At 49.8% G+C, this 115,343-nt stretch carries 96 protein-coding genes, 1 tRNA gene and 3 pseudogenes (1 of these 100 running past the window's edge); 44 read left to right on the top strand and 56 right to left on the bottom strand.

Annotated elements, in window-relative coordinates; genetic code table 11:
- The 4 genes from map to FH968_RS15290 all read left to right on the top strand — a co-directional run.
- On the top strand, window positions 1–446 hold the 3' portion of the coding sequence (map, locus tag FH968_RS15305) for a type I methionyl aminopeptidase (RefSeq protein ID WP_139881001.1). It extends 349 nt beyond the left edge of the window; the window shows 446 of its 795 coding nt (coding positions 350–795); its start codon lies beyond the left edge, outside the window; it ends in the stop codon at window positions 444–446.
- A gap of 62 nt (window positions 447–508) precedes the next feature.
- Window positions 509–3,181 (top strand): bifunctional uridylyltransferase/uridylyl-removing protein GlnD, encoded by a 2,673-nt coding sequence (gene glnD / locus FH968_RS15300; protein ID WP_139880999.1) that lies wholly within the window; start codon window positions 509–511, stop codon window positions 3,179–3,181.
- 35 nt (window positions 3,182–3,216) lie between these two features.
- Entirely contained in the window at window positions 3,217–4,041 is an 825-nt protein-coding gene (gene dapD / locus FH968_RS15295; protein ID WP_139880997.1) for a 2,3,4,5-tetrahydropyridine-2,6-dicarboxylate N-succinyltransferase, read from the top strand.
- Between the two features lie 111 nt (window positions 4,042–4,152).
- Window positions 4,153–4,542 carry a DUF3461 family protein gene (locus FH968_RS15290; RefSeq protein WP_120063826.1) on the top strand — a complete coding sequence of 130 codons (390 nt, stop codon included), beginning with the start codon at window positions 4,153–4,155 and terminating at the stop codon, window positions 4,540–4,542.
- A gap of 31 nt (window positions 4,543–4,573) precedes the next feature.
- Here FH968_RS15290 and FH968_RS15285 read toward each other — a convergent pair whose 3' ends face one another.
- From FH968_RS15285 to dgt, 3 genes are all read right to left on the bottom strand, one after another.
- Window positions 4,574–5,731, bottom strand: coding sequence for a CdaR family transcriptional regulator (locus FH968_RS15285; protein WP_139880995.1), 1,158 nt, complete (start codon window positions 5,729–5,731; stop codon window positions 4,574–4,576).
- A gap of 166 nt (window positions 5,732–5,897) precedes the next feature.
- Window positions 5,898–7,355, bottom strand: a complete 1,458-nt coding sequence (gene degP, locus FH968_RS15280; RefSeq protein WP_139880993.1) for a serine endoprotease DegP — start codon at window positions 7,353–7,355, stop codon at window positions 5,898–5,900.
- Between the two features lie 143 nt (window positions 7,356–7,498).
- The gene (dgt, locus tag FH968_RS15275; protein WP_139880991.1) at window positions 7,499–9,013 is read right to left on the bottom strand and encodes a dGTPase; all 1,515 of its coding nucleotides are present in this window, start codon (window positions 9,011–9,013) and stop codon (window positions 7,499–7,501) included.
- Between the two features lie 93 nt (window positions 9,014–9,106).
- Here dgt and mtnN point away from each other — a divergent pair, with 93 nt between their 5' ends.
- The 3 genes from mtnN to FH968_RS15260 are packed head-to-tail and all read left to right on the top strand — an operon-like array spanning window position 9,107 to window position 11,244.
- A complete protein-coding gene (gene mtnN / locus FH968_RS15270; RefSeq protein ID WP_139880989.1) occupies window positions 9,107–9,805 on the top strand; it encodes a 5'-methylthioadenosine/S-adenosylhomocysteine nucleosidase in 699 nt (232 codons plus the stop codon).
- Window positions 9,798–10,598 carry a vitamin B12 ABC transporter substrate-binding protein BtuF gene (btuF, locus tag FH968_RS15265; protein ID WP_139880987.1) on the top strand — a complete coding sequence of 267 codons (801 nt, stop codon included), beginning with the start codon at window positions 9,798–9,800 and terminating at the stop codon, window positions 10,596–10,598. The genes mtnN and btuF overlap by 8 nt, the downstream gene beginning before the upstream one ends.
- Window positions 10,599–10,623: 25 nt before the next feature.
- Window positions 10,624–11,244 (top strand): TRIC cation channel family protein, encoded by a 621-nt coding sequence (locus tag FH968_RS15260; RefSeq protein WP_139880984.1) that lies wholly within the window; start codon window positions 10,624–10,626, stop codon window positions 11,242–11,244.
- Window positions 11,245–11,295: 51 nt separating this feature from the next.
- Here FH968_RS15260 and erpA read toward each other — a convergent pair whose 3' ends face one another.
- Together erpA and clcA are read right to left on the bottom strand one after the other, a co-directional pair.
- On the bottom strand, window positions 11,296–11,643 hold the full coding sequence (gene erpA, locus FH968_RS15255) for an iron-sulfur cluster insertion protein ErpA (protein ID WP_064539800.1): 348 nt from the start codon (window positions 11,641–11,643) through the stop codon (window positions 11,296–11,298).
- A 206-nt stretch (window positions 11,644–11,849) separates the two neighbouring features.
- On the bottom strand, window positions 11,850–13,271 hold the full coding sequence (gene clcA / locus FH968_RS15250; protein WP_139880982.1) for a H(+)/Cl(-) exchange transporter ClcA: 1,422 nt from the start codon (window positions 13,269–13,271) through the stop codon (window positions 11,850–11,852).
- Window positions 13,272–13,409: 138 nt separating this feature from the next.
- On the opposite strand from clcA, the gene hemL reads away from it, so the two are divergent.
- A complete protein-coding gene (gene hemL, locus FH968_RS15245) occupies window positions 13,410–14,690 on the top strand; it encodes a glutamate-1-semialdehyde 2,1-aminomutase (protein WP_139880980.1) in 1,281 nt (426 codons plus the stop codon).
- 36 nt (window positions 14,691–14,726) lie between these two features.
- Here hemL and fhuB read toward each other — a convergent pair whose 3' ends face one another.
- The 6 genes from fhuB to hrpB all read right to left on the bottom strand — a co-directional run bounded on the left by fhuB (window position 14,727) and on the right by hrpB (window position 25,896).
- Window positions 14,727–16,712: a Fe(3+)-hydroxamate ABC transporter permease FhuB gene (gene fhuB / locus FH968_RS15240; protein WP_139880978.1), complete on the bottom strand. Its 1,986-nt coding sequence runs from the start codon at window positions 16,710–16,712 to the stop codon at window positions 14,727–14,729.
- Window positions 16,709–17,608: a Fe(3+)-hydroxamate ABC transporter substrate-binding protein FhuD gene (fhuD, locus tag FH968_RS15235; RefSeq protein WP_139880976.1), complete on the bottom strand. Its 900-nt coding sequence runs from the start codon at window positions 17,606–17,608 to the stop codon at window positions 16,709–16,711. The genes fhuB and fhuD overlap by 4 nt, the downstream gene beginning before the upstream one ends.
- Window positions 17,608–18,405, bottom strand: a complete 798-nt coding sequence (gene fhuC, locus FH968_RS15230; protein ID WP_139880974.1) for a Fe3+-hydroxamate ABC transporter ATP-binding protein FhuC — start codon at window positions 18,403–18,405, stop codon at window positions 17,608–17,610. The genes fhuD and fhuC overlap by 1 nt, the downstream gene beginning before the upstream one ends.
- Window positions 18,406–18,452: 47 nt before the next feature.
- Window positions 18,453–20,627: a ferrichrome porin FhuA gene (fhuA, locus tag FH968_RS15225; protein WP_139880972.1), complete on the bottom strand. Its 2,175-nt coding sequence runs from the start codon at window positions 20,625–20,627 to the stop codon at window positions 18,453–18,455.
- Between the two features lie 210 nt (window positions 20,628–20,837).
- On the bottom strand, window positions 20,838–23,384 hold the full coding sequence (gene mrcB, locus FH968_RS15220; protein ID WP_139880970.1) for a bifunctional glycosyl transferase/transpeptidase: 2,547 nt from the start codon (window positions 23,382–23,384) through the stop codon (window positions 20,838–20,840).
- Between the two features lie 79 nt (window positions 23,385–23,463).
- The gene (gene hrpB / locus FH968_RS15215; protein WP_139880968.1) at window positions 23,464–25,896 is read right to left on the bottom strand and encodes an ATP-dependent helicase HrpB; all 2,433 of its coding nucleotides are present in this window, start codon (window positions 25,894–25,896) and stop codon (window positions 23,464–23,466) included.
- A 200-nt stretch (window positions 25,897–26,096) separates the two neighbouring features.
- Between hrpB and thpR the strand changes: the two genes are divergently transcribed.
- The 9 genes and pseudogenes from thpR (at window position 26,097) to panD (ending at window position 33,202) form a co-directional block, all read left to right on the top strand.
- On the top strand, window positions 26,097–26,636 hold the full coding sequence (gene thpR / locus FH968_RS15210; RefSeq protein ID WP_139880966.1) for an RNA 2',3'-cyclic phosphodiesterase: 540 nt from the start codon (window positions 26,097–26,099) through the stop codon (window positions 26,634–26,636).
- Window positions 26,637–27,341: a DNA/RNA nuclease SfsA gene (sfsA, locus tag FH968_RS15205; protein WP_139880964.1), complete on the top strand. Its 705-nt coding sequence runs from the start codon at window positions 26,637–26,639 to the stop codon at window positions 27,339–27,341.
- A gap of 188 nt (window positions 27,342–27,529) precedes the next feature.
- Window positions 27,530–27,985, top strand: a complete 456-nt coding sequence (gene dksA, locus FH968_RS15200; RefSeq protein WP_034460885.1) for an RNA polymerase-binding protein DksA — start codon at window positions 27,530–27,532, stop codon at window positions 27,983–27,985.
- Between the two features lie 76 nt (window positions 27,986–28,061).
- Window positions 28,062–28,957, top strand: a pseudogene (gene gluQRS, locus FH968_RS15195) (tRNA glutamyl-Q(34) synthetase GluQRS).
- 56 nt (window positions 28,958–29,013) lie between these two features.
- Window positions 29,014–30,411: a polynucleotide adenylyltransferase PcnB gene (pcnB, locus tag FH968_RS15190; protein WP_223271328.1), complete on the top strand. Its 1,398-nt coding sequence runs from the start codon at window positions 29,014–29,016 to the stop codon at window positions 30,409–30,411.
- Window positions 30,408–30,887: a 2-amino-4-hydroxy-6-hydroxymethyldihydropteridine diphosphokinase gene (gene folK / locus FH968_RS15185; RefSeq protein ID WP_139880957.1), complete on the top strand. Its 480-nt coding sequence runs from the start codon at window positions 30,408–30,410 to the stop codon at window positions 30,885–30,887. The genes pcnB and folK overlap by 4 nt, the downstream gene beginning before the upstream one ends.
- A gap of 174 nt (window positions 30,888–31,061) precedes the next feature.
- Window positions 31,062–31,856, top strand: a complete 795-nt coding sequence (gene panB, locus FH968_RS15180) for a 3-methyl-2-oxobutanoate hydroxymethyltransferase (RefSeq protein ID WP_139880954.1) — start codon at window positions 31,062–31,064, stop codon at window positions 31,854–31,856.
- A gap of 13 nt (window positions 31,857–31,869) precedes the next feature.
- Window positions 31,870–32,724: a pantoate--beta-alanine ligase gene (gene panC, locus FH968_RS15175; RefSeq protein ID WP_139880951.1), complete on the top strand. Its 855-nt coding sequence runs from the start codon at window positions 31,870–31,872 to the stop codon at window positions 32,722–32,724.
- A gap of 97 nt (window positions 32,725–32,821) precedes the next feature.
- Window positions 32,822–33,202, top strand: coding sequence for an aspartate 1-decarboxylase (gene panD / locus FH968_RS15170; protein WP_034493438.1), 381 nt, complete (start codon window positions 32,822–32,824; stop codon window positions 33,200–33,202).
- A 51-nt stretch (window positions 33,203–33,253) separates the two neighbouring features.
- On the opposite strand, the gene FH968_RS15165 is transcribed toward panD, so the two are convergent.
- The 4 genes from FH968_RS15165 to FH968_RS15150 form a co-directional block, all read right to left on the bottom strand.
- Complete coding sequence (locus FH968_RS15165) at window positions 33,254–34,504, bottom strand: polysaccharide deacetylase family protein (protein WP_139880948.1); 1,251 nt, start codon at window positions 34,502–34,504, stop codon at window positions 33,254–33,256.
- Between the two features lie 84 nt (window positions 34,505–34,588).
- A complete protein-coding gene (locus FH968_RS15160; RefSeq protein WP_139880945.1) occupies window positions 34,589–35,020 on the bottom strand; it encodes a PTS sugar transporter subunit IIA in 432 nt (143 codons plus the stop codon).
- Between the two features lie 120 nt (window positions 35,021–35,140).
- Entirely contained in the window at window positions 35,141–35,911 is a 771-nt protein-coding gene (locus FH968_RS15155; protein WP_139880942.1) for an ABC transporter permease, read from the bottom strand.
- Window positions 35,908–36,834: an ABC transporter ATP-binding protein gene (locus FH968_RS15150; RefSeq protein ID WP_139880939.1), complete on the bottom strand. Its 927-nt coding sequence runs from the start codon at window positions 36,832–36,834 to the stop codon at window positions 35,908–35,910. Before FH968_RS15150 ends, FH968_RS15155 begins: the two co-directional genes overlap by 4 nt.
- 109 nt (window positions 36,835–36,943) lie before the next feature.
- Between FH968_RS15150 and can the strand changes: the two genes are divergently transcribed.
- Window positions 36,944–37,624, top strand: a complete 681-nt coding sequence (gene can, locus FH968_RS15145; RefSeq protein ID WP_139880936.1) for a carbonate dehydratase — start codon at window positions 36,944–36,946, stop codon at window positions 37,622–37,624.
- 35 nt (window positions 37,625–37,659) lie between these two features.
- Here can and hpt read toward each other — a convergent pair whose 3' ends face one another.
- Window positions 37,660–38,196, bottom strand: a complete 537-nt coding sequence (gene hpt, locus FH968_RS15140) for a hypoxanthine phosphoribosyltransferase (RefSeq protein WP_189389148.1) — start codon at window positions 38,194–38,196, stop codon at window positions 37,660–37,662.
- Window positions 38,197–38,355: 159 nt separating this feature from the next.
- Between hpt and FH968_RS15135 the strand changes: the two genes are divergently transcribed.
- Window positions 38,356–40,773, top strand: coding sequence for a glucose/quinate/shikimate family membrane-bound PQQ-dependent dehydrogenase (locus tag FH968_RS15135; protein WP_370451512.1), 2,418 nt, complete (start codon window positions 38,356–38,358; stop codon window positions 40,771–40,773).
- 38 nt (window positions 40,774–40,811) lie between these two features.
- Here FH968_RS15135 and cueO read toward each other — a convergent pair whose 3' ends face one another.
- On the bottom strand, window positions 40,812–42,395 hold the full coding sequence (cueO, locus tag FH968_RS15130; RefSeq protein ID WP_139880930.1) for a multicopper oxidase CueO: 1,584 nt from the start codon (window positions 42,393–42,395) through the stop codon (window positions 40,812–40,814).
- Window positions 42,396–42,539: 144 nt separating this feature from the next.
- Between cueO and FH968_RS15125 the strand changes: the two genes are divergently transcribed.
- Window positions 42,540–42,887 carry a YacC family pilotin-like protein gene (locus FH968_RS15125; protein WP_139880927.1) on the top strand — a complete coding sequence of 116 codons (348 nt, stop codon included), beginning with the start codon at window positions 42,540–42,542 and terminating at the stop codon, window positions 42,885–42,887.
- A gap of 86 nt (window positions 42,888–42,973) precedes the next feature.
- Here FH968_RS15125 and yacL read toward each other — a convergent pair whose 3' ends face one another.
- From yacL to FH968_RS15100, 5 genes and pseudogenes are all read right to left on the bottom strand, one after another.
- The gene (yacL, locus tag FH968_RS15120) at window positions 42,974–43,339 is read right to left on the bottom strand and encodes a protein YacL (protein WP_139880924.1); all 366 of its coding nucleotides are present in this window, start codon (window positions 43,337–43,339) and stop codon (window positions 42,974–42,976) included.
- Between the two features lie 151 nt (window positions 43,340–43,490).
- Window positions 43,491–46,088, bottom strand: coding sequence for a bifunctional aconitate hydratase 2/2-methylisocitrate dehydratase (gene acnB / locus FH968_RS15115; RefSeq protein ID WP_139880921.1), 2,598 nt, complete (start codon window positions 46,086–46,088; stop codon window positions 43,491–43,493).
- Window positions 46,089–46,432: 344 nt separating this feature from the next.
- On the bottom strand, window positions 46,433–47,863 hold the full coding sequence (locus FH968_RS15110; RefSeq protein ID WP_139880918.1) for a 6-phospho-beta-glucosidase: 1,431 nt from the start codon (window positions 47,861–47,863) through the stop codon (window positions 46,433–46,435).
- 14 nt (window positions 47,864–47,877) lie between these two features.
- Window positions 47,878–48,768, bottom strand: coding sequence for a beta-glucoside kinase BglK (gene bglK / locus FH968_RS15105; protein ID WP_139880914.1), 891 nt, complete (start codon window positions 48,766–48,768; stop codon window positions 47,878–47,880).
- Between the two features lie 301 nt (window positions 48,769–49,069).
- Window positions 49,070–49,252 (bottom strand): annotated as a pseudogene (locus FH968_RS15100) (UTRA domain-containing protein); the annotation flags it as partial.
- Between the two features lie 2 nt (window positions 49,253–49,254).
- Here FH968_RS15100 and FH968_RS15095 point away from each other — a divergent pair.
- The 3 genes and pseudogenes from FH968_RS15095 to FH968_RS15085 all read left to right on the top strand — a co-directional run.
- Window positions 49,255–50,593 (top strand): annotated as a pseudogene (locus FH968_RS15095) (carbohydrate porin); the annotation flags it as partial.
- 269 nt (window positions 50,594–50,862) lie between these two features.
- Window positions 50,863–52,494 (top strand): DUF3300 domain-containing protein, encoded by a 1,632-nt coding sequence (locus FH968_RS15090; RefSeq protein WP_139880911.1) that lies wholly within the window; start codon window positions 50,863–50,865, stop codon window positions 52,492–52,494.
- Between the two features lie 11 nt (window positions 52,495–52,505).
- Entirely contained in the window at window positions 52,506–53,354 is an 849-nt protein-coding gene (locus tag FH968_RS15085) for a DUF2950 domain-containing protein (RefSeq protein ID WP_139880908.1), read from the top strand.
- 50 nt (window positions 53,355–53,404) lie between these two features.
- Here the strand turns inward: FH968_RS15085 and lpdA are convergent, their stop codons facing one another.
- The 4 genes from lpdA to pdhR all read right to left on the bottom strand — a co-directional run bounded on the left by lpdA (window position 53,405) and on the right by pdhR (window position 60,512).
- Window positions 53,405–54,829 carry a dihydrolipoyl dehydrogenase gene (lpdA, locus tag FH968_RS15080; RefSeq protein WP_189389145.1) on the bottom strand — a complete coding sequence of 475 codons (1,425 nt, stop codon included), beginning with the start codon at window positions 54,827–54,829 and terminating at the stop codon, window positions 53,405–53,407.
- 213 nt (window positions 54,830–55,042) lie between these two features.
- On the bottom strand, window positions 55,043–56,920 hold the full coding sequence (gene aceF / locus FH968_RS15075; protein WP_139880902.1) for a pyruvate dehydrogenase complex dihydrolipoyllysine-residue acetyltransferase: 1,878 nt from the start codon (window positions 56,918–56,920) through the stop codon (window positions 55,043–55,045).
- A 15-nt stretch (window positions 56,921–56,935) separates the two neighbouring features.
- Entirely contained in the window at window positions 56,936–59,599 is a 2,664-nt protein-coding gene (aceE, locus tag FH968_RS15070; protein WP_139880899.1) for a pyruvate dehydrogenase (acetyl-transferring), homodimeric type, read from the bottom strand.
- Window positions 59,600–59,747: 148 nt separating this feature from the next.
- Complete coding sequence (gene pdhR / locus FH968_RS15065; protein WP_034493407.1) at window positions 59,748–60,512, bottom strand: pyruvate dehydrogenase complex transcriptional repressor PdhR; 765 nt, start codon at window positions 60,510–60,512, stop codon at window positions 59,748–59,750.
- Between the two features lie 552 nt (window positions 60,513–61,064).
- Here pdhR and aroP point away from each other — a divergent pair.
- The 3 genes from aroP to FH968_RS15050 all read left to right on the top strand — a co-directional run bounded on the left by aroP (window position 61,065) and on the right by FH968_RS15050 (window position 65,058).
- Window positions 61,065–62,423 (top strand): aromatic amino acid transporter AroP, encoded by a 1,359-nt coding sequence (gene aroP, locus FH968_RS15060; protein WP_139880896.1) that lies wholly within the window; start codon window positions 61,065–61,067, stop codon window positions 62,421–62,423.
- A gap of 267 nt (window positions 62,424–62,690) precedes the next feature.
- A complete protein-coding gene (locus tag FH968_RS15055) occupies window positions 62,691–64,091 on the top strand; it encodes a glycoside-pentoside-hexuronide (GPH):cation symporter (RefSeq protein WP_139880893.1) in 1,401 nt (466 codons plus the stop codon).
- Window positions 64,092–64,101: 10 nt separating this feature from the next.
- Window positions 64,102–65,058, top strand: a complete 957-nt coding sequence (locus tag FH968_RS15050; RefSeq protein WP_139880890.1) for a family 43 glycosylhydrolase — start codon at window positions 64,102–64,104, stop codon at window positions 65,056–65,058.
- Window positions 65,059–65,090: 32 nt separating this feature from the next.
- Here FH968_RS15050 and ampE read toward each other — a convergent pair whose 3' ends face one another.
- Complete coding sequence (gene ampE, locus FH968_RS15045; protein WP_139880887.1) at window positions 65,091–65,945, bottom strand: beta-lactamase regulator AmpE; 855 nt, start codon at window positions 65,943–65,945, stop codon at window positions 65,091–65,093.
- Window positions 65,942–66,505, bottom strand: coding sequence for a 1,6-anhydro-N-acetylmuramyl-L-alanine amidase AmpD (gene ampD, locus FH968_RS15040; protein ID WP_139880884.1), 564 nt, complete (start codon window positions 66,503–66,505; stop codon window positions 65,942–65,944). Before ampD ends, ampE begins: the two co-directional genes overlap by 4 nt.
- 82 nt (window positions 66,506–66,587) lie before the next feature.
- On the opposite strand from ampD, the gene nadC reads away from it, so the two are divergent.
- The 4 genes from nadC to hofC all read left to right on the top strand — a co-directional run bounded on the left by nadC (window position 66,588) and on the right by hofC (window position 70,698).
- A complete protein-coding gene (gene nadC / locus FH968_RS15035) occupies window positions 66,588–67,478 on the top strand; it encodes a carboxylating nicotinate-nucleotide diphosphorylase (RefSeq protein WP_139880880.1) in 891 nt (296 codons plus the stop codon).
- Window positions 67,479–67,667: 189 nt separating this feature from the next.
- Entirely contained in the window at window positions 67,668–68,117 is a 450-nt protein-coding gene (ppdD, locus tag FH968_RS15030; protein ID WP_139880877.1) for a prepilin peptidase-dependent pilin, read from the top strand.
- Window positions 68,118–68,120: 3 nt separating this feature from the next.
- Window positions 68,121–69,500 carry a type II secretion system protein GspE gene (gene gspE, locus FH968_RS15025; RefSeq protein ID WP_139880874.1) on the top strand — a complete coding sequence of 460 codons (1,380 nt, stop codon included), beginning with the start codon at window positions 68,121–68,123 and terminating at the stop codon, window positions 69,498–69,500.
- The gene (gene hofC, locus FH968_RS15020; RefSeq protein ID WP_139880871.1) at window positions 69,493–70,698 is read left to right on the top strand and encodes a protein transport protein HofC; all 1,206 of its coding nucleotides are present in this window, start codon (window positions 69,493–69,495) and stop codon (window positions 70,696–70,698) included. Before gspE ends, hofC begins: the two co-directional genes overlap by 8 nt.
- A 44-nt stretch (window positions 70,699–70,742) precedes the next feature.
- On the opposite strand, the gene FH968_RS15015 is transcribed toward hofC, so the two are convergent.
- Window positions 70,743–71,786, bottom strand: a complete 1,044-nt coding sequence (locus tag FH968_RS15015) for a GMP reductase (RefSeq protein ID WP_139881064.1) — start codon at window positions 71,784–71,786, stop codon at window positions 70,743–70,745.
- Between the two features lie 275 nt (window positions 71,787–72,061).
- Here FH968_RS15015 and coaE point away from each other — a divergent pair, with 275 nt between their 5' ends.
- The 3 genes from coaE to yacG are packed head-to-tail and all read left to right on the top strand — an operon-like array spanning window position 72,062 to window position 73,632.
- Window positions 72,062–72,682, top strand: coding sequence for a dephospho-CoA kinase (gene coaE / locus FH968_RS15010; RefSeq protein WP_139880868.1), 621 nt, complete (start codon window positions 72,062–72,064; stop codon window positions 72,680–72,682).
- Window positions 72,682–73,425 (top strand): cell division protein ZapD, encoded by a 744-nt coding sequence (zapD, locus tag FH968_RS15005; protein ID WP_139880865.1) that lies wholly within the window; start codon window positions 72,682–72,684, stop codon window positions 73,423–73,425. The genes coaE and zapD overlap by 1 nt, the downstream gene beginning before the upstream one ends.
- A gap of 9 nt (window positions 73,426–73,434) precedes the next feature.
- Window positions 73,435–73,632, top strand: coding sequence for a DNA gyrase inhibitor YacG (yacG, locus tag FH968_RS15000; RefSeq protein WP_139880862.1), 198 nt, complete (start codon window positions 73,435–73,437; stop codon window positions 73,630–73,632).
- Here the strand turns inward: yacG and mutT are convergent.
- From mutT to secM, 3 genes are all read right to left on the bottom strand, one after another.
- Window positions 73,629–74,018, bottom strand: coding sequence for an 8-oxo-dGTP diphosphatase MutT (mutT, locus tag FH968_RS14995; protein ID WP_139880859.1), 390 nt, complete (start codon window positions 74,016–74,018; stop codon window positions 73,629–73,631). The genes yacG and mutT overlap by 4 nt on opposite strands.
- Before the next feature lie 65 nt (window positions 74,019–74,083).
- A complete protein-coding gene (gene secA, locus FH968_RS14990; RefSeq protein WP_139880855.1) occupies window positions 74,084–76,789 on the bottom strand; it encodes a preprotein translocase subunit SecA in 2,706 nt (901 codons plus the stop codon).
- A 66-nt stretch (window positions 76,790–76,855) separates the two neighbouring features.
- Window positions 76,856–77,362 (bottom strand): secA translation cis-regulator SecM, encoded by a 507-nt coding sequence (gene secM / locus FH968_RS14985; protein WP_139880851.1) that lies wholly within the window; start codon window positions 77,360–77,362, stop codon window positions 76,856–76,858.
- 22 nt (window positions 77,363–77,384) lie between these two features.
- On the opposite strand from secM, the gene FH968_RS14980 reads away from it, so the two are divergent.
- Window positions 77,385–77,903 (top strand): DUF721 domain-containing protein, encoded by a 519-nt coding sequence (locus FH968_RS14980; protein ID WP_139880847.1) that lies wholly within the window; start codon window positions 77,385–77,387, stop codon window positions 77,901–77,903.
- A gap of 8 nt (window positions 77,904–77,911) precedes the next feature.
- On the opposite strand, the gene lpxC is transcribed toward FH968_RS14980, so the two are convergent.
- The 20 genes from lpxC to leuO form a co-directional block, all read right to left on the bottom strand.
- Entirely contained in the window at window positions 77,912–78,829 is a 918-nt protein-coding gene (lpxC, locus tag FH968_RS14975) for a UDP-3-O-acyl-N-acetylglucosamine deacetylase (RefSeq protein ID WP_139880844.1), read from the bottom strand.
- A 100-nt stretch (window positions 78,830–78,929) separates the two neighbouring features.
- The gene (gene ftsZ, locus FH968_RS14970; RefSeq protein WP_064539921.1) at window positions 78,930–80,081 is read right to left on the bottom strand and encodes a cell division protein FtsZ; all 1,152 of its coding nucleotides are present in this window, start codon (window positions 80,079–80,081) and stop codon (window positions 78,930–78,932) included.
- Between the two features lie 63 nt (window positions 80,082–80,144).
- Window positions 80,145–81,401 carry a cell division protein FtsA gene (gene ftsA, locus FH968_RS14965; protein ID WP_034460940.1) on the bottom strand — a complete coding sequence of 419 codons (1,257 nt, stop codon included), beginning with the start codon at window positions 81,399–81,401 and terminating at the stop codon, window positions 80,145–80,147.
- 2 nt (window positions 81,402–81,403) lie between these two features.
- Window positions 81,404–82,237 carry a cell division protein FtsQ gene (gene ftsQ, locus FH968_RS14960; RefSeq protein ID WP_139880841.1) on the bottom strand — a complete coding sequence of 278 codons (834 nt, stop codon included), beginning with the start codon at window positions 82,235–82,237 and terminating at the stop codon, window positions 81,404–81,406.
- Window position 82,238: 1 nt separating this feature from the next.
- Entirely contained in the window at window positions 82,239–83,159 is a 921-nt protein-coding gene (locus FH968_RS14955) for a D-alanine--D-alanine ligase (protein WP_139880838.1), read from the bottom strand.
- Entirely contained in the window at window positions 83,152–84,627 is a 1,476-nt protein-coding gene (gene murC, locus FH968_RS14950) for a UDP-N-acetylmuramate--L-alanine ligase (protein ID WP_139880835.1), read from the bottom strand. Before murC ends, FH968_RS14955 begins: the two co-directional genes overlap by 8 nt.
- A 73-nt stretch (window positions 84,628–84,700) precedes the next feature.
- A complete protein-coding gene (gene murG / locus FH968_RS14945) occupies window positions 84,701–85,768 on the bottom strand; it encodes an undecaprenyldiphospho-muramoylpentapeptide beta-N-acetylglucosaminyltransferase (protein WP_139880832.1) in 1,068 nt (355 codons plus the stop codon).
- The gene (gene ftsW, locus FH968_RS14940; protein ID WP_139880829.1) at window positions 85,765–87,009 is read right to left on the bottom strand and encodes a cell division protein FtsW; all 1,245 of its coding nucleotides are present in this window, start codon (window positions 87,007–87,009) and stop codon (window positions 85,765–85,767) included. The genes murG and ftsW overlap by 4 nt, the downstream gene beginning before the upstream one ends.
- A complete protein-coding gene (gene murD, locus FH968_RS14935) occupies window positions 87,009–88,325 on the bottom strand; it encodes a UDP-N-acetylmuramoyl-L-alanine--D-glutamate ligase (RefSeq protein ID WP_139880826.1) in 1,317 nt (438 codons plus the stop codon). Before murD ends, ftsW begins: the two co-directional genes overlap by 1 nt.
- A gap of 2 nt (window positions 88,326–88,327) precedes the next feature.
- On the bottom strand, window positions 88,328–89,410 hold the full coding sequence (mraY, locus tag FH968_RS14930; RefSeq protein ID WP_064556689.1) for a phospho-N-acetylmuramoyl-pentapeptide-transferase: 1,083 nt from the start codon (window positions 89,408–89,410) through the stop codon (window positions 88,328–88,330).
- Window positions 89,404–90,762, bottom strand: a complete 1,359-nt coding sequence (gene murF / locus FH968_RS14925; RefSeq protein WP_139880823.1) for a UDP-N-acetylmuramoyl-tripeptide--D-alanyl-D-alanine ligase — start codon at window positions 90,760–90,762, stop codon at window positions 89,404–89,406. The genes mraY and murF overlap by 7 nt, the downstream gene beginning before the upstream one ends.
- On the bottom strand, window positions 90,759–92,246 hold the full coding sequence (gene murE, locus FH968_RS14920; protein WP_139880820.1) for a UDP-N-acetylmuramoyl-L-alanyl-D-glutamate--2,6-diaminopimelate ligase: 1,488 nt from the start codon (window positions 92,244–92,246) through the stop codon (window positions 90,759–90,761). Before murE ends, murF begins: the two co-directional genes overlap by 4 nt.
- Window positions 92,233–93,999, bottom strand: coding sequence for a peptidoglycan glycosyltransferase FtsI (locus tag FH968_RS14915; RefSeq protein WP_139880817.1), 1,767 nt, complete (start codon window positions 93,997–93,999; stop codon window positions 92,233–92,235). Before FH968_RS14915 ends, murE begins: the two co-directional genes overlap by 14 nt.
- A 15-nt stretch (window positions 94,000–94,014) precedes the next feature.
- Window positions 94,015–94,380, bottom strand: coding sequence for a cell division protein FtsL (gene ftsL / locus FH968_RS14910; protein ID WP_139880814.1), 366 nt, complete (start codon window positions 94,378–94,380; stop codon window positions 94,015–94,017).
- Window positions 94,377–95,318: a 16S rRNA (cytosine(1402)-N(4))-methyltransferase RsmH gene (gene rsmH, locus FH968_RS14905; protein WP_139880811.1), complete on the bottom strand. Its 942-nt coding sequence runs from the start codon at window positions 95,316–95,318 to the stop codon at window positions 94,377–94,379. Before rsmH ends, ftsL begins: the two co-directional genes overlap by 4 nt.
- Window positions 95,319–95,321: 3 nt before the next feature.
- Window positions 95,322–95,780: a division/cell wall cluster transcriptional repressor MraZ gene (mraZ, locus tag FH968_RS14900; RefSeq protein ID WP_139880808.1), complete on the bottom strand. Its 459-nt coding sequence runs from the start codon at window positions 95,778–95,780 to the stop codon at window positions 95,322–95,324.
- A gap of 564 nt (window positions 95,781–96,344) precedes the next feature.
- Window positions 96,345–97,349 (bottom strand): catabolite repressor/activator, encoded by a 1,005-nt coding sequence (cra, locus tag FH968_RS14895; RefSeq protein WP_139880805.1) that lies wholly within the window; start codon window positions 97,347–97,349, stop codon window positions 96,345–96,347.
- A 171-nt stretch (window positions 97,350–97,520) separates the two neighbouring features.
- A complete protein-coding gene (ilvN, locus tag FH968_RS14890; protein ID WP_139880802.1) occupies window positions 97,521–98,012 on the bottom strand; it encodes an acetolactate synthase small subunit in 492 nt (163 codons plus the stop codon).
- Between the two features lie 2 nt (window positions 98,013–98,014).
- Window positions 98,015–99,739: an acetolactate synthase 3 large subunit gene (gene ilvI / locus FH968_RS14885; protein ID WP_139880799.1), complete on the bottom strand. Its 1,725-nt coding sequence runs from the start codon at window positions 99,737–99,739 to the stop codon at window positions 98,015–98,017.
- A 412-nt stretch (window positions 99,740–100,151) separates the two neighbouring features.
- Complete coding sequence (leuO, locus tag FH968_RS14880) at window positions 100,152–101,096, bottom strand: transcriptional regulator LeuO (protein WP_139880796.1); 945 nt, start codon at window positions 101,094–101,096, stop codon at window positions 100,152–100,154.
- 840 nt (window positions 101,097–101,936) lie between these two features.
- On the opposite strand from leuO, the gene leuA reads away from it, so the two are divergent.
- The 4 genes from leuA to leuD are packed head-to-tail and all read left to right on the top strand — an operon-like array spanning window position 101,937 to window position 106,620.
- Window positions 101,937–103,508, top strand: coding sequence for a 2-isopropylmalate synthase (gene leuA, locus FH968_RS14870; protein WP_139880792.1), 1,572 nt, complete (start codon window positions 101,937–101,939; stop codon window positions 103,506–103,508).
- 1 nt (window position 103,509) lies between these two features.
- The gene (gene leuB, locus FH968_RS14865; RefSeq protein ID WP_139880789.1) at window positions 103,510–104,601 is read left to right on the top strand and encodes a 3-isopropylmalate dehydrogenase; all 1,092 of its coding nucleotides are present in this window, start codon (window positions 103,510–103,512) and stop codon (window positions 104,599–104,601) included.
- A 2-nt stretch (window positions 104,602–104,603) separates the two neighbouring features.
- Window positions 104,604–106,004 carry a 3-isopropylmalate dehydratase large subunit gene (leuC, locus tag FH968_RS14860; protein WP_139880786.1) on the top strand — a complete coding sequence of 467 codons (1,401 nt, stop codon included), beginning with the start codon at window positions 104,604–104,606 and terminating at the stop codon, window positions 106,002–106,004.
- Between the two features lie 10 nt (window positions 106,005–106,014).
- A complete protein-coding gene (leuD, locus tag FH968_RS14855; protein ID WP_139880783.1) occupies window positions 106,015–106,620 on the top strand; it encodes a 3-isopropylmalate dehydratase small subunit in 606 nt (201 codons plus the stop codon).
- 41 nt (window positions 106,621–106,661) lie between these two features.
- Here leuD and FH968_RS14850 read toward each other — a convergent pair whose 3' ends face one another.
- From FH968_RS14850 to trmB, 3 genes are all read right to left on the bottom strand, one after another.
- Window positions 106,662–107,378 (bottom strand): DUF2884 domain-containing protein, encoded by a 717-nt coding sequence (locus tag FH968_RS14850; RefSeq protein WP_139880780.1) that lies wholly within the window; start codon window positions 107,376–107,378, stop codon window positions 106,662–106,664.
- 61 nt (window positions 107,379–107,439) lie between these two features.
- Complete coding sequence (locus FH968_RS14845) at window positions 107,440–107,766, bottom strand: YggL family protein (protein WP_139880777.1); 327 nt, start codon at window positions 107,764–107,766, stop codon at window positions 107,440–107,442.
- On the bottom strand, window positions 107,766–108,485 hold the full coding sequence (trmB, locus tag FH968_RS14840) for a tRNA (guanosine(46)-N7)-methyltransferase TrmB (RefSeq protein WP_139880774.1): 720 nt from the start codon (window positions 108,483–108,485) through the stop codon (window positions 107,766–107,768). Before trmB ends, FH968_RS14845 begins: the two co-directional genes overlap by 1 nt.
- A gap of 151 nt (window positions 108,486–108,636) precedes the next feature.
- Between trmB and mutY the strand changes: the two genes are divergently transcribed.
- The 4 genes from mutY to FH968_RS14820 all read left to right on the top strand — a co-directional run bounded on the left by mutY (window position 108,637) and on the right by FH968_RS14820 (window position 112,642).
- The gene (mutY, locus tag FH968_RS14835) at window positions 108,637–109,722 is read left to right on the top strand and encodes an A/G-specific adenine glycosylase (protein WP_139880771.1); all 1,086 of its coding nucleotides are present in this window, start codon (window positions 108,637–108,639) and stop codon (window positions 109,720–109,722) included.
- A 2-nt stretch (window positions 109,723–109,724) separates the two neighbouring features.
- A complete protein-coding gene (locus tag FH968_RS14830; protein ID WP_034493327.1) occupies window positions 109,725–109,997 on the top strand; it encodes an oxidative damage protection protein in 273 nt (90 codons plus the stop codon).
- Window positions 109,998–110,057: 60 nt separating this feature from the next.
- Window positions 110,058–111,134 carry a membrane-bound lytic murein transglycosylase MltC gene (gene mltC, locus FH968_RS14825; RefSeq protein WP_139880768.1) on the top strand — a complete coding sequence of 359 codons (1,077 nt, stop codon included), beginning with the start codon at window positions 110,058–110,060 and terminating at the stop codon, window positions 111,132–111,134.
- Window positions 111,135–111,388: 254 nt separating this feature from the next.
- Window positions 111,389–112,642: a nucleoside permease gene (locus FH968_RS14820; protein WP_139880765.1), complete on the top strand. Its 1,254-nt coding sequence runs from the start codon at window positions 111,389–111,391 to the stop codon at window positions 112,640–112,642.
- Between the two features lie 44 nt (window positions 112,643–112,686).
- Here the strand turns inward: FH968_RS14820 and FH968_RS14815 are convergent, their stop codons facing one another.
- Window positions 112,687–114,825, bottom strand: a complete 2,139-nt coding sequence (locus FH968_RS14815) for an ornithine decarboxylase (RefSeq protein WP_139880763.1) — start codon at window positions 114,823–114,825, stop codon at window positions 112,687–112,689.
- Window positions 114,826–114,975: 150 nt separating this feature from the next.
- On the opposite strand from FH968_RS14815, the gene FH968_RS24075 reads away from it, so the two are divergent.
- Both FH968_RS24075 and FH968_RS14810 read left to right on the top strand, forming a co-directional pair.
- Window positions 114,976–115,098, top strand: a complete 123-nt coding sequence (locus tag FH968_RS24075; protein WP_255431509.1) for a hypothetical protein — start codon at window positions 114,976–114,978, stop codon at window positions 115,096–115,098.
- A 163-nt stretch (window positions 115,099–115,261) separates the two neighbouring features.
- Window positions 115,262–115,337, top strand: a tRNA-Phe gene (locus FH968_RS14810).
- The last annotated feature ends 6 nt before the right edge of the window (window positions 115,338–115,343 follow it).

Raw genomic sequence — 115,343 nt, 5'->3', positions numbered from 1 at the left:
AACCGACAATCTTGGGTGAGCGCCTGTGCCGTATCACTCAAGAAAGCCTGTATTTGTCACTGCGCATGGTAAAACCAGGTATCCGCCTGCGCACCCTTGGTGCGGCAATTCAGAAATTCGTTGAAGCAGAAGGTTTTTCTGTGGTGCGTGAATACTGTGGACACGGTATTGGCCGCGTATTCCACGAAGAACCACAAGTTTTGCATTATGACGCTGATGACGGCGGCATAGTGTTGCAACCAGGCATGACATTCACTATCGAACCGATGGTGAACTCCGGTGATTATCGTATCCGCACTATGAAAGACGGCTGGACGGTGAAAACCAAAGATCGCAGCTTGTCTGCACAATACGAGCATACTATTGTGGTGACAGATAACGGCTGCGAAATTCTCACATTGCGTAAAGATGACACCATCCCGAATGTGATTTCGCATAACGAGTGATTCGCTTGGCGAAAGTCAGCAATCGAAGCCGGCCTATGCCGGCTTTTTTTATGGATGGCGACATGACACAGAGTTTACCCGAGCAGTACGCGACCACGGTGCTTCCTGAGATTTCCGGGCAACCTGAATACCCCGTCAACTGGCCAGATTCAGAGCTCAATTGTAGCCAGATTAAAGCGCGTATCGACGTCTTTCAGCAATGGTTGGGGCTGGCTTTCGACAATGGCATTTCTGCCGAAAAGTTGATTGATGCACGCACTGAATTTATCGACCAATTGCTACACCGATTGTGGCTGAGTTACGGCTTTGGCGATGTTGCTGAAATCGCGCTGGTCGCGGTGGGTGGCTACGGGCGCGGCGAATTACATCCTTTGTCTGACATTGATTTGCTGATTCTAAGCCGTGGACGGCTAACCGAGTCGCAAGCGCAGAAAATCGGTGAGTTACTCACATTGCTGTGGGACGTGAAACTTGAAGTCGGCCACAGCGTGCGCACTCTTGAAGAGTGTTTGCTCGAAGGTCTGTCTGATTTAACCGTTGCCACCAACCTAATTGAATCACGTTTGCTGATTGGCGATGTCGCTCTGTTCCTCGAACTTCAGAAACACATTTTTAGCGATGGTTTCTGGCCATCGGCTAAGTTCTTTGCTGCAAAAATCGAAGAACAAGAAGAGCGCCACCGTCGTTATCACGGCACCAGTTATAACCTCGAACCCGACATTAAAAGCAGCCCTGGTGGCTTACGTGACATCCATACTTTGCAATGGGTTGCGCGACGCCATTTTGGCGCAACGTCCATGAGCGAAATGGTCGATTTTGGTTTTCTAACTGAAGCTGAGCGAAATGAGCTGGATGAGTGTCAGCACTTGCTGTGGCGCATTCGTTTTGCATTGCACCTTGAGGTCAATCGTTACGACAACCGTTTGCTGTTCGACCGGCAATTAAGTGTCGCCCAGCGTCTGAATTACAGCGGTGAAGGTAATCAACCGGTCGAGCACATGATGAAAGATTTCTACCGTGTGACGCGCCGTGTTGGCGAGCTAAACCAGATGCTGTTGCAGTTATTTGACGAAGCCATTCTTGCGCTGGATGCCAGCGAAAAACCACGCCCATTGGATGATGACTTCCAGCTACGCGGCACGTTGATTGACCTGCGCGACGAAACGCTTTTTATGCGTGAGCCGCAAGCTATTCTGCGAATGTTTTACATGATGGTGCGTAACCGCGACATCACAGGGATTTACTCGACCACATTGCGCCATTTGCGTCATGCGCGTCGCCATCTTGCACAGCCACTTTGCTACATTCCCGAAGCGCGTGAACTGTTCCTGGTTATCTTGCGCCATCCTGGCGCTGTGAGCCGCGCATTGCTGCCAATGCACCGCCACAGCGTGTTATGGGCGTACATGCCGCAATGGTCACATATCGTCGGCCAAATGCAGTTTGACCTGTTCCACGCTTATACCGTTGATGAACACACCATCCGCGTATTGCAAAAACTGGAAAGCTTCGCGAAAGAAGAAACTCGCCCTAAACATCCTTTATGCGTGGATCTCTGGCCGCGCCTGGCGCATCCGGAACTGATTCTGATTGCCGCCCTATTTCACGACATCGCCAAAGGCCGTGGTGGAGATCACTCGGTTCTCGGCGCGCAGGACATCTTAAAATTTGCCGAGCTACATGGGCTGAACTCTCGCGAAACTCAGCTGGTTGCCTGGCTGGTACGTCAGCATTTGCTGATGTCAGTCACCGCACAGCGCCGTGATATTCAGGATCCGGAAGTTATCAAGCAATTTGCCGAAGAAGTACAAACAGAAAACCGTCTGCGTTACCTGGTTTGCCTGACCGTTGCCGATATTTGTGCCACTAACGAAACCTTGTGGAATAGCTGGAAACAGAGTCTGTTGCGCGAGCTTTACTTCGCTACCGAAAAACAGCTACGTCGCGGGATGCAAAACAGCCCGGACATGCGTGAGCGTGTGCGCCACCATCAGCTTCAGGCACTGGCATTGCTGCGCATGGATAATATCAACGAGGAAGCACTGCATAACATTTGGCGTCGCTGCCGGGCGAATTACTTTGTCCGCCATACGCCGAATCAAATTGCCTGGCACGCTCGCCATTTGCTGAAACATGATCTCAGCAAACCGATGATTTTGCTCAGCCCGCAGGCAACACGCGGTGGCACAGAAATCTTCATCTGGAGCCCTGACAGGCCACATCTGTTCGCCGCCGTTTGCGCCGAGCTGGACAGGCGTAATCTCAGCGTGCATGACGCGCAAATCTTTACCACACGTGATGGCATGGCGATGGACACATTTATCGTGCTTGAGCCGGATGGCAGCCCGCTTTCAGCCGATCGCCATGAGTTAATTCGCCACAGTATTGAACAGGCCATCACACAAGCTAGCTGGCAGACACCTCAGCCACGCCGCCAGTCAGCCAAACTGCGCCACTTTACTGTCGATACCGAAGTGAATTTTCTACCGACGCATACTGACAGGCGAACGTTCCTGGAACTGATTGCTTTGGATCAACCAGGATTACTTGCACGCGTAGGGGAAGTCTTTGCTGACCTTGGGATCTCGCTTTATGGTGCACGAATTACGACAATTGGTGAGCGAGTAGAAGATTTATTTATAATTGCCACCGCCGACCGGCGTGCACTTAATAATGAGTTGCAACAGGAAGTACAGCAACGGTTGACAGCGGCCCTTAATCCAAACGATAAATAACAATCTGTTAATTTCGTCACAATCAGGAAAATGTAATGCAGCAGCTAAAAAATATCATTGAAACCGCTTTCGAGCGCCGCGCCGACATCACTCCGGCAAACGCTGATACCGTCACTCGTGAAGCGGTAAACCAGGTCATCTCCCTGCTCGACAGCGGTGCGCTGCGCGTTGCTGAAAAAATTGATGGCCAGTGGGTTACTCACCAATGGCTGAAAAAAGCCGTTCTGCTCTCTTTCCGTATCAATGACAACCAAGTTATCGATGGCGCAGAAAGCCGCTACTTCGACAAAGTACCGATGAAATTCGCCAACTACGACGAAGCTCGCTTCCAGAAAGAAGGCTTTCGCGTTGTGCCACCAGCGGCAGTACGCCAGGGTGCATACATCGCACGTAACACTGTTCTAATGCCTTCTTACGTTAACATCGGTGCTTATGTTGATGAAGGTTCGATGGTTGATACCTGGGCGACTGTAGGCTCTTGTGCGCAGATCGGTAAAAACGTTCACCTTTCTGGTGGCGTAGGCATCGGTGGCGTTCTGGAACCATTGCAGGCTAACCCAACCATCATTGAAGATAACTGCTTCGTGGGTGCACGTTCAGAAGTTGTGGAAGGCGTTATCGTTGAAGAAGGTTCAGTGATTTCCATGGGCGTTTACATCGGCCAAAGCACGCGTATTTATGATCGTGAAACCGGTGAAGTGCATTATGGCCGTGTGCCAGCAGGCTCCGTTGTCGTTTCTGGCAACCTGCCATCTAAAGACGGTAAATACAGCCTGTACTGCGCAGTCATCGTGAAAAAAGTCGATGCTAAAACGCGTGGCAAAGTTGGCATTAACGAGCTGCTTCGCACCATCGACTAATTATAAATGTTCAAAAAGCGGGGTAACTCGCCTTTTTAGCATCCGGGACTGGCGGAAAAAGAGTTTCCCGCTGATTATCAGTCGATTAATAGTATGGAAAAAGGTAACGCTATGTACGATAACTTGAAAAGTCTGGGTATTACCAATCCTGATGAAATCGATCGTTACAGCCTCCGGCAGGAAGCCAACAACGATATCCTTAAGATCTATTTTCAGAAGGATAAAGGCGAGTTCTTTGCTAAAAGCGTGAAGTTTAAATACCCACGCCAGCGTAAAACCGTCGTTGCTGATGGTGTAGGCCAGGGCTACAAAGAAGTGCAGGAAATTAGCCCTAATCTGCGCTATGTGATTGATGAATTAGATCAACTTTGCCAGCGTGATCGCACTGAAGTTGATCTAAAACGCAAAATCCTCGACGATCTCCGCCATCTGGAATCTGTGGTAACTAACAAAATTGCCGAGATCGAATCCGATCTGGAAAAGTTAACCCGCAACAAATAGTCCCAAAAGGGTCGGAATTTCCGGCCCTTTCTTATCTCTGCTCGTCCAGTTGCAACGCCACATACAGCAACAAACGATCGTCAAAATTACTTAAATCAAGCCCTGTTAATTCCGAGATCCGGTTAAGCCGATATTCAAGCGTATTGCGATGAATAAACAATGCCTTAGATGTTGCCAGCGGCTGCACATTATGACGAAACCATGCGCTGAGCGTTCGGCGCAACAGTCCATTGTTATCCATTGATTTGAGGCGAGCCAATGGACGCGCCAGCTCATTCGCCTGCCATCCGCCGCGCAAACTATCCAACAGCACCGGCAACATCAAATCCTGGTAAAAATAGCCGCGACATTCAGGCATCCGTTGCTTGCCGACCATCATCGTTGTGCGAGCAGTACGATACGAACGCGCAATACTGCCAGGTCCGGTAAAGTAGTTTCCCAGCGCGACACGAAACTGCAACTGACCATTTTCATTCATGCGGCTAATCAGTTGTTCAACACGTTTGCGGTGGTCTTCAGCATCCCAACGGCCAAACTGATTGAGCGCCGGTTTCAACACAACCATTTCCGTTAACGACACGATGGCGATCAGATTGTTACGCTCCGGTGTGGTTAGCGCGGTTTGTAACTGTTGCAGCTCTTCCATAGCGCTTTCCACACCAAGCTGGCCGCTATCAACCTCCACCACCGCAACCACGCGAGGCTGGTTCAGATCGATACCCAAACGCTGTGCCCATTCACTCAGCGCTGGCGTCTGTTCCTCGGCCTGAATCAAATTCATTACGAGTTCTTCGCGCAAGCGACTGTCTTGCGCCAGCAAGTGCATTAAGCGGGACTGTTCAAGCATCATCTCCGCGGTCATACATACCAGTTCACCGTACTTTCGCAGTGAACCCGGTTCACCCGTTAAACCGATAACACCAACGATTTCACCGTCGATACGCAGCGGCAAATTAATCCCCTGACGCACGCCATGCAGATGTCGGGCAACCGCATCATCAATATCAACCACACGTCCCTGAGAGAGCACCAGCAATGCACCTTCGTGCAATTCACCGATACGCTCTTTGTCACCGCTACCAATAATTCGGCCACGCGCATCCATGACGTTGATATTGGTATCAATGATGGTCATGGTGCGCGCCACGATGTCCTGCGCCATTTTGGTATCCAGATGCCAGCCAGCCATGCTCTCTCCTGAATCGTGCTAATGGCCTAGCATAGGCGAGTTGATTCCCTACATCATTGTGCAAATGCACAAAGCACTGATGAAGAATATGGAGTTGTGGAAAGGCTCACAAAAAAGGGCCGCAATTTGCGGCCCTAATAGTTTGTTGAAAATAACTCGGTGACGATTACTGCATCAGCAGGTAGATAGTGCTATCGCCACGCTGAATGTTGAGCGCCATCACCGACGGTTTTGTGTCGAGAATTTTGCGCAGTTCAGCAATATTGCTCACCGGCTGCTGGTTAACACCAATAATAATGTCACCTTTTTTCAGGCCGATACGTGCGGCAGGGCTATTACCTTTCACGGTATTAACAATAACCCCTTTTTCATCTTTACCGCTGCGGTTGCTCATTTCAGCACCTTCAATACCGGTAAAGATGGTTGAAGAGTCAACCTGAGTCTGGCTGCTTTGTTGCAGTTCCAGACTGACCGAAACAGGTTTGCCATCACGCAGCAGGCCGAGTGTCAGTTTGCTGCCAACAGGCATAGAACCGACCTCAGCACGCAATGCGGCAAAGCTGGTAATCGGCTTACCGTTCATTGAAACCACCACATCACCGGCTTTCACACCCGCTTTCGCAGCAGAAGAGTTCGGCATGACCTGGCTGACAAATGCGCCACGTTGCGCATCGACTTTCATCGCTTTTGCCAGTTCAGAGTTCAGCTCAGTCCCCATGATACCCAGCTCACCACGGCGAACCTGTCCGTACTGCACGATTTGCGCAGTGAGGCTTTTCACCATGTTGCTTGGGATGGCAAAACCGATACCAATGTTGCCACCGTCCGGTGCCAGAATCGCGGTATTAATCCCGATAAGCTCACCATTAAGATTCACCAATGCACCACCGGAGTTACCACGGTTGATTGCCGCATCCGTCTGGATAAAGTTTTCGTAGTTTTCAATATTCAAGCCAGTACGACCCAGCGCTGAAACAATACCGGAGGTCACTGTTTCGCCCAGACCATATGGGTTACCAATTGCCACGGTGTAATCACCTACGCGCAACGCGTCGGAGTCGGCCATTTTAATGGCAGTCAGGTTTTTCGGGTCTTGCAGCTGCAACAATGCGATATCAGAACGTGGATCTTTACCCACGACTTTCGCTTCAAACTTGCGGCCATCGCTCAATGAAACCTGAATTTTTGTTGCGTTATCAACAACGTGGTTGTTTGTTACCACATAGCCTTTTGCTGCATCAATAATGACACCGGAACCCAGAGCTGCAAATTTCTGCTGCTGAGCACCACCTTGATCACCCTGATCAGCTGGGCCACCCTGCCCACCCTGGCAGAATGGAGAACTCTGGAACGGTGAACCTTCCTGGCAGAATGGTGAGTTATCACCGAAGAATTGCTGGAAGTTGCGTCCCATGCGCGGTGTATTAACGGTAGTGCTACCTTCAACGTTGATGCTCACTACGGAAGGCATCACTTTTTCCAGCATTGGTGCAAGGCTTGGAAGCGGCTGCGCAGCCGTTGCAGGAGTAGAAGAAGCCGTCTCTGCGGCGATTGCAGATACAGGGCCCAGCGCCAAACCCAGGCTAAGAGCCAGCGCGCTCATTGCTAAAGTTGTTTTTTTCATCGATTTCATTCTCAAGTTAATAAGTCACGCAAAATTGCTGTGTAGGCCAATATAGAGTGACAATTGAGGCGCTAAGTTCCGCCGATAAGTCACTGGAAAACGTAAAAATTTATTGTCCGTCTTTACAAAACTCCACGACTCACTCATTCCACGGCCATCAGGCGGCGATACTCATCCCAGGCGAATAAGTCCGTCATTCCACTGATATAATCCTGAATCAAGCGGCAACGGTAGTAATATTCCCACACTGGAAAGTCACTGGCTGACGGCGTCAAATCATTGACAGCCTCTATATAGGCAAGCCTATGTTTTGTTGATAATTTGTGGAACAGCCTAGTCTCAATCGGCAGACGGCGTAAACTTTCTTTTTCCACCAGTTCAGCAAAATCCTCACCTGATATATTGAGTAAGGGACTGTAAATATCAAGTAAGCCACTGATTACGCGATAACCCTGCAATTCGAGCTGCTCCACCTCTGGGTGGCTAAATACGTGTTTAAACGCCACTTGCTTATACAATTCCAGCAAGCGAGCAAAAGGACTGTCGTCCTCGAGCAGCGCATGATTAAACTCGCCACTAAATATATCGCCGAGATTATCGATAAAACGCTGTGCGGCGTAAGGCACTAATTGGTTTAGCGTATTGACTCGTAAATACATAAAGAATTGATCTTCGGTACTGCGGCGCATCTGATTCGAACGGGATTTCTCCCAGGCCTCGTTTACCACTTGCTCAAAAAGATCCCCTTCAGAATGCTCACCCCAGGCGCCGCACAGGTGTTGATATAGCTGTTCAACGCTAAAAATTCGCTTCTCGACAGCATCTTCCAGGTCTGCCACACAGTAGGAGATATCGTCTGCTGCTTCCATTATCCATGTCAGCGGGAAACGGCTGTGCTCACCGAGCCCCAACTCCGCACGCAAACGTACAATGTATGCCTCTTCAGAAAGATAGAAACCCGGCTTCTTCATCAGATAGGCATGGCTTTTGGGCGGCTCACCCACGAACCAGGCAGGGCGAGTATATTTGAGAATGCAACCCACCTGCGCCCAGGTCAGATTCATGCGCAGCAAGCTGTGCACCAGACGAATACCTTGTGCATTTCCTTCAAACTGGCAAAGGTCCTGGCGCACTTTGTGGCGTAGACCGTTTAACTGATCCTCGCCTTCATGCAGGAGCAATGTCGCGACTTTGCAGCGATCGTCACTACGCGGTTGGCTTCCCGCATCATTGGGAAAGAGGCGCTGGCGGAACCAGTCATTAATGGCAGATTCACCAAAATGACCAAATGGAGGATTGCCGATGTCATGCATCAGGCACGCCATTTCGACAATGCTTTCAAATGGGCCGGTCAGTTCATGCAACCCATACCGCTCAAGGTCTTGTTGTTCTTTCAGGCGGCTCAACACTTCTTTAGCGATATAGCGCCCGACTTGCTGAACTTCCATTGAATGAGTCAAACGGGTGCGAACAGACGCGTTACGCTCCAGCGGAAAGACCTGTGTTTTCTGCTGCAAACGGCGAATTGCAGGGGAATTAACGATCCGCCCGCGATCGCTTTCAAAAATGCGCAGGATCTCATGCTCGTTCTTCTGGCCTTCAGGTGAACGGAAACGGCGATGCCAATTAATTTTCTTACGGAAATCTATCTCACTCATGCCCTCTCCTGCGCCTTTGAAATAGCGGATTAATTCCTTGGTGCCTGCCATGGTAGACTATGAAGGTAATTTAACACTTTAGCGAGAATCACTATGAAAGCAGGCATTATTGGTGCAATGGAAGAAGAAGTTACGCTACTGCGTGACAAAATTGAAAACCGCCAAACTCTGACCCTGGCAGGGTGTGAAATTTACACCGGTACGCTGAATGGTGTTGAAGTGGCATTGCTGAAATCAGGCATCGGTAAAGTTGCAGCAGCAATGGGTGCAACGCTTCTGCTTGAACACTGCAAGCCAGATATTGTGATTAACACGGGCTCCGCTGGTGGCCTCGCCCCAACGTTGAAAGTTGGCGATATCGTGGTCTCCGATGAAGTGCGTTATCACGATGCAGACGTTACCGCCTTTGGTTATGAGTATGGCCAACTGCCAGGCTGTCCGGCAGGTTTCGCCGCCGACGCTAAACTGATTGCCGCCGCAGAAGTTTGTATCGCTGAGCTAAATCTGAATGCGGTACGCGGCCTGGTTGTAAGTGGTGATGCGTTTATTAACGGTTCTGTTGCTTTGGCAAAAATTCGCCATAACTTCCCGCAGGCTGTTGCAGTTGAAATGGAAGCGACCGCTGTTGCTCACGTTTGCCACAACTTCGGTACGCCATTTGTGGTGGTTCGCGCTATCTCTGATGTTGCCGACCAACAATCTCACCTGAGCTTTGATGAGTTCCTCGCCGTTGCAGCTAAGCAGTCCACGCTGATGGTTGAAAACCTGGTGCAGAAACTGGCTCGTGGTTAATAAGAACATCTTGCGCGGATTCATCGCGCTACTGTGTTGTCTCCCGGCGCTGCTCATTGCTGCGCCGCGGGTTATCTCACTATCGCCGAGTAACACCGAGCTGGCCTTTGCCGCCGGAATAACCCCTGTGGCAGCCAGTGCCTGGTCGGACTATCCGGAAGCCGCCAAAAAGCTTGAGCAAGTCTCAAACTGGCAAGGGATGAACCTAGAACGCATCGTGGCGCTGAAACCTGATGTGGTGCTTGCCTGGCGTGGTGGGAATGCAGAACGCCAGGTCAATCAACTCCAGGCTTTGGGTATCACAGTTGTCTGGCTTGATCCGACCACCGTTGAAGGTGTGGTTGCAGCTCTGCGCCAGTTAGGGCAATACAGCCCAACACAGGAAGCAGCCAACAAAGCCGCAGACAAACTGGCAGAAGAGTTTGCCGCATTGAAAGCACAGTACTCCCAACACCCAAAGAAAAAGGTATTCCTGCAATTTGGCCAGCAGCCGCTGTTTACTTCAGGACGTGGTTCGATTCAGAACGAAATTCTGGAAGTGTGCGGCGGGCAAAATATCTTTGCTGATAGCCGAGTTCCCTGGCCACAAGTTAGCCGTGAGCAAGTGCTGAGCCGTCGTCCGCAAGCTATTATTATCACCGGCGATGACGCCCAAATTCCTCCGGTCAAACAGTTCTGGAATACCCAGCTAAAAATTCCGGTTATTGCTGTGAATGATGACTGGTTTAGTCGCTCGGGCCCACGTATTATCCTCGCCGCAAAACAGCTCTGTGAGGAGCTGGCAGAAAAATAATATTTATCTGATGAGGATAGCTTAGATGCTTGTTTATTGGCTGGACATCATTGGCACAGCCGTCTTTGCAATATCCGGCGTGCTGCTGGCTGGAAAACTTCGTATGGACCCGTTCGGCGTGCTGGTGCTGGGCGTGGTTACAGCCGTGGGCGGCGGAACAATACGCGATATGGCACTTGATAACGGCCCGGTATTTTGGGTTAAAGACCCAACAGACTTAGTCGTCGCGATGGTGACATGTATGCTAACTATCCTGCTGATACGTCAGCCGCGTCGTCTGCCGAAATGGATTTTGCCGGTACTGGATGCAGTCGGTCTTGCAGTTTTCGTGGGCATTGGGGTAAACAAAGCATTTTTGGCTGGCGCCAGCCCGCTGGTTGCTATTTGCATGGGCGTGTTGACCGGCGTTGGCGGTGGAATTATTCGCGATGTTTTAGCGCGTGAAATTCCAATGATTCTGCGAACTGAAATTTACGCCACAGCCTGTATCGTTGGTGGCATCGTACATGCCACTGCGTATTACACATTCCACGTTCCGCTAGAGCAGGCCAGTATGATTGGAATGGTAGTCACCCTGGCTATCCGTCTTGCCGCGATTCGCTGGCATCTGAAATTGCCAACATTTGCGCTGGATGACAGACAATAAGCAATAAAAAAGCCGTGTTAGAAAACACGGCTTTTTCTTTTGAATCAGCAATTAAACGCTGAAGGAAGAACCACACCCACAGGTGCTTTTCGCGTTTGGGTTTGTCACCACAAAGCGAGAACCTTCCAGGCCTTCAGTGTAATCCACCGCGCCACCTACCAGATATTGCAGGCTCATCGGGTCAACAACCAACGCAACGCCTTGCTTCTCGATAGTCATATCGCCATCGTTAATCTGATCATCAAAGGTAAATCCATACTGGAAGCCGCTGCAACCACCACCGGTGATGTAAACGCGCAGTTTCAGATTTGGGTTTTCCTCATCCGCGATCAGGGTTTTTACTTTATTGGCTGCGGCTTCTGTAAACTGCAAGGGCAGCACTGCTACGTCATCACTCATTTTTTGCTCCCAACGAAATAAGAAATCAGGTAAGTGTCATACCCTAAATAATTAGAGTTGTATCAAGGTGGTAAGGGAGAGAATCCCCAGTTACTTACTTAAGTAAGTGACTGGGTTAAGCTCCTGCGACCAACGCAGATACAGCTTCAAGTATGACGGGGACAACCCGATCTTTAGCGCCATTATCTAATACCCGAGTAAATCGTTCAAGTATTCTCCCCGCTCGGGGTTTGTTGTTCTTTAGCCTGCTTTTCGGCTTCTTGTTTGGCAAGTGTGCGCGAAAGAATCGAGGAGTATAGCGGTTTACCACCGAGGAATTGTGCCAATAGTGTCGCGCCAAGGCAGGTAATAATCATTGGCAAAATGAGCTGATAATTGTCAGTCATTTCCAGAACCAGCACGATCCCCGTCAACGGCGCGCGCACCGATGCGGCAAACAATGCACCCATTCCCGCAATCGCAAATGTCCCAACTTCAAGATGATAGGCCGGGAACCAGGCCGCGCTCGCCATACCAAATGCCGTGCCCAGCAATGTGCCCAATGCCAGCATCGGTGCAAAAATCCCACCCGGGGCACCAGAAGAAAAACACAGCAGCGTGGTAACCATGCGAGCGATAAAGATAAACAGCAGCATACCTAAAGTGTAGTTTCCAGCAGCGGCAATAGGGATCAAGTTAAAACCACCACCTGCTGCAGCTGGCTGGATAAGCCCCAATACACCGCAAATACCACCCAAAAGGCCGCCAATTATCACCCATTTTTTGAGATTACCGCCGTGGAGGCGCTGGAACATATCCTGGGTACGAAACACCATCGCGTTAAAAAATACACCGACAATGCCAAATACCATGCCCAGCACCAGGTATAACCACAGCGTGTTAACCGGCGCATTAGAGAGTTTCCCAACTTCAATAACCGCGTTTTCACCGTTAAAAATACGGAAAACCACGCTCGACATAATTACGCCGATAAACACAGCTTTTATTGAAATCAGGTTATAACGGAATTGCGGGCGCATCTCTTCGATGATGAACAAAATACCCGCTAAAGGCGCGTTAAACGCGGCAGACAAACCCGCTGCTGCACCTGTTGCTAATAGCGAATGGCGGGCTTCTGCGCCACGCAAACGAAAAATATCCAGCACCATACGCCCGATATTTCCGCCCAATTGCACCGTTGGGCCTTCACGCCCAAGAACCATACCGGCACCGAGCGTTCCCATACCGCCAATAAACTTAACGGGGATAACACGCCACCAACGCACCGGACGTAACTCCTCCAGCGCACCTTCAATTTCAGGTATGCCAGAACCGCCTGCTTCGGGTGCATAACGGCGCACTAAATAGTAGCCAATCATCGCCAAAAGCATTGAACTGATGAATGCCAGCGGCCAGACGATCAAACTGTGATCAGCCACATTAACCAGCATCACAAGGCGATTTTGTTGTACCCAGGTAACCGCTTTTTCAAAAGCGACACCCGTTAAACCGGCTAATGTCCCTACTATAGCGGCCATGAATAGAATAGCGACCGGAGTTTTATCCTGTCGAATTAGGCGACGCACCATGTCGCCCCTGCGTAAGCGCACAACTTGTTGTGCTTCAAAAGAGGGGTGGGAGTGATTCATTAGGCTAATCATTAACTGGTAATACGAATTGAGGGGGCATTCTACTCTTTCGAAGCATTTGGGCAAAACTTTCATAACTCCGGGAGTTTCCCTTAGAATAGCGTGTTGCCACTATTTCCACGAATCAGGAGCCGATTCATGAGTAAGTCTGAAAACCTGTACGCTGCCGCACGCAAAGTCATCCCTGGTGGGGTGAACTCGCCGGTTCGTGCTTTTACCGGAGTCGGCGGTGTACCGCTGTTTATCGAACGCGCTGACGGGGCTTACCTGTATGATGCTGACGGTAAAGCCTATATCGATTATGTAGGCTCCTGGGGTCCGATGGTTCTGGGCCATAATCATCCAGCAATTCGCAACGCCGTGATTGAAGCAGTTGAGCGCGGTCTGAGCTTTGGCGCGCCAACTGAGATGGAAGTGAAAATGGCGGAACTGGTGACAGAACTGGTTCCGACCATGGATATGGTTCGCATGGTTAACTCCGGTACGGAAGCCACCATGAGTGCTATTCGTCTGGCCCGCGGTTTCACCGGTCGTGACAAAATCATTAAATTCGAAGGCTGCTACCATGGCCATGCCGACTGCCTGCTGGTAAAAGCGGGTTCTGGCGCGTTGACCTTGGGTCAGCCGAATTCACCAGGTGTTCCGGCAGACTTTGCCAAACACACCCTCACCTGCACCTACAACGATCTTGCTTCCGTACGCGCCGCGTTTGAGCAATATCCGCAAGATATCGCCTGTGTAATTGTTGAACCAGTCGCCGGCAACATGAACTGCATTCCACCAAACGAAGATTTCTTGCCGGGTCTACGTGCCTTGTGTGACGAGTTTGGCGCACTGTTTATTATCGACGAAGTGATGACGGGCTTCCGTGTTGCTTTGGCTGGCGCGCAGTCTTACTACGATGTGGAGCCTGATTTAACCTGCCTGGGTAAAATCATTGGCGGCGGTATGCCTGTGGGTGCATTTGGTGGCCGTCGTGAAATCATGGATGCGTTGGCACCTACTGGCCCGGTTTATCAGGCTGGTACGCTTTCTGGTAACCCAATCGCCATGGCCGCGGGCTATGCTTGCCTGACTGAGGTTTCGCAACCGGGTATTCACCAGACGCTAACTGAATTGACCGAAATGTTGGCGAATGGGCTACTGAAAGCTGCCAAAGCCGAGAACATTCCGCTGGTCGTCAATAATGTAGGTGGGATGTTTGGTTTGTTCTTCACTGACGCTCAAACGGTGACATGCTACCAGGATGTGATGGCGTGTGATGTTGAGCGCTTTAAGAAGTTCTTCCACTTGATGCTGGAAGAAGGCGTTTACCTGGCACCGTCTGCTTTTGAAGCAGGCTTTATGTCAGTTGCGCATTCGAAAGAAGATATTCAGAAGACCATCGACGCGGCACGTCGGGTGTTCGCGAAGCTGTAACGCTTTCGCCCTCTTCAATGAAGAGGGCGAAATTAACTAGCGAGTCTGCTTACGCAGCAAATAGATAAAGTACGGCGCACCGATAAACGTTGCCAGCAACCCGGCAGGTACTTGATCCGGGAACATAATCATCCTTCCGCACCAATCTGCCGCCACCATCAACATCCCGCCGAATAACGCCGACATAATCAGTTGTGGCATCGCCCGCCGGAAGCCAAGCATTCGCGCAATATGCGGAGCCATTAAGCCAACAAAACTCAGTGGGCCAACAATCATGGTTGACGCAGCGGTTAAGGTCGCTGCCAGTAACAACAACGCAAAGCGTGATGGTGTAAGAGCCATGCCGATAGCACGCGCGGTTGCTCCGCCCAGCGGTAAAATCATCAGCCAACGGCGGCACAGCGGCGTAAGAGCAAATAAGATAGCCATCAGAACAAGCGTTCTGACCGCCTGATCGCCGGTAACGTTATACGTTGAGCCGGAAATCCAGGTCAATATTCCCGCCATGCGGGGATCGCCACTCGCCATCAGTAACATCAATAACATGGTAAACGCCGTACTCAGCGCCATCCCTGCCAGCAACATACGCTGCGGGGAAAAACCGCCACGGCTCGCCGTCACCATGATGACTAACAGTGTCACTGCCGCCCCAAGACTGCCCGCAGGGAATAACCAACCGAAGGCATTTCCTGGCACGATAAACAACATCACCACCACACCAAATGCCGCTCCGGAACTGATACCCAGTACTTCAGGGCTAGCCATCGCATTTCCAGTCAGACGCTGGATAATGCTGCCGGCAACCGCCAGCATCATACCCGCCGTCAGTGCCGCTAATACGCGTGGCCAGCGCCACTGCAACAGGTCGTGGAATAATGAACCGCTTACCCAGTTCCAGCCATATGCATCACGCCCCAGCGTCAGCGCGGTGACGATAACCATAGCCAACACACCGCTGCCAATTAATGCCCACCACCCAAGATGCTGGCGCTCAGAAGGAGTGTTATCACCTTGATTCATTGCAGGCTGGCCAACGGTCCGCAGACGGGGCAGCAACCAAAGCAGTAAAGGTGCACCAATCAGAGCCGTCACCGTACCGGTCGAAATCTCACGCCAGGCGCTAGTGAGCCAGATAACCAATTGGTCGGATAGCCATAAAATTAACGCACCGATCAGCGGTGCCAGGAACAACCGAGCAATCAAACGTCGTGCACCGAGCATTTTTGCCAGCAACGGAGCAAACAGACCGATAAACCCGATAATCCCGACGGCATTAACCAGTAACGCACTGATGGCAATCGCCAACACCAGCGTCGCCAGGCGCACCATCGAAAGTGCCAGCCCCAAATTACGCGCCACACCGTCGTCGAGCCCCATTAGCGTCAGCGGGCGCAGCAGCAACAGAGTTAACAACAAACCACCGACCAGACGCGGCCACAGGCCGTTAACGATGCTCCAGTCTTGCTGGTTGAGCGAACCGGTGCTCCACAAGAACATGCTCTGCAATTGATCGTGGTGGAAAATAACCAGTAGCTGGTTTACCGCGCCGCAATACAGGCTAAGTACCAGCCCTGCAAGAATCAGAGTGACTGGCGATAAACGCTTGCCCCAGGCAACGCCAAACACCAGCAAACCAACAACACCTGCACCCGCAAGTGCAGCAAATTGTTGTGTCGCAAAGCCACCAGGTAGCGCCCACAGGGTGGCAACGGTCACACCTAGTTGTGCGCCACTCGCCACGCCAAGCGTCGTCGGTTCGGCAAGTGGGTTGCGTAATACCTGCTGGAACAGCACGCCGACTAATCCAAGCCCTGCCCCGACCAACAAAGAGATAGCAAGCCGCGGTAGTGCGCTGTAGTGGAATAACATCTGATTGATGTCATCAATGTTTGGCTGCGCCCAGGCGGTACTCCAGAGTACAGAAGGCAACTGAGCATTCAGATTGTGTAACGTTAACGCGCAGGCAATGACAAAAAGCAGCAATAAAAGCAGCGCGGGGAACAAGGCATAACGATATCTCACGCTTTGCTCCCGATGGCCTTAGCCAGTGTAGTAGTAAAGCTCATTGCGGAAAGTGTCGCACCGTAAAGCCATACCGGAGGAACACGCTGGAAACGATTCTGACGAACAAAAGGCATCGCGTTCCACAAAGGCGTGGCCATCACGCGTGCCATTTCAGCATCGTTATTATGATCAAAGCAGATAACATCAGCATCTTTCACTTCAGCCAGGCGCTCAAGGCCCACCACCGCACTTCCCCAGAAGTTAGTTTCACCAACCCATGCGTTTTTCACACCCAGCAAATCCATCACCTGTTGGAACAGGCTGTTTTTCCCGATAACTAACGCGTGGCGGGTATCCATCAATGTCATCAGCAATACAGGCTTACCATCGCGTGCGTTAAAGCGAGGTTTCATTTGCTCGATGAATTGGTCAAATTTCAGTAAGTGATCGCGAGCCGCTTGCTGCATGCCCAGTTTCTCACCAAGCTCAGTCAGCGACTGGCGAGCAACCATCAGCGGTTTGCCTGAGCCATCGTTAAAACTGAACCCTATACCCGGCGCGATACGGGACAACTTTTCTGGTGACGGGCCATAGCCTGCGGAATAGAGAATCAACGACGGTTTTAATTGAGTAAGAAGTTCAAGATTAGGTTCGGTGCGCAAACCGACGTCGATAATGCCATCTGGTAATTTCGGTTCGCCAACCCATGCTTTGTAATTGGTGATATCGGCCATTGCATAAGGCGTAATACCGAGTGCCAGCATCAGTTCAACCGGCAACCATTCCAGAGCCACAATGCGATGGGGGTCGAGGCTGGCCGCCTTTGCATTGCCCATGTTGAGCAATAAAGGTGAAAGTGCCAGCGCGGTTAGCAACTGACGGCGACTCAGCAAAGGATTAATCAATTCTGGCATCAGTAAACAAAGCTCACCGGAGCCGCACCCGCAGGATGTGGCAAAATCCCCATAGGAATACCGTATATCTTTTCCAGCGTTTCGCTTTGCATCAGCTCAGTTGGGCTACCCTGCGCAATCATTTCACCACCGCGCAATGCCACGAGGTTATCGCAGAAGCGTGCGGCCATATTGATGTCATGCAGAACGGCAATTACCGTCAGGCCACGTTCCTGGCTAAGCCGATGAATAAGCGCCAACACATCAAACTGATGGGCAATATCCAGCGCCGATGTGGGTTCATCTAATAGTAAACAACGGCTATCTTGCGCCACCAACATGGCAATCCACGCACGTTGGCGCTCACCACCTGACAGGCTATCTACCAGGCGATGGGCAAAAGGTTTCAGCCCGACCAGTGAAATGGCTTCTTCAACCAGTTCTCTGTCTGCCGCACCAAAACGACCGAGCGCGCCGTGCCACGGATAACGACCAATTGCCACCAACTCACGCACCGTCATCCCTTCCGCTGCTGGGAGTTGCTGCGGTAAGTAAGCGACTTTGCGCGCAAATTCCTTACTGCTCCAGCTATCCAGCGGTTGGTTGTTAAGATTGATGTCCCCATCCGAGGACTTCTGATGGCGGCCCAACATTTTCAGCAATGTCGATTTTCCCGAACCGTTGTGACCAATGAGACCAGTCACTTTTCCGACGGGGAAGGTAATAGACAGAGGGTGGAGAAGCGTGCGACCAGGAACGCGGAAGGTAACGTCAGTAAGGCTAAACGTGGTATCGGGATGAAGGTGTTTGTCCTGCATGATAGCCATCTTTGTTGATGGGCACGGCGAACCGTGCCCGGATACACTTAGAAGCGGAATGTTGCAGTTGCAACGACCTGACGTTCAGCACCCCAGAAGCAACCATAAGTCTGGAAGCAGCTAGCGACGTATTCGCGATCAAGCAGGTTGTTCACATTCACAGCAACGCTTGAGCCATTCATACCGAAACGGCCCAGGTCGTATTTGACCACGGCATCCAGTATCGCAGCGCTACCCACTTCGAAGGTATTCGCGGGATCACCATAGCTCTTACCAAGGAAGCGGCCACCAGTACCCAAAGTCAGGCCAGTCAGCACGCCCTCGTTGAAGGTGTAATCACCCCACAAAGATGCCATGTGTTTTGGTACTGACTCAGGCGTGTTGCCTTTCAACGTACTGTCTTCGGTGTATTCCGCATCGGTATAGGTGTAAGACGCAGTGACGTTAATGTTGGCATTAACGGCAGCTTTCGCCTCAAGTTCCACACCGCGTGAACGGATTTCGCCGCCCTGTACGGATGCAAAGCCGTGTGAGGTATCAGGGTCAGACATCAGGTTGTCAGTCTTGGTCAGCTGATAAACAGCACCCGTAATAACAACAGCCATGTCTTTCGGCACATATTTCACACCCGCTTCGTACTGACGACCCTTAGATGGTTTAAAGGTATTGCCGTAGTAGTCCGCACCGGAGTTCGGTTCGAAGGATTCGCTGTAGCTGATATACGGTGAAACACCGTTATCAAACAGATAGTTCAGACCAGCACGACCTGTGAATTCCTCGTCACTACGCTCGGTGTAGTTGTTCACCTGGTAAGCTCGAGTGGACTGTTTCAGCCAGTCATAACGACCACCCAGAGTCAAAACAAACTTGTTCCACTCAGCTTGATCCTGAACGTAAAGACCAGTCTGCTTCTGTTTGTTTTGCTGATACGGAGACGCATCGCCGAAATCGAAGTTTTCATATACTGGGTTATACAAATCCAGTGGCGGCGCACTACCAAAGTTGGCATTTACATCGTTACGCATCTGCTGGAAATCAACACCCGTCAACAGAGTATGTTCCACTGCGGCAGTTTCAAATTTGCTTTGTAGCTGAGTATCAACCGCAAAGTTATGCAGTTTTTCGTTATCAACGACCGTACCGCGATTGAGCATGTAACCCGTTGAATCAACACCTATGCCGTAAACGCTTTTCTGGTTAGTTTTGGATTCAACATAACGCAGGTTCTGACGCACAGTGAAAGTGTCGTTGAACTCATGGTCAAAGCTGTAACCGACCATTTTATGGGATAACGAGTAGGTGTTATTTGGCACACCTTCGTTGAAATCAGTCGGCAAACGAGAACCGTCTGGCAGCGGTTCAACGGTACCTTCTTTCGGCAACCAACCGTAGTAACCTGTTTCCGGGCTATCTTGCAGGTTCGCTAATAAAGTGAAGTTAGTTTTGTCATCAGGACGCCATGAGAACGATGGAGCAATCGCATAACGTTTTTGTTTAGAGAACTGCTGCTGGTCATCGTTGGAGCGAGCCACACCGGTCAGGCGGTAGGAATAAACGCCAGCGTCATCCAGCGCATCGCTGAAATCAAAACCAGTTTGCCATAGGTTGTCAGTACCCATTTTGAACTGCACTTCTTTCAGCGGTTCAGTCGTTGGGCGCTTGCTCACCATAGTGATGATGCCACCTGGGCTGCTTTTTCCGTACAGAACGGAAGTTGGGCCACGCATCAGCTCCACACGCTCCAGCATGTACGGGTCGATGATCACTTCGTTATAGAAATCACCCTGAAGCTTCAGGCCATCAAGGTAGTTGTTCTGGTTTACAGAACCGAAACCACGAATTTTAACCGCATCATAAGTATCAGAAGCACCGCGTGTAGACACGGTGATGCCTGGCGAATAGCCCAACGCTTCTTTAACGGATGAAGGTTGGTGAGTATCCATTTCTTCACGGGTCACAATAGAAACAGACTGAGGTGTTTTCTCAATCGGGGTGTCAGTTTTTGTGGCGGTAGCCGTACGCTTAGCAGCAATTGTTGGAGATGGGCCCCACGCATTTTCGTCAGCGATGCTGGCGGAAACGGTGATGGTATCTTCTTTTGCGGTTGTGTTGTTGTCTGCGGCAAACGCTGGTGCACTGACGCCACTTACTGCGGCTGCAACGAAGAATGCAAGTTTGCGGACTGAGGTGTTGACTGGTTGTCCAGTGGTTGAACGCGCCATTATTATTTCTCTGATGAAGTGACGAATGATAACGTAAACGATAATTATTATTATGCCGCAGAATAATAGACGAAACGGAAAGTGCATGGCAAGCAGATCACACCCCTTAAAAGTACGAGGGAATAATAATTAACCAGAGTTATTGCAAGGGCTTAACAAAAAAGAAAAGCCCCCGTTACAAACGGAGGCTTTATTGGAAAACAACGCGGATTATTTACTGCCGAACATGTCCTTAATCCAACCTGCAACACCATCGCTACTTTGCTCTGGCTGCTGCTGTGGTTGTTGTTGCTGCTGTTGCGGCTGCTGAGTTTGCGGCTGTTGTGACTGGCTAAACGGATTGTTGGTCTGCTCAGCCTGTTGGCTTTGCTGGCACAGTCCGTCTGGATTAGTCGTCCATACAGGCAACACACGGTCTCCACCACCACCGCACTGGAAGTAACCCGCGCTATCAACACTCATATCGACGATATCTTCCGGTGGATTCAATACCAACGGAATTGGCGTCTGGTTAGCAAGATAACGTTGGTAGAGCGACATCGCCCCGCTCGCCCCGTACAGTTTGGTCGGCTGGTTGTTATCACGCCCAACCCAGGTAATCGCTACTTCTTTACCATCAATGCCGGCAAACCAGGTATCTATATTGTCATTCGTGGTACCGGTTTTACCGGCCAGATGCAGGTTCGGGTATTTTCCACCCAACGCACGCCCCGTACCACGAGCCATGACCTGCTGCATGGTATACAGCGTCATGTACGCCGCCTGCGGAGGAACAGCCTGTTCGGCCTGCGGGAAGCTTTGATACAGCACGGTGCCGTCTTCAGCAATAACCGAACGCAATGCCGAAAGCGTTGCGCGATTGCCACCGCTTGCGATGGTCTGGAATGCCTGAGCCACTTCGATTGGCGTCAGGTTCAGCGCACCCAGCAACATAGCAGGAACCGGATGTAGCTGGTTTTGCGGCACGCCAAGTTTTACCCAGGTGTCAGTCACTGCTGGCAAGCCCAGCGCCATACCCAGGTTAACCGTCGGTACGTTCATCGAACGAGTCAGCGCATCCACTAACATGACCTGGCCGCTGTAGCGATGGTCATCGTTTTGTGGCGACCACACTTGCCCGTTTGGCTGTTTCAGCGCAATTGGCGCATCGGCAATCCAGGTGTTCAGGCGGTAAGAATCTGGTTGGCTTAATGCCGTCAGATAGGTCGCAGGTTTTGCCAAAGAACCGATAGAACGGCGTGCCTGCATCGCGCGGTTAAAGCCAGCAAACTGCGTTTCCGCCCCGCCAACCATCGCACGAACTTCACCGGTTGAACGGTCAACGATAACCATTGCCGCTTCAAGATCTTTCAGCTTACGGGATGCTCGCAGCACCGGAACACCTTCGCTGACCGCTTTTTCTGCCGCATCCTGGGAAACGGAATCAAAAGTAGTAAAGATCTTCACGCCTGACAGGTCTTTAACTTTATCGCCAAGCTTGGTCTGGAGTTCATTACGCACCATCTGCATAAATGCAGGCTGTGGCGAAATCACACCGCCACGCGGCTGCACACCCAGAGGGCGAGCGCTCAGCATGTCGTAAAGTTCCTTGTCGATGACGTTCTGCTCTTGCAGCAAGCGCAACACAAGATTACGGCGTTCGAGCGCCAGTTTCGGGTTACGCCATGGATTGTAAATTGACGCCCCTTTCACCATACCCACTAGCAACGCTTGCTGATCGAGACTCAGCTCTTCTACCGGACGGCCAAAGTAGTACAGGCTCGCCAGAGGGAAACCGCGAATTTCGTTATCCCCACTCTGGCCGAGATAGACCTCGTTCAGATACAACTCAAGGATGCGATCTTTACCGTAACGGGCGTCCATGATCAGCGCCATGTACGCTTCATTCGCTTTTCGCACGTATGAACGTTCGCTCGACAGGAACAGGTTCTTAACTAACTGTTGCGTCAGCGTACTCGCACCTTGCACGGTACGGCCGGCGGTCAGGTTCGCCAGTACCGCACGGCCAATGGAGTAAAAACTGATCCCATCATGCTCGTAGAAGTGTTTATCTTCGGTGGCGATCAGCGTATCAACCAGCAGATCCGGGAAACCGGTGCGTGGCACAAATAGACGCTGTTCACCGTTCGGTGAAGACAACATGGTTATCAAACGTGGATCCAGACGGAAGAAACCGAAGCTGCGGTTGCTATCCATATTCTGGATGGATTCCAGATGATCACCATCAAATATCAGACGTGCGCGGATCTGCCCTTCTTTACTGTCAGGGAAATCAAACGGGCGACGGATCATCTCGATGCTGTTGCCCTGTACCGTAAATTCACCCGGGCGCGTCATGCGCGTCACCTGGCGGTACTGGGTCGCTTCCAGCAGGTTAACCATCTCTTTTTGGCTGTATGGCATATCTGGCTCAAGGTTCACCATACGACCATACACTGCCGCCGGGAGTTGCCAGACTTTGCCATCAATGCGGGTACGGATCTTCTGGTCGAGGTAGACGCCGTAAATGACGAGCAACACGACGAAGACAACAAACAGTTTTACTAAGAACCACAACCAGCGGCGCTTTTTACGTGGCGGGCGGCCATTGCCACTGCCTTTTCCTTTGCGTGGCGGCATCGGTTCCTCGTCATCATAATCATCGTCGTAATCCTCGTCATACTCCTCATCCCGGACTCGACGGCGGCTTACTTTCTCTTTTGCGGGACGTGAAGGTTTACCTTTACGTCCAATCGGTTCGCGGTCATTCCCCGCCATTTCTTTCTCCACCAAAAATAAGGCGCACGGCCTGATTCTCCTTTCTTCCGCCAAAGGCGAAAGAGGAAATCTCTCAAAGTTATTGGTACTTTTTAGTACGCCGCGTTGGCAACGCATCTGCTGGCGAATCCGGCCAGACGTGCTTTGGATAACGTCCTTTCATCTCTTTTTGCACTTCCCGATACGCACCATTCCAGAAAGCGGTTAAATCACGCGTTATCTGCAAGGGGCGCTGTGCCGGGGAGAGCAGTTCCAGAACCAGTGGTACACGCCCTTCGGCAATGACCGGCGTTCGCGCTTCACCAAACATTTCCTGCATACGAACAGCAAGAACGGGCGGATTTTCATCATCATAGCGGATCGCAATCTGGCTTCCAGTCGGCACAGTGTAATGAGTTGGCAGCGCACTATCCAGACGAACGCGTGCGTTCCAGTCGAGTAGATTCTGTAACGCTCTTGTGACATCAATGTTTTTTAGCGCGCGCAACGAGTGTACACCATGCAGTTCAGGTAATAACCAACGGTCTAAATTGCGCAGCAGGGAATCATCCGAAACATCGGGCCAATTCAGTTCCGGTAGCCATTTTGCCGCACAGGCCAGCCGCAGGCGGAATTGCTGCGCCTGGGGCGACCAGTTCAACACCGCCAGACCTTTATCACGAATACCGTTGAGCATCGCCTGATGCAGCTCGTCTTCAGATGGTTTTGCCAAAGGCTGGACTTTCAAGACCAATCTGCCAATCTGCGTGCGACGAAACGCTTTGAGTGTACCCTGCGTTTCATCCCATTCCACAGAATCGCTTTGCGTCAGCAGCGCCGGACATTGAGCCACCAGCACATCAATTTCCACAGGAATAGCCTGCAATATTCGCGCATCCGGCGTATTGCTGCCCTGCAATAATAGAGGCGCTAATAGCCATTCGTAGCGCGTTAATGGGTCGTCCTGATTAAGCATCGCACCCATGCCATTGGCTAATTGATAGCGACCATCCTGGCCACGACGCCGCGCGATTCGATCGGGAAAGGCTTGCGCTAACAATGGGGCGACAAGCGAAGAATCGGCTTCGCCACCGCGACTATTAAGCCGCTTAAGTAACTGAGAGCTGCGCTGTTGCCAGTTATTCTGGCGTCGGCTAAATGCGTTGCGTAAATCGCCATCCTGTTCACGCGGCGGTTCTTCAAGAATCGCCACCAGGCGTGCTGCTGTCGCCTGTTCATCCGCTGTTTTGGCCGCAACTAACATGGCTGCAAAGCGAGGATCGTTACCAAGGTTCGCCATTTTCTGGCCAATAGGCGTAAGACGGTTTTGCTCATCAAGCGCATTGAGTTGACTTAACAAACTGCGTGCTGCCGCAAGATTGACGGCAGAAGGCATATCAAGCCAGGTCAGTTCAGTCGGATCGTTGCAGCCCCATTGCAGTAAATCGAGCAGCAAACCAGACAGATCACTTTGCAGAATCTCCGGCTCGCTTTGTATAGCCGCTCGTTCTGCCTGTTCTGCGCTGGTTAAGTGCAAACAAATTCCCGGTTCCAGACGGCCTGCTCGCCCTGCACGCTGGATCATTGACGCCTGGCTAATGCGCTGGGTGATGAGCCGCGTCAATCCGGTGCGAGCATCAAAGCGAGCCGCTCGCTCTTGCGCTGTATCCACCACCAGACGAATTCCTTCAATGGTAAGGCTGGTTTCGGCAATGTTTGTCGCCAGCACTACTTTGCGCATACCGTTCGCCGCTGGCAGAATCGCTTTACGTTGTTCACTTAAAGGCAATGCTCCATATAATGGGCAAAGCTGAATATCGCTTGCCACGCGCTCTTGCAATTGCTGCTGAACACGCTGAATTTCCCCGACACCAGGCAAAAATAGCAGCAGTGATCCCGACTCTTCGCGCAGCAGGTTTGCCACCGCTATCGCAACCGCTTCATCAAAGCGTTGGTGAGTGGAAAGCGTGCTGTAGCGGCGATCTACGGGGAATGCTCGCCCTTCGGAACTGATAACCGGCGCATCGGGCAAACACTGCTGAAGACGCGAATTATCAAGTGTTGCCGACATAATTAGCAATTTGAGATCGTCACGCAAACCTTGCTGCACATCGAGTAACAGTGCTAATGCCAGATCGGCTTGCAGGCTACGTTCGTGGAATTCATCGAGGATCACCAACGCCACGCCTTCAAGTTCCGGATCGTGCTGAATCATGCGCGTCAGGATCCCTTCGGTCACCACTTCAAGTTGTGTATTTGGTCCGACACAGGTTTCAGCGCGCATCCGATAACCAACCGTCTCACCCGGTTTTTCACCCAGTAATTCGGCAAGCCGTTGCGCCACATTACGCGCAGCCAGGCGACGCGGCTCCAAAAGCAGAATGCGGCCGCCCAAGTTCGCCTGCTGTAATATCTGCAACGGCAACCAGGTCGATTTACCTGCACCAGTCGGCGCGCTCAGTAAAACCTGCGGCGCATTTTGCAAGGCATTAAGAATATCGGGTAGCACTGCGGCGACCGGTAATGACGGCACGAACGGCTCCAAAAGGGTATTATCAAAAGTTCGCTATTGTAGCATCACGCCAATCTATACTCGTTAGCATTCGAGTTGCAGGTAAGCGGCAAGCTCAGAAATCTCCAGGAGCTTACTTTAGTAAGTGGCTGGGGTGAGTGAGTGCAGCCAACACCCCTGCAGCTTGAAGGATGACGGGTATATAACCGAGAGACCCGACCATGGCCGATACTCGCCGTCTGTTTTTTGCCCTCGAATTACCTGAAGAAATGCAAAAGCAGATTATCCAGTGGCGCGCCACACAGTTTCCGGAAGACGCCGGACGCCCGGTAACCGCTGCAAACCTACACCTGACACTCGCTTTTTTAGGTGATATCAGCGCTGAAAAACAAAAAGCGCTCAGCCAACTTGCCGGACGGATACGCCAAAGCGGTTTTACCCTGACGCTGGATGATGCTGGGCAGTGGTTGCGCTCAAACGTGGTGTGGATTGGCCCTCGCCATGCTCCTTTGGGCCTGATACAACTGGCGAATATGTTACGTGCTCAGGCGGCCCGTAGCGGCTGTTACCAAAGCCCGCAGCCGTTTCATCCGCACATTACGCTGTATCGCAACACGCCGCACGCAGTCTCTATCCCTCAGCCAAATTTTCGTTGGCAATACAACGTTGATGAGTTCGTGCTGTATGAATCTATTTTCAGGCAGGGACGAACGCGCTACGAGGCGCTACAACGTTGGTCATTAAGTAATAAGGAAGAGTGAATGGAATTTACCCCGCAGCTCATGCAGGCCACGCTAATCAAACGCTATAAACGCTTTCTGGCTGATGTCGTTACTCCTTCAGGCGAAGAATTGACGCTCCATTGCCCAAATACGGGGGCGATGACCGGTTGTGCAACACCTGGCGATACCGTTTGGTATTCCACGTCAGATAATCCTACCCGCAAATATCCCCACACCTGGGAAATAACTCAGACACAAAATGGGGAGTTTATTTGCGTTAATACGTTGCGTGCCAATACGGTAGTCAAGGAAGCATTAAACGCAGAAAGCATTGCAGAATTAATTGGTTACACAACAATAAAAAGTGAAGTGAAATACGGCACAGAACGCAGCCGGATTGATTTTATGTTGCAGGCAGATTGCAAGGTTAACTGCTATATTGAAGTGAAATCAGTCACGTTATCACAACAAGGATGTGGATATTTCCCGGATGCCGTCAGCCTGCGAGGGCAGAAGCATCTGAGAGAATTGATGAACGTGGTAATGCAGGGCGAACGCGCCGTGTTGCTGTTTGCAGTATTGCATTCCGCTATCACCCAGGTTTCCCCGGCACGCCACATCGACGCAAAATATGCGCAATTATTAGTCGAGGCGCAACAGTGTGGAGTAGAGATTATTGCCTATAAGGCAGAACTTTCTGCACAAGGGCTTACTCTAATTTCGCCGTTGCCAGTCTGTTTATAATTTTTTAATAAAGAGCTGTTAACGTCTGTCTGTTTTGTGTGCTGGCGGTTCGCGTAAATACGCTTTTCTTCACAGGCTTGTCAAGAGAGGAATTTATATAATTGCCATCCTGAAAAGCATCTGCTATTTATAGCGGCCTGATTTTCCCCCTACCAGGGGACCGATAGTGCGTGTTAAGGAGAAACAACATGCAAGAAGGGCAAAAGCGTAAAACATCGTCCCTGAGTATCCTCGCCATCGCTGGGGTGGAGCCATATCAGGAGAAAGCGGGCGAAGAGTATATGAACGAAGCCCAGCTGTCGCACTTCAAGCTTATTCTTGAAGCCTGGCGTAGCCAACTTATGGATGAAGTTGATCGCACAGTAACGCATATGCAGGATGAAGCAGCTAACTTCCCGGATCCGGTAGACCGTGCAGCCCAGGAAGAAGAATTCAGCCTCGAACTGCGTAACCGTGACAGGGAACGTAAACTGATCAAGAAAATCGAGAAGACCCTCAAGAAAGTTGAAGACGAAGATTTCGGCTTCTGCGAATCCTGTGGTGTTGAAATCGGCATCCGCCGCCTCGAAGCTCGCCCGACAGCTGATCTATGCATTGACTGCAAAACGTTGGCAGAAATTCGCGAAAAACAAATGGCCGGCTAACGGCTCGCAATTTCAGAATATTCATAATGGCGGGAGTCTCTCCCGCCTTATTCATTTCTGGCCTGCCGCAACACATATGAACACATCTCAATATATTGGGCGTTTTGCCCCCTCGCCTTCAGGTGAACTCCATTTTGGTTCGCTCATTGCCGCACTCGGCAGTTATCTACAAGCACGTTCGCAACAAGGCCAATGGCTGGTGCGCATTGAAGATATCGATCCTCCGCGAGAAGTTCCAGGTGCAGCCACCACCATATTGCAGCAGTTAGAACATTACGGGCTGCACTGGGATGGTGAAGTTCTATGGCAATCCCAACGACACGAAGCCTATCGCGAAGCCCTTTCCTTCCTGCAACAGCAAGGGTTAAGTTATTACTGCACTTGTACCCGCAGTCGTATTCAGCAAATCGGTGGTTTCTATGATGGCCATTGCCGCGACTTAAACCATGGGCCAAATAATGCAGCACTGCGTTTCGTACAGCACCAGCCAGTATTAAGTTTTGAAGATAAGCTGCACGGTAAACTAATTGCCGACGAACAACTGGCGCGTGAAGATTTTATCATTCATCGCCGTGACGGGTTATTTGCCTATAATCTTGCTGTAGTGGTGGACGATAATTTCCAGGGCGTAAGCGAAATAGTACGTGGTGCGGATTTAATTGAGCCTACAGTTCGACAAATTTCGCTATATCAACAATTTGGCTGGACGGTGCCTGATTACGTTCATTTGCCGTTGGTGCTCAATGAGAATGGTGCCAAGTTATCCAAGCAGAATCACGCACCAGCCCTACCACAAGGCGATCCGCGCCCAGTTATTCATGCTGCGCTGGTATTTTTGAATCAACCTGAAATTTTCCATTGGCAAGATTTAACGCTAAGTGAGTTGCTCTCTCAGGCGGTGCAAAATTGGTCACTGAATACCGTTGTGTCCAGCTCGTCGTGAATAGGTCGTTCTCAAATGCCACACACTGAGCTATGATTAGCCGCTGTTTTTTTTGTCCTTATGATTGACACTGCCGAGGTGTACTATTTTTACCCGAGTCGCTAATTTTTGCCGCAAGGTGCTTAACCGCGATGATGTCGTGGTCGAGGAGAATGAAGATCTCCCGCTAATCACGGTAATTCCGCGTGACCAGCACGCTCTGTCCCGCAAAGATATCAGTGAAAATGCCCTCAAGGTGCTCTATCGTCTGAACAAAGCGGGCTATGAGGCTTACCTCGTGGGTGGCGGTGTGCGTGACCTGTTGCTCGGCAAACGGCCAAAAGACTTTGATGTCACAACCAGCGCCACGCCGGATCAGGTACGCAAACTGTTCCGCAACTGCCGCCTGGTTGGCCGCCGCTTCCGTCTGGCACATGTCATGTTTGGACCGGAAATCATCGAGGTCGCCACTTTCCGTGGTCACCACGAAGAGCAAACATCTGATAAACAGACTTCGCAAACAGGCCAGAACGGCATGCTGCTTCGCGATAATATCTTTGGTTCTATCGAAGAAGATGCTCAGCGTCGCGATTTCACTATCAACAGCCTCTATTACAGCGTGGCTGATTTCTCCGTTCGCGATTATGTCGGTGGCCTGCGTGATTTACGCAATGGTGTTATCCGCTTAATTGGCGATCCTGAAACGCGCTACCGTGAAGACCCAGTGCGCATGCTGCGTGCCGTGCGATTTGCCGCCAAGCTGAATATGACGATTAGCCCGGAAACAGGCGAGCCGATTCCGCGTTTAGCTACCTTGATTAACGACGTGCCACCTGCCCGTTTGTTTGAAGAATCATTGAAACTTCTGCAAGCTGGTCACGGTTACCCTACGTACGAATTACTGCGCGAATATCAGCTGTTCCAGCCGTTATTCCCGACCATCACTCGTTACTTTACCGAGCAGGGTGACAGCCCAATGGAGCGCATGATCGCTCTGGTGCTGAAGAATACCGATAACCGCATTCAAAACGATATGCGCGTTAACCCGGCCTTCTTGTTCTCCGCCATATTCTGGTATCCGCAACTGGAGATGGCTCAAAAGCTGACTCAGGAAAGCGGCCTTGCCTATATGGACGCCTTCGCTCTGGCGATGAACGAAGTGCTGGATGAAGCCTGTCGTGCCCTGGCTATTCCAAAACGTATTACCACGCTGGTACGTGATATCTGGGGCTTGCAGCTTCGTCTGTCACGCCGTCAGGGTAAACGCGCCTGGAAGCTGATGGAACATCCTAAGTTCCGCGCAGCTTACGACCTGCTGGCATTGCGTGCTGAAGTGGAAAATAACCAGGAGTTACTGCGCCTGACTAAATGGTGGGGTGAGTTCCAGGTTGCCGCTCCACCTGCGCAAAAAGATATGCTCGATGTTTTAGGTGATGAACCCACCGTACGCCGCCGCCATCGCCGTCCGCGTAAACGTGCACCGCGTAGCGGAGGAAATGCATGACACTGGCGTATATCGCCCTTGGCAGCAACCAGGCCGTCCCGCTTGAGCAAGTGACTCATGCGTTGGACGCCATTGCAACCATCCCGCAAAGCCGGGTGGTTGCAACCTCTTCGTACTACCGCACTCCACCGCTCGGCCCGCAAGACCAACCTGATTATCTTAATGCCGCCGTGGTACTGGAAACGGAACTGTCTCCTGAAGCTTTACTGGCCCATACTCAACGTATTGAGTTAGAACATGGCCGTGTACGCAAAGCTGAACGTTGGGGGCCGCGCACGCTGGATCTCGACATTATGCTTTTCGGTAATCTAACCGTTACAACGCCAACACTTACCGTGCCGCATTACGATATGAGAAACCGCGCGTTTATGTTGGTTCCTTTGTTGGAAGTTGCGCCTGATTGCGCATTCCCGGATGGCCAGCAGGTAGCTGAAGTGTTGAAAACGCTCTCCCAGGATGGGATTACGCTCTGGTAATCACGGACGTATTCATTTTGTTATACCCGATAGGTTTCGAGTTGTAGGAAGGCGGCAAACTCAGGAATCCTCAGGAGCTTACTTAAGTAAGTGACTGGGTGAGTGAGTACAACCAACGCGCCTACAGCTTGAAAGATGAAGGGTATGCCTCACCCTTTATTCTCAGGGACTGCCATGAAACCAATCACCATGTCTCAGTTGCGCCAATGGAAACAGGCTCAACGCAAATTCGCAACCATCACAGCTTATGATTTCAGCTTCGCAAAACTGTTTGCCGATGAAGGCATCGGTGTGATGCTGGTTGGCGATTCATTAGGGATGACCGTTCAGGGCCATGACTCCACATTGCCTGTCACAGTAGAAGATATTGCCTACCATACGCGTGCTGTTCGCCGTGGTGCGCCAAATTGTTTGCTGCTGGCCGACTTACCTTTCATGGCGTATGCCACACCAGAGCAGGCGTTTGCTAATTCAGCCATCGTTATGCGCGCTGGGGCCAATATGGTCAAAATTGAAGGTGGCCGCTGGCTGGTAGAAACCGTCAAAATGCTGACCGAACGCGCCGTACCGGTATGTGGCCATTTGGGTCTGACGCCACAATCCGTGAACATCTTCGGCGGGTACAAAATCCAGGGCCGCGATGAGGCCACTGCACAAACATTGTTTGATGATGCCGTGGCACTCGAAGCCGCAGGCGCACAGTTGCTGGTACTGGAATGCGTGCCGGTTGCGCTGGCAAAACGCATTACTGATGCCTTGACCATTCCGGTTATCGGTATTGGTGCAGGCAGTGTCACTGATGGTCAGATTCTGGTGATGCACGATGCATTCGGTATCACCGGTGGTCATATTCCAAAATTTGCGAAAAACTTCCTCGCTGGAGCCGGAGACATGCGTGCTGCGGTTCGCCAGTACGCCGCCGAAGTTGAATCCGGTACCTACCCAGGTGAAGAACACAGTTTCCACTGACAGGAGAAGGGTTGTGTTGATTATCGAAACGATACCGCTGTTACGTCAGCAAATCCGCCGCTGGCGCCAGGAAGGTAAACGCATTGCGTTGGTGCCGACGATGGGTAACCTGCACGACGGCCATATGAAGCTGGTCGACGATGCAAAGAGCCGCGCCGATATAGTGATAACCACTATTTTTGTTAATCCGATGCAGTTTGACCGCCCGGATGATTTAGCCCGCTACCCGCGCACCTTGCAGGAAGATTGTGAAAAGTTAAATCGCCGCAAAGTAGATTTAGTCTTTGCTCCAGCCCCAGCAGATATTTACCCAAAAGGTCTGGAATCACAGACATTCGTCGAAGTCCCTGGACTTTCGACTATGCTCGAAGGCGCAAGCCGTCCTGGCCATTTCAGGGGGGTTTCCACCATTGTCAGCAAGCTGTTTAACATGGTGCAACCTGACATCGCCTGCTTTGGTGAGAAAGACTTCCAGCAACTCGCCGTTATTCGCAAGATGGTTGCGGATATGGGCTATGACATAGAAATTATTGGCGTGCCAACTGTTCGCGCCAAAGACGGCCTGGCGCTGAGTTCACGCAATGGTTATCTGAGTGCTGAACAGCGCAAAATTGCACCTGGCCTGCATAAAGTGATGCAGTCCCTGGCGGATAAACTTCGCGCGGGTGAACGTGATACCGAAGAGATGCTGGCGATTGCAGCAACTGAGCTCAATGAAAAAGGTTTCCGCTCAGACGACCTGCAAATCCGCGATGCCGATACACTCCTGGAGTTGGGTGTTGAGAGCAAACGTGCGGTTGTCTTAATGGCCGCCTGGCTTGGACAAGCACGTTTGATTGATAATGTTCAGGTAGAGCTGGCGCAGTAGACAGCCTGGCGAAATCGGGCAATACTGCCCGACTAACTTCCGGCGGCAAACTCAATGTTTACCGCTATGTAACTCAATAGTGACGAAGGTTTAAGCTATGATACGCACCATGCTGCAAGGCAAACTTCACCGTGTCAAAGTGACTCAGGCGGATTTGCACTATGAAGGTTCCTGCGCCATCGATCAGGACTTCCTTGAAGCGGCTGGCATTCTGGAATATGAAGCCATTGATATCTATAACGTCACCAACGGTAAGCGTTTCTCAACCTACGCAATCGCTGGCGAACGTGGTTCCAAAATCATTTCGGTTAACGGTGCCGCCGCGCATTGTGCCGATGTGGGTGACATCCTGATCATCGCCACTTACGTTACTATGCCAGACGAGCAAGCGCGTAGCTGGCAGCCCAAAGTGGCCTATTTCGATGGCGACAACGAAATGAAACGCCTGGCGAAAGCCGTGCCAGTTCAGGTTGCCTGACCTCCAAATGCTAATTAAAAGGCCTGCTTTGTTAAGCAGGCCTTTTTTATCTTATGATTTCGGCTGGTTGGTGATAAGCCGCGACATGGCCTCCAGTGAATCGGTTCGCAAGATATAAAGCCGTTTTAGCAAAAACGGATTGTCTCCTGGTTTCACTTTTCCGCGCACCGTCGTCACCGCCATATGGAACCCCGCTTCATTCGCCGCTTTCAGCGCATTATTGTTATAGCCACCAAACGGATAAGAAAGGTATAAGACATGCGGATTAAACTGTGCCAGAGCGCGTCTTGAGTGTTCAAAATCTAACAGCACGTTATGGTAGCTGCGGCTTAAAAGAATCGGCTGGCGGTTGGCATCAACACGATGCAAGAAATGGGTATGGGACTGAATATCAAACACATCCTGGGTGGCCTCTAATTCCGAAATACTCATAAATTGCAGCGCCTTCGGATTCCAGGTTTGCGGATGAGCTTTAATTCGCGATGAAATAATAAATGACGTCGCCTTGAAGCCATATTCTTTAAGAATCGGGTAAGCGTAGCGATAAACCGATTTCAGCCCATCATCAAAGGTAATCACCACCGATCGCGCGGGCAGGTTCATACGGTTGCGCACGTAGCCTTCGAGCTGGTACATCGTCAGCGTGGTGTAACCCATATCGCGCAACCAAGTCATTTGGTTGCTGAATGCCACCACCGATGTAGTGGTCGATGTATGACGGAAACGGGTGTTTTCTTCATCACGTAAAATATGATGGTAGGTTAGAACCGGAATGCCATTGTCCTGCTGCGCATCAAGGCTGCTGACATATCCGAGGCGGTTACCAATACGGATTTGAAACCAGGTTTGGTTTAAGCGGTCTTTCAGGCTGGCAATAATAGGATAGCGAATATTGTCGGCCAGAGTCCCAAATGGAGCGCTGCCATTGTCGGGTGCGTTATATACGGCGACATCACGAAAAGTGACCAGGTTTTGGTTACTCAGCGGTTTATTCAGGTCACCCAGACGGTCTTCTACTCGCTGTTTTCCCGCAACGGGTTGTAGATGTGTTTTATCAATAAAACCGGTACCAAATCCAAAATTAAATTCGTAATAATCTGCCGCCATTGGCACGACCGCCAGAATTTGACCTTCTTGAATAGTGCCGACAGAAATGACTTTATCCCCCACCTGCGCCCAGATATCAGCATCTTCAGTGGTTTGCATATATTGCGCGGGAGTGTGATTGCTACTGAGCAGGCTAGCATTAGCGCTACTGCCACAAATCAGCATGATTACGGCAAAGATAAGGCGAGTTAGCATAACGTATTTGATGGCACTAAATGCCTCAATGGCGAGAATAGGGCCTTATTCTAACAAAAGCCCGTCCAATACCAACCTTTCAAATCAATATTGGTGGAGTAATACAAACGGCGGATTTTTTTGCTGCTGATGCCAAAGGCTGGTGATGTCATCCCCACCCTGTTCAACAATACGTTCGCGGAATTCTTCACTGGTCAGCGTTTCGCGCTGAGCACGCATGGCGAACAAAACAGGCAACGTAACGCCTGAGATGACTTCGCAGTGAGGATGTTGGTGACTGATTAATGCGGCTGTACGGTAAGGTGCGGCCCCGGTTTTATCCGTCAGAAAGACGACACCATCTCCGGAATCACAATTGTAGAGTGCATCACACATCATGCGGCTCAACATGTTGGTGCTAAGCCCCTTCCAGAAATTCACAGCACAACATTGCTGTTGCGGCCCAAAACGTCGCTCAATAGCATCCAGCATATCCTGAGCATAGTAGTCATGACCGGCAATAACCCAACCTAACATGGCGTTCTCCTTTTCGCAGAGCGCAAGTGTGCCAGAGGGAAAAGTCAGCAATGTGATGCTAATCAATTGTGGGTAAGAAAGTTCTCAATTTGCCTCCCCTTTCGGGGAGGGGCTCAAGAATTAACTACGCAGACCGCGCCCGCGTTGAATCAGATACCAGCACAAGATATAGAATGCGGCTATAAAGCCGACCAGCACCGTAATGGTGAATAGCAGCGGTACGTCGTTGATACCGAGGAAACCGTAACGGAATCCACTGATCATATACACCACCGGGTTAAGGTGGGACAGCGCCTTCCAGAACGGCGGCAAAAGCGCCAGAGAGTAGAACACGCCACCTAAATAGGTCAGCGGAGTCAGCACGAAGGTAGGGATCAGGCTAATGTCGTCAAAGGTTTTCGCAAACACCGCGTTCAACAAACCTGCGAGCGAGAACAAAATTGCCGTCAGCAGCAGTGTAAACGCGACAAAGACCCAGGAGTGAACCTGGAATGGCACGAAGAACAATGAAACGGCAGTAACCAAAATCCCCACGCACAAGCCACGCGCAACACCACCGCCAACATAACCGGCAATAATGATATGCGTTGGCACTGGCGCTACCAGCAGCTCTTCAATGTTACGCTGGAATTTTGCGCTAAAAAACGAGGATGCGACGTTAGCGTAAGAGTTGGTAATCACCGCCATCATAATCAGCCCGGGCACAATGAATTGCATGTAGGTAAAGCCATGCATTGAGCCAATCTGTGAGCCAATCAAATTACCGAAAATAATAAAGTACAGGGTCATGGTGATGACCGGCGGTACCAGCGTTTGGATCCAGATACGGGTGAAACGGTGGATTTCTTTGGTCCAGATACTTTTTAACGCCACCCAATAGAGATGCATCATGCCTGGTCTCCTTTTGCGCCGTTAACCAGCGTGACGAACAGCTCTTCAAGACGGTTTGCTTTGTTACGCATGCTTAACACCTGAACACCTTGAGAACTCAACTGACTGAATACGCTGTTTATTCCCTGCTCGCGCAGCACTTCAACTTCCAGAGTCGAGGTATCAACCAGGCGATACTGGTAACCATCAAGCTGTGGCAGCGGGCTTTTCGGCGCTAAGTCGAGGATAAAAGTTTCTGACTTCAGTTTGGAGAGCAATGATTTCATTGACGTATTTTCGACTAACTCGCCATTTTGAATGATACCGATGTTACGACACAGCATCTCTGCTTCTTCAAGATAGTGAGTAGTCAAAATGATGGTGGTGCCTTTGTCGTTCAGATCCTTCAGGAAGCCCCACATTGAACGACGCAGCTCAATATCCACACCTGCAGTAGGCTCATCAAGGATAAGCAATTTTGGCTCATGCATTAAGGCACGAGCAATCATCAAACGGCGCTTCATGCCACCGGACAACATACGAGCACGTTCGTTGCGTTTTTCCCACAAATCGAGCTGTTTCAGGTACTTTTCGCTACGAGCGATAGCTTCATCACGTTCAACGCCGTAGTAACCCGCCTGATGAACAACAATCTGTTGCACCGTCTCAAATGGGTTGAAGTTAAATTCTTGCGGAACGAGGCCAAGCTGGCGTTTAGCGTTAACAACGTCTTTTTCCAGGTCGTAACCAAATACGCGTACCCGACCGGAGGTTTTATTTACCAACGAACTGATAATACCGATAGTGGTGGATTTGCCTGCGCCGTTAGGCCCCAGGAGAGCATAAAAGTCCCCTGCTTCAACACGAAGATCTATGCCGCGCAGCGCCTGAACACCGCCTGCATAGGTTTTCGTTAATTGTTCCAGTTCTAATGCAATTGTCATGGATATACGGTTACCTTGTCCGGTGCAAAAAAGTTAAGCTGTTTTAAAATTTATCCAGTTCCCCTATATTACCCCAACGCACTTCCTCCGTTACAGGTTGTTAACCTCCATGAAAGACATTGATACCCTCATCAGCAATAACCAGGTCTGGTCAAAACTGATGGAGGATGAAGATCCGGGCTTTTTTGAGCGTTTGTCTCAGGCTCAAAAACCGCGCTTCCTGTGGATTGGCTGTTCCGATAGCCGCGTGCCTGCAGAGCGGCTGACTGGCCTTGAGCCTGGCGAATTGTTTGTTCACCGTAATGTGGCAAACCTGGTCATTCATACGGATTTGAATTGCCTTTCTGTTGTGCAGTACGCGGTAGATGTTCTTGAAGTTGAACACATTATCATCTGCGGTCACTACGGATGCGGTGGTGTACAAGCGGCGGTTGAGAATCCAGATTTAGGGCTTATCAACAACTGGCTGCTGCACATCCGCGATATCTGGTTCAAGCATAGTTCGCTACTGGGAGAACTCCCACCGGAACAGCGCCTGGATACACTTTGCGAGCTCAATGTAATGGAACAGGTTTATAACCTCGGCCATTCAACCATTATGCAGTCAGCGTGGAAACGCGGACAAAAAGTCACTGTACACGGTTGGGCTTATGGTATTCACGATGGTCGCCTACGCAATTTGGAAGTGACAGCCACCAGCCGCGAATCGCTGGAGCAGGGTTACCGTAGCGGGATTTCGAATCTCAAACAGTCCCACCGCAGTCACAAGAATAGAACACCTTCACAGTAAGACAGATAGCAAAAAGGGCCTTAAAGGCCCTTTTCTTATTCGTCCAGCAGAACAACTTTACCGACGTAAGGTAGATGGCGATAACGCTGAGCGTAATCAATGCCGTAACCCACCACAAACTCGTCAGGAATAGCGAAACCAACCCACTCAACGTTCACGCTTACTTCACGACGCTCTGGTTTATCCAGCAGCGTGCAAATAGCCAGTGACTTAGGTTCACGCAGGCTAAGAATTTCGCGCACTTTGCTCAGAGTATTACCGGAGTCGATAATATCTTCGACGATCAGCACGTCTTTGCCGCGAATATCTTCATCAAGGTCTTTGAGGATTTTCACATCACGGGTGGTGGACATGCCGCTGCCATAACTGGATGCGGTCATAAAATCGACTTCATGGGGCACTTGCACTTCACGACACAAGTCAGCCATGAACATAAATGAGCCCCGCAGCAAGCCAACCAGCACCATATCACTACCGCTATCACGATAATGTTCAGTGATCTCACGACCCAACTCAGCGATACGGGCTTTGATCTCCGCTTCGGGGATCATCACTTCAACAGTATGTTTCATATTTATAACCACATGATTTAAAACAAATTATTTAATGAAGGTTAACTTTCAGCCGACAAGAAATATTCAGGCCAGCAGTATAACAGCAAAACACATTCGCATCCGCTATCTGTAAAAAAGCCATTTATGTGATGAATGTCACACTTGTTAATAACTATAATGAATTGCTATCAAACTTTTAAGAGCGTGATAATTGTGAAAACAAATAACTCAGGTTCGCGAGTCATCGCAACCTTAACAGCCCTTTTTGCGGTACTGACTGGGCTGTATTTACTTATTGGCGGGATATGGTTAGTGGCAATTGGTGGGTCCTGGTACTACCCAATTGCAGGGGTGGTGATGTTAATCACCGCATGGTTACTTTGGCAACGCAAAGCTCTGGCACTGTGGATTTACGCCGCATTACTGCTTTGCACCGTGGCATGGGGCGTGTGGGAAGTCGGTTTCGATTTCTGGGCGCTGACACCGCGTTTAGATGTTTTGTTCTTTTTCGGCGTATGGCTACTGCTACCGTTTGTTTATCGCCACCTTATTGTACCGTCTGCGGGTGCAACTCCTGCTCTGGGTGCCGTGCTTGCGATTACCGTCGTTGCACTGGCCTGGGCGGTATTTAACGATCCTCAGGAAATCAACGGTACGCTTAGTGCTGATGCGCAAACACCTGCGGTGGCAAGCTCCACCATTCCTGATGCCGACTGGCCTGCTTATGGTCGTAATCAAGAAGGACAGCGCTACTCTCCTTTAAAACAGATCAACGATAAAAACGTTAGTCAGCTTAAAGAAGCGTGGACTTTCCAGACCGGTGATGTAAAGCGCCCAACCGATCCGGGTGAAATCACTAACGAAGTCACACCGATTAAAATCCGCGATACGCTTTACCTGTGTACCGCGCACCAACAGTTATTTGCACTGGATGCGGCAACCGGTAAACAAAAGTGGAAATTCGATCCGCGTCTTGATACCAACCCGTCGTTCCAGCATGTCACCTGTCGTGGTGTTTCTTACCACGAAGCGACTGCTGATAACGCAAGTCCGGATGTGGTTTCCGACTGCCCGCGTCGAATCATCCTTCCAGTGAATGATGGCCGCCTGTTTGCTATTAATGCCGATAACGGTCAGCTCTGCGAAAGCTTTGCTAACAAAGGCATTCTGAATCTGCAAACCAGCATGCCAGTGACTACACCGGGCATGTATGAGCCAACCTCACCGCCAATTATCACTAATAAAGTGATCGTAATTGCCGGTGCGGTAACGGATAACTATTCCACTCGCGAGCCTTCTGGCGTTATTCGTGGTTTTGATGTGAACAGCGGTAAACTGCTGTGGGCATTCGATCCGGGTGCAAAAGATCCCAACGCTATTCCGGGTGATGAGCATCATTACACCCTTAACTCGCCGAACTCCTGGGCGCCAGCCGCCTACGATGCGAAGCTAGATATGGTGTATCTGCCGATGGGTGTGACCACTCCTGATATTTGGGGCGGTAATCGCACACCGGAACAAGAGCGTTATGCCAGCAGCATTGTGGCGTTGAACGCAACTACCGGGAAACTGGCCTGGTCTTATCAAACGGTTCACCATGACCTGTGGGATATGGACATGCCGTCGCAGCCAACACTTGCCGATATTAGCGATAAGAACGGCAACATGATTCCGGTTATCTACGCGCCTGCGAAAACCGGTAACATCTTTGTGCTCGACCGTCGTGACGGCAAACTGGTGGTTCCGGCTCCGGAAAAACCGGTTCCACAAGGTGCAGCAAAAGGCGACTACGTGACGCCAACTCAGCCATTCTCGGAGTTAAGTTTCCGTCCGAAGAAAGACCTGAGCGGTGCGGATATGTGGGGCGCGACTCTCTATGACCAGATGGTATGCCGCATTATTTTCCACAAACTGCGTTATGAAGGCATTTTCACGCCGCCGTCTGAACAAGGCACGCTGGTGTTCCCGGGCAACCTGGGGATGTTTGAGTGGGGTGGGATTTCTGTCGATCCTAACCGCCAGGTAGCAATTGCTAACCCGATGGCGCTGCCGTTCGTGTCTAAGCTAATGCCACGCGGCCCAGGCAACCCGATGGAGCCGCCGAAAGATGCCAAAGGTTCAGGTACTGAAACCGGTATTCAGCCGCAGTACGGCGTGCCGTATGGCGTTACGCTCAATCCATTCCTCTCTCCGTTTGGTTTACCTTGTAAGCAACCTGCGTGGGGCTACATTTCTGCGGTAGATTTGAAAACTAACGAAGTGGTCTGGAAAAAACGTATCGGTACTGTGCGTGATAGCTCACCGCTCCCACTGCCGTTTAAAATGGGGATGCCAATGCTGGGTGGCCCAATTTCTACCGCAGGGAATGTGTTGTTTATCGGTGCGACCGCAGATAATTACCTGCGTGCTTATAACATGAGCAACGGTGAGAAACTGTGGGAAGCGCGTCTGCCAGCCGGCGGACAGGCAACGCCAATGACTTATGAAGTGAATGGTAAACAGTACGTCGTGATTTCTGCGGGCGGCCACGGCTCCTTCGGAACCAAAATGGGCGATTACATTGTCGCTTATGCTTTACCGGACGACGCTAAGTAAAAATAATGACGGGTGGCGCTTGCGTCACCCGTATTTTTTTAAGCCACGGTAAATCCGAGCATCATGCCGGTATCTTCGTGTTCCAGCAGATGGCAATGCGCCATGTACGCTTGATCCTTCGATGCTACATGATCAAAACGCACCAACACTTCACTACGTCCACCTTCGACACGAACGGTATCTTTCCAACCCTGCCGATGCGCGGCAACAGGCTGGCCATTTTCACTCAGGATGCGGAATTGCGTGCCATGAATATGGAACGGGTGCAGCATCATGTCGCCTTCACCGGAAATCGTCCATTTCTCGTATTTGCCTTTCTCGGCGGCAAAAGCTGGCGTGTTCATATCAAACGCTTTGCCGTTAATCTTGTTGGCATTGTGGAAGTCAAAGCCTGAGCTCTGTTTACCATGGTTCATGTTGTCATGATTCATACTGCCATGATTCATTTTGCCATGGTCCATATTGCCCATCTGGCCATGCCCACCCATGCCCGCCATCGCCTGCTGGCCATATTTGTCCATCAGTGCCTGCATCCCCATCATGTCCAGCATGGGGTCCATCATCAGTTGCAGCCAACGCTCGGTGAGCCCCTCAAGGCTTGGTAATGCCGGAACGGTAACCAATTTATCAGGCAGCTCGCCCGATGCCTGAATGGTCAATGGTTGGATATGCACCACGGGTTGTGGTTTATCAAAAGGCGCAATGGTCATGCCCATTTGCTTCACGGGCAGTGTGACAATATCAAATGCCTTACCGTCACGCGTATCCACCAGCACTTCGAAACGCTCACCCATCAACATGGATAGCTCGGTGACTTTTACTGGTTCGGACAACAAGCCACCATCACTTGCAATAACATACAGTGGACGGTTGTCGCTTGCCGCAATATTGAGCGAGCGAGCATTGCAGCCGTTCAGCAAGCGCAAGCGTAACCAACCGCGCGGGTTGGCGTGTTGCGGATACACCGCGCCGTTACACAACAAAGTGTCGCCAAACCAGCCTACGGCGGCACTCATAACATCTAATTGGTAATCAATTTGCCCATCGGCACCAAAACGCTTGTCCTGAATAATCAGCGGTACATCGTCGATGCCCCATTGTTTTGGTAAACGCAGTGCGCGGCTTTCGTTATCGTCAATTAATACCAGTCCTGCAAGACCCATTGCGACCTGATGACCTGTTTTGCCATGCTGATGCGGGTGGAACCAGCAGGTTGCCGCACGTTGTTGCGGGGTAAATTTCACCGTACGCTTGCCACCGGCGGTAATCACACCTTGTGGTCCGCCGTCGACATCTCCCGGCACTTCTAAACCGTGCCAGTGAACCGTGGTCTCTTCAGGCAGACGATTATTAATCTCAACGGTGACTTCTTCGCCCTGCATAAGTTGCAAAGCAGGCCCCAGCAAATTGCCGTTATAACCCCAAGTGGTGGCAGTTTTTCCATTGAATGTACTTTTACCCGCTTGCACGGTTAAACGAATACTATTCTTTGCATCAGGGGAGAGAATTCCGGGGATCGGTAATGCGGGCCTTTGAGCCGCCAGTGCAGTCTTACTCCAGAGCGGCAGTGCACTGAAAGCACCAATGGCAGCAGAATATTTCAGAAAATCACGGCGATGCATATTCAATTCCTTTAGGTTGCAGGCGTGCCATTAAGCATAAACCCTGCCCTTACGGGAAGGTCAAGTTTAGAGCAACGAATAAATCTCGTCGTGCCACATTTAACTGTGTTAACGTTTCGTATCTAATAAAAAGTGGTAGATGTGATGAAGATGGGAGTTAGGGCATTATTGCTGGGGTTGTTACTGGTTTTTTCCACTAGCAGTCAGGCACTTAGCGAATCTGAAGCAGAAGATATGGCCGATCTTACTGCGGTATTTGTATTCCTGAAAAATGATTGTGGCTACCAAAACCTACCTAACGGACAAATTCGTCGCGCTCTGGTCTTTTTTGCCCAGCAAAACCAGTGGGATTTGAGCAATTACGACACCTTCAATATGAAAGCGCTCGGCGAAGATAGCTATCGCGATCTTAGCGGTATTGCCATTCCGACAGCAAACAAATGTAAATCCCTTGCCCGGGACTCGTTAAGCTTGCTCGCCTACGTGAAATAGCCCGTCTTCTTAAGCCGTTATGCTGCAAATCGTGTCGTCCCAAGAGTCCTCAACCAGGCTTTTGGGACATCGCATTGAAGATGCAGTTATCGGTTCTGAGCGATAAATTCCCGGTAAGCGTTAATGACGAGCATAAAGTCTTCAACGCCGCAGAATGATAAACTCTCTTCGTCGTAGTAGTTCATCCCTTCTTCCATTTCATCACCTGAAATTTCCAGTTGATTGGCGCGGATCATCACTTCTTCACCATCGAGCCACAGTGTGTATTCGTGTCCGGTACGTTGCCACTGGCGCTCGCTGCCCTTAACTGAATTTACCGCTTCTTCTACTTCATCGAGCAAGGCAAGATTGCCTTTTACTTCTTCGTTAAACCAATGGCCCACCACTTCGTGGCCCATTGACATACGCACTTTCACCAATCCGGTGACGTCACGCAAAAATTCATATTCCATGGTGTTTTCCTCTACCCGGCCTGGGGAAATACAGTACCCCTTAGCTATAAGATAATTATCGCAGCAAAGCCGGCGAAAAACAGCGCGTAAGCCCGTGTGAAGCAAATAAAAAGGGAGGCCGAAGCCTCCCTTGTCGCAGATTGGGTAAATGTTATACCGCAGTCTGGAAGATCACTCCGTCGGCTTTCTCGGTGTACTGAGAAAGTTTGTCGAAGTTCAGATAACGGTAGGTATCAACCGCTGTCTTATCAACCTGCGCCATAAAGGTCTGGTATTCGTCAGGCGTTGGCAGTTTGCCCAGCAGTGAAGCCACTGCTGCGAGTTCTGCGGAGGCCAGGAAGACGTTAGCGCCAGTACCTAAACGGTTAGGGAAGTTACGCGTAGAGGTTGAAACCACGGTTGAACCGTCGGCCACACGCGCCTGGTTACCCATGCACAGTGAACAGCCAGGGATTTCGATACGCGCACCGCTCTTACCAAACACGCTGTAGTAGCCTTCTTCAGTCAACTGAGCGGCATCCATACGCGTTGGTGGAGCAACCCACAGACGAGTTGGCAACTGACCCTTGTGGCTATCCAACAGTTTACCCGCCGCACGGAAGTGGCCGATGTTGGTCATGCAAGAACCGATGAATACTTCATCAATCTTCTCACCAGCCACATCAGACAACAGACGAGCATCGTCAGGATCGTTTGGCGCACACAGGATTGGCTCTTTGATATCGTTCAGATCGATTTCAATGATCTCTGCGTATTCCGCATCGGCATCCGCTTCGAGCAACTGAGGATCGGCCAACCATTTTTCCATGCCCTGAATACGGCGCTCAAGCGTACGACGATCGCCGTAACCTTCTGCGATCATCCACTTCAGCAGCACGATGTTGGAGCTCAGATACTCTTCGATCGGTTCGCGATCTAACTTAATCGTACAACCCGCAGCAGAACGCTCAGCGGAAGCATCGGTCAGTTCAAATGCCTGCTCAACTTTAAGCGTTGGTAGACCTTCAATTTCCAGGATACGACCAGAGAAGATGTTTTTCTTACCTTTCTTCTCAACCGTTAGCAGGCCTTGCTTAATAGCGTACAGTGGGATGGCATGAACCAAGTCACGCAGGGTAATCCCCGGCTGCATTTTACCTTTGAAGCGCACCAACACAGACTCAGGCATATCCAGTGGCATAACGCCAGTTGCTGCAGCAAACGCCACCAGACCAGAACCCGCCGGGAAGGAAATACCGATTGGGAAACGGGTATGAGAGTCACCGCCAGTACCAACGGTATCAGGCAACAGCATACGGTTGAGCCAGGAGTGAATAACACCATCACCAGGACGCAGCGACACACCACCACGGTTCATGATGAAGTCAGGCAACGTGTGATGCGTGTTCACATCAATCGGCTTAGGATACGCGGCAGTGTGGCAGAAGGACTGCATAACCAAATCAGCCGAGAAGCCCAGGCACGCCAGGTCTTTCAGTTCATCACGGGTCATTGGCCCAGTGGTGTCCTGAGAACCAACTGACGTCATTTTTGGTTCGCAATATTGGTCAGGGCGAATGCCTTCAACACCGCAGGCGCGGCCAACCATTTTTTGCGCCAGCGAATAGCCACGGCTACTTTCCGCAACATCCTTCGCCTGCACGAACACTTCACTGTGTGGTAGACCCAAAGCTTCACGCGCTTTAGTCGTCAAGCCACGACCGATGATCAACGGAATACGTCCACCGGCACGAACTTCGTCCAGCAGCACATCCGTTTTCAGTTCGAAATTAGCGATTAATTCGTTGGTTTCGTGGTTACGCACTTCACCTTTATATGGGTAGATGTCGATAACATCACCCATGTTCAGGTCGTTTACGTCAACTTCGATTGGCAGCGCACCGGCATCTTCCATGGTGTTAAAGAAGATTGGCGCAATTTTGCCGCCGAGCACCACACCACCGCCACGCTTGTTCGGCACGTTCGGGATGTCGTCGCCCATGAACCACAGCACGGAGTTAGTAGCAGATTTACGTGAAGAACCGGTACCCACTACATCGCCAACATAGGCCAGAGGGAAACCTTTCTTGTTTAACGCCTCGATCTGTTTGATCGGGCCGACGCTTCCAGGTTGATCCGGCTCGATACCTTCACGAGCATTTTTCAGCATCGCCAGGGCGTGCAGAGGGATATCCGGGCGTGACCAGGCATCAGGTGCTGGAGACAGGTCATCGGTGTTAGTTTCACCAGTGACTTTAAATACGGTAACCGTAATTTTCTCAGCCAGTTTAGGACGAGACAGGAACCACTCGGCGTCAGCCCAGGATTTCAGAACCTGCTGCGCGTGAATGTTCCCGGCTTTTGCTTTCTCTTCCACATCGTAGAAGTTATCGAACATCAGCAGCGTATGAGACAACGCTTTGGCTGCAATCGGTGCCAGCTTTTCGTTATCCAGCGCGTCAATCAACGGATGAATGTTGTAGCCACCTTGCATGGTGCCAAGCAGTTCTACAGCTTTCTCAGGGGAGATTAACGGGGAAGTGGCATCACCTTTAGTGATGGCAGCCAGAAAACCAGCTTTAACATAGGCGGCTTCATCAACGCCTGGCGGAACACGATTGGTAATAAGATCTAAAAGGAATTCTTCTTCACCCGCTGGCGGGGTTTTCAGCAGCTCGACCAGTGCGGCCATTTGGGATGCTTCTAAAGGTTTTGGAACAATCCCATCTGCAGCACGTTCGGCTACGTGCTTACGGTATTCTTCTAGCACGACGGTTCTCCTCGCTCTCATTGTCATTTCGGTTCCGGCTATTCTCTTCACGCTCCTGTGAGACAGCAGTTGTAGGGTAAATGCCCGGTTCCGCGTCGGCAGCATAGCAGGATTTTCAGGGGGTGTTAATGTGTTTACAAAAAAGCAACATTAAATACTTGCTGAATCGTTAAGGGCAAAATATTACTTTTCGATATGACCTTCGAGCCTCTTTTTGGGTGTTAACAAGTCGGCTTTTTTCGCCTTATTTTCGAGATTTTTACCCTATAAATGCAAAATGGGCTGATGTTAAAAAACCATCAGCCCTCAAGTAAATTTCGTACTAACTAGCCGTAAAAAACGTATTAAAGCTTCTCACCATTCGACTCAATCACCTTCTGATACCAGGCAAAGGATTTCTTCTGGCTGCGGTTCAACGTTCCATTACCTTCGTTATCTTTATCTACGTAGATAAAGCCGTATCGTTTTTTCATCTCGCCGGTGCCCGCAGAAACCAGGTCGATACATCCCCACGGGGTGTAACCCATCAGGTCGACGCCGTCCTCAACCACTGCTTTTTTCATTTCGGCGATATGTGCAGACATATAGTCGATACGGTACTGATCATCCACCACACCATCGCTTCCCTGTACATCAATCGCACCAAAGCCGTTTTCAACGATAAACAACGGCAGCTGGTAATGATCCCAGAACCAGTTCAGTGAGTAGCGAAGCCCGACCGGATCAATCTGCCAACCCCAGTCCGATTTCTGGACATACGGGTTAGAAACGAGGCTTTTAGATTCATCGTAATCGAGCTGCGGGTTATCGTCCGTGGCTTTGGTGGCAAACGACATATAGTAGCTAAAGCCAATGTAATCGACACAACCCTGCTCAAGTGCCGCGATATCTTCACGAGTAATATCTAGCTCGAAGCCACGGCGTTCAAAGTAATTCAGCAGATGCTGAGGATATTTGCCGCGCACGTGAACATCGGTAAACCAGTAACGGCGATGCATGGCATTCATCGCCATCATCATATCGTTAGGCGCACAGCTCAGCGGGTAGATTGGACACATTGCGATCATGCAACCTACCAGCAGATCTGGATTGATCTCTCGTGCTGCGCGAACCGCCAGTGCGCTGGCGACCAGCTCGTAGTGTGCGGCCTGGAACATCACCGGCTCGCGATCTTCGCCTGCTTCGTACTTAAGACCAGAGTTGGTAAACGGTGCAAAGTCCTCATGGAAGTTAGCCTGGTTGTTGATCTCGTTAAAGGTCATCCAGTACTTCACTTTATGCTGATAACGAGTGAAGACCACTTTGGCAAAACGTACGAAGAAATCGATAAGCTTACGATTGCGCCAGCCGCCGTACTCGGTTACCAGATGGTAAGGCATCTCGAAGTGCGACAGAGTAATGACCGGCTCGATACCGTACTTGAGGCACTCGTCGAACAGGTCATCGTAAAATTGCAGACCCGCTTCATTTGGTTCCAGCTCATCCCCTAGCGGAAAGATGCGCGTCCAGGCGATGGATGTGCGGAAACATTTAAAGTCCATTTCAGCAAACAATTTGATGTCTTCTTTATAGCGATGATAGAAATCTATCGCCTCATGGTTCGGGTAGTTTTTCCCCGGCAGCACGCCGTCAGTAATTTCACGTGGAACGCCATGAGCGCCAGCGGTCATCACATCGGCAACGCTAATCCCCTTACCACCTTCTTTCCAGCCGCCTTCCAACTGATGAGCTGCAACCGCTCCGCCCCACAGAAACCCATCTTTAAATCCGGACATATTCTTTCCCTCAATTAGAGATCGCGAGCCTGCGACCGGTATTGCTGATTGAAATGGTAGACCGCACCGATAAGTCCGGCGTCATTGCCATGGCTGACGGTATCGACATATTCGCCAATCGTGAACCAGGCCAGATGTTCGCGAAGCAGTGCAAGAAACCCAGGGCGTTCGACAATCCCGCCGCCCACCAAAATCTTTTGCGGATCGAATAAATTGACGAGGTTATAGAGACCTGTCCCAATACCGTTAAAAAACTCTGCAACCAGACGCTGGCAAATAACATCGCCTGCATCATAACTGTCGAAAACCTCTTCGCCGGTCACTTCTTCCAACGGTTTACCTACGTAATCAGCGTAATGCTGACGCAGGACGCGCATAGTGCAGGTTGCATTCATCGTGTAGTTGGGGACATCACGCGAGCCAGCACGTTCGGTCAACATATAGCCGAACTCCCCCGCTCGAAAACGCGCCCCATGTACCAATTGGTTATTACAGAAAATCGCCCCACCGATACCAGTTCCAATGGTCAACACGAGGAAATTGGCCATCTCAGCCGCCTTGCCCTGCCAACGCTCAGCAAGGAGCACGCAGTTAGCATCGTTTTCAATGGCAACAGGGAGGTGGGTTTGTTCCTGCAACCACGTTTTGATAGCGAAATTATCAAACTTGCGGATAGCACCGCCCATTTCGATAAAACCAGTGTGTGGATTTACGTAGCCCGGGGCGCTGATCGCTATCCCCTCACATTCCGAATGTGCCGCAATCCATGAAAGGATAGCCTGCAAAATTTGCTCACCGTCACTGTCGTTAATAGACTGCTTTCCCTTTTCCAACACTTCTCCATCGGAGTTAATAACCCCCATTTTGAGTGCCGTACCACCGATATCAAATGCAGCAATTTTCATGCGGTTCGTTCCTTCAGAATTACCCGGTAAGCGGAGTGAAAAATAACTGTTCTGATTCAGTTTTTAATTATCAAGTGAAGACAAAACAATCTTAATAAACCAGGAGTTCAATTAGCAAGCCATCCCCCAATAAGAACCTGAACCACTTTTGAACCTATTAAAAAAGCCAATACACAGAGGGTTAGAGGCTATTTTTAAATAATCACGACGACATGTGCATTTATTCTGAGTTTTCTGAACAACTTTTTTGCCGGGAAGTGTGATCGCCATACAGAATTAGCGCCCCGGCCCGCAACATATGTCAGATTGCGGATTGCGGCATCTTACGAGGTAAGAAGTATTTCACCTGAAACTCGAACACATTGGTGTAGAGAATCGAATAATCGATGGGGTTGTTACTCTCATCTATTGATTGCGTCTCCATTTTAATAATGGGGTCACGAACACTGATGTGGAGCATTTTGGCAATCTCTTGTGAAGGGAGCGCAGAAAGTTGCCGTCATTAATAACGAGAATGGGAAAAACAGTGTTGAAAGCGTCACATTGAAAGATATCAGCAAATTTATTAAAGATGATATCGGCTTTAGCTACCAGGGTTACTTCCGCTCAGGCTGGGCAGCCTCTAACCGCGGTTCGGCGCAAACTTATGCAGCCGGGTCACTTGGGCGTTTTGGTAATGAGATGAGTGGCTGGTTAGATTTAACCCTGAATCAGCGGGTATATAACCAGGATGGTAGGACAGCCAACGCTATTGTTACCTACGATGGTAACGTTGGTGAGCAATATAATGATGCCTGGTTTGGTGACAGCGATAATGAAAATATTATGCAGTTCAGCGATATTTTCCTGACTACCAGAGGCTTCCTTCCATTCGCACCAGAAGCAGATTTTTGGGTAGGTAAACATAAACTACCTGAATATGAAATCCAGATGCTCGACTGGAAAACACTCACCACCGATGTTGCCGCCGCCGTGGGTATTCAAAACTGGGATCTGGGACCGGGACAATTGGATGCGTCCGTAAGCCGTAATGACGTAGACGTGTATTCACGTGATTTCAGCCACACCACGCAGATGAACACCAACTCAGTGGATTTACGCTATCGCAATATTCCTCTCTGGCAGAGATGGTTCTTTATCGCTGATGGGTAAGTACGCGTTTGCCAATAAAACCGACGATCAGCAAACCAATGAAGATAATGGTTCCTTCTTTAAATTGAAGGATGCCTGGATGACCACCGCCATCGTCCGTCAGGAACTGCCGCGTGATGCCTTCAATGAGTTTACTCTCCAGGTTGCCAACAATTCCTATGCCAGCAGCTTCTCCAACTTCTCCGGAGCCAGTAACTCTATGGCGGCAGGACGTTATTATTATGGCGATCATTCTGATGGCATTGCCTGGCGTCTGATTTCCCAAGGGGAATTATACCTGGCAGACAAAATCATCATGGCGAATGCACTGGTCTGGTCCCATGGCGAAGACGTTTATAGTTATGAGAGCGGTGCCCACAGTGATTTCAACAGCCTTCGCGCGGTTATTCGCCCAGCGTGGATTTGGGATACCTGGAATCAGACCGGTGTTGAGTTAAGCTGGTTTGCTCAGAAAAACAAAACCGAACAAGGCATCGACCTGAAAGAATCAGGTTATAAAACAACGTTGTATCACGCACTGAAAGTGGGGCCAAGCTTGCTAGGTTCACGTCCGGAAATCCGTTTTTACGGTACCTATCTTAATATTGTGGATAACGAGCTTTCGCAGTTCAAATTTAATGACGACAGCAAAAATGAATTTATGGCCGGAGTTCAGGCAGAAGTATGGTGGTAATAACCTTTTAAATAGTGCAATGTAAAACAAGGCTTGGGTACACAAATACCTGAAACTTTTCTATGACATAACTCCAGATCGCTTACTTATCCAACGCCCATTCAGTGCGATCCGAAACATTCTTTCACGCTTTCAGATAACATTTCCGGCAAAAATCACCGTTTAAGTTAAAAATTAAACTATCAGCTCTCTATACTCGCCGCGATGTAGCAGCCTACCGGCACGGCTCTCAAAACAAAGGTGTCCTTTTGAACACCAGGAGAAGTTAAATGAAGTTGCCATTCAAGCCTCATATTCTTGCCCTCATCGGCAGTGCCGGGATTTTAGCGGTTTCTGGAGTGCTATACGTGAAAAGCCAGACGGCCGAACCAGCGCCTGTGACACCACCAGTAGCACCAGTGGCACAGCCTGCTCCAGTCGCAACACCGGCACCAACAGCGGCGACACCTGTAGCCGCTGTCGCCACACCGACTTTTACCACAGCACAGCTCGACCAGTGGGTTGCGCCCATTGCACTGTATCCAGATTCGCTGATGTCACAGGTATTAATGGCGGCGACCTACCCAGCAAACGTCGTGCAGGCGGTACAATGGTCGCGTGATAACCCAACGCTGCAAGGCGACGCCGCCATTCAGGCCGTGTCGAATCAACCGTGGGATCCAAGCGTGAAATCCCTCGTCGCTTTCCCGCAATTAATGGTGCTGATGGGCGAAAACCCTGAATGGGTACAAAATCTGGGGGACGCGTTTTTAGCACAACCGAAAGATGTCATGGATTCAGTGCAGAAATTGCGTTTACTGGCACAACAAACCGGCTCTTTAAAATCCACAGAACAACAAACTGTGACCACTACGCCCGTGACGGTCAACCAGAATACAACGGTAGCCGCTCCCGGCAGCAGCAGTTCATCTTCATCAAACACCGCCGCTGCGGCACCTGCGCAAACGGTTATTAAAATCGAGCCAACCGATCCACAAGTGGTGTATGTCCCGACTTACAACCCATCGACGGTTTATGGCACCTGGCCAAACACCGCCTATCCACCAGTTTATCTCCCGCCGCCTCCAGGGGAGCAGTTTGGTAGTAGCTTTATGAATGGCCTCGGTTTCAGCCTTGGGGTCGCCACCACTTATGCGCTGTTCAGTGACGTTGATTGGGGCGATGACGACGATTACCATCACGATGGTGGCTATCACGGCGGCGGTGGCAATAACATCAATATTAACAACGTGAATAACTTCAACCGTATTTCTGGGCAAAACCTCAAGAATAACAATGTGGCCTGGCAGCACAATCCGGCTTACCGTAACGGCGTTCCGTACCACGACAACAACATTGCCCAACGCTACCATCAGACCAATGTCCCGGGTGGCCTGAGTGCAACTCAAAACGCTCCAGTCAATCGTAATGCCCAACGGCAAGCGGCAGCGACACAGCTGCAACAGAACAAAGGGAAAATTGACGCAGCTTCCCCGCAACTGGCTTCACGAGATGCTCAACGTCAGGCTTCATCTAAACAACTCAATCAGATTGCCCAGCGCAATAACTACCGAGGCTATGATTCGCAAGGTACTGATGCCCGTAGGAATACGGCGAAAGAACAAGTAAACCGTTCCAACAATCAACAACAGCAACAACGTAGAGATACGGCAAAAAATCAGTTAAACCACCCAACAGCGCAACAACAACAGCGCCGTGAAACGCACCAGCAAAATCCGCAGCAGCGTCAGCAACGTGTGCAACCGGCACATTCCAACGCATTAAGCGGTAATGACAGTCGCTCTCCGTCCTGGCAGGCACAAAACCAGCGTGGGCAACAAAGTCTTAATCGCTCATCAAGAAGTAACGAGCCACGCGCCGCTGCCCGTAGTTCTGAACATCGTGAAATTCATCGTCGCTAAAGGGAGGCATCATGAAAAATTATATGAAGTTAAGTGCACTAGTAATGCTGATGCTACCTGCCTTTGTTCAGGCACAGCAGCAATTCTCCACACCTGAGCAAGCGGCGGCTTCATTTGCCAAGGCAGTAATTAACCAGAATGAAGCGGAGCTTACCGAGGTGCTTGGTGATGACTGGCGACAGTATCTCCCGGATGAAAAAGCCGACCCAGAAGCCGTGGCCCGCTTTATTCGTGACTGGAAAGTCAGTCATAACATCGAGCAAAAGGGAGATACTGCGCATTTGAACGTCGGGCAGGAAAATTGGCAGTTGCCCATTCCGATGGTGAAATCTGATGCAGGCTGGCATTTCGATATGCAGCGTGCTGCTGATGAAATTCTTACGCGCACCATTGGCCTGAATGAGCTTTCCGCGATTCAGGCAATCCATGCTTATGTTGACGCGCAACAGGATTACTATCAGTTAGATAAGCAGTACGCCCAAAAATTTGCCAGCAGCGAAGGTAAGAAAGATGGTTTGTACTGGCCCGTTTCTCCAGGTGAAGCCCCTAGCCCACTTGGCCCAAGTTTCAGCCCGGTACAACCGGGTATGGGTTATCACGGCTATCACTTCCGTATCCTTACATCCCAGGGCGCAGCCGCACCGGGTGGCGAGAAGAGCTATATCAGCGACGGGAAAATGGCAAATGGCTTTGCGTTAATTGCCTGGCCTGTTGAGTATGGAGAAACTGGAATCACTACCTTTATGGTGAATGACCAAGGGATGATTTATCAGAAGGATTTGGGTGAGCAGACTGCTGAAAAAGTACAGGCAATAAAACAGTTCAACCCGGATAAGAGCTGGCAGGACGTGCAGCAATAGTGAAATAAAAAAAAGCGGCCTAAGCCGCTTTTTTCTTAACCATCAAACGATTACTTCTTCTTCGCTTTCGGGTTTGGCATGTCGGTGATGCTACCTTCAAAGATCTCAGCAGCCAGACCTACAGACTCATGCAGAGTCGGGTGCGCGTGGATGGTGAGAGCGATGTCTTCTGCGTCACAACCCATTTCGATAGCCAGACCGATTTCGCCCAACAGCTCGCCGCCGTTAGTACCGACAATCGCACCACCGATAACACGGTGAGTTTCTTTGTCGAAAATCAGTTTGGTCATACCTTCTGCACAATCGGAAGCGATAGCACGGCCAGAAGCAGCCCACGGGAAGGTGGCGGTTTCGTAGCTGATGCCTTTTTCTTTCGCTTCTTTCTCGGTAAGCCCTACCCATGCAACTTCTGGCTCAGTGTACGCGATAGAAGGAATCACTTTCGGGTCGAAGTAGTGCTTCATACCCGCGATAACTTCTGCAGCAACGTGGCCTTCGTGGACACCTTTGTGTGCCAGCATTGGTTGGCCAACGATATCGCCGATAGCATAGATGTGCGGCACGTTAGTACGCATTTGCTTGTCGGTACGGATAAAGCCGCGATCGTCAACTTCAACGCCAGCAGCACCTGCATCCAGCAGTTTACCGTTAGGTACACGACCAATAGCAACCAGCACAGCATCATAACGCTGTGGTTCTGCAGGGGCTTTTTTGCCTTCCATTGTGACGTAGATGCCATCTTCTTTGGCTTCAACGGCAGTCACTTTGGTTTCCAGCATCAGGTTGAATTGCTTGCTGATACGCTTGGTGAAGACTTTCACCACGTCTTTGTCGGCAGCCGGGATAACCTGGTCAAACATTTCAACCACGTCAATCTCTGAACCCAGCGCATGGTAAACGGTACCCATTTCCAGACCGATGATACCGCCACCCATAACCAGCAGGCGTTTTGGTACGGTTTTCAGTTCCAGTGCGTCGGTAGAATCCCAAACGCGCGGATCTTCATGTGGGATAAACGGCAATTCAATCGGACGGGAACCCGCAGCGATAATTGCGTTATCAAAGGTGATGGTAGTTGGACCATTTTCACCTTCAACAACCAGGGTGTTAGCACCGGTAAATTTACCCAGGCCATTCACCACTTTAACTTTACGACCTTTTGCCATACCGGACAGGCCACCAGTCAACTGGTTGATAACCTTTTCTTTCCAGGTACGGATTTTGTCGATGTCAGTTTTCGGCTCGCCGAAAACGATGCCGTGCTCAGCCAAAGCTTTCGCTTCTTCGATAACTTTAGCAACGTGCAACAGGGCTTTAGAAGGGATACAGCCAACGTTCAGACAAACACCACCAAGGGTGCTGTAACGTTCAACAATAATAGTTTCCAGACCTAAATCAGCGCAACGGAAGGCAGCAGAATAACCTGCAGGACCTGCCCCAAGTACCACGACCTGAGTTTTGATTTCAGTACTCATCATGACCTCTTAATTTATTTCCGGCGGGTCTGACGTCATTTTTATGTCTTAACGCCCATCATCCACCGGGACGTTCTATCCGCCCGCAGTTTACAAAATTGTTAACAAATTTGAAACAACAAACGGCAAACGATTTGTATTTTGCACCTGATAATCTCAAACAGCATCATGAGATTACCAGAAAAAAGCCGACCGAAAGGCCGGCTTTTTGGCTTACATCACCAGGCGGCGAATATCGGCCAGCATGTTGTTGATGATGGTGATGAAGCGCGCACCATCAGCACCGTCAATCACACGGTGGTCGAAGGACAGAGACATCGGCATCATCAGACGCGGAGTGAACTCTTTACCGTTCCAGACTGGCTCTATAGCAGATTTAGAGACACCCAGGATAGCCACTTCTGGCGCGTTAACGATTGGCGCAAAGTGAGTCGTCCCGATACCGCCAAGGCTTGAGATAGTGAAGCAACCGCCCTGCATTTCGCCAGCAGTCAGCTTGCCATCACGAGCTTTCTTGGAGATAGCCATCAGTTCGCGAGACAGTTCAGAGATGCTCTTCTTGTTCACATCTTTGAATACCGGAACCACTAAACCGTTTGGCGTATCAACCGCAACACCGACGTTGATGTATTTTTTCAGCGTCAGCTTCTGACCATCTTCGGACAGAGAGCTGTTAAAACGTGGCATTTGCTCCAGAGCAGCCGCAACGGCTTTCATGATGAAGACCACAGGGGTGAACTTCACATCCAGCTTGCGTTTAGCAGCTTCGTCGTTCTGCTGCTTACGGAACGCTTCGAGATCGGTGATATCAGTTTTGTCGAAGTGCGTAACGTGCGGGATCATCACCCAGTTACGGCTCAGGTTGCTACCCGAGATTTTCTGGATACGGCCCAGTTCAACTTCTTCGATTTCGCCGAACTTGCTGAAATCAATTTTCGGCCATGGCAGCATGCCTGGCAGACCGCCGCCAGTTGCAGCCGCTGGTGCCGCTTCAGCACGTTTAACTGCGTCTTTCACGTAAGTCTGAACGTCTTCGCGCAGGATACGACCTTTACGGCCAGTCCCTTTCACTTTCGCCAGATTCACACCGAATTCACGCGCCAGGCGGCGAATCAGTGGAGTTGCATGGACGTAAGCGTCGTTTTCAGCGAATTCAGTTTTGCCGGAAGCCGCAGCTGGGGCTGCTGCTGGTTTCTGAGCTGCTGGTGCAGAAGCTGGAGCTTCTTGCTTAGCTGCTGGAGCCGGTGCTGCGCCTTCAACTTCGAAGACCATAATCAAGGAACCGGTAGACACTTTGTCACCAGTATTGATTTTGATTTCTTTAACAACACCTGCGAACGGAGCCGGGACTTCCATAGAAGCTTTATCGCCTTCTACGGTGATCAGTGATTGTTCAGCGGCAACTTTATCGCCCACTTTAACCATCACTTCAGTCACTTCAACTTCGTCACCGCCGATGTCTGGCACGTTAACTTCTTTCGCAGCAGATGCCGCTGGTGCTGCTGCCGGAGCGGCTTCAGCTTTGGTTTCTGTTGCAGCCGGTGCAGCACCTGCTACTTCAAAGACCATAATCAGAGAACCTGTAGACACTTTGTCACCGGTGCTGATTTTGATTTCTTTTACAACGCCTGCAAACGGTGCTGGAACTTCCATAGAAGCTTTGTCACCTTCAACGGTGATAAGACTTTGCTCTGCTTCGACGACGTCGCCAACTTTAACCATTACCTCGGTAACTTCTACTTCGTCACCGCCGATGTCTGGCACGTTCACTTCTTTTGCGCTCGCTGCTGCTGGAGCGGCCGCTGGCGCTGCTTCTTTCTTCTCTTCGACCGTTGCAGGTGCAGCTTGCGCTGCACCTTCGGCGGATTCGAAAATCATGATCAGTTTGCCGGTTTCAACTTTGTCACCCACCGCAACTTTGATCTCTTTGACCACGCCTGCTTGCGGAGAAGGAACTTCCATTGAAGCCTTATCACCTTCCACGGAAATGATCGACTGTTCAGCTTCAACTTTGTCGCCCACTTTCACCATGATCTCGGTGACTTCAACTTCGTCTGCACCAATGTCCGGTACGTTGATTTCGATAGCCATTTTATTCTTTACCTCTTATGCCAGACGCGGGTTGACTTTATCTGCATCGATGTTGAATTTGGTGATAGCGTCAGCCACCACTTTCTTATCGATTTCGCCACGTTTAGCCAGTTCGCCAAGTGCCGCAACAACCACATAAGATGCGTCCACTTCGAAGTGGTGACGCAGATTTTCGCGGCTGTCTGAACGACCGAAGCCATCAGTACCCAGTACGCGGTAATCGCTTGCTGGGATGAAGTTACGGATCTGCTCAGCGAACAGTTTCATATAGTCAGTAGATGCCACAGCAGGTGCATCACTCAGAATCTGAGCAACGTACGGTACACGTGGTTCTGCTGTTGGGTGCAGCATGTTCCAGCGCTCACAGTCCTGGCCATCACGAGCCAGCTCAGTGAAGGAAGTTACGCTGAATACATCAGAACCAACGCCGTAGTCGCGAGCCAGGATTTGTGCCGCTTCACGTACGTGACGCAGGATAGAACCAGAGCCCATCAGCTGAACTTTACCTTTGCTACCTTCAATAGTTTCCAGTTTGTAGATACCTTTACGGATACCTTCTTCCGCGCCTTCCGGCATGGCTGGCATGTGGTAGTTTTCGTTCAGCGTAGTGATGTAGTAGTAAATGTTCTCTTGCGCTTCACCGTACATACGCACCAGACCATCATGCATGATGACAGCCACTTCGTAAGCGTAAGACGGGTCGTAAGAGATACAGTTCGGGATAGTCAGAGACTGAATATGGCTGTGGCCATCTTCATGCTGCAGACCTTCGCCGTTAAGCGTTGTACGACCGGAAGTACCACCGACCAGGAAGCCACGAGCCTGTTGGTCACCTGCAGCCCAGCACAGATCGCCAATACGTTGGAAACCGAACATGGAGTAGTAGATGTAGAACGGGATCATTGGCAGATCGTTGGTGCTGTAAGAAGTCGCTGCGGCCAACCAGGATGAACCTGCGCCCAGTTCGTTGATACCTTCTTGCAGGATCTGACCTTTCTCGTCTTCTTTATAATAAGCAACCTGCTCACGGTCCTGCGGGGTGTACTGCTGGCCGTTCGGGCTGTAAATACCAATCTGACGGAACAGACCTTCCATACCGAAAGTACGCGCTTCATCGGCAATGATTGGAACCAAACGGTCTTTGATAGACGGGTTCTTCAGCATCACATTCAGGGCACGAACGAAAGCGATAGTGGTAGAGATTTCTTTGTTCTGCTCTTCTAACAAGGAGCTGAAGTCAGCCAGCGTTGGCAGTTCCAGTTTCTCGGTGAATTTTGGCAGACGAGTCGGCAGGTAGCCGTTCAGTTTCTCACGCTGGCCATGCAGATATTTGTATTCTTCGCTGCCTTCTTCGAACTTAATGTATGGCAGTTTTTCGATTTCAGCATCGGTCACAGGCACATTGAAACGGTCACGTACATAACGCACGCCGTCCATGTTCATTTTCTTAACCTGGTGCGCGATGTTTTTACCTTCGGCAGTTTCACCCATGCCATAACCTTTAACGGTATGAGCCAGGATTACAGTTGCACGGCCTTTGGTTTCTTGTGCGTTTTTCAGTGCAGCGTAGATTTTCTTCGGATCATGGCCACCACGGTTCAGAGCCCAAATCTCGTCGTCGGACATATCTTTAACCAGCGCAGCTGTTTCTGGATATTTACCGAAGAAGTGCTCACGTACGTAAGCGCCGTTTTTAGATTTGAAGGTCTGGTAGTCACCATCAACGGTTTCGCCCATCAACTGCAGCAATTTACCGCTGGTATCTTTACGCAGCAGAGCATCCCAACGAGAGCCCCAAATCACTTTGATAACGTTCCAGCCAGCACCCGCGAAGATACCTTCCAGTTCGTTAATGATTTTGCCGTTACCGGTTACCGGGCCATCAAGACGCTGCAAGTTACAGTTGATGATGAAGCACAGGTTGTCCAGCTTCTCACGAGTAGCGATTGTAATCGCACCTTTGGATTCTGGCTCATCCATTTCACCGTCGCCCAGGAACGCATAAACGCGCTGTGCGGAGGTGTCTTTCAGACCACGGTGTTCCAGGTATTTCTGGAACTTAGCCTGATAGATAGCACCGATTGGACCCAGACCCATAGATACAGTCGGGAACTGCCAAAATTCAGGCATCAGTTTCGGGTGCGGATAAGAGGACAGACCATTACCGTGAACTTCCTGACGGAAATTGTTCATCTGGTCTTCAGTCAGGCGGCCTTCAAGGAAAGCACGTGCGTATACGCCTGGGGAGATGTGGCCCTGGAAGTAAACCAGATCGCCGCCATCTTTCTCATTGCGAGCGCGGAAGAAGTGGTTGAAACACACGTCATACACGGTTGCAGAAGATTGGAAAGAGGACATATGGCCGCCCAGATCGAGGTCTTTTTTAGACGCACGAAGGACAGTCATGATGGCGTTCCAACGGATAGCAGAACGAATACGGCGTTCCAGCTCCAGATTCCCCGGGTATTCCGGTTCATCTTCAACGGCGATGGAGTTTACGTACTGGCGGGCTGCAGAACCTGCTGCGATTTTTACTCCACCTTTACGGGCTTCGCTCAATAACTGATCAATCAGGTACTGTGCGCGCTCAACACCTTCTTCACGGATGACCGATTCGATCGCCTGTTGCCAGTCGCGAGTTTCGATCGGATCCACGTCATTTGGGAAACGTTCTGACATGGGTGGTATTCCTTATCTGTGTCTAATACGTTGATTATCTGGAACCTGTCCCATTGCGCTTTCCTTGAAAAAACACAATAAGACAGGTTCTGCGTTTAGTTGCCGCGCTCTAAAAAATGGCGCTTATAGAGGTCTGAATTTCAGACTCTTATTCCTTACGTTGCTGTAAGCGCCGCAGAGAACGTTCTCGACGACTCTGTTCGCGGCTGCGGTCCAGCAATATTTCTTCGATAAATGCCAGGTGACGGTGCGACGCTTCGCGCGCCTGCTCCGGTTGGCGAGCCATAATCGCCGCAAAAATGCTGGCGCGATGGCTGCTCACTTGCGCCAACATTTCGCGGCGCGCGTAGAGCAATTCAAAATTCTGGCGAACGTTTTGTTCAAGCATTGGGGACATACAGCGCAACAAGTGTAGTAGCACAACATTATGGGCGGCTTCAGTTACGGCAATTTGATACTGCATAACAGCATCAGATTCCGCATCCAGGTCGCCGGACTCTTGCGCTTGTTGAATTGCAAAATGGCAGTCGCCTATACGTTTGAGATCTTCGTCCGTACCACGCAATGCAGCGTAATACGCAGCGATACCTTCAAGTGCGTGGCGGGTTTCAAGCAGATCAAACTGGGATTCAGGATGGTCAGACAGCAGTTCGACCAGCGGGTCGCTTAAACTTTGCCAAAGGCTGTTTTGGACAAAAGTACCGCCGCCTTGACGACGAAGCAGGAGCCCTTTCGCTTCGAGACGCTGAATGGCCTCGCGTAATGAAGGACGAGAAACGTCGAATTGTTTAGCCAATTCGCGCTCTGGTGGGAGTTTTTCGCCGGGACGCAAGGTTCCCTCGAGGATGAGAAACTCCAACTGCTGCTCAATCACATCGGATAGTTTTGGTTGGCGGATTTTGCTGTAGGCCATTTATTCCCTGTCTCTGCCATTAGCCTGTAGTCAATTGGTATGACCAATTTCACATTCTTGACGCTAAAGTAACAAAGTATTCACCTTCTGTCCATATTGGTTTTGATTGAAATCATTAAACCCAGCACATTTTAACAACATTACAGAAATGACGTTTCAAAGTTGTAACTTTGCACAAATGTCACATTTACTCGCACCTCGACACATTTAACTTTTACGAAACAGTAAAATTGCCTTTCAAAGCAATTTGAACCGATTCATCAGTTTAAAATATGAATATTAATTCATCGAACTCGCTTAATTCGAGTAAATATTAATCAGCGGGAATAACGCAGGCAGACTGGCAACTGGTTTCTTTTTATTCAACTCGTCACGACAAGAATAGAAAGCAGGTGCAAACATTCTCGCTTACCACTATTCTTTTCGCTGCGGTAGTCCAATGCGCAAAATACTGGAATTTAAAACCGTAAAATAAATACTACACATTACGGAATTACAAACTTACAGAGGCGTAATCAACGCCCTGAAAATAACCACACACGAGGTTAAAAGATGGAACAAGGCGACACGCTTAAACGCGGCCTTAAAAACCGCCATATCCAGCTCATCGCGCTGGGTGGAGCTATTGGGACAGGTCTGTTTCTGGGCAGTGCGTCTGTCATCCAGTCCGCAGGGCCTGGGATTATTCTTGGCTACGCGATCGCGGGTTTTATTGCCTTTCTGATCATGCGCCAACTGGGTGAGATGGTTGTTGAAGAGCCAGTAGCAGGTTCATTTAGCCACTTTGCTTACAAATATTGGGGTGGATTTGCAGGTTTTGCTTCTGGCTGGAACTACTGGGTGCTGTATGTACTGGTAGCCATGGCAGAACTGACCGCAGTAGGTAAATACATTCAGTTCTGGTATCCGGAGATCCCAACCTGGGCCTCTGCCGCTGTCTTTTTCGTTGTTATCAATGCCATCAACCTGACTAACGTAAAAGTCTTTGGTGAGATGGAATTTTGGTTTGCGATAATTAAAGTCATCGCCGTTGTTGCCATGATTGTGTTTGGCGCTTGGTTGTTGTTTGGCGGCCACGCAGGCCCACAAGCGACCGTTCGCAATCTTTGGGAACAAGGCGGATTCTTGCCACATGGCTGGACCGGTCTTGTAATGATGATGGCAATTATCATGTTCTCCTTCGGCGGGCTGGAGTTGGTTGGTATTACAGCCGCAGAAGCAGATAACCCACAGGTCAGCATCCCTAAAGCGACTAACCAGGTTATCTACCGTATTCTGATTTTCTATGTGGGATCACTGGCTGTTCTGCTGTCTCTGATGCCGTGGACTCGTGTTACCGCTGATACCAGCCCGTTCGTACTGATCTTCCACGAACTGGGTGATACCTTTGTAGCAAACGCGCTCAACGTGGTTGTTTTGACCGCTGCACTGTCTGTTTATAACAGCTGCGTTTACTGCAACAGCCGAATGCTGTTTGGTCTGGCTCAGCAAGGCAACGCACCGAAAGCACTGCAGAAAGTTGATAAACGTGGCGTACCGGTGAATACCATTATGGTGTCTGCCCTGTTCACCGCCTTGTGTGTCTTGATCAACTACTTTGCACCAGCTGAAGCCTTTGGCCTGCTGATGGCTTTGGTGGTTTCTGCACTGGTTATCAACTGGGCGATGATTAGCCTTGCACACATCAAGTTCCGTCGTGCAAAACAGCAACAAGGCATGAAAACTCGTTTCCCTGCCCTGTTCTATCCATTGGGTAACTATGTCTGCCTGCTGTTTATGGCCGCAGTTCTGGTCATCATGGCAATCACCCCAGGCATGGCCATCTCCGTATGGCTGATTCCAGTATGGGTAGTGATTCTCGGTATTGGTTACTTCATCAAGCAACAGAATCTGAAAAGCGTTAAAGCGTAATTTTGATTTACCTATGCCCTAAGTAATTCGAGGTGCATCACGGCGGCAAGAGAACGAATCCCGATGAGCTTACATAAGTAAGTGATTCGGGTGAGTGAACGTAGCCAACAAAGATGCAACTTGAAGTATGACGGGCATAGCTTTGTTAGCTGCTTCACACTTCCTTAACAATGACAGTATTGTCCATCTCTGTGACGGTTTTCAGGCACGCAAATTATTCCTAACAGCCCAATACTCTTGTCCATATTCTGGTCTGGAGCATTTCCTATGGAAAGCAGCAAATTATCGATTAAAGAAAAGATCGGCTACGGCATGGGTGACGCCGGGTGCAACATCATCTTTGGTGCCATTATGTTGTTTGTTAACTATTTTTATACGGACATCTTTGGTCTTGCCCCAGCATTAGTGGGCGTGATGCTACTTTCCATTAGGGTCATTGATGCAATTACAGACCCGATTATGGGTGCTATCGCCGATAGAACGCAGACTCGCTGGGGGCGTTTTCGTCCATGGATTTTGTGGATGGCCGCCCCTTTTGCCTTCTTCAGTTACTTAATGTTCACCACACCTGATTGGGCTTATAGCAGCAAAGTTATCTATGCCTTTGTCACCTATTTCCTGCTCTCTTTAACCTATACCGCCATCAACATTCCTTATTGCTCGTTGGGAAGCGTCATTACAAATGATCCGAAAGAGCGCGTGGCTTGCCAGTCATATCGCTTTGTCATGGTCGGTATTGCCACGTTAATCCTCTCACTGTCCCTGCTACCAATGGTTGACTGGTTTGGCGGCGGCGACAAAGCGAAAGGTTACCAAATGGCGATGGGCGTCCTGGCGGTGCTGGGAATGTGCATGTTCCTGTTCTGCTTCTCGACTGTCAGAGAACGTGTTCGCCCGGCAGTACAAAGCAATGACGCACTAAAATCTGACCTTAAAGATGTCTGGAAAAACGACCAGTGGGTACGCATTCTTCTGCTGACATTGTGCAACGTCTGCCCCGGTTTTATTCGCATGGCAGCCACGATGTACTACGTCACATGGGTAATGGGTCAAAGCACCAGTTTCGCCACGATATTCATTAGCCTTGGCGTGGTTGGCATGATGGGCGGCAGCATGCTGGCTAAAGTGCTGACTGACCGCATCTGCAAACTGAAAGTATTCTTCTGGTGCAACATAGCACTGGCGATTTTCTCCTGTGGTTTCTACTTCCTCGACCCACATGCCACAACGCTGATTATGGTGATGTATTTCCTGCTCAATATCCTGCACCAGATCCCATCCCCGCTGCATTGGTCACTTATGGCCGACGTAGATGATTACGGCGAGTGGAAAACCGGTAAACGCATCACAGGTATTAGCTTCTCTGGCAACTTATTCTTCCTGAAACTTGGCCTGGCGATTGCTGGCGCAATGGTAGGATTCTTGCTCTCCTGGTACGGTTACGACGCTGGTGCAAAACAGCAAAGCCCAGATTCAATTAACGGTATTGTGATGTTGTTTACCATCATCCCTGGCGTCGGCTATCTGATCACCGCAGGCGTGGTGCGTATGCTGAAAGTTGACCGTGAATTGATGCAACGCATTCAGCAAGACCTGGAAAAGCGCCGTATCAACTATCGTGAACTGAACGAGTCTCACGACAGCAAACCAATTGAAGCCAAACTGTAAGGAAAGCGTTATGAATCAGGAGCAATGGCCAAATCCTTTTATTGAGCAGCGTGCCGACCCGTTTATTTTGCTGCATGAAGATTGCTACTACTTTATTGCGTCAGTACCGGAGTACGACAGGCTGGAGATCCGCCGCGCGACGACAATCAGCGAACTACCAAATGCAAAACCCGCCGTTGTCTGGCGTAAGCCGAAGCACGGCCCAATGAGCGAACTTATCTGGGCCCCGGAACTGCATCATATTGACGGGAAATGGTACATCTACTTTGCGGCTACTCACACGAAGGAACTGGATCAACTGAATATGTTCCAGCACCGAATGTTTGCGCTGGAATGTGCGGATGCCGATCCGTTAACCGGTAAGTGGCTAGAAAAAGGCCAGGTGAAAACGCAGTTCGATAGCTTCTGCCTTGATGCGACAACCTTTAAGCACCAGGGCAAGCAGTGGTATTTATGGGCGCAGAAGGATCCGAACATTCCAGGCAACTCCAATCTCTATCTCGCCGAACTGGAAACGCCATGGGCAATAAAAGGCCATCCGGTGATGTTAAGCAAGCCAGAGTTAGACTGGGAATGTCGTGGTTTTCTGGTCAATGAAGGGCCAGCGGTGATTGTCCACAGCAATAATCTGTTTGTCAGTTATTCAGCCAGTGCCACTGACGAAAATTACTGTATTGGGTTGCTGTGGATAGACTTGAACGCCGATCCGACTAAAGCTGAGAACTGGCACAAATCTACGCAACCCGTTTTTACCACCAGCGATGAAAACAAGCAGTTTGGGCCAGGTCATAACAGCTTTACTAAAAGGAAAGACGGGAAAGATGTACTGGTTTATCACGCTCGCAACTATACGGAAATTGAAGGTGACCCGCTGTATGACCCAAATCGCCATACGCGCCTGAAAACTCTCGAATGGGATGAAAACGGTATGCCAGTGTTTGGCATACCGCCTGCGGATAATCGTTAAACGATTACGGTGCTCTGGCTACATATTCAAACTTAAACCAGAGTGCCGTAAATTGTCAGTAACGCAACCACGACTAAAATCACCAGAGAGGTTTTCTTCGCCATGGAAACCGCAACTTTCGGGGTATTAATTTTATCGAGATGAGGCTCGCGTACCAGAGAGTATTGCGCCAGTTGGGTCAGTACCTGGTACTGAGAAGAATGGCGATCGGCCAAAGAAGCAAACCAAGCTGGAAGCGCCCTTTCACCGTGGCCCAGCAGCGCATATGCCACACCTACCAGGCGCACTGGCACCCAGTCGAGCACATGTAAAATAGTATCAATGCCCGAATGTAAACGCTGTTGAGGCGTGTGATGGCGAGCAAGCCACGTCTGCCATGCACGTAAGAAAGCATAGCCCGCCAACGTCACCGGTCCCCAAGGGCCACCGACGATAAACCAAAAAAGTGGGGCGAGGTAGAAACGAAAGTTAATCCACAGCAACGCATTTTGCAGCTCTTTCAGATACTCGCGCTCATCACAATCTGGCGGTACTCCATGGATAAGCGTCAGTTCATTCGCCATTGCATCACGAGCGTGGCTATCATCGTGACTCGCGGCCTGCAAATATGCGTGGTAATGCAAACGAACCTGGCCCGCGCCAATACACAACACGCCAAGTGCAATCCAGAAAACCAGCAGCGGCACATTAAAGAACAATCCCTGTAATGCACGAATACATAGGAAAACCAACAGCATGCACAGGGCAGTCATCAGAATGGTACGTAACAACGAAAAACTTTTTACCCGCCGAAAGATGACTTCCAGGCGGTGATCTAATTGCCAGTGCTCACCCAACTTGAACAACCGTTCCCAAATCATCACCAGCAGCAATGTAAACAGCGTCATTTCATCTCCTTATTTGACGTTACCTCAACCGAATGACGAAAACGCGACCAGTCAAATGCTGGACCTGGGTCTGTTTTACGTTCCGGTGCAATATCGCAGTGTCCCGTCATATGGTCAGCGATTGCCGGATAAACCTGAATCAGAACATCAGCAATCGCAACAAGCTTTTGATATTGCGCGTCAGTATAAGGCAGCGTATCAGTGCCCTCCAGCTCAATACCGATGGAAAAATCGTTACAACGTTCGCGACCCTGATACAAAGAAACTCCGGCATGCCAGGCGCGTTTATCGAAGGGAACATACTGAACAATCTCACCATCACGACGAATAAGGCAATGTGCTGAGACTCGCAAATGTGCGATTCCCGCGAAGTACGGATGAGCTTCTGAGTCCAAAGTTCCCGTAAATAGCGCATCAATCCACGGGCCACCAAACTCACCCGGCGGCAAACTGATGTTATGCACCACCAGCAGCGAAGGGGTTTCATCCTCCGGTCGGCAATCGTAATGTGGGGAAGGAACATGCTTTACACCCACCAGCCAGCCGTTTTTTAGCTGCATCCGCAGTCTCCTTAGAGTGGTACTTGACGTCGCATCAATGTAGCATGTTTCCACATTAACTAAGCCAATTCGGAGTTTTATCATGCCGCCTCGCCGCTATAACCCAGACCGCCGTCGTGACGAGCTTCTTGAACGTATTAACCTGGATATTCCCGAGGCAGTTGCTCAGGCTTTGCGTGAAGATCTTGGTGGTGATGTCGATCCTAATAACGATATAACCGCACAATTACTGGATCCAGACCACCGTTCTCATGCCGTGGTGATCACTCGTGAAGATGGCGTATTTTGCGGTAAGCGCTGGGTTGAAGAGGTGTTTACCCAACTTGGCGGGGATGTAAAAGTGGTGTGGCATGTAGAAGATGGCCAAAGCATTACTGCTGACCAACCACTTTTTGAATTAACAGGCCCTTCACGCGTGCTGCTGACTGGCGAACGTACGGCACTTAACTTCGTGCAAACACTCTCGGGCGTTGCCAGTGAAGTCCGCACCTATGTTGATCTGCTCGTGGGTACAAGAACGCAATTGCTGGATACCCGTAAAACCCTCCCTGGACTGCGCACTGCACTGAAATATGCAGTGTTATGCGGCGGTGGCAGTAACCACCGTTTAGGGTTGTCCGATGCCTTCCTGATTAAAGAGAACCACATTATCTCTTCAGGCTCAGTTCGTCAGGCGGTGGAAAAAGCCTTCTGGTTGCATCCGGATGTGCCTGTAGAAGTAGAAGTAGAGTCGCTTGAAGAGCTGGAACAGGCACTGCATGCTGGAGCTGACATTATCATGCTCGATAATTTCAACGTTGAAGACATGTGCAAAGCTGTTGCCATCACCAAAGACAAAGCACGTCTGGAGGTTTCCGGAAACGTGACCAAAGAAACCATCCGCGAATTTGCCAAGACCGGTGTCGACTTTATCTCTGTAGGCGCGCTGACAAAACATGTTCGTGCACTCGACCTTTCCATGCGCTTCCGTTAATTCCTGCGAGGCAGATGAGCTAAAATTCATCTGCCTTTTTCCTTCTGTTACGGCCACTCTCGCATTTTCATTGCAGCTCAGTGCAAACCATAAAAATATCCTGGAAGGTGGCTTCCTTAAGCTTTCGTTCACACTCGCCTGAGTCATTTAAACGGAGCAAAGTGCCGCAATCTCAATCAGGAGCGGCATATGAACAAACAACAAGGGTTTACACTTATTGAGCTGATGGTGGTCATCGGCATTATTGCGATTCTTAGCGCCATTGGTATCCCCTCATACCAAAACTATCTGCGCAAAGCAGCGCTCACCGATATGCTACAAACCTTTATCCCTTACCGAACCGCCGTCGAGCTATGTGCTATTGAGCGTGGTGGAATCAGTGGATGTGATGCAGGCAGCAACAGCATCCCATCGTCTAAAACGACCCGTTATGTTAGTGGGATGAGTGTTGAACAAGGTGTGGTCACGCTGACAGGGCAAGAAAGCCTTAATGGACTCACCGTCTCTTTATCACCTCGCTGGACTGACAGCGAAGGTGTTGAAGGTTGGTCACGAACATGTGCGGCTACCGATAATGGTTCGCTGCAACAATCTTGTGAAGAAGTATTCCGCTTTGATAACAATCAAGCGGGAAATTAAGCCATGAGTGATCAGCAGATTCTCGCGCTTTGTAATCAATATCAGGCGCTATTGCTTTGTGAAGCCCCCGTACTACACATCGCTATTGCGCCAAATCCACCAGCAGAGTTTTTCGAAGCATTGCGTTTTATCTGTGATAAACCGGTAAATATTGAGTACTGGCCAGCCGAACAACTGGAAAAAACTCGGCATTCACGTATATCGGCTGGTACAGATGAACAACCCGAACGCAGCGCTTCAGTGGTTCAACTTCTGCACGAAACACTCTACAAAGCCATTCAGCTGCGTGCGTCAGATATTCATTTTGAACCCGTTGAGCACGGATATCAGATTCGTTTTCGTGTCGATGGCGTGTTGCAATTACAACCGTTGCTGCCCGTTCATTTAGCTGCACCGTTAACCGCACGGCTCAAAGTTTTGGGGAATCTGGATATTGCGGAACGTCGCCTTCCTCAGGATGGGCAAATGGAGATCTCTGTCGAACAACATATGTGTTCATTTCGGATAGCGACGTTGCCGGTTTATCACGGCGAAAAAGTTGTCTTGCGCCTGATGACACAAACAACCCAAACATTTGAGTTATCAGATTTAGGTATGTCGCCTGATGACTGCGCCAAGTTTCAACACTCCTTAACCAACCCACAAGGCATGATTCTGGTCACTGGCCCAACCGGAAGCGGGAAAACCATCACGCTTTACAGCGCATTGAAGATACTCAACCAGGTCTCGACCAACCTCTGTAGCGTTGAAGATCCAATAGAAATCCCCATGCGCGGGCTTAATCAAACGCAAATTAACACTAAAGCAGGGCTGAATTTTCAGAGTGTATTGCGCGCCTTATTGCGCCAGGACCCGGATATCATCATGGTGGGTGAAATCCGCGATGGCGATACGGCAGAAATTGCCATCAAAGCCGCACAAACAGGGCATCTGGTACTTTCAACTCTACATACCAACTCAACGGCTGAAACTGTCGTCCGCCTTGAGCAAATGGGTGTCGAACGCTGGATGTTGGCTTCGGCACTGAATATGGTGGTCGCACAGCGATTAGTACGTAAGCTCTGTCCTCACTGCAAACAGCGGCACCCCGACGATATTAGCTTACCTACAAAGCTTTGGGCGGGTGCATTACCTCACTGGCAGGCAGTCGGATGCGAACGCTGTTATGGCGGTTTCTACGGGCGAAGTGCATTGTTTGAAATCCTGCTGGTCGACTTCACCCTACAATCCGCCATTATCAAGGGTATGGCTGCTCACGATCTCGAAATTCTTGCACAACAGCATGGCATGATGACGCTATTCGAAAGTGGCTGCCTGGCCGTTGAACAGGGCTTAACCACACTTGAAGAGTTATATCGTGTGCTTGGTGTTCCTCATGGCTAAGTTTTTGCTCTGGCGCTGGAAAGCTATTGATCAGCACGGCCAAGTACAAAAAGGTGTAATGTTGGCGGACGATGCAATATCCGTCAGTGATCAACTGTTCAATGCCGATCTTCAACTATTACAGCTACGAAAAACATCACTGACACGGCGAGGTTGCTGGCATATCCAGCAAAAAATACAAATCTTCCGCCAGCTAGCGACATTACTTCAGGCAGGAATTTCTTTATCCGACGGATTGTCACTTATCGCACAGCAGCACCCTTTCTGCGAATGGCGTGTATTGCTAAAAGATATTGAACAACGTGTTTCTAACGGTACTTCCTTCTCAACGGCATTGCAGCAATGGCCTGGAATATTTCCAGGCTTATTCATTGCCTTGATTCATATTGGTGAATTAACCGGGAAGCTGGATGAATGCTGTAAAAGGCTAGCTGACCAACAAGAAAAACTGCACCAGTTGCGTAAAAAAGTCATGAAAGCACTACGTTACCCATTATTTATCATAGTGGTCGCCTTAATTGTGACTATCGGGATGATGGGTTTTGTATTACCGGAATTTGCGAATATCTACCGCTCTTTTAATGCACCTCTACCTGCCGTTACGGTGGCAGTAATGGCAATCTCAAACTGGGTGACAACACAAGGGTTTGGCTGGTTATTGGCTGGCATTATGCTAATGACTTGCGGGTATTTTCTACGACAACGAAAACCTCACTGGCAAGAATACGAACAAAACCTGATGCTGCGCATTCCACTAGTTGCACCACTGTGGCGTGGGCAAATCCTCAGCCAAATCTACACGACATTATCACTTTCCCAACAGGCAGGAATTCCCCTGCTACAGGGACTTGGGGCAGTAGAAAGCACACTGACACAACTATTGTGGAAGAAGGTTATTGTACAAATCAGCGTTCAGGTTACTCAGGGAATACCACTTTGGCAGGCCCTTAATGATAGCGGGCGATTCACACCACTATGTTGTCAGTTGGTGCGTGTTGGTGAAGAGTCTGGCGCTCTGGATTTGATGTTGGAGAAGCTGGCGAGTTGGCATCATAACAATACTCAGGAGCTGGCAGATAATCTAGCGGCCGCTCTGGAACCGATAATGATGCTAGTGGTCGGAATAATTATTGGAACGCTGGTTATCGCAATGTATCTGCCTATTTTCCAGCTAGGGGATGCAATGAGTACGGGATAGTAAAGTAGATAGCGGCGCGGCCTAAGCCACGCCGTTTAGATAGCTTAGAGGCTATTGAAAACGCGGTTTTCCTGCTCAGCAACACGAATGAACGTGGTACGTTTGGTCAACTCTTTCAGGCGAGAAGCACCAACATAGGTACATGCAGAACGCAATCCACCCAGAATGTCACGGGTTGTGTTTTCTACAGGGCCGCGCAATGGCAGTTTCACCGTTTTGCCTTCTGCCGCACGATATTGTGCAACACCACCAACGTGGCGGGTCATTGCAGACTCAGAGCTCATACCGTAAAACAGCATGAATTTCTCACCGTTTTCTTCAACAATTGTGCCGCCACTCTCTTCATGACCTGCCAGCATACCGCCCAACATCACGAAGTCAGCGCCGCCGCCGAATGCTTTAGCAACATCGCCAGGCATAGTACAGCCACCGTCGCTAACAATCTGGCCGCCGAGGCCGTGAGCCGCATCAGCACATTCAATAACAGCAGAAAGCTGCGGGTAACCAACACCGGTTTTCACGCGAGTGGTACATACAGAACCCGGACCGATACCGACTTTAACAATGTCAGCACCAGAAAGGATAAGCTCTTCGCACATTTCACCGGTGACGACGTTACCTGCACAGATAACTTTATCCGGCCACGCTTCACGCGCTTTTGACAAGAACTGAGTGAAGTGCTCGGAGTAGCCATTAGCCACATCGATACAGATAAATTGCAGTGCAGGATGAAGAGAAAGAATCTGCTTGGTTTTCAGGAAATCAGCATCTGATGTGCCCGTTGAAACCATAACGAACTTCAGTACGTCGTCTGAAACAGACTTAACGAAGTTGCTCCACTCTTCAACAGAGTAGTGTTTATGAACTGCGGTGAGGATATCAAACGAGGCCAATGCCTGGGCCATACCGAAGGTGCCAACGGTGTCCATGTTAGCAGCAATGATCGGAACACCTGACCATGCAATACCGGAGTGTTTGAAAGTGAACTGGCGGTCAAGCTCTACATCAGAGCGGCTTTTCAGTGTGGAACGTTTTGGACGAATAAGAACGTCTTTAAAACCTAACTTCAAATCTTCTTCAATACGCATGTTGCAGATTCCTGGGTCGAATGGCGAAGGACGCGTGAACGCAATTGGCGAAGTAACCACCAATTCCAGTGGTGTTATCATACGCACTATTAATGCCGCTGCAAGACTGCGAAAACAGTCTTTTTTACGCTACAATCGATGAAATTTACCTGTGTAACAGGAAATTGTTACTTGGGTGTCACTTTTCCCAGCGAAGCCATGCTTTCCAGAAATACGCCTGGTGCAAGTTAGCTATCTATCTCTTTGACGAAACACAGATTTAAGGTCTAGTTTTTATGGTTTATACGGTGGCATTAACAGGTGGGATAGGAAGTGGCAAAAGTACTGTCGCTGATAACTTTTCCCGCTTAGGTATTACCATTGTAGACGCAGACGTGATAGCGCGTCAGATTGTTGAGCCCGGACAGCCCGCACTTAGCATTATTGCTGAGCATTTTGGTACAGAGATCCTCCTTCAGGATGGCACCCTAAATCGTCGGGTCCTTCGTGAAAAAATTTTTTCTTCTCCAGAACAGAAACAATGGCTCAATGAACTGCTACACCCACTTATCCACCAGCGAACCCAAACTGAAATCAACCAAGCTCTTTCTCCTTACGTTTTGTGGGTTGTTCCTTTATTAATTGAGAATAACCTACAACAAAAGGCCGATCGCGTTCTGGTTGTTGATGTCTCGCCAGAAGTGCAAATCGCACGTACTATTGCGCGCGATAAAGTCAGCCGCCAACATGTGCAACAAATCCTTGCTGCGCAGGTGACACGCGAGGCACGTTTAGCCGTTGCCGATGATGTAATTAATAATGATGGTGGCACTGCACAAGTGGCCGCACATGTTGACCGTCTGCATTGCCAGTATCTTGAACTGGCGTCCCAGGCCGCACAGCAGGAAAACGAATAATGAGCACCCAGATTCTTTTTGAGCACCCACTGAATGAAAAAATGCGTACCTGGTTGCGTATCGAGTTCCTAATCCAACAACTCGAAAGTTCACTACCGGTGAATGAAACCTCCAAAGCACTTCATTTTTTCCGCAACGTCGGTGATCTGCTCGATGTCTTTGAGCGGGGAGAAATTCGTACAGATATTCTCAAAGAACTGGAACGTCAACAGCGTAAATTACTGAGCTGGTCTGAAGTTCCAGGTGTGGATATGCAGCGAATTGACTCACTGCGCAACCAACTAAAAGAACGGGGCGGTGTTTTAATGGCAGCACCGCGCCTGGGGCAAGTCTTACGTGAAGATCGCTTAATCGCGCTGGTTCGCCAGCGTCTTAGCATTCCAGGTGGATGCTGTAGCTTTGATTTGCCGACATTACATATCTGGTTGTATTCGCCACAGGCGCAGCGTGATGCGCAAATTAATAATTGGTTGGCAAGTTTGCAGCCGTTAAAACACGCATTGGAACTGGTATTGGATATTATTCGTAATTCTGCGCCATTACGTAAGCACACCAGTCTGAACGGTTTTTATCAGGACAACGGAGATGATGCCGATCTGCTGCGTCTACAATTAGACCTTTCCGCGCAGCTGTACCCTCAGGTTTCGGGCCATAAAAGCCGTTTTGCGATTCGTTTCTTACCACTCGACAGCGAAAACGGAATCATCCCTGAGCGTCTCGATTTTGAGCTGGCATGCTGTTAAGGAGCAAATATGACTGAACTTACAAAAGTAAACTGCCCAGGCTGCGGTAAAATAGTTGTCTGGAATGAAACCAGCCCGTATCGTCCATTTTGCTGCAAGCGCTGCCAACTGATTGATTTAGGTGAATGGGCCGCCGAGGAAAAACGAATTCCAAGCAGCGGCGATCTGTCTGAAAGCGACGACTGGAGTGAAGAAGACCTGCGTTAATGTTGCTGTAATTTGCTAATAATAGGTTCATTAGCTGGTGGAAAATCTGTAGCCACCAGCGCATTTTGCGCAATCCACTGCCCCGGTTGCCCTTCTTTGCCCCACGGATCACCTTCCCAACTTTTTACTATATAAAACCACAGTGTCACGTGTCTGTCCGGAAACTCATAAGACAATTTATCGAACAAAGTAAACTCATTCGCCGTTATGCCCGTCTCTTCCTGAAGCTCACGAACTAGCGCCTGTTCCGGCGTTTCATCTACCTCAATTTTCCCTCCGGGAAATTCAAGCTTATTTGCCATATGAGCATCTGCCGCTCGTTGAGTAATAAAAATCTCACCCTGCGCGTTGCGAATGATGCCAATGGCGATTTCTAATTGTTTCATTTTTGTTCAGGTGCTCCATAGAAAAAAGGCGCAGCAAGCTGCGCCTTCGTCGACAATTAAAGTTCTTAGCTCAAACGACCATGACACTGTTTGAATTTCTTACCAGAACCGCATGGACACGGGTCGTTACGACCCACTTTGCGCTCACCCGTTTCCGCAGCCAATGCTTCAGCAGCAAGCGTGTCGTCATCCTGATGGCTCAGCTGTTGCATCTGTGCCAGACGATCAGCCTCTTCACGACGCTGTTGCTCCATTGCTTCGACTTCTTCAGGCATACGAACCTGCACCTTGCTGAGCGTACTGATCACTTCATATTTCAGCGCTTCAAGCATGGATGCAAACATAGCAAAGGATTCACGCTTGTATTCTTGCTTCGGATCTTTCTGTGCATAACCACGTAAGTGGATACCCTGACGCAGATAATCCATTGCTGCCAGGTGCTCTTTCCACAGTGAGTCCAGTGTCTGCAGCATGACGCCTTTTTCGAAATGACGCATCATTTCAATGCCAACAACTTCTTCCTTGCGCTTATACACTTCGATAGCGTTTTGCAAAATACGCTCGCGCAGAGTTTCTTCGTGCAGTTCAGGCTCTTTATCCAGCCACTCTTTAATTGGCAGTTCGAGGTCAAAGTCGTTTTTCAGACGTTCTTCCAGTCCTTCAACATCCCACATTTCTTCCAGCGATTGCGGTGGAATGTGCGCGTCGATAGTCACTTTAAAGACATCTTCGCGGATGCTATTGATGGTTTCGCTAACGTCGCTCACATCCAGCAATTCGTTACGCTGGCTGTAGATCGCGCGGCGCTGGTCGTTTGCCACATCATCGTATTCAAGAAGCTGTTTACGGATATCAAAGTTACGGCTTTCAACTTTACGCTGTGCGTTAGCAATCGCTTTGGTCACCCATGGGTGCTCAATGGCTTCGCCTGGCTTCATGCCCAGTTTACGCATCATGCCTGAAACGCGATCCGATGCAAAAATACGCATCAGGGAATCTTCCATAGACAGGTAGAAGCGAGATGAACCCGCGTCACCCTGACGACCAGAACGACCACGTAACTGGTTATCGATACGGCGAGATTCGTGACGTTCTGTACCGATGATGTGCAGACCACCAGACGTCAGAACCGCGTCATGGCGAATTTGCCAGTCAGCTTTAATCTGCGCAATTTGTTCAGGCGTTGGGTTTTCAAGCTCAGCAACTTCTGCCTGCCAACTACCACCCAATACGATATCCGTACCACGACCTGCCATGTTCGTCGCAATGGTCACCGCAGCAGGGTAACCCGCTTGAGCAACAATACCTGCTTCGTTCGCGTGGAATTTGGCATTCAGAACGTTGTGTTTGATACCAGCTTTGGTCAACTCAGCAGAGACGACCTCAGATTTCTCGATAGAAATGGTACCCACCAACACTGGCTGACCATTGGCAGTACGTTCTTTAATGTCTTCGATAATCGCAGCAATCTTGTCTACTTCAGTCATGTAGACCAAATCAGGCATGTCTTTACGAATCATTGGACGGTTAGTTGGCACAACGATGGTATCGAGCTTATAGATAGAGCTGAACTCGAACGCTTCGGTATCCGCAGTACCTGTCATACCTGCTAATTTTTCATACAGGCGGAAGTAGTTCTGGAAGGTGATGGATGCCAGAGTCTGGTTTTCGTTCTGAATATCGACACCTTCTTTGGCTTCGACTGCCTGATGCAGGCCATCAGACCAACGACGACCTTGCATGGTACGACCGGTATGTTCATCAACGATGATAACCTCGCCGTCTTTCACGATGTAGTCAACGTCACGGGTGAACAGAACATGTGCGCGCAACGCGGCAGTCACGTGGTGCATCAACATAATATTGGTTGGTGAATAAAGTGACTCACCTTCTTCCATGATGCCTTCACGAACCAGCAGCTCTTCAACCAGCACCAGACCGCGTTCCGTAATGTTTACCTGACGAGATTTTTCGTCCACGGAGAAGTGGCCTTCACCCTGGAAAGTATCAGAATCTTCTTTTTCCTGGCGGATAAGGCTTGGGATGATTTTGTTTACTTTCTTATACATCTCGGAGCTGTCTTCAGCAGGGCCGGAGATGATAAGTGGTGTGCGCGCTTCATCGATAAGAATTGAGTCAACCTCATCCACCAATGCGTAGTGAAGTTTACGCTGCACACGCTCTTCTGGGCTAAACGCCATGTTGTCACGCAGATAGTCAAAACCGTATTCGTTGTTAGTGCCGTAAGTAATGTCAGCTGCATAAGCTTCGCGCTTTGCAGATGCTGGCATGTTAGGTAAGTTGATACCGACGCTTAATCCCAGGTATTCGAACAGAGGGCGGTTGTTCTCAGCATCGCGCTGCGCCAGGTAGTCGTTCACAGTAACAACGTGGACACCACGGCCACTCAAGGCATTCAGATAAGCAGGTAGTGTCGCAGTCAGTGTTTTACCTTCACCGGTACGCATTTCTGCAATACAACGATCGTTCAGTACCATGCCGCCAAGCAGCTGTACGTCGAAGTGACGCATACCGAAAACACGCTTACTTGCTTCACGAACAACAGCAAAAGCTTCTGGAATCAGATTTTCCAACACTTCGCCTTTCGCAAGACGCGCGCGGAACTCACCAGTTTTTGCTTTCAACTCATCATCGGAAAGTTTTTCAATTTCCGGTTCCATGCTGTTAATCAGGGTGACAACTTTACGCATACGACGCAGGGTGCGATCGTTACGACTACCGAAAACTTTAGTTAATAATTTGATTAGCATAATAAATTCTCAAACGCCTACCATCTGGGCAGAGCTAAAATAACGTTATAATTAAAGGAAGTGGATTTAGCTGAGGCGTTGAGGACCTGCGCGGATACCCTGGACCTGGCTAATCCAAATGGCAGGACTGAAGGCCTCGACAGCAGGTGGCTGCCAAAGCGTGGTACGACGTACGATAACAGGCGGTTTACTTTCTTGGGTAAGAAGCGCGCTGAGCGTATCGAGTAATGCGAGTTTATGTGCCTGAAGAGGCAAACTCTCTTGGGCTACTGGCAGGGTTTGAGGTGCCATAGCAAAAGAAAGGTGACGAATAACTGTGCGAATAGCATGCTGATGCCAGTAATCGACACTAAATGATGGTCGACGAGTACTTTCCTGCAATAATGCCAGACTATTAAAGCTAACCTTATTGAGGTAATCGTGGCTACTGGTGGAGGTTTCCGCCGGGGCTGTTGGCTCAGTATTTTGGCTAAGCGCAGGCATGCCAAAACTCGCCGCGACCATCCCCAATATGAGATGCGGCCAGAAATAACGTCTGCCAAACTGTCGCCAACGATTTAGAATACCAATCACTTTATCCGCCGGAGCATTATGTATGCGTGATAGTCGCCCACAATCTTTAGAGCATTTGTTCGATGATGCTGGTGCCGAAAGCGTGTTGCAAAACGTGCAGCAACGCGCCACTGCTCTACTACGGCTTAACAGGGCAGTGAAAGGGATATTACCCGCTCAACTGCATCCCTGGTGCCGGGTAGCAAATTTCCGACAAGGCATTCTCGTACTTGAAACTGCAAATGCTAGCTGGCTGATGCGTTTACGCTACGAACAAGCCACGCTACTGAGTGCATTAAGAGCACAAATATTACCATCATTGACATCAATCGACATCAGGATTAATCCATCACTGGCTGCAATTGGGCAAGAATCCGTACAAGAAAACAGCATTCAGACAATGAAAGTTAAAACTGAAGGGGTTAACAGAGTGCTGAGCCAACAAAGTGCAGAGGCATTAAGAATGGTGGCGGAACGTAGCCCAGAGAGGTTAAAGGCAATAATAGAACGACTGGCATCATTGGCCGGAGAGAGTACCAACAAAACCAGTCGTAATAAATAATTCTGGTGTTATGCCAGAACCATTTTCGGTGCTTTGAACGCTAACGGAAGTTCGGCATCGTCTTCGAAGGTTGCCCATTCCCAGGCTTCCTGTTTCGCCAGAACTGCCTGAAGCAATTTGTTATTCAGTGCATGACCAGATTTATAGGCAGTAAATGCGCCAATAATGTTATGGCCGCACATGAATAAGTCACCAATTGCATCAAGCATTTTGTGACGAACGAATTCATCTTCAAAACGCAGGCCGTCTTCGTTCAGTACGCGATAATCGTCAACAACGATGGCACAATCGAAGCTACCGCCCAGGCACAAACCACGGGACTGCAGATATTCGATATCACGCATGAAACCGAAGGTGCGAGCACGACTTATCTGGCGCATAAATGCATCTGCAGAGAAGTTCATGCTGTAGCGTTGGGTACTTGCATCAATCGCCGGGTGGTTAAAGTCGATGGTGAAATCCAACGAAAAACCATTGTACGGCTTGAATTCAGCCCATTTATCGCCATCTTCAACGCGAACTGTTTCTTTAACGCGAACAAATTTCTTCGCACAGTTTAATTCGTCAATCCCGGCATCAAGCAGCAGGTAAACGAATGGCGCTGCACTGCCGTCCATAATTGGGATTTCTGAGGCATTGACTTCAACAATGATGTTATCAATACCCAATCCCGCAAGGGCGGCATTCAAATGTTCAACGGTAGAAATCCGCACATCCTGCTCGTTCACCAGGCAAGTACAGAGCATGGTATCACGCACAGATTTGGCATCTGCCGGAAAATCTACCGGAGGATTCAAGTCGGTGCGACGATAGATGACCCCGGTATTTGCCGGCGCAGGGCGCAACGTCAGTGTGACTTTCTTGCCGGTATGTAAACCGACACCAGTCGCCTGAACGATACGTTTAAGTGTCCTTTGTTTGATCATCGTATAATCTCGCCAAATTACCTATCCAACCGAAGTGTATATCACAATCGGTGGACCAGTTTAGCACAAAGAGCGAAAATCCCCAACTTCCGGTTTATTCTTAATCAGCTTGCTTACGCAAGAACGCTGGAATATCCAGATAATCAGGCTCTTTCGTCGTTTGTGGCGTATTGTCGTTCACTACTTTAGCAACAGGTTTTTGCTCTTGCTGAAGCGGAGCCATGCCGTGCTGCTGGTAGCGATCCATAACAGGCTGCTGAGTTTGTTTGTTGGTCACCAGAGTAATTTCTGGACGCTTGTCCATACCAATACCGGTTGCAACCACGGTCACACGTAGTTCGTCGTTCATCTCTGGGTCCAGAGAAGTACCGATTACTACAGTGGCGTTATCAGAAGCGAACGCACGGATAGTGTTACCCACAGTTTCGAACTCATCCAGACGCAGATCAAAGCCAGCGGTGATGTTAACCAGAACACCACGAGCGCCAGACAGATCGATGTCTTCCAAAAGTGGGCTGGAAATTGCCATTTCTGCCGCTTCTTCTGCTCGGTCTTCACCACTTGCAACACCAGAACCCATCATGGCATAACCCATTTCTGACATTACGGTACGCACGTCAGCAAAGTCGACGTTCATCAGACCCGGACGAGTGATCAGTTCAGCGATACCCTGTACTGCGCCTTTCAATACGTCATTTGCTGCACCGAAAGCGTCTAGCAAAGAAATACCACGGCCCAGCACTTTCAACAGTTTGTCGTTAGGGATGGTGATCAGTGAGTCAACATGCTTAGAAAGCTCGGCAATACCCTGCTCCGCAAAAGCCATGCGCTTCTTACCTTCAAAGTTGAAAGGCTTAGTCACAACAGCTACGGTCAGGATGCCCAGATCTTTGGCAACTTCTGCAACTACAGGTGCTGCACCTGTACCTGTACCGCCACCCATACCTGCGGCGATAAATACCATGTCTGCACCTTCAAGTGCGGCACGTAACGCGTCACGGTCTTCTTCCGCAGCGGTACGACCCACTTCAGGGTTCGCTCCAGCTCCCAGACCTTTGGTAATACCATTACCAATCTGGATAGTCTGGCCTACCGCAGTTTTACGTAACGCCTGAGCGTCAGTATTCACTGCAAAGAATTCAACACCTTCGATGCGTTCACGCACCATGTGTTCAACGGCATTACCGCCGCCACCACCGACGCCGATGACTTTAATCACCGCGTCGTTGGTCAGTTCCATAGGTTCAAACATAGTTTCTCTCCGTTTTGTGCCTGTCGCCTGAGACCACTAATTTTGTCTGGTCTCTTATAAAAATTAAAACTCTTTTCTCAGCCAGCTGTTGATTCGTTTAATCCATGAGCCGACAGAGGTTCGTTTTTCCACTTCTGCTTCACCACTGAGATGTGTTTCTTTCCCGTAGTGCAGCAGGCCGACTGCGGTGGAGTAATAGGACTCCTGGGCATAATCAGTCAGGCCAGTAATATTTAGCGGTTGTCCAATACGCACTTGCGTATGGAACACACGCTGCGCACAGGCTGCCAGGCCTTCAATTTGCGCCGCGCCACCCGTTAGTACAATCCCCGCGGCCAGGTGGTGCTTCACACCTTGCTGGCGAAGTTGCTCTTGTAATTGCAAAATCTCTTCGTTTACCAGGTTCAACAACTCGGTATAACGGGGCTCGATAACTTCAGCGAGCGTCTGACGTTGCAGGCTTCGCGGTGGGCGCCCCCCCACACTTGGCACTTCAACGTTTTCGTCTTTACCTACAATCGAACCCAACGCACAACCATGACGCACCTTAATGGCTTCTGCATCACTCGGCGGTGTGCCGAAGGCATAGGCGATATCACTGGTCACCACGTTCCCTGCATAAGGGATAACTTTGGTGTGGCGCAATGCACCGCCAGTGTATACCGCGATGTCCATAGTACCACCACCGACATCAACCACGCAGACCCCTAATTCACGCTCATCTTCGGTCAATACTGCGTAGCTTGCCGCAAGCCCTGCAAAGATCAGTTGGTCAACTTTAAGGCCACAACGTTCAACTGCTTTGACGATGTTTTTCGCCATATCGTTGTGACAGGTAATCAGGTGCACTTTAGCCTGCATACGCACACCCGATAAACCTACAGGATTTTTGATGCCTTCCTGGTAGTCAATTGCGTATTCTTGCGGGATAACGTGCAAAACACGATGTTCGTCACGTACACGCACTGACTTTGCGGTGTGAACAACGTTCTCAACGTCTTCCTGCGTCACTTCTTCTTCTGAGATTGGCACCATGCCAATCTCGTTCTGGCAGCTAATATGCTTACCTGACAGCGCAAGGTAGACCGAAGATATCTGGCAATCAGCCATTAATTCAGCCTGATCAATTGCACGCTGAACACATTTTACGACTGACTCGAGATCGTTTACGCCACCCTTGTCCATACCACGCGATGGGCAGCTGCCCACGCCAATAATATTGACCATACCGTCAGGCAGAACTTCCCCTACTAAAGCGGCAACCTTTGCGGTACCGATCTCCAGTCCTACTACCAGTTTTCTGTCCGTCGCCTTGATCATTGTTATTCTGCCTGTGCCTGATTCTGTTGCTGATTAGGATTAGGTTCCTCTACCGGAGCAGGTTGCCAACCCACTGCCGCACCTGAGTCGTAACGCAAATCGACATAGCTAATCCTTTTATTGTCGGTTTGCTCTTGTTGCTGCAGAACAGGGTAAAGTTCTACAAAGCGACTCAAGCGTTTCATCGTATCGCCTCGGCCCAAATTGAGCTTAATGCCGTTATTCAACGTTAATTGCCAGGAGCGACGAGCGGTCATCGCCGCTTCTTTTAGCGTAAATTTATCCTTTGCCAGCACTTCGCCCATTGCGCGATAGCCTTGCAATACTTCACCTTCACTGCCTTCAGGCCCGGATAACATAGGTAAAGTCTGCTTTGCGGCGCGTTCTGCCGGAACACTGAACGAATTTCCTTGCGCATCAATCATGTGCTGATCATTCCAGCGCGCTATGGGTACATATTCAACCAGATGAATCTTCAATTCGTCCGGCCACTGCTTTCTAACACTCGCCTGTTTAATCCATGGCAAACGTTCAATTTGCTGTTGGATGATATTCACATCCTGGGTCATAAAAGTACCTGGCGGCCCAAGAGCCAGAATCGACTGGCGAATATCATCGTTACGGGTGTAATGCCGTTCACCAGTAACCACCAACTTGGAGAGTGGCAGACGCTGTGCATCTTCCATCCAGCCAACCACTATCCAGCCGCCGATAAATACCGTAAACAGTACTGCACTCAGGAAAATAATCCCGGCCAGTCGCCCACCGTTACTACGACGAGAACTGGTTTCCTCTTCTTCCTGGCGATTACGCGTATTCAGAGCTGCTTGCGACATATCAGTCTGCCAACTCCAGAATTCGCACTACCAGTTGAGAGAAGGTCATCCCAGCCTGACGTGCCGCCATCGGCACCAGACTATGGCTAGTCATGCCAGGCGACGTATTCACTTCCAGCAGATAAAACTGCCCGTCGCTATCCAGCATGACGTCTACACGCCCCCAACCACTGCAGCCCAAAACTTGCCAGGCTTCCAGCACTAAAGCCTGTAATTCTTGCTCGCGCTGCTCGATTAAACCGCTCGGGCAGAAATATTGTGTCTCATCAGAGAGATACTTCGCCTCATAATCATAGAAAATTCCAGCGGGTTGGATACGTATTGACGGTAAAATTTCATCGCCGAGAATCGCAACGGTATATTCAGGGCCGTTTAACCATTTCTCGATCAGCACTTCTTCGTCATGCTCAAAGGCTAATTCAAGCGCTGCTGGCAGTGCTGCAACGCTATCAACCTTAGACATACCAACGCTTGAGCCTTCACGGCTTGGCTTAACGATGACTGGAAGCCCTAAGCTTGCAATATGTTCTACTGTTGTACCGGAGATCCCTGCATCTACATCTCGGCGTGTTAGCGCAACCCATGGAGCAACAGGTAAATTCGCACCTTTCCACAGCAATTTGGTACGCAGTTTATCCATAGTGACAGCAGAAGACATCACGTCACTACCGGTGTAAGGCAACTTTAGGAGTTCAAGTAAGCCTTGCAGCGTCCCGTCTTCTCCGCCGCGACCGTGTAAGGCAATAAATACTTTGTCAAAACCCAGTGCTTTCAGTTCAGTAACTGGCGTATTTTTCGGGTCAACTTCGTGCGCATCAATTCCTGCTTCTCTGAGGCCTGCAAGTACGGCAGCACCTGATTGCAATGAAACCTCACGCTCAGCGGAGGTCCCGCCCAGCAGGACAGCGATTTTATCAACCATTTTGTTCGCCCTCCTTAGTGTGGGACTGCAATTTAAATTCAGCCAGGTTTCTGGCAACTTTCCCGACATTTCCTGCACCTTGCACCAGGATCAAGTCATTTCCCGACAAAAGTGGTGCTAAAACGTCCGCAATTTGACTGGCGTCTGGTACCAGAATTGGATCGACTTTTCCGCGGCCACGAATGGTACGGCACAACGAACGGCTATCGGCCCCTGGAATTGCAGCTTCGCCAGCAGAATAAACATCTAGCATCAGCAACGAATCCACTTGTGACAATACGTTAGCAAAATCATCGTACAAATCGCGGGTACGTGTGAAACGGTGCGGCTGGAAGATCATGACCAAGTTTTTATCCGGCCAGCCCGCACGTGCAGCTTTAATGGTGGCATCAACTTCTGTCGGATGGTGGCCATAGTCATCCACCAACATGGCAGACCCCTCTTTTCCATTCACAGGTGCGAGTGGATATTCGCCCAAGAAATCAAAGCGGCGCCCCGTTCCCTGGAAACTTTCCAACGCACTCAGAATGTCAGCATCATCAATGCCTTCTTCAGTAGCAACAGACACCGCGGCAGCCGCATTTAACGCATTGTGGCGACCCGGTGCGTTCAGCGTGACATGCAAAGCAGGTTTGTCCTGGCGCACAATCGTAAAATGTCCCTGCGGGCCTTTCTGCTGATAACTTTCGATGCGAACGTCTGCGTCTTCACTGAAACCGTAAGTAGTAATTTTGCGGCCTACACGTGGCAACAGCTCACGGATAACCGGATCGTCCACGCACATCACCGCCAGACCATAAAACGGCAGATTGTGCAGGAAGTTAATAAACGTCTGCTTTAAGTTTTCGAAGTCGCCCTGGTAGGTATCCATGTGGTCAGCTTCGATATTTGTCACCACAGAAACCATCGGCTGTAAATGGAGGAATGACGCATCACTCTCATCAGCTTCTGCAATCAGGTAACGGCTGTGACCTAAGCGCGCATGTGTTCCAGCCGCTTTAACAAGACCACCGTTAACAAAAGTAGGGTCGAGACCTGCTTCTGCATAAATACTAGAAACCATCGCTGTAGTGGTCGTTTTGCCATGCGTACCGGCAATGGCAATGCCATGACGAAAGCGCATCAATTCAGCCAGCATTTCGGCACGGCGGATAACAGGTATACGCGCTTCATGAGCGGCAACAATTTCTGGGTTATCCATAGAGATAGCGGTAGAAACCACCACTACGCTCGCATCCAGTACGTTTTCAGGGCGATGATTAAAATAAATTGTGGCGCCCAGCGCCGACAACTGCTGAGTGACCGGGTTCGGTGCCAAATCAGACCCGCTGATCTGGTAACCTTCGTTAGCTAAAACTTCGGCAATACCGCCCATACCGGCGCCGCCGATGCCAACAAAGTGAATGTGCCGGACGCGACGCATCTCGGGCACGATAGAACGCAGTTTCGCCAGTTGTTGTGTATTCATTTTCTAACCTACAGCGTCAAACGCCATTACTTCAAATATTCATGGGCAGCAACATCACCGCCACCCACCATGATTACGCTAGTGCTGCGGCGCTCACTTCATTTGCTACCCGCTCTGTGGCATCAGGAATGGATGCAGCTCGCGCACGCTCGGCCATTGCCAATAACGTCGCTCTGTCCCACCCGGCGAGAGTTTGGGTTACGGCATCCACGGTAAACTGCGGTTGCTCCAGTATTTTTGCCGCTCCAGCTTTTTCAAGTGGCAACGCATTCCAATATTGCTGCCGATCTTTGTGCTGGAAAGGAACAAACAGTGCAGGTAATCCTGCGGCCGCGACTTCGCTGACGGTTAAAGCTCCGGAACGACAGACCACGACATCGGCCCACGCATAAGCGGCAGCCATATCATCAATAAATTCGGTCACTTTATGCTGAGGCTGTGCGGCCTGAACGTAGGCCTGCTGCACCGCTTCCTGACCACCTTTGCCACATTGGTGCCAAATGGTGACCGCTTCGCCCATACGACCAGCAACTTGCGGCATAGCCTGGTTCAGCACACGGGCTCCCTGAGAACCACCAACGACTAAGACCCGCACCGGGCCTTCACGTCCTGCAAAGCGTTCTTGAGGTAATGGCAGAGCCAACACATCGGTACGAACCGGATTGCCAACTACATCAGCATTCGGGAATGCACCTGGAAATGCCTGCATCACTTTCTTCGCAATTTTTGACAGCCATTTATTGGTTAACCCAGCAATTCCGTTTTGCTCATGCAACACAACGGGGATACCAAGCGACCAGGCCGCCAGGCCGCCAGGCCCTGATACATACCCACCCATGCCAAGAACAACGTCCGGACGATAGGTTTTCATGATGGCTCGCGCCTGACGCCAGGCATTGAAAATACGTACTGGCGCCAGCAACATCGCTTTCAGGCCTTTACCACGCAAACCTGAAATACGAATAAAATCGATCTCAATCCCATGTTTAGGAACTAAGTCTGCTTCCATACGATCGGCGGTACCGAGCCAGCGTACTTGCCAGCCCTGAGCCATTAAGTGATGTGCTACTGCCAGACCCGGGAACACATGCCCGCCGGTTCCACCAGCCATCACCATTAACCGCCGGGATTGGTTACTCATCGCACACCCTTCGTAAACGCCTGCGCTTTAGCCAGACGTGTTTCATAATCAATACGCAGCAACATCATGATTGCTGTAGACATAATTAACAGGCTCGAACCACCGTAACTGATCAGTGGCAATGTCAAACCTTTGGTCGGCAGCATACCCGCCGCAGCCCCTACGTTTACCAGAGCCTGGAAACTAAACCAAACCCCGATTGAGCAGCCTAAAAAACCCGCAAAACGTTGGTCCATTTCTAATGCCCGTTTACCGATGGACATCGCACGAAAAGCCACGAAGAATACCATCAATAAAGCGAGCACCACACCGATATATCCCAGCTCTTCTCCGATAATTGAGAAGATGAAGTCAGTGTGCGCTTCTGGTAAATACTCGAGCTTTTGGACTGAATTACCCAACCCCTGTCCCCACAATTCACCGCGGCCAAACGCCATCAGAGATTGTGTTAACTGGTAGCCACTGCCAAATGGGTCATCCCACGGATTCCAGAAGGATGTTACGCGGCGAATACGGTAGGGTTCGGCAAGGATCAACAGCACAACGGCGGAGATCCCCATGCCGATAATCGCGAGGAACTGCCAGAGTTTGGCACCCGCCAGGAACAACATGGCCAGCGTAGTAACAAAAAGCACAACCACCGTACCAAGGTCAGGCTGCGCCAGCAGTAAAACTGCTAATACAAGAATAACGCCCATCGGTTTGAGGAAGCCGCGCAGGTTATTACGCACCTCATCAACTTTACGTACCAGGTAGTTGGCGAGATAACAGAACAGCGACAACTTAGTGAATTCAGCAGGCTGAATGCGCAATGGACCGAAAGCAATCCAACGTGATGCACCGTTAACCGAGCTACCCACAACCAGTACAATCAACAGCATCGCAATAGATAGAAGCAACAAGGCAGTACTGTGGCGCTGCCAGAAATCCATCGGCAAACGCAATGTGAACATCGCTAATACAAACGCCAGAATGATGTACAACCCATCACGTTTCGCAAACAGGAATGGGTCGTTTGCCAGGCGCTGCCCTACAGGCATAGACGCAGATGTCACCATAATAAAACCAACCGCGGCCAGCCCGAGAGTCAGCCATAACATGGTACGGTCGTACATGACTATGTTGTTGGAATCCGCTTCCCGGGAGCCCATCACCCAGCCTTTAAGCGCCGATCCCAACCAGCCCAGGATGGCAAATCCAGGCACGCGAGGCATACGCAGGCGAGGGAAAGATAAGCGCATCAGCCAAGCTCCTTCGCAAGTTGGGTAAATTGGTCGCCACGTTGCTCGAAGTTTTTGAACTGATCGAGGCTTGCGCAAGCTGGTGAAAGCAGAACCAGGTCACCAGGCTGTACTCGAGCGGCAATGAGTTGCATAGCCTGAGCCATAGTTTCAGTTTGCTCGGCAACGTCCGGGCGCAATGCGGCAAGTTCTGCACCATCACGGCCAAAGCAGTAAAGGCGAATGGCAGAACCTTGCAGGTACTGACCCAATGATGAGAAATCGGCTGATTTGCCATCACCCCCTAATAGCAGATGTAACGTCCCATCGACCTGCAAACCGTTCAGCGCAGCTTCAGTGCTGCCGACGTTGGTCGCTTTGGAATCGTTAATCCAACGCACACCATTACGCTCCCATGAAAGCTGGAAACGGTGAGCAAGACCGGTAAAGGCAGTGAGCGCTTTGAGACTGCTGGAGCGTGGAAGTTTCACCGCATCAGCCAACGCCAATGCTGCAAGCGCGTTGGTGTAGTTATGACGCCCCACCACTTTCATTTCTTTAGTGTTCAGTACCTTCTCGCCTTTCACCCGCAGCCAGGTGCTACCCTGCTGGTTATTCAGATGATAATCGCCGACGTCCACACCAAAACTGACACAGCGGCTGTCTGCACCGCGCACAGGCATTGTTAACGCGTCATCTGCATTCACAACGCAAACCGCAGCGTTTTCATAAACACGCAGTTTTGCCGCACGATACTGCTGCAGACCAAATGGATAGCGATCCATATGATCTTCAGTCACGTTAAGGATGGTTGCCGCTGCCGCTTTAAGACTGAAGGTGGTCTCCAACTGGAAGCTAGATAGCTCAAGAACATACAGCTCGCAGTTTTGATCAAGCAGCATCAATGCAGGCAGGCCAATGTTTCCACCAACGCCTACATTCACACCCGCCGCTTTCGCCATTTCACCGACCAATGTGGTAACGGTACTTTTACCGTTAGAACCGGTAATCGCCACAATCGGTGCCTGCGCTTCGCGGCAAAAAAGTTCGATATCACCGATGATTTCAACACCAGCATCTGCGGCACGACTCAATGCAGGATGGGCTACAGCAATACCAGGGCTGGCAATAATCAAGTCAGCCGCTAACAACCAGTCTTCGTTGAGTGAGCCAGTATGTCGCTCCACCGCTTCTGGCAGTTTTTCCAGGCCCGGTGGTGAGATGCGTGTGTCCATTACGCGTGGCGTAACACCACGGGCCAGGAAGAAGTCCACGCAAGACAGGCCAGTAAGGCCTAATCCGATAATAACGACTTTTTTACCCTGGTAATCAGTCATAGCTATCGCACCTTCAGGGTAGCAAGGCCGATCAGGACCAGCATCAGTGAAATAATCCAGAAGCGCACGATGACTCGCGGTTCCGGCCAGCCTTTCAATTCATAATGGTGATGAATCGGGGCCATACGGAAAATGCGTTGTCCGCGCAATTTGAAGGAGCCAACCTGCAAGATGACAGACAGTGTTTCAACCACAAACACCCCGCCCATAATGACCAACAGGAATTCTTGGCGTAACAACACAGCGATAGTTCCGAGCGCACCGCCCAGAGCAAGCGAGCCGACATCGCCCATAAAGACTTGTGCTGGGTAGGTGTTGAACCACAAGAAACCAAGCCCTGCGCCAACAATAGCCGTACATACGATGACCAACTCCCCTGCATGACGCAAATAAGGGATATGCAGGTATTCTGCGAATTTAATGTTACCCGTAGCCCAGGCCACTAGCGCAAAACCAGATGCAACCAGCACGGTTGGCATAATCGCCAGGCCGTCGAGACCATCAGTCAGGTTTACTGCATTACCGGTGCCGACAATAACAAAGTACGCCAGCAGTACGTAGAACAGACCAAGCTGAGGCATCACGTCTTTAAAGAACGGCACAACCAGCTCGGTGGCTGGCGTTCCTTTCCCTGCGCTGTACATCGTGAAGGCAACAGCCAGCGCGATGACAGACATCCAAAAGTATTTCCATCGGGCAATCAACCCCTTAGTGTCTTTGCGGACGACCTTGCGGTAGTCATCGACAAAGCCAATCGCCCCATAACCTACCAGTACGAACAATACGCACCAGACATATGGATTTGACGGATAAGCCCACATCAAGACGGAAATAACGATAGAAGTCAGGATCATAATCCCGCCCATCGTTGGTGTTCCACGTTTGCTAAAATGAGATTCAGGGCCGTCGTTACGCACAACCTGACCGAAGGAAAGTTGCTGCAAACGAGCAATCATACGCGGCCCCATCCACAACGAGATAAACAGAGCAGTCAGCAGGCTGACAATGGCGCGAAACGTCAAATAGGAAAAGACGTTAAAGCCGGAATAATATTTGACCAAGTGTTCGGCCAGCCAAACTAACATGTTCCATTCTCCTGTAATGCGCGTACTACCTGTTCCATGGCGGCACTACGTGAACCTTTAACTAAAATGGTAATCATTGAATGCTCTTTGATAAGCGCTTTCAGACGCACGATTAAAGAAGGCTTATCGGTAAAGTGTTCACCAACTTCAGAAGCAAGACTGATTATTTCGCTCAGAGTGCCCACACTCAGTACGCAATCAATGCCTGACGCTTTTGCTGCTTCGCCGACCTGACGATGGCACTCAACAGATTCAGCGCCCAACTCGGCCATATCCCCAACAACCATCACGCGGAAACCCGGCATTTCAGACAAGACCTGCGCTGCGGCAGTCATTGACCCCACATTGGCGTTGTAACTGTCGTCGAGTAGAAGTTGGTTTTCGGAAAGTTGAATCGGGAACAAACGACCGGGAACAGCTTCAAGGTCAGCAAGACCTGTTTTAACCACTTCCAAAGATGCACCAACAGCCATCGCAAGTGATGTTGCAGCCAGAGCATTGGCAATATTATGGCGACCCGGCAACGGCAACGTCACATCGATATCGCCAACCGGCGTTTTGATGGTGAAATCAGTACCATGAGCGGTGATGTGCACATTGGTCGCGGTAAAATCGCTTCCAGTTGCGTTCGGGGAGAAACGCCAGGTTTTGCGATCGCCAATAATTTCTTGCCAGTTCAGCCAGTCATTATTGTCCGCATTGAGAATCGCGATACCGTTTGCCGGTAAACCCGTGAAAATCTCACCTTTTGCTTTCGCAACCCCCGCAAGCGAGCCAAAACCTTCGAGATGTGCAGCCGCCAGGTTGTTCACCAACACAGCTTCAGGGCGAGTCAGACCAACCGTCCAGGCGATTTCACCTTGATGGTTTGCACCAAGCTCGATGACCGCATATTCATATTCTGGTGTCAGGCGTAATAACGTCATTGGCACGCCAATATCGTTATTCAGGTTCCCAGCGGTATACAAGGTATTACCGCACTTGCGCAAAATTGCTGCAGTCATCTCTTTAACAGAGGTTTTACCAGAAGATCCGGTTAGTGCGACAACTCGCGTTGGCACCTGCTGGCGAACCCATGCCGCCAGTTCACCGAAGGCCTGATGTGTATCTGCAACGACGAGCTGAGGAACGTTAACGTCCAGCTTACGGCTAACCAGCAACGCCCCTGCCCCACCGCTGACTGCATCTTGCGCAAAACCATGCGCATCAAAACGTTCACCTTTCAGTGCGACAAACAGGCAACCCGGCGTTAACTTACGTGTGTCGGTGGTGACATCGTTGATATCAGCATCAGCACCGTGCAACTCGCCATTAAGGACAGTGGCAAGTTGGCTCAATGAAACGCGGATCATGCAACAACCCCCAACAAGCGGGCGACAGTAACACGGTCTGAGTAGTCCAGGCGGCGCGTACCAACAATCTGATAGTCCTCGTGCCCTTTGCCTGCTACCAAAACCACATCATTTTCACTTGCCTGCATAATCGCGTTGGTTACCGCTTCTGCACGACCAGAAACCACATGTGCACGACCCGCATCCAGCATGCCAACCAGAATGTCGGCAACAATCGCTTTCGGCTCTTCTGTACGAGGGTTGTCGTCAGTGACTACCACCACATCCGCATATTGTTCAGCGATACCACCCATAATTGGGCGTTTGCCTTTATCACGATCGCCACCGCAACCGAAGACACACCACAGCTTACCGCTGCAATGTAAACGGGCGGCTTGCAATGCTTTTTCCAGAGCATCCGGCGTGTGGGCATAATCCACCACTACTGTCGGCTTACCCGGGGCACTGAAAACTTCCATACGACCACAAACAGGTTGCAGGCTTGGCGCGGTTTTCAGCAATTCTTCAATTGGATAATCAAGCACTAACAAGGTTGCCAACGCTAACAGCAAGTTGCTGACGTTAAAGGCCCCCATCAGGCGACTTTCGATTTCACCGTCGCCCCAGGAAGAACTGAAGCGAACGGTTGCCCCGCCATCGTGATAATGCACATTGGTTGCTTTCAACCAACGGCCACGCCAGCCAGGCTGCAAATTATCTTCCATCGTAACGGCAACTGCGTCAGGTAAACGCACTAACCAATTGCGTCCTACTTCATCATCAGCATTGATGATTGCATGGCCGTAATCATGTTCGGAGAACAGCAGCCATTTTGCGGCCTCGTATCCCGCCATATCACCGTGGTAATCGAGATGATCACGGCTAAGGTTGGTGAACACGCTGGCAGCAAATTTCAAAGCGGAAACACGGTGCTGAACCAGACCATGTGAGGAAACTTCCATCGCGGCAAAGCTCGCGCCTTGTTCAGCAAGGTTAGCAAGCACTTGCTGTACGTCGACGGCGGAACCCGTGGTATTTTCGGTTGGTTTTACATTCCCGAGCAGACCATTACCCACAGTACCCATCACAGCACTGGTTTCGCCTAATAACTGGCTCCACTGAGCAAGCAGTTGAGCGGTGGTGGTTTTACCGTTAGTGCCGGTTACGCCAACCAGGCGCAATGCACTTGAAGGCTCGCGGTAAAAACGCCCTGCCAAAGCTGAGAGACGTTGATGCAGCTGGCTCAGGTAAATAACCGGTACTCCGTGCATTTCACGGATTTCGCCATCATTTGCTTCGCCTTCAGCTTCAGCTACGACCGCAGCTACGCCTTGTGCAATTGCCTGCGGAATATATCGACGCCCGTCTGCCTGATGGCCTACTAAAGCCACAAAAAGGTCGCCCGATGCCGCCACGCGACTATCGAGTGTCATTTCTCGCAGAGCTCTCGCGGGTAGCGCTGGTACCCACGGAGCGAGAAGGTCGCGCAAATTACGATCTGCCACCTGATCCCTCATTTTGATTAATTACAAACTCACTTTTTTCACCTGTCGCCAGAGCATCCGGTTCGATATTCATGGTGCGCAGAACGCCGCCCATGATGGCACCAAACACAGGTGCAGAGACGGCACCACCGTAATATTTACCTGCTTGCGGATCGTTAATTACCACAACCAACGCGAAACGCGGGTTACTGGCTGGCGCAACGCCTGCTGTGTAAGCAATGTATTTGTTGATGTATTTTCCATCCGGCCCGACTTTTTTCGCAGTACCGGTCTTAATTGCAATGCGGTAGCCTTTGATGGCCGCTTTCACACCACCACCACCAGGCAATGCCACACTTTCCATCATATGAACGACGGTACGGACCAGCGGTTCAGGGAAAATACGCTCACCTGGAACCGGTGGATCAACCTTCGTTATCGACAACGGGCGATAAACGCCATAGCTGCCAATCGTTGCGTAGACTCGCGCTAACTGTAACGGGGTTACCATTAGCCCGTAGCCGAAAGAGAAGGTGGCCCTCTCTATGTCAGACCACCGTTGTTTTTGCGGATATAAGCCACTGCGTTCTCCGACCAACCCCAAATTGGTCGCTTTTCCCAGTCCAAAACGTGAGTAAGTATCTACCAACGCTGAGGAGGGCATCGCTAACGCCAGTTTGGAAACCCCGACGTTACTCGACTTCTGTAGCACCCCGGTAAGGGTCAATTCGCTATAGCGCGCCACATCTTTGATCTCATGACCATTAATGCGGTACGGCACGGTATTCAGAACGGTATTTTCACGCACTACGCCGCGTTGCAGCGCTGTCATGACAACCATCGGTTTGACTGTTGAACCCGGCTCGAAAACGTCCGTAATGGTGCGGTTACGCATCACATCTTTCGGGGTTCCGCTTAAATTATTTGGGTTGTAGGATGGGCTGTTCGCCATCGCTAATACTTCACCAGTGCTGACATCCACCAACACTGCGCTGCCTGATTCTGCTTTATTGAAAGCAACCGCGTTGTTGAGTTCACGATAAACCAGAGCCTGTAAGCGTTCATCAATGCTCAAAGCCAGGTTATGAGCAGCCTGGCTATCGGTTGATGAAATGTCTTCAATGACGCGACCGAAACGGTCTTTACGCACAATGCGCTCGCCAGGTTGGCCGGTTAGCCATTTGTCGAAGCTTTTTTCCACGCCCTCGATACCCTGGCTATCCACGTTTGTGAAACCAATCAAGTGAGCGGTCACTTCGCCAGAAGGGTAATAACGACGGGATTCCTGGCGTAAGTGAATCCCAGGAAGCTTCAGTTTTTTGATGTAGTCGCCAATATCAGGGTTTACCTGGCGAGCCAGGTAAATAAAGCGACCTTTTGGATTGCTGTTAACACGGGAAGCAAGTTGGTCGAGAGGAATTTTCAGAGCATCCGCCAACGCTTTCCAGCGATTATCCAGCGTAATGCCACCTGCATCATGCAGTTCTTTCGGGTCTGCCCAAATCGCATTTACCGGCACGCTGACAGCCAGTGGACGGCCTGCACGGTCGCTAATCATGCCGCGGGAAGTTGAAACTTCTTGCACACGTAACGAGCGCATATCACCCTGGCGAACGAGCATGTCCGGCGCGATGATTTGCAGCCAGGCAACGCGCCCCAACAGGAAAACCAGCGCCAGCAAAATGCAACCGCAAAGCAACGCAAAACGCCAACTTACAAAGTTGGCCTGTTCTTCCTGGCGTTTCGGTTTAAGCGTTTTGGCCGCTGCTCTCATCTGTCACGCGATTCCTTATTGCTGAACTACGATGTTTTCCTGCGATGGGTCGACATGCTGCAGTTGCAGCTTTTCCGTCGCGACCCGCTCCACTCGGCTATGATCGCCCAGTGCGTTTTCTTCCAAAATCAGGTTGCGCCATTCGATGTCCAACGCATCACGCTCCACCACCATTTGCTCACGTTGCGCGGTAAGCAGGCGGGTGTGGTGCGCGGTGGTCACAACAAAAATGGCGGTAATGATAATGGCGGCGAACAAGATCAGTGGCATTTTCCCGTGACGCAATAAGTCACCACCAATCACTGTTGGTAGTGCATGTCGCTCGCCACTGCTTAGCTGGCCAGTAACTTTACTGAGGGCTTCTGCCACTTTGTTGATCATGCGTTTGTCCTTTCAGCAATGCGCAATACAGAACTGCGCGCGCGTGGGTTTTCCGCCACTTCTTCATCACCTGGCATCATTTTGCCAATTGATTTTAAATACCTGCCGCCGAGTTTATTCAACTGGGCTTCAGTCATGGGAATGCCCGCTGGAACCTGTGGCCCACGGGTGTTCTCACGCATAAAACGCTTAACAATGCGGTCTTCCAAAGAATGGAAGCTGATAATCGACAAACGGCCACCCGGTGACAGTGTTTCAATCGAACCTTTAAGGGCCTGTTCAATTTCTTCAAGTTCGCTGTTAATCCAGATGCGAATAGCCTGGAATGTACGCGTAGCAGGGTGTTTGAATTTGTCTTTTACCGGCATTGCCGCAGCCACAACTGTTGCCAATTCTTTGGTGCGGGTCATCGGTTGTTCGCGATTACGCTCAATAATAGCGCGCGCGATACGCTTACCAAACTTCTCCTCACCAAAGGTTTTAATCACCCAGGCGATGTCAGCTTCTTCTGCATTGAGCAACCATTCTGCGGCAGACTGCCCACGAGTCGGGTCCATACGCATATCCAACGGGCCGTCACGCATAAATGAGAAACCACGTTCGGCGTCGTCAAGTTGTGGGGAAGAAACGCCAAGATCCAACAGGATGCCGTCAATTTTTCCCAGCAAGTCGCGTTCGCGTGCGTATTCAGCTAATTCAGAGAAAGGCCCATGAATAATGGAGAAGCGTGGGTCGTCAATGGCCTGCGCCACCGCAATTGCTTGTGGATCGCGGTCAATAGCCAGCAGTCGTCCTTCTGGTCCCAGTTGGGAAAGAATCAAACGAGAATGGCCACCGCGACCAAATGTGCCATCAATGTAGATGCCATCCTGACGTATGTTCAGACCGTTCACGGCCTCATCAAGCAGCACCGAAGTATGTTTAAAATTTTCCATCATTATTTATAGTGACAAGTCCTGCAGACGGTCCGACAACGTAGTCGTCGTAGCCTGCTCAGCGTCGATGTCTTCCTTGACCCGTTGATGCCAGGTCGTTTCATCCCACAGTTCAAACTTATTGAACTGCCCAACCAGCATCACTTCTTTGGTTAGCCCAGCGTGTTGGCGCAAAACTGGTGCAAGCAACAATCGCCCGGCACTATCCATCTGACATTCACTGGCATGGCCCAGTAACAATCGCTGCACGCGACGTTCAACAGGGTTCATACTCGACAGACGAGCTAGCTTTTGTTCAATAATTTCCCACTCGGGAAGGGTATAAAGCAGCAGGCATGGGTGATGGATGTCGATGGTACAGACCATCTGACCTTCAGAAGTTTCGACAAGCTTTTCCCGGTAACGGGTAGGTACGGCAAGCCGCCCTTTGCTGTCGAGATTGACTAATGTTGCCCCACGGAACATGCCAGCCTCACCCTTAAATTCCCCTTTCCACCACTTTGACCCACAAAATCCCACCTAAAGGAGTTTACGGAGCGGAGGAAAACCTTGTCAAGCAAGCTACAACGCTGATGGAAATAATTTTCATCTCCTAAGCGATTGATAAATGACTGACGTGAAAAGGCACTACATCCACGATGCAAAATTAACGTTATGAATATTTGAAAGAAAAAAGACCAATAAGCATAAATATCGTTAAATCGACTGAAAACCTGACAGGTAAAATATGAAGTGTTCAGTTTGCGACGCGGTCGGCATTTTAAGGTATTTCTCGACAGGATAACAGCGTCCGATGTAGGCGAAACGCGGGCTGGCGGGTAAGTTTGATTTACATCAGGTCGCTATTGTTTAATTATCCGGCATTTTTACATATTGCTATGTAACAAAATAATACAAAGACGGGAATTATATCGATTCAGAAATTAAAGGATTATCCATTACTGATGAAAAATAATTACCTTAATAAATAAGGGAAATAAAACTGGAATATTCTTAATTAAGAATGGCAGCCGCAACTGCCATGTCTTGTTAGTGACGACTTAAACTACCACGACGGTATAGATTACGGCGAATACGGGTTAGTCCGGCCTTTGGTTTACGTGGCTCATCAAGGCTGGCGAGCACCAATTCCAGCACACGCTCAGCGACATCGCGATGACGCTGCGCAACAGCCAATACTGGGCATTGCAGGAAATCGAGCAGTTCATTGTCTCCAAACGTGGCAATCGCCAGCTCAGACGGTAGATGACCTTCACGGCGCAACGTTACATCCATAACACCTTGTAGCAATGCAAATGAAGTGGTGTACAAAGCCTGCGGCATCGGATGCGTTTCAAGCCACTTCTCAAATAACTGGGCTGCAGCTTCGCGTTCGTAGCTGTTTGCATATAAAAAATGCACTTCACGCGGATCATCTTTCCAGGCCGTGCGGAACCCTTGTTCACGCAAATAGCTGACAGAAAGTTCAGGTAATGCGCCCAGATAAAGAACTGTTTCGGCTGGGAAAGTACGTAACTCACTGGCCAACATTTCTGCGTCTTCTTGATCAGCACCCACTACGCTGATGAAGTTTTCACGATCTAATGCTCTATCAAGCGCAATGATGGGGAACGGATCATGTGCCCAACGCTGATAGAAAGGATGCTCAGGTGGCAATGACGTTGAAACGATAATTGCATCCACCTGGCGCTGTAACAGATGTTCAACGCAGCGCATTTCGTTATCGGGCTGATCTTCAGAGCAAGCAATCAGCAGTTGATATCCGCGTTGGCGAGCCTGTCTCTCCAGATAGTTCGCAATACGGGTATAGCTGGTGTTCTCAAGATCGGGAATAACTAATCCGATAGAGCGCGTACGACCGGCACGTAATCCTGCGGCCACCGCGTTCGGGTGGTAGTTATGTTCGCGTACAACCGCCATGACTTTCTCAACGGTCTTATCGCTGACGCGATACTGCTTTGCCTTACCGTTGATGACGTAGCTCGCCGTGGTGCGCGAAACTCCAGCCAGGCGCGCGATTTCATCCAATTTCACAGTAGCCCCTTATTTAGGATTTCCATAACCATGCCCTGGTCATGGTTTCATTTTTATCATCTAAGCGCAGAATAATAACTCGGGCAACCGCTTTTGCTGGCAGTTGTTGCGTAATTTGCAAAAAAAAACCCGGCACAGGTTACCGGGTTGCTTTTCAAATGTCTTTTAGGGCTAGCGCATGATCTTATCGCCGCGGGAAACGCCTACAATACCCGAGCGTGCCACCTCGACAATTTTTGCCACTTCACGGATGGTATTCAGGAATGCGTCCAGTTTGTCGCTGGTTCCTGCTAGCTGAACCGTGTAGAGCGTTGGTGTGACATCAATGATTTGCCCACGGAAGATTTCTGCGTTGCGCTTCACTTCCTCACGCCCATAACCACTCGCTTGCACTTTCACCAGCATGATTTCACGCTCAACATGCGCGCCCTGCCCTAGCTCACTGACACGCAGAACATCCACTAACTTGTGGAGTTGCTTTTCAATTTGCTCAAGCACTTTTTCGTCACCTACCGTTTGGATAGTCATACGAGACAGCGTGGGATCGTCAGTTGGTGCGACCGTCAGGCTTTCAATGTTGTAGCCACGTTGTGCGAACAAACCAATAACGCGGGACAGCGCCCCGGACTCATTTTCGAGTAATACAGATAATATCCGGCGCATGATCAGGTTCTCTCCGTTTTACTTAGCCACATCTCATCCATACCACCGCCACGGATCTGCATCGGGTACACATGCTCAGTGCCATCAACTGCTACATCAACAAATACCAGACGCTGATTACGAACGGCTTCCAGAGCCTCAGTCAGCTTGCTTTCCAGCTCTTGGGGAGTATTAATATTTATCCCAACGTGGCCGTAGGCTTCCGCCACTCGCACAAAGTCAGGCAAAGACTCCATATAAGATTGGGAGTGACGACCAGAATAAATCATATCCTGCCACTGCTTCACCATGCCGAGATAGCGGTTATTAAGGTTAAGCACCAACACCGGCAACCCGTATTGCAATGCAGTAGAAAGCTCCTGAATATTCATCTGAATACTGCCATCGCCTGTAACGCAAATTACGGTTTCTTCCGGTAATGCGAGTTTAACCCCCAACGCAGCTGGCAGACCAAATCCCATCGTGCCAAGACCACCAGAATTAATCCAACGGCGTGGTTTATCAAAGGTGTAATAGAGGGCAGCAAACATTTGGTGCTGGCCGACATCAGACGTAACGTACGCCTCGCCTTGCGTCAGTCGATAGATAGTTTCGATAACCGCCTGTGGCTTAATTTTATCGCTGGTGCGATCAAACTCGAGGCACTGACGCGCACGCCATTGCTCAATCTGCTGCCACCAGTCACGGATTTCATCACAAGACTGTTGAGTATCTTCTTGAGCCAACAGTTCCAGCATTTGCTGCAGAACCTGTCGTGCGTCACCAACAATTGGAATATCCGCGCCAACCGTTTTGGAAATGGAGGTTGGGTCGATATCAATATGTAACACAGTCGCATTCGGGCAGTACTTCGCCAGATTGTTGGTGGTACGGTCATCAAAGCGCACGCCAACACCGAAAATAACGTCGGAGTTATGCATTACCATGTTGGCTTCGTAAGTCCCGTGCATTCCCAGCATGCCTAACGCCTGGCGATGTGTACCAGGAAATGCGCCTAATCCCATTAACGAAGAGACGACCGGAATATTCAGTTTCTGCGCGAGTTCGCGCAATTCGTCATGACAAGCAGAAGTAATCGCCCCACCGCCGACATACATCACCGGTTTTTTCGCCGCCAGCAAAGTTTGCAACGCGCGTTTAATCTGCCCTTTGTGGCCCTGTGTTGTCGGGTTATAAGAACGCATACTCACAGATTCAGGGTAGCTGTATGGAAGTTTGTTTGCCGGGCTCATAATGTCTTTAGGCAAATCCACAACCACTGGCCCTGGACGCCCGCTTGCAGCAAGCCAGAAGGCTTTTTTGATGATGCCAGGAATATCTTCTGTTCGTTTGACTAAAAAGCTGTGCTTTACGACCGGACGAGAAATCCCCACCATGTCGCATTCCTGAAATGCATCATAACCAATGAGGGATGTCGCCACCTGGCCGGACAGCACCACCATTGGGATGGAATCCATATAAGCCGTAGCAATACCGGTAATGGCGTTTGTAGCACCAGGCCCTGAAGTCACCAGAACTACGCCAACCTCACCCGTTGCACGTGCAAGACCATCAGCCATATGCACTGCCGCTTGTTCATGGCGCACCAGCACATGATCAATGCCGCCAATAGTATGGAGCGCATCATAAATATCGAGAACAGCGCCTCCTGGATAACCGAATACATGTTTAACGCCCTGATCGATAAGAGATCGGACGACCATCTCGGCTCCTGACAACATCTCCATGGTTTGCCTCCCGGCTTACGTGTTTGACCGACAGCAGAAATCATTTCGGCTTAGTCGTTGAGGCAGGTTGTTGCGCCCTGCATATGTCTTTTTATTTTTGATAATCCGCCTAACATAACCGTTGAAAATCAGGCAATCAATTGCCAATCTTCAGGTTACAAAAGAGGGTTTCCTTACGAACACTACAAAACCCTTATCTGGCGGAGTTATGCTCTGAGCATAAGTAAAGATTATGATTGAAAATATTATGAAAGCTGACTTTGCAGGTTAAATCTAATTTAGGCAGGAATTATTGTATTATCTGGAACGAAAACTTAAAAACCATTACAGCGTAAAATACCAAGAAAAAGAAGAAAAGAAGAATAACCGGATCCTTTTCACGATCCGGCCCACTCGAGATAAGCTTATGAATCTATTTACTACAAACACTCGTCAGTAGTTTTTCCATCCACTGATGCCCTTTATCGCGCCCGGCAGCTTCGTGCCACGATAAATAGCAGGTCAATAGATTATCTTTCAGCGGTAATGTGTATGTCTGTAAGTTAAGTGAATCAGCAAACTCTTCGGCTAACCAACGCGGTGCGATGGTAACCAGTTGTGTTTGCGATACGACATTTAAAACACTTGTCATCGCCATTCCCTGATAGGCAACGCAGGCTTGTTTTTCCGGAGTTTGATACCACTGTGCACTAAATGAAGCAAAACGCTCAAGCGACACGACAGCATGCTTTTCGTTATAAACATCATCTTCTGTAATTGGTTTAATTAAACGCGGATGTTTCTTACTGGCTACCAGCACCATTTCATCTTCAAACAACGGTACACAAGTGAACTCAGGACGGCGAAATTCAGTATAACTAATAACAAACTCTGTCTCCTGATATCGCAATTGATGTTCAATGTCTTTATTTAACGCTGATTTAAAGAGTAACTGAATACCCGGAGCAAAGCGCTTCATATTATTAAAGATGACGGATGTTAACAAATTGTCTAACGGGCTACTGACACAAATGTTAAATACCCTTTCGCTGCTGCTCGGCTCAAAACCGGCACCAGGTAGTTCATTTTGCACCAACTGTAATGCCTGGCGGATAGAACCAAACAGCTGAAAGGCCCGAGCTGTAGGTTGTATACCGCGGCCACAGCGAACAAAGAGCTCATCGTTGAACATAATTTTTAGGCGGGCGACCGAATTGCTTACTGCGGGTTGAGACATTCCTAAAGACTGAGCCGCACGGGTAATATTCTGCACCTGCATAACAGCATCAAATACAGTTAATAAATTTAAATCAACAGAACGCAATTGAGGTTTAAAACCTTCATTGGCTACCGGTTGTTCTACATAATTATCAGACATGACTAACTCCACTAAGATTGCAATTCCTTTTCGCAGATGAACCCTGCGAGCTACCCCTATTATCATTTGCTAAGCAGAACATGCTGATTATTACAATAGAAAACATCATTCAAAATATTAACTATTAATTAATGTTCACTAACATACCAACACGACTTCAGCGACTGACAAACCTAGTAAAACAAGAAAAGTCCTATATGTTTTTATTCTTTCGTCAGTTGATTACTGGATCGTGCTCATCAAATCACAAAATGACTCCTCGCACAATAATTCGCCCTGTGAATAATATATTAAGTATAGATAACATCTCGCATTCGGAAACATATGCCCTACTAATAACCAAGCAATAAAGAAAGATGATAAATTCCTAAAATTGAATAAAAGTAGTAATTATTGCACCAGAATCATAATTCCAGTGAATGATACCAATAGGGAGCATATTATTTTTAATTGTTTCTAACGATTTCAATTCCGTAAAAAGAAGTAAGCAATCCTTTTTCATACTTTTTAGATATATTATAAAATTCTCATATCTCAGAATAAAGAACTAACGAGCTCGCATCCTTTACTAGCACTAAATCCATGTCTGATAGCATCGAGTGTTGACACAGCAAGACAGATCAAGTACCAATAAATGCATAACGAAATTCACTTGGGGCTTGAAACATGATTCGCAGCAACCGCCTACTAGGACTACTACTAAACGCAACTTTATTGCGCGGTAGACTGGTGGGCGACATCAAGCGTTGATTCAAGCCATCAGATATAAAAAACCCGCGCCACTGCGCGGGTTTTTTTATGCTCGTAGCAACGGCCCCAAAGACGAGAAAGGAACACAACATGAGCCAACAAGTCATTATTTTCGATACCACCTTACGTGATGGTGAGCAGGCATTACAGGCAAGTCTGAGTGTAAAAGAGAAGCTGCAAATCGCGATGGCGCTGGAACGTATGGGTGTTGACGTGATGGAAGTAGGCTTCCCGGTTTCCTCTCCTGGCGATTTTGAATCTGTGCAAACCATCGCACGCAATATCAAAAATAGCCGTGTGTGTGGCCTCGCTCGTTGTGTAGATAAAGATATCGATGTTGCTGCTGAAGCGTTGAAAATTGCCGAAGCGTTTCGTATTCATGTGTTCCTGGCCACCTCAACCATGCACATCGAAACCAAATTACGTAGTACCTTTGATGATGTCTTAGCCCGCGCAGTCAATTCCGTAAAACGTGCCCGTAACTACACCGACGACGTCGAATTCTCTTGTGAAGACGCTGGTCGCACACCAATCGACAACCTGTGCCGTATCGTAGAAGCCGCAATCGGCGCAGGCGCTACAACTATCAACATCCCAGATACTGTGGGTTACACCACGCCAGTTCAGTTCGGCGGCATCATTCAAACCCTGTACAATCGCGTTCCAAACATTGATAAAGCCATTATCTCCGTTCACTGCCACGACGATTTAGGCATGGCGACTGGCAACTCCATCGCTGCAATTCAGGCAGGTGCTCGTCAGGTTGAAGGCACATTGAACGGGATCGGTGAACGAGCCGGTAACACCGCACTGGAAGAAGTCATTATGGCTATCAAAGTGCGCAGCCAAATGTTGGGCGTACATACCAACATCAATCACCATGAAATCTACCGCACCAGCCAGATTGTAAGCCAACTGTGCAACATGCCAATTCCAGCTAACAAAGCCGTTGTCGGTTCGAATGCTTTCGCTCACTCCTCAGGTATCCACCAGGATGGTGTGCTGAAAAACCGCGAAAACTACGAAATCATGACACCAGAAACCATCGGTCTGAATCAGGTACAGCTGAACCTGACTTCTCGCTCCGGCCGCGCCGCTGTAAAACACCGCATGGAAGAGATGGGTTATAAAGAAGCTGATTACAACCTGGACTCTTTGTACGACGCCTTCCTGAAACTGGCCGACAAAAAAGGTCAGGTCTTTGATTACGATTTGGAAGCGCTGGCCTTCATCGGTAAACAACAAGAAGAGCCAGAACATTTCAGCATGGAATATTTCAACGTGCAGTCTGGCTCAAGTGTGATTTCCACCGCTTCCGTTCAGTTACATTGCGGTGAAGAAACACATTCAGAAGCGGCCACGGGTAACGGCCCGGTCGATGCGGTTTACCAGGCGATTAACCGCATCACAAATTACGATGTTGAGCTGGTGAAATACCAGTTATCTGCGAAAGGTCAGGGTAAAGATGCTCTGGGTCAGGTAGATATCGTTGTGACCCATAAAGGCCGTCGCTTCCATGGAGTGGGTCTGGCGACCGATATCGTGGAATCATCAGCAAAAGCAATGATTAACGTACTGAACAATATCTGGCGCGCTGGCATCGTCGAAAAAGAATTGCAACGCAAAGCTCATAATAAAGAAAATAATCAGGAAACCGTGTGACATGTCAAAAACTCATCATATAGCAGTATTGCCGGGTGACGGCATTGGCCCAGAAGTTATGGCTCAAGCGCTGAAAGTGCTGGATGCAGTTCGTACGCGCTTCAATATGCGCATTACCACCAGCCAATACGACGTGGGTGGGATAGCCATCGACCGTCACGACCACCCATTGCCACCTGTTACCATCGAAGGCTGTGAGCAGGCTGATGCCATTCTGTTCGGTTCTGTGGGTGGCCCGAAATGGGAACACCTGCCTCCGGCCCAACAGCCTGAGCGTGGTGCATTATTGCCATTGCGTAAGCACTTTAAGTTATTCAGCAACTTGCGCCCTGCCCGTCTGTACCAAGGCCTGGAAGAGTTTTGCCCGCTGCGAGCTGACATCGCCGCTAACGGTTTCGATATCCTGTGCGTACGCGAATTGACTGGCGGTATCTACTTCGGCCAACCAAAAGGTCGTGAAGGTTCCGGCATGCACGAAAAAGCTTTTGATACCGAAGTTTATTACCGCTTCGAGATTGAACGTATTGCACGTATTGCCTTCGAGTCAGCTCGCAAACGTCGCAATAAAGTGACATCTATTGATAAAGCCAACGTGCTGCAAACCTCTGTTATGTGGCGCGAGATCGTCGGTGAAATCGCAAAAGAATACCCGGACGTTGAGTTGTCAAACATGTACATCGACAACGCCACCATGCAGCTGATTAAAGATCCATCCCAGTTCGATGTGCTGCTGTGCTCTAACCTGTTTGGCGATATTCTGTCTGACGAATGCGCAATGATCACCGGCTCTATGGGCATGCTGCCTTCCGCAAGCCTGAACGAACAAGGTTTTGGTCTGTACGAACCTGCTGGCGGTTCCGCACCGGATATCGCAGGTAAGAATATTGCTAACCCTATTGCGCAGATTCTGTCTCTGGCTTTGTTACTGCGCTACAGCCTGGATGCTGAAGAGGCCGCTCAGGCCATCGAAAACGCAATCAACCTCGCGCTGGAAGAAGGCTTCCGTACCGGCGATCTGGCCCGCGCGGGCAACGCAATCAGCACCGACGAAATGGGCGATACCATTGCTCGTTTTGTGGCAGAAGGGAAATAATCATGGCGAAGACGTTATATCAGAAATTGTACGATGCCCACGTCGTGTACCAAGCAGTGGATGAAACGCCACTGCTGTATATCGACCGTCATCTGGTGCATGAAGTCACCTCCCCGCAGGCATTTGATGGCTTGCGTGCACATAACCGCCCTGTGCGCCAGCCTGGCAAAACGTTTGCGACCATGGATCACAACGTTTCTACGCAGACTAAAGACATCAATGCTTCTGGTGAAATGGCCCGCATTCAAATGCAGGAATTGATGAAAAACTGCAAAGAGTTCGGCGTTGAGTTGTATGACCTGAACCATCCACTCCAGGGTATCGTCCACGTAATGGGTCCTGAACAAGGCATTACCTTGCCGGGCATGACCATTGTTTGTGGCGATTCCCACACCGCGACACACGGCGCATTCGGTGCACTCGCATTTGGTATCGGCACTTCCGAAGTTGAACATGTTCTGGCGACGCAAACGCTGAAACAAGGCCGTGCCAAAACAATGAAGATTGAAGTAACCGGCGCCGCCGCTGCGGGCATTACGGCAAAAGACATCGTACTGGCAATTATCGGTAAAACTGGCAGCGCTGGCGGCACCGGGCATGTAGTAGAATTCTGTGGTAGCGCAATTCAGGCGCTGTCGATGGAAGGCCGCATGACGCTGTGTAACATGGCCATCGAAATGGGTGCCAAAGCGGGCATCGTTGCGCCAGACGAAACCACTTTCAACTATGTGAAAGGCCGTCTACACGCCCCGAAAGAGGCTGACTGGGACAACGCCGTTGCCTACTGGAAAACCTTCAGCACCGATGAAGGCGCTAAATTCGATAACACTGTGACACTGGATGCGGCACAAATCGCACCTCAAGTGACTTGGGGTACTAATCCAGGTCAGGTTATTCCCATTACCGAAAATATCCCTAGCCCAGAATCCTTCGCTGACCCTGTAGAACGTGCGTCTGCTGAAAAAGCTCTGGCCTATATGGGCCTGAAACCTGGCATTCCGTTGACCGAAGTCGCTATCGACAAAGTATTTATCGGCTCATGCACCAATTCGCGAATTGAAGATTTACGCTCTGCGGCGGCAATAGCCAAAGGCCGTAAAGTCGCACCAGGTGTGCAGGCGTTAGTCGTTCCGGGCTCAGGCCCAGTAAAAGCACAGGCAGAAGCTGAAGGTCTGGATAAAATTTTCATCGAAGCGGGCTTTGAATGGCGCTTACCGGGCTGCTCTATGTGCCTGGCGATGAACAACGACCGACTGGAACCAGGTGAACGTTGCGCCTCCACCAGCAATCGTAACTTCGAAGGCCGTCAGGGCCGGGGTGGCCGCACGCATCTGGTTAGCCCGGCAATGGCAGCGGCAGCCGCTGTATCAGGTCACTTTGCTGACATCCGCACGTTGAAATAAGGGAAACACCATGGCAGAGAAATTTATCCAACATACCGGCCTGGTCGTTCCGCTGGATGCCGCAAACGTTGATACCGACGCAATCATTCCGAAGCAGTTTTTGCAGAAGGTGACGCGCACAGGTTTTGGCGCACACTTGTTTAACGACTGGCGTTTTCTGGATGATGCAGGCCAACAACCAAACCCAGAATTTGTGCTGAACTACCCTGAGTTTACAGGTGCCTCTATTTTGCTGGCGCGTGAAAACTTTGGCTGTGGTTCTTCACGGGAACACGCACCGTGGGCACTAACCGATTACGGTTTTAAAGTGGTTATCGCGCCAAGCTTTGCAGATATATTCTATGGCAACTCATTCAACAACCAGTTATTGCCGGTTACGTTAAGCGATGAAGAAGTGGATGAACTGTTCAAACTGGTCGCGGCAAATCCGGGGATTAAATTCGTTGTCGACCTGGAAGCGCAAACCGTGATTGCTGGTGAGAAAAGTTACTCGTTTACTATCGATACGTTCCGCCGCCACTGCATGTTAGAAGGGCTGGATAGCATTGGCCTGACGCTACAACACGAAGGTTCCATTTCTGCTTACGAGCAGAAACAACCCGTGTTTATGCGTTAATTATCGAGGCGGGTGAAGCATGACATCACCCGCCATTTTTATTACTTCAGAGTCTCAACCAGCCCTTTGCGCTGGCCTTCCAGCGTCACGACTTTGCTGCATACGTCGCGTCCAAACTGTTCGAAATCTTGTTCCTGATTTTTCCACTCTTTCTGAATCGCAGTCTGTAACCCACCAAGGCTACCCAGCACATTTTGCAGTGGATTACCGCCACCTTTCAGAACGGCTTTAGCACCCATCTCGTTGATGCTGTCCTGCAAGATGCCGCCCATTGCCTGATTCACCAGTTGCTGCCCATCGGCACGCACCTGATCAATCGCTTTGTAGTGGAAGGTTAAGCCATCCTGACGAGTTTCAATGATGCGGTTCATCTGCTCTTTAAGCTGTGCGTCGAGTTTAGTCAGACGCCCACGCATATTGCTGCTCTCACCGGCTTCCTGGGCGATGATTTTATCCAGTGCAACACGCCCTTTTTCAACGCGGGCCAATGCGCCGTTGTTAATCCATGGGAGATCGCTACGCAACGCTTTCTGATAGTTCACCGCCAATTGGCGTTGCGTTGCGTTTAAAGTTTGTGGCTTGCCGTTAAATTGCAGGCTGCCATCTGGGGCAATAACCAGATTGCCATTTTCGCCAACAACCTGAACGGTTTGCGGGCTGATTACCACGTCATCGCGAGGCGTGACACTGCATTTATAGTCAGCCTGTGCCTGCATCGCTGTAAGCAGCAGAACCCCCATCAGAGCCTTACGAATCATAGTTACTCCTGATCCTGATATAAAAACGGGCCGGTTAAACCGGCCCGCTGCTACTCGTTACTCAATCCCACCAGACATCAAACAAATCGCTGGTGCGAACGTCTTCAGCCTTGTGATCTTCAAGCCATTTACGCACCAGAGCCTGATGCTCTTCGGTGCATTTTCCGATTTCCTGCAGGCAGATTAAGCCTTCCCAGGAAAGGTGGCCGCCGCCATCAAAAGCCAGACCGTTGGCGTCAATAGCTTCAACAATAAATGCATCAACGATTTTATCGATTTGTTCTTCGGATGTGCCTTCCGGGAAACGCCATGCCACTGAGAACCCTACTTCCTGGAATTCTTCGATGTGCATTTTCTTACGCAAACGACGGCTACGATTAATTGCCATTACTTTACCCTCTCGAACATTAAGTCCCATACGCCGTGACCAAGACGATGGCCACGTTGTTCAAATTTGGTCAGCGGACGTGAATCCGGACGCGGTACGTAGTCGTTACTCTCTGACTGGTTTTTATAACCATCAATAGAGGACATCACTTCGAGCATATGTTCCGCATAAGGTTCCCAATCGGTCGCCATATGGAACACACCACCCAGTTTCAGTTTGCTTTTTACAAGTTCTGCAAACGGCACTTGAACGATACGGCGCTTATTATGACGCGCTTTGTGCCACGGATCAGGGAAAAATAGCTGAACCATGCTCAAAGAATTGTCAGGAACCATTTTTTCCAGCACTTCTACTGCGTCGTGACACATCACTCGCAGGTTTTCGACACCTTCTTCATGCGCCGTCGCAAGGCATGCACCCACGCCTGGTGAGTGAACTTCAATGCCCAAAAAGTTCTGCTGTGGATTAGCCTGCGCCATAGCGACAAGCGAAGTTCCCATGCCAAAACCAATCTCCAGCGTCACTGGCGCTTCGCGGCCAAACAGGGCAGCAAAATCGACAGGCGCGGTTTCATATTCAACGCCCATCACCGGCCAGTAGTTTTCCAGTGCGAACTCCTGCCCTTTGGTCAGGCGGCCCTGGCGGCGCACAAAACTACGAATCCGGCGCATTGCGCGGCCTTCTTCATTAAATTCCGGTGAGATGACGTCATTTTTCATGGTTTAGGCTTTGAGTTAGTGTTTGGGAAACGGGCATTATCCAAAGTTAATGATGAGAAGCAAGCACCAGAAAGTTCCGGTTTACAGCATGGAGTCGTCTGTGCTGGAATCAGCCCCCTAATTCACACATTTATCGGATGGCCTGGCAACAATGACACAAGCGCCGCAATTCTCTCGCCAGGTTCTGGGCTGGTACCAAAAATACGGGCGCAAAACTCTGCCATGGCAACTCGAAAAAACGCCTTATAAAGTATGGCTATCTGAGGTGATGTTGCAACAAACCCAGGTTGCCACCGTCATACCCTACTTTGAACGCTTTATGGCGCGCTTCCCAACCGTAAACGACCTTGCCAACGCCCCGCTTGATGAAGTGCTACATCTGTGGACTGGCCTGGGTTATTACGCCCGTGCCCGTAATCTGCATAAAGCCGCGCAAATGGTGGCGAGCCTGCACGGGGGGGTCTTCCCAGAAACTTTTGAAGAAGTCGCAGCACTGCCAGGCGTTGGGCGCTCAACTGCGGGTGCGGTTCTCTCACTTTCTCTCGATAAACATTTTCCTATTCTCGACGGCAATGTAAAGCGCGTGCTCGCACGTTGTTATGCCATCGAAGGCTGGCCTGGTAAAAAAGACGTCGAGAAAAAGCTGTGGGATATTAGCGAGCAAGTCACACCCGCGAAAAGTGTGAGCCAGTTTAACCAGGCCATGATGGATCTTGGAGCGATGGTCTGTACTCGTTCAAAACCAAAATGCGAGCTTTGCCCGGTGAATAATATTTGTGTGGCTTATGCCAATAACAGTTGGGCCAGCTATCCTGGTAAAAAACCGAAGGTGACGCTACCCGAACGCACCGGTTACTTCCTGATGATGCAGCACCAACAAAGTATCCTGCTTGCCCAGCGCCCAGCCGTTGGCCTGTGGGGTGGTTTGTACTGCTTCCCACAGTTTACTACTGAAGGAGAGTTACGTAGCTGGCTGGCAGAACGCCAGATCCCTGCGGATAACCTCACGCAATTAACCGCCTTCCGTCATACATTCAGCCACTTCCATTTGGATATCGTCCCTATGTGGCTACCGGTGCTTTCGTTTAGCGGGTGCATGGATGAAGGAACCGCTCTCTGGTATAACTTAGCGCAGCCACCGTCCGTGGGACTGGCCGCCCCTGTAGAACGTCTATTACAGCAATTACACGCCGAGCCGGTGGTACTTAAATCCGCCCGAGCTGTTGAAGAGGAATAATGATGAGCAGAACTATTTTTTGTACATACCTGCAACGTGATGCAGAAGGCCAGGATTTCCAACTGTATCCAGGTGAACTCGGCAAACGTATTTATAACGAAATATCTAAAGAAGCTTGGGCGTTGTGGCAGACCAAACAAACCATGCTGATTAACGAACGTAAAATGAGCATGATGAACCCTGAGCACCGCAAAGAACTGGAAGCTGAAATGGTCAATTTCCTGTTCGAAGGCAAAGAAGTCCACATTGAAGGCTACACACCGCCAGAAAAATAAAAACACAGGGGCCTCCGGCCCTTATGCAAACAACTTCAAGCACAACGCATACATGGAACGATGAAAAAATTTCTCGCGCTAGCTCTGGTTGTCCCTTTGCTCATCTCATGTTCGAGCAAAAAAGAAGACTCCTATAACGAGGCTTTTGTTAAGGACACCAATGGTTTCGATATTTTGATGGGGCAATTTGCTCATAACATTGAAAATATCTGGGGCATGAAGGAAGTGTTGATTGCCGGTCCAAAAGACTACGTAAAATACACCGACCAATATCTGACCCGTAGCCATATCAACTTTGACGACGGTACGATTACCATTGAAACCATTGCTGGTACTGATCCTGCGGCCCACTTGCGCCAGGCGATCATCACCACTTTGCTAATGGGCGACGATCCAGGTTCGATCGATCTTTATTCCGATGCCAATGATGTACTGATCTCCAAACAGCCGTTCCTGTATGGGCAGGTTGTTGATAACACCGGTCAGGCTATTCGCTGGGAAGGTCGCGCGTCGAAGTTTGCTGATTATTTGCTGACAACTCGCCTGAAAAGCCGTAGCACTGGGCTTAAAATTGTTTATAGCGTGACGATTAATCTGGTGCCAAACCACCTCGATAAACGTGCTCATAAATATATCGGCATGGTGCGCAAAGCGTCGAAAAAATACGGTGTCGATGAATCGCTGATTCTGGCAATCATGCAAACTGAATCGAGCTTTAACCCGTATGCAGTCAGCCATGCTGACGCACTAGGTCTGATGCAGGTTGTGCAGCACAGCGCCGGGGTTGATGTCTTTAAATCACAAGGGAAATGGGGCAAGCCAAGCCGCAGCTATTTGTTTGATCCAGAAAGTAATATCGACACCGGTACTGCCTACCTGGCAATCTTACAAAACAGCTATTTGAACGGGATTGATAATCCGACATCACGTCGTTACGCAATGATAACGGCTTATAACGGCGGTGCAGGTAGCGTGTTACGCGTGTTCAACAGCGATAAAAACCGTGCATTCAATATTATTAATAGCATGGCACCGGGGGATGTGTACCAGACCCTGACCACACGCCACCCTTCTGCGGAATCACGTAATTATCTCTACAAAGTGAATACCGCGCAAAAGAGCTATCGCAGGCGTTAACTCCCCCTGTTTATTGCCTCTCTCACCCGCTGTTTTAAGATGAGAGAGGCAACATCCTTCCTGTTTTCTTCACTCTTGATAAAGAAAATGTAATCACCGTCACTATTCTCAAATGTAACCAGAGGATGTTTTCATTTATTTGGCGAATGTAGCAAAAATAACTCCACAGCACTGCTAATGTTACGATCACAACATATCCAAGCATATATGTTAGAAATTTAACATTTGATTTCAAATCCTGTGAGGAAATTTAGATGAACCTTAAGCTGCAGCTAAAAATACTTTCGTTTCTGCAGTTCTGCCTGTGGGGAAGTTGGCTGACCACGCTCGGATCCTATATGTTCGTTACCCTCAAATTTGATGGCGCAGCCATCGGTGCGGTCTACAGTTCATTAGGTATTGCGGCGGTGTTTATGCCTACGCTGCTCGGTATTATTGCGGACAAATGGATCAGTGCACGTTGGCTCTATGCGGGCTGTCATCTGGTAGGTGCCATCACGTTGTATTTCGCCGCACAGGTCACCTCGCCAAGTGCCATGTTTGTCGTGATTTTGCTGAACTCGCTCGCCTATATGCCAACGCTTGGGCTTGTGAATACGATTTCTTACTATCGTCTGCAATCAGCGGGAATGGATATAGTAAGCGACTTCCCACCAATCCGTATCTGGGGAACCATTGGCTTTATTTTCGCCATGTGGGGCGTGAGTTTCTCAGGCTTTGAATTAAGCCACATGCAGCTTTACATTGGCGCTGCATTGTCACTGGTATTAGCTTTGTTCACTCTGACATTGGCCCCGATTCCAGTTGCCAACGCGCAGAAAACCCAAAGCTGGACTTCGATGTTAGGGCTGGATGCGTTCGCGCTGTTCAAAAACAAACGCATGGCAATTTTCTTTATCTTCTCCATGCTGTTGGGTGCCGAGCTGCAAATTACCAATATGTTTGGTAACACCTTCCTGCACAGTTTTGATAAAGATCCCCTATTCGCCAGCAGCTTTATTGTCGAACACGCGTCAGTGCTGATGTCTATCTCGCAGATTTCTGAAACCGTGTTTATCCTGACGATCCCGTTCTTCCTTATCCGCTATGGCATCAAAAACGTGATGCTTATCAGTATCGTTGCGTGGATGCTGCGCTTTGGTCTGTTTGCCTTTGGCGACCCGTCGCCAATGGGCACGGTGTTACTGGTAATGTCGATGATCGTCTACGGTTGCGCTTTCGACTTCTTCAACATCTCTGGTTCAGTATTCGTTGAAAAAGAAGTGAAACCAGAGATTCGTGCCAGTGCACAGGGCATGTTCCTGATGATGACGAACGGTTTTGGTTGCATCATCGGTGGGATAGTCAGCGGTAAAGTCGTGGAAAAATTCACCGTCGAAGGAATCACTGACTGGCAAAGCGTCTGGCTGATTTTCGCCGGCTACTCGCTGGTGCTGGCCTTCGCATTTGTCGCACTCTTCAAATATAAACACGTCAGAACACCAGCTGTTATCCAGCCAGTTGCCTGATAACCAATGTTCCCCGTCTCTGTTCAGGAACGGGGAACATTTTATTACGCCTTAACCATATATCCGTAAAGCCGCTTAATCCCGTCGGCATCCGTTTCGCTATAAACACCCTGTAACTCAGGCGAGAAGCCCGGCAACATGTTCACGCCCTCCTCAAGAGCGAGGAAATAACGCAGTGCAGCACTTCCCCATACTTCTCCTGGTACTACACACAACACACCCGGTGGATACGGCAGTGCACCTTCAGCAGCAATACGCCCTTCTGACTGGCTTAAACGCACCAGTTCCACGTTGCCACGAATAAACTCACTGTGAGCATCCTGCGGGTTCATCGCAACCGCAGGCAGGCTCTCTTTACGGAACATCGCTTTTTGCAAATCCTTCACCTCAAAGCTGACATAAAGGTTATGCATTTCCTGGCAAAGTTGACGCAGCGTGTAGCCTTTGTAGCGCTGTGAATACTTTTGATAGATAGTCGGCAGGACATTCACCAGCGGAGTATCATCTTCAATATGCTGTTCAAATTGCGCCAGCATCGCCACCAGATGAGCCATCTTCTCGGTGCTTTCAGCAGGTGTCAGCAAGAAAAGAATCGAGTTAAGATCTGATTTCTCAGGAACAATACCGTTTTCGCGCAGGTAATTTGCGAGGATCGCCGCAGGGACACCAAATTCTGTGTACTGCCCAGTTTGTGGATCAATACCTGGTGTGGTCAGCAGCAACTTGCAAGGATCAACAAAATATTCATCCTGCGCATACCCTTCAAAACCATGCCATTTTTCACCCGGCTCAAAGCTAAAGAAACGACGTTCTTGCGCGATGATCGACGTTGGATGATCCTGCCACGGCCTGCCAGAAATCACCGGCGGAATAAACGGTTTGATCATCTTGCAGTTGGCAATGATCGCTTTACGCGCTTCAATCCCCTGCACAACGCATTCTGCCCAAAGACGCCGACCGCTCTCCCCTTCATGGATCTTCGCATTCACATCAAGTGCAGCAAATAACGGATAGAACGGGCTGGTCGAAGCATGCAGCATAAACGCATTGTTCAACCGCTTATGCGGGCAAAAACGCGCCTGGCCACGAAGATGGTTATCTTTTTTATGGATCTGAGAAGTTTGCGAGAAGCCCGCTTGCTGCTTGTGTACCGATTGAGTAACAAATATCCCCGGATCGTTTTCATTAAGATCCAGCAGCAATGGCGAACAGTCAGCCATCATCGGGATGAATTGCTCATAACCGACCCATGCAGAATCAAACAGAATGTAATCGCAAAGATGGCCGATGTTATCCACCACCTGGCGGGCGTTATATACCGTACCGTCGTAAGTACCAAGTTGGATAATTGCCAGACGGAATGGCCGTTGTTCTTGCGCCCTTTCAGGTGCAACTTCAGCAATCAATTCGCGGAGATAATTTTCATCAAAGCAATGGGCATCAATACCACCAATAAAACCAAATGGATTGCGAGCCGCCTCGAGATAAACCGGTGTCGCACCCGCCTGAATTAACGCACCATGATGGTTAGATTTATGGTTGTTACGGTCAAACAGTACCAGATCACCGCGAGTCAGCAGCGCATTCGTCACGACTTTGTTCGCAGCCGACGTACCGTTTAAAACGAAATAGGTTTTATCTGCGTTAAAGACTTTGGCGGCAAACTTCTGTGCATGTTTTGCTGAACCTTCGTGGATCAACAAATCACCGAGCTTAACGTCGGCGTTGCACATATCAGCCCGAAACAGATTCTCACCGAAGAAGTCATAAAACTGACGCCCTGCCGGATGCTTCTTGAAAAACTCGCCGTGCTGATGGCCAGGACAGGCAAACGTGCTGTTTTCCATCGCCACATATTTAGTCAGCGTATTGAAAAACGGCGGTAACAGGCTCTCTTCATACTCAGTCGCAGCGGTTTCCAGCTCTAGATAATCCTGCGCTTTACCCGTTATAACACCGGTAAAAGCAACTTGTTCATCCGGCTGAGTTTCTGAAACTAAAAAGACTGGAAGATTAAACCCCGTGCGTTTAAGCAACGCCAGGATACCACTACGGCTATCAGCCACAGAAAGAACAACGGCGGCGATGTTAGTAAAGTCAGTGCTATCAAGCGTGACAATTTCACGATGTGTTTCAAGTGTGGCAACCACATCGTGGCTGGCAGCAATTTTCAAAGATTTCATATGCACAAATCCCAGAGTTCAAGGATGAGTGAGTGCCTGGTGGCACGGCAAAGGGAGCATTCCCCGGTGAATGTGTCTTGATGGTCTAATGGATGATACCCACTCTAACCGCCAGACATCAGTAAAACCAGGCATCACCTGGTTTTACTGATGTCCTGCTGTGAGCGTGCGTTGCCCTCACCGCATGGTGAGCAAGGGTCTTCGGGTAACTACAAAGAGGTGAACGAGCGTTATCGAGCGATGTTGGTGAACATTGACTATAAACATCAATAAACGCCCCGTTCTGGATGTGTGAAATTTCGCGCAATCATGGCACCTTCTGTACATGGGTTCAAGATAGGGTTGCCGCGTAGAGCACACTATTCATGCAAACGCACGACTTAATCATACAAAATCATTGACGCCAAACGCCCTTTACGGTTTAATGCGCCCCGTTGCCCGGATAGCTCAGTCGGTAGAGCAGGGGATTGAAAATCCCCGTGTCCTTGGTTCGATTCCGAGTCCGGGCACCACTATTT

The organism is Buttiauxella sp. B2, assembly GCF_006376615.1.
In the GTDB taxonomy this organism is placed as follows: domain Bacteria; phylum Pseudomonadota; class Gammaproteobacteria; order Enterobacterales; family Enterobacteriaceae; genus Buttiauxella.
Note: the sequence above shows the minus strand (reverse complement) of the source record. Positions and strands in the feature narration are given on the sequence as shown.

Excerpts from the sequence above, each read along its gene's own strand:
- cueO (WP_139880930.1), bottom strand. The coding sequence starts at position 42,395 with ATGCATCGCCGTGATTTTCTGAAATATTCTGCTGCCATTGGTGCTTTC.
- FH968_RS15110 (WP_139880918.1), bottom strand. The coding sequence starts at position 47,863 with ATGTCCGGATTTAAAGATGGGTTTCTGTGGGGCGGAGCGGTTGCAGCT.
- folK (WP_139880957.1), top strand. The coding sequence starts at position 30,408 with ATGACACTGGCGTATATCGCCCTTGGCAGCAACCAGGCCGTCCCGCTT.
- mtnN (WP_139880989.1), top strand. The coding sequence starts at position 9,107 with ATGAAAGCAGGCATTATTGGTGCAATGGAAGAAGAAGTTACGCTACTG.
- FH968_RS24075 (WP_255431509.1), top strand. The coding sequence starts at position 114,976 with ATGTCCTGCTGTGAGCGTGCGTTGCCCTCACCGCATGGTGAGCAAGGG.
- FH968_RS15290 (WP_120063826.1), top strand. The coding sequence starts at position 4,153 with ATGTACGATAACTTGAAAAGTCTGGGTATTACCAATCCTGATGAAATC.
- leuC (WP_139880786.1), top strand. The coding sequence starts at position 104,604 with ATGGCGAAGACGTTATATCAGAAATTGTACGATGCCCACGTCGTGTAC.
- leuA (WP_139880792.1), top strand. The coding sequence starts at position 101,937 with ATGAGCCAACAAGTCATTATTTTCGATACCACCTTACGTGATGGTGAG.
- fhuC (WP_139880974.1), bottom strand. The coding sequence starts at position 18,405 with ATGCAGGACAAACACCTTCATCCCGATACCACGTTTAGCCTTACTGAC.
- ftsA (WP_034460940.1), bottom strand. The coding sequence starts at position 81,401 with ATGATCAAGGCGACGGACAGAAAACTGGTAGTAGGACTGGAGATCGGT.
- yacG (WP_139880862.1), top strand. The coding sequence starts at position 73,435 with ATGACTGAACTTACAAAAGTAAACTGCCCAGGCTGCGGTAAAATAGTT.
- FH968_RS15050 (WP_139880890.1), top strand. The coding sequence starts at position 64,102 with ATGAATCAGGAGCAATGGCCAAATCCTTTTATTGAGCAGCGTGCCGAC.
- leuB (WP_139880789.1), top strand. The coding sequence starts at position 103,510 with ATGTCAAAAACTCATCATATAGCAGTATTGCCGGGTGACGGCATTGGC.
- ilvI (WP_139880799.1), bottom strand. The coding sequence starts at position 99,739 with ATGGAGATGTTGTCAGGAGCCGAGATGGTCGTCCGATCTCTTATCGAT.
- mutY (WP_139880771.1), top strand. The coding sequence starts at position 108,637 with ATGACACAAGCGCCGCAATTCTCTCGCCAGGTTCTGGGCTGGTACCAA.
- FH968_RS14955 (WP_139880838.1), bottom strand. The coding sequence starts at position 83,159 with ATGGTTGATAAAATCGCTGTCCTGCTGGGCGGGACCTCCGCTGAGCGT.
- panB (WP_139880954.1), top strand. The coding sequence starts at position 31,062 with ATGAAACCAATCACCATGTCTCAGTTGCGCCAATGGAAACAGGCTCAA.
- FH968_RS15090 (WP_139880911.1), top strand. The coding sequence starts at position 50,863 with ATGAAGTTGCCATTCAAGCCTCATATTCTTGCCCTCATCGGCAGTGCC.
- hemL (WP_139880980.1), top strand. The coding sequence starts at position 13,410 with ATGAGTAAGTCTGAAAACCTGTACGCTGCCGCACGCAAAGTCATCCCT.
- hpt (WP_189389148.1), bottom strand. The coding sequence starts at position 38,196 with ATGAAACATACTGTTGAAGTGATGATCCCCGAAGCGGAGATCAAAGCC.
- FH968_RS15085 (WP_139880908.1), top strand. The coding sequence starts at position 52,506 with ATGAAAAATTATATGAAGTTAAGTGCACTAGTAATGCTGATGCTACCT.
- aceF (WP_139880902.1), bottom strand. The coding sequence starts at position 56,920 with ATGGCTATCGAAATCAACGTACCGGACATTGGTGCAGACGAAGTTGAA.
- FH968_RS15155 (WP_139880942.1), bottom strand. The coding sequence starts at position 35,911 with ATGATGCATCTCTATTGGGTGGCGTTAAAAAGTATCTGGACCAAAGAA.
- FH968_RS15055 (WP_139880893.1), top strand. The coding sequence starts at position 62,691 with ATGGAAAGCAGCAAATTATCGATTAAAGAAAAGATCGGCTACGGCATG.
- murG (WP_139880832.1), bottom strand. The coding sequence starts at position 85,768 with ATGAGTAACCAATCCCGGCGGTTAATGGTGATGGCTGGTGGAACCGGC.
- mrcB (WP_139880970.1), bottom strand. The coding sequence starts at position 23,384 with ATGGCGGGGAATGACCGCGAACCGATTGGACGTAAAGGTAAACCTTCA.
- mraZ (WP_139880808.1), bottom strand. The coding sequence starts at position 95,780 with ATGTTCCGTGGGGCAACATTAGTCAATCTCGACAGCAAAGGGCGGCTT.
- can (WP_139880936.1), top strand. The coding sequence starts at position 36,944 with ATGAAAGACATTGATACCCTCATCAGCAATAACCAGGTCTGGTCAAAA.
- panD (WP_034493438.1), top strand. The coding sequence starts at position 32,822 with ATGATACGCACCATGCTGCAAGGCAAACTTCACCGTGTCAAAGTGACT.
- zapD (WP_139880865.1), top strand. The coding sequence starts at position 72,682 with ATGAGCACCCAGATTCTTTTTGAGCACCCACTGAATGAAAAAATGCGT.
- secA (WP_139880855.1), bottom strand. The coding sequence starts at position 76,789 with ATGCTAATCAAATTATTAACTAAAGTTTTCGGTAGTCGTAACGATCGC.
- ftsZ (WP_064539921.1), bottom strand. The coding sequence starts at position 80,081 with ATGTTTGAACCTATGGAACTGACCAACGACGCGGTGATTAAAGTCATC.
- dgt (WP_139880991.1), bottom strand. The coding sequence starts at position 9,013 with ATGAGTGAGATAGATTTCCGTAAGAAAATTAATTGGCATCGCCGTTTC.
- rsmH (WP_139880811.1), bottom strand. The coding sequence starts at position 95,318 with ATGATGGAAAATTTTAAACATACTTCGGTGCTGCTTGATGAGGCCGTG.
- FH968_RS15260 (WP_139880984.1), top strand. The coding sequence starts at position 10,624 with ATGCTTGTTTATTGGCTGGACATCATTGGCACAGCCGTCTTTGCAATA.
- lpdA (WP_189389145.1), bottom strand. The coding sequence starts at position 54,829 with ATGAGTACTGAAATCAAAACTCAGGTCGTGGTACTTGGGGCAGGTCCT.
- pdhR (WP_034493407.1), bottom strand. The coding sequence starts at position 60,512 with ATGGCCTACAGCAAAATCCGCCAACCAAAACTATCCGATGTGATTGAG.
- ftsQ (WP_139880841.1), bottom strand. The coding sequence starts at position 82,237 with ATGTCGCAAGCAGCTCTGAATACGCGTAATCGCCAGGAAGAAGAGGAA.
- dapD (WP_139880997.1), top strand. The coding sequence starts at position 3,217 with ATGCAGCAGCTAAAAAATATCATTGAAACCGCTTTCGAGCGCCGCGCC.
- FH968_RS14915 (WP_139880817.1), bottom strand. The coding sequence starts at position 93,999 with ATGAGAGCAGCGGCCAAAACGCTTAAACCGAAACGCCAGGAAGAACAG.
- FH968_RS15150 (WP_139880939.1), bottom strand. The coding sequence starts at position 36,834 with ATGACAATTGCATTAGAACTGGAACAATTAACGAAAACCTATGCAGGC.
- gspE (WP_139880874.1), top strand. The coding sequence starts at position 68,121 with ATGAGTGATCAGCAGATTCTCGCGCTTTGTAATCAATATCAGGCGCTA.
- ftsL (WP_139880814.1), bottom strand. The coding sequence starts at position 94,380 with ATGATCAACAAAGTGGCAGAAGCCCTCAGTAAAGTTACTGGCCAGCTA.
- ampE (WP_139880887.1), bottom strand. The coding sequence starts at position 65,945 with ATGACGCTGTTTACATTGCTGCTGGTGATGATTTGGGAACGGTTGTTC.
- trmB (WP_139880774.1), bottom strand. The coding sequence starts at position 108,485 with ATGAAAAATGACGTCATCTCACCGGAATTTAATGAAGAAGGCCGCGCA.
- leuD (WP_139880783.1), top strand. The coding sequence starts at position 106,015 with ATGGCAGAGAAATTTATCCAACATACCGGCCTGGTCGTTCCGCTGGAT.
- murD (WP_139880826.1), bottom strand. The coding sequence starts at position 88,325 with ATGACTGATTACCAGGGTAAAAAAGTCGTTATTATCGGATTAGGCCTT.
- sfsA (WP_139880964.1), top strand. The coding sequence starts at position 26,637 with ATGGAATTTACCCCGCAGCTCATGCAGGCCACGCTAATCAAACGCTAT.
- FH968_RS15160 (WP_139880945.1), bottom strand. The coding sequence starts at position 35,020 with ATGTTAGGTTGGGTTATTGCCGGTCATGACTACTATGCTCAGGATATG.
- bglK (WP_139880914.1), bottom strand. The coding sequence starts at position 48,768 with ATGAAAATTGCTGCATTTGATATCGGTGGTACGGCACTCAAAATGGGG.
- fhuD (WP_139880976.1), bottom strand. The coding sequence starts at position 17,608 with ATGCCAGAATTGATTAATCCTTTGCTGAGTCGCCGTCAGTTGCTAACC.
- FH968_RS15125 (WP_139880927.1), top strand. The coding sequence starts at position 42,540 with ATGAAGATGGGAGTTAGGGCATTATTGCTGGGGTTGTTACTGGTTTTT.
- hofC (WP_139880871.1), top strand. The coding sequence starts at position 69,493 with ATGGCTAAGTTTTTGCTCTGGCGCTGGAAAGCTATTGATCAGCACGGC.
- FH968_RS14830 (WP_034493327.1), top strand. The coding sequence starts at position 109,725 with ATGAGCAGAACTATTTTTTGTACATACCTGCAACGTGATGCAGAAGGC.
- dksA (WP_034460885.1), top strand. The coding sequence starts at position 27,530 with ATGCAAGAAGGGCAAAAGCGTAAAACATCGTCCCTGAGTATCCTCGCC.
- nadC (WP_139880880.1), top strand. The coding sequence starts at position 66,588 with ATGCCGCCTCGCCGCTATAACCCAGACCGCCGTCGTGACGAGCTTCTT.
- glnD (WP_139880999.1), top strand. The coding sequence starts at position 509 with ATGACACAGAGTTTACCCGAGCAGTACGCGACCACGGTGCTTCCTGAG.
- ppdD (WP_139880877.1), top strand. The coding sequence starts at position 67,668 with ATGAACAAACAACAAGGGTTTACACTTATTGAGCTGATGGTGGTCATC.
- mutT (WP_139880859.1), bottom strand. The coding sequence starts at position 74,018 with ATGAAACAATTAGAAATCGCCATTGGCATCATTCGCAACGCGCAGGGT.
- mltC (WP_139880768.1), top strand. The coding sequence starts at position 110,058 with ATGAAAAAATTTCTCGCGCTAGCTCTGGTTGTCCCTTTGCTCATCTCA.
- FH968_RS15285 (WP_139880995.1), bottom strand. The coding sequence starts at position 5,731 with ATGGCTGGCTGGCATCTGGATACCAAAATGGCGCAGGACATCGTGGCG.
- ampD (WP_139880884.1), bottom strand. The coding sequence starts at position 66,505 with ATGCAGCTAAAAAACGGCTGGCTGGTGGGTGTAAAGCATGTTCCTTCC.
- ftsW (WP_139880829.1), bottom strand. The coding sequence starts at position 87,009 with ATGCGCTTATCTTTCCCTCGCCTGCGTATGCCTCGCGTGCCTGGATTT.
- aroP (WP_139880896.1), top strand. The coding sequence starts at position 61,065 with ATGGAACAAGGCGACACGCTTAAACGCGGCCTTAAAAACCGCCATATC.
- FH968_RS14850 (WP_139880780.1), bottom strand. The coding sequence starts at position 107,378 with ATGATTCGTAAGGCTCTGATGGGGGTTCTGCTGCTTACAGCGATGCAG.
- degP (WP_139880993.1), bottom strand. The coding sequence starts at position 7,355 with ATGAAAAAAACAACTTTAGCAATGAGCGCGCTGGCTCTTAGCCTGGGT.
- murC (WP_139880835.1), bottom strand. The coding sequence starts at position 84,627 with ATGAATACACAACAACTGGCGAAACTGCGTTCTATCGTGCCCGAGATG.
- FH968_RS15015 (WP_139881064.1), bottom strand. The coding sequence starts at position 71,786 with ATGCGTATTGAAGAAGATTTGAAGTTAGGTTTTAAAGACGTTCTTATT.
- FH968_RS14845 (WP_139880777.1), bottom strand. The coding sequence starts at position 107,766 with ATGGCAATTAATCGTAGCCGTCGTTTGCGTAAGAAAATGCACATCGAA.
- murF (WP_139880823.1), bottom strand. The coding sequence starts at position 90,762 with ATGATCCGCGTTTCATTGAGCCAACTTGCCACTGTCCTTAATGGCGAG.
- thpR (WP_139880966.1), top strand. The coding sequence starts at position 26,097 with ATGGCCGATACTCGCCGTCTGTTTTTTGCCCTCGAATTACCTGAAGAA.
- aceE (WP_139880899.1), bottom strand. The coding sequence starts at position 59,599 with ATGTCAGAACGTTTCCCAAATGACGTGGATCCGATCGAAACTCGCGAC.
- mraY (WP_064556689.1), bottom strand. The coding sequence starts at position 89,410 with ATGTTAGTTTGGCTGGCCGAACACTTGGTCAAATATTATTCCGGCTTT.
- fhuA (WP_139880972.1), bottom strand. The coding sequence starts at position 20,627 with ATGGCGCGTTCAACCACTGGACAACCAGTCAACACCTCAGTCCGCAAA.
- leuO (WP_139880796.1), bottom strand. The coding sequence starts at position 101,096 with ATGTCTGATAATTATGTAGAACAACCGGTAGCCAATGAAGGTTTTAAA.
- FH968_RS14820 (WP_139880765.1), top strand. The coding sequence starts at position 111,389 with ATGAACCTTAAGCTGCAGCTAAAAATACTTTCGTTTCTGCAGTTCTGC.
- ilvN (WP_139880802.1), bottom strand. The coding sequence starts at position 98,012 with ATGCGCCGGATATTATCTGTATTACTCGAAAATGAGTCCGGGGCGCTG.
- clcA (WP_139880982.1), bottom strand. The coding sequence starts at position 13,271 with ATGAATCACTCCCACCCCTCTTTTGAAGCACAACAAGTTGTGCGCTTA.
- yacL (WP_139880924.1), bottom strand. The coding sequence starts at position 43,339 with ATGGAATATGAATTTTTGCGTGACGTCACCGGATTGGTGAAAGTGCGT.
- FH968_RS14980 (WP_139880847.1), top strand. The coding sequence starts at position 77,385 with ATGCGTGATAGTCGCCCACAATCTTTAGAGCATTTGTTCGATGATGCT.
- FH968_RS15135 (WP_370451512.1), top strand. The coding sequence starts at position 38,356 with ATGAATTGCTATCAAACTTTTAAGAGCGTGATAATTGTGAAAACAAAT.
- lpxC (WP_139880844.1), bottom strand. The coding sequence starts at position 78,829 with ATGATCAAACAAAGGACACTTAAACGTATCGTTCAGGCGACTGGTGTC.
- FH968_RS15165 (WP_139880948.1), bottom strand. The coding sequence starts at position 34,504 with ATGCTAACTCGCCTTATCTTTGCCGTAATCATGCTGATTTGTGGCAGT.
- coaE (WP_139880868.1), top strand. The coding sequence starts at position 72,062 with ATGGTTTATACGGTGGCATTAACAGGTGGGATAGGAAGTGGCAAAAGT.
- FH968_RS14815 (WP_139880763.1), bottom strand. The coding sequence starts at position 114,825 with ATGAAATCTTTGAAAATTGCTGCCAGCCACGATGTGGTTGCCACACTT.
- erpA (WP_064539800.1), bottom strand. The coding sequence starts at position 11,643 with ATGAGTGATGACGTAGCAGTGCTGCCCTTGCAGTTTACAGAAGCCGCA.